This is a genomic window from Nocardia gamkensis NBRC 108242, assembly GCF_001612985.1.
Taxonomy (GTDB): Bacteria; Actinomycetota; Actinomycetes; order Mycobacteriales; family Mycobacteriaceae; genus Nocardia; species Nocardia gamkensis.
Genome location: NZ_BDBM01000010.1, coordinates 1 through 115,343, shown reverse-complemented (window position 1 = coordinate 115,343; position 115,343 = coordinate 1). Strand labels below are relative to the sequence as shown.

Sequence of the window (115,343 nt, the reverse complement as noted above, 5' to 3'; positions counted from 1 at the left end):
CAGGGTCTTCTCGTTCCAGAATTCGGCGAACCACACATCGGACAAGTTCTTGATGCGCCCCACGATGGGCCCGAAACTCGAGCTGCCCGCCGCGAATACGTCCAGTACCGGGGTCAACTGGTCGGTCACGGTGACCACCTCGTCGACATGTCTGTCCAGTCCGCCGCCGACGGTGGACAACGTGCCGGTGCCCGCCGCGAGCAGGTCGCGCAGCTCGGCGTCCTTCTCCACCACCGTGCGCATGGGCACGACGGCATGGTGCAGGACATCGAGGAGATCCGGTGCCGCGCCCGCCAGGCCCCGCACCGATTCGGTCAGCGCGGATATCGTCGACGGCTGCCCCGGCGGCGCGATCTGCGCGGACAGCTCCTTGGTGATGTGTTCGAGCTGGGCGCCCGCCTCGACGATGTCGGCCCCGCGCCGGTCGGTGGCCTTGGCGACTGCGGCCAGCACCCCCACCGTTCCGCTGGTACCGATTCTTGCCGTGGCCGCGACGATGTCCCGCAACTTGGTCAGCGCGGTCTGCAACTGCACGGTCGACAGGCTGGTGTCCTGTTGGATCTCCGCACCGGCCCGCAACGACCGTGCCGGACCGTTGTCGACCAACTGCACCGAGGACACCGCGAAGATATTGCTCGGAACCACCCGCGCGGTCACCGACTCCGGAATACCGCTCAGGAAACGTGGGTCGAGTTGTAGCCGGACCCGGCTGCGCCCGCCGTTGGTCGACGGAGTGACCTCCGTGACCGTCCCCACGAGGACACCGCGGAACTTCACGTCCGATTCGGGTGGCAGCCCGTCGCCCACTTGCTCGAGCATGGCCACGACCTCCGCTTTCGAATCGAAGGCTCCGGTCGACTTCATCAGGACCACCACGACCCCACCCGCGATGAGCGCGAAGAGCAGCACGCCGCGCAGCAACAGGGCGAATATGGAGGGTCCGCGACCGTCTTTGTCGAACAACACCGACATCTCACCCTCCCAGCCGTGCGCTCGCGCCGATGCCCCAGAAAGCAACGGTCAGCAGCAGATTGACGACGATCATCACCGAGATGGCCGCGCGCATGGCGCGCCCCGCCGCGATGCCGACACCCTGTGGTCCACCGGCGGCGTAGAACCCGTAGTAGCACTGGATGGTGGTGGTCAGCACTACGAAAAAGATCGCCTTGACCAGCGAATAGACTATGTCCGGGCCGTTGAGGACGAGCTGGAAATAGTGGTGATAGGTGCCGACCGACAAGCCGCCCGACGCACCGACGATGAATTCGACGGCCAAGTAGTTGACCGCGAGACAGACCAGGTACAGCGGTACGATCGCGACCACGGAGGCCAGTAGCCTGGTGCTGACCAGATAGGGAATGGATCGGATCGCCATCGACTCCATGGCGTCGATCTCCTCCGCGATGCCCATCGCGCCGAGTTGCGCGGTGAAGCGACATCCCGCCTGCGCCGCGAATGCCAGCGACGCCATGATGGGGGCCAGTTCGCGGGTCGAAGCGGTAGAGGCCACCAGCCCGATCGCGGGTTCCATTCCGAGCAGATGCAGGGCGTTGTAACCCTCCAGCCCGACTATCGCACCACCGGCCGCGCCGAGCACGATGATGACGCCCGCCGTACCTCCGCCGACCACGATCGAGCCATTTCCCCATGCGATATCGGACAATGTTCGCATGAATTCCGTTCGGTAGTGACGGAGCATCACCGGAATCGACACGATCGCCCGCACGAAGAAGGTGAACATATGCCCGAGCCGCATGAATGCGACACCGATCGGCTTCGAATACCGGATCACCGTCCTCGTTCCGAACGGGTGATACGTTGCCGCCATTACAAACCCTGCCTCGGGAAGAGCATCATGAAAAGCTGCGTGAACAAGACGTTGACGATCATCAGCAGCAGGATCGAGGAAACAACCGTCGAATTGACGGAGTTCGCCACACCTGCGGGACCGCCTTTGGTCGTCAACCCCTTGTGGCAGGCCACCACCGCGACGATCGCACCGTAGACGACGGCCTTGATCAGGGTCAGAACCATATCCCCGACCGTGGCGAAGGAGGCGAAGGTGGCGACGAAACTGCCTGGCGCACCACCCTGAGCGAAGACGTTGAAGGCGTAGCCCGCGATGAATCCGACGAAGCACACCACCCCGGTCAGCGACACACCGATCACGATCGCCGCGGCGAATCGGGGAACCACCAGGCGCCGGATCACCGAAACCCCCATGATCTCCATGGCGTCCAACTCTTCGCGAATCTTGCGGGAGCCCAGGTCGGCACAGATGGCGGAGCCGACCGCCGATGCCATCAGCAGGGCCGCGACCATCGGAGCTCCCTGCCTGATCACGGCCAGACCGCTGGCCGCACCCGCCAGCGAGGTGGCGCCGACCTGCCCGGCCAGCAGCCCGAACTGAATGGACAGCGTGACGCCGATCGGCAGTGCGACGAAGATCGTCGGCAACACGGCCGCCGACGCCATGAACGCCCCCTGCGCCAGGGTTTCCCGGAAAGCCAGCCGCCCGGACACGAGGTCGATCAGCAGGAATTGGACCGTACGCACGCCGAGCACGAACTGTCCGCCCACGGTATCGAGAGCCACGCCGGGATGCCGTCCCAGATAGCCGCGAAACCATACCGCGACTTCCCGGGTCGCCGGCATGGCAGATTGCCCCGGGCTCACCGCTCGGCGTTCACGACGTTTGCCGGCCGCCGGACCGAAACCGTTGACCATCGATTACGCGTCTCCATTCGAGTAACACTGTTTCCGATCCAAAGTGTGCGTGGCGCCGAGAGGTCGAGTCAATAGAATTCGAAGAATTTCCCGGCATTCGGCTCGTGCGCTCTTCTTCGTAGCACGACAAAATACTCGTCTTCGATCGGACGAGTTTTTGTCACACCGCTCGGCGATTATTCGCCGTTGCTCGAGTAAACGGTATGGAGTTCATTTCTATTCAGCTGCCCGGTCAGGCGGGTGATCCCCCATTCGCCGGCACGCCGCCACGCAGGCCCGAAAAAACGCGACCCCTGATTACTTTCGCCCGACCGCCCCCGCCGGGCCGGGCCGGATGCCTCGACCGCGCGGGCATCGGACGGTTCGAAACCGCCATCGGTACAGCAGCTTCGCCGATACGCCGCGGCGTCGTCCCTGCGATCGCCACCGCCCGGGGCGGCGGCGCGGGATTCCAGACGCGTGCGCGCCGCCGCGGGCATCCGGGCGTCACCGCATCTTCGCTGGCTGTCACACTACGACCTACCTTCTCAATCGACCGCCGGACGGCCATTCGTCGTCACTCCCCGACGCATGCCCGCCGAGCCGACCGTCCGACCCGGTGGTGACGCTTCCACTGCCTCCCGGCACCACCGATCAGATCTCGAGCAAGTCTACAGTATGTATTACAGTTGTCGTCCCGAGTTCGGGCGACCGCACCGGGACGACTCGGACGAAGTCGGAGCCGCCGTCGACATTCACATTGGCGCCGGTCATATAGGAATTGCGCCGGGACGCGAGGAACGCCGCGACCGGGCCGATCTCCTCGGGTAGTCCGGCCCTGGGCATCTGCGCGGGATGCCCGTAATGCGTTCCGATGACCTCCATGAGGCGGTAGGGATCGTCGCTGTCGATACCGACCGAGCGTGCCCAGTCGGTGAGGCCCGGGGTGACGAAGGTACCGGGAGACACCACGTTGACCAGAATCTCCTCGCGGGCCAGCAGCAACGACAGATTCTTCGACACACTCGTGACCATAGCCTTCGCCGCCGTGTACGCGACCAGATTCACGGCCTGGCGCTGGGTCGAATGCGCGGAGAAGTTTACGATCCGTCCCCACGCGGCGCTGCGGAGCAATGGCAGCGCGGCATTGACGCAGCGCACGATCGAGAGCACCCCGTGGTCGACCGCCTCGCGCCACTGCTCGTCGGACAGTTCCTCGGCTGTGCCCTGGACGTTCGGTCCGACGGTATTGATCAGCGCGTTGAGTTCACCGCCCCATCGCCGCTCCAGTCGCGCGAACACGGACTCCACTTCGGCGGGTTCGCGCACATCGGCCGCCAGACCGACCGCATCCGGACTACCGCGACCGGCCAGATCCTCGGCCGCGCGCTCGACGTCGTCGAGCGACCGCCCGACCACAGCGACCCGGGCTCCCTCCTCCGCCAGGCAACGCGCCGTGGCCAGGCCCATACCGCGGCTTCCGCCGACGACCACCGTCGCCGCATCACGCAATCCCAAATCCATACCGCACCCGCCTCACCTCAGAGATCCGCTGGTTTGCAAGAAGGCTGGGCCGAGCAGTCCACGGCCGCGCCCACACCGAACCGGTTCGGTATACTGTAATCCATTCGGCAACGCGCACGGGATAGCCCCTGGCAGTTGATATCCGGAGTCCTGATATGACTTCGACACAGTGATCCCGCGACTCCATCGCACCGATCGATCGCTCGGCGCCGCGACGGTCAGCGGGCAGACCACACATTTTCTCCGAAGAAGGGGTGCCGATGTCGTCCGACGTCCATACGCGCACCGGAGCACACGAGGTCGATCCGCGCACAGAGCGTTCCCGTGCACGCCTGCTCGATGCCGCCGAGGCGTTGATGCGATCCGGTGGCATGAGCGCGGTCACCGTAGAGGCGGTCACGCGCGAGTCGGCTGTTGCCCGCACCACCCTGTATCGGCACTTCCATGACATGGACCGGCTCCGTACGGCCGCCCTCGAACGAATGCTGCCCGCCCCACCGATCCCGCCCGTCGAGGGCACACTCCGGGATCGGCTCATCGAACTGCTGATCCAGTACGCCGCCGCGATCCGGGATACACCCACTTACCTCACCACCCTCGCCTGGCTGGCCGATGACACCGACACCGCTTCGCACGCGATGCGCGAGCCCCTTCGCCGGCGGTTCATCGAGAACTGCGTCGCCCCCTTCGACGCACTGCTCGGCAACGACGACACCCCGGCGACCGAATCTTCCTGGATCGGCGCCGAGGGCGGGTTATCGGTGATGTCGCGGCTGCTCGGGCCCGTCGTCTTCGTCTTCCTCGCCGGCATCGGATCGGTCGATCGCGCGGCGTGCACGCAATTCGTCGATGATTTTCTGGCGGCACGAGCCCCGCACCGCACGCCGGGCACCTGAGATCACGCCTTCACATCGCCCGGAAGGGCGCAAGCCGCGGCACGGACCTAGCAGATGGCGCTGCCCTCCACGGCGTCGATCAGGTTCCAGCGCAGCGCGGTAGCGGTGTCGATGCGGTCGCCGGTCAGCATCATCCACGCCGCGCGCCAGCGCCCGATGCGGCGCGGGATGCTGACCGTACCTCCAGCTCCGGGCACCAGCCCCATTTCGATCTCGGGTAGTCGGAAGAAGGTCTCCGGTGTGGCGACCAGCCGCCCGGCGAAGGCGGCCATCTCGATGCCCGCGCCGATGCACGCACCTTGAACATGCGCCGAGACCCGGTCGCGAAGCCGGTCGATGATCCGCCACGGCGCGCGTTCCAGACGCACCAGATACGCGGCCACCACGTCGTGGGCGGTTCCGAACTCGTCGAGATCGCCACCGCTACAGAACACCGGCCCGGAGCCGCGCAGCAGCACCCGGCCGATACCAGGATCCAGTTCGGCGAGCCGGAGGGCCTCCAGAAGTTCTTCGCGGAGGCGGAAACTCAGCGCGTTGCGGCGCTCCGGATGGTCGAGCACCACCGACAGCAGCTCGCCGTCGCGGTCCAGGCGCACCAGCGGGCGGTCCGGAAAGTTGATCGGCTTCGGGCCGCCCCGCGCGGCGAGCCACCGCCGGAACTCGCTGCCCGCGAGCAGCATCGAGTAGACCGAGGCCTCCGCACCCAGCCCCGCAAACGTGTCGGGCACCGTCGTCTGCCGCAACAGACGGCCTAGTGCCACACTCGCGCGGGGGTTCCGTCGCACCGCCTCCTCCAGATGCTTCAGTGCGGCATCCGGATCGGGGCAGTCGACAATCGTCGTCGCCGGGTGGGCGGTCTCGGCCAGAGTCAGCGTGACCGCGCGCAACAGCGGCGCCAGACTCGGAGGCGCCGGATGACGCAGGGTCCCGATCGTCAGCCGCAGCGAACCGGCCAGCGATCGGGCTGCCCGCTCGATCCGGTCGTGCGGCTCCCCGGCCCACGCGTCGAGCGCCACGACCAGTACCGGGTTCGCCGGTGTACCGTCCGGGCTGATAGCCAGCTCCAGAGCATCCATGTCCAGATCGGTCACATCGCGGCTCACCGCGCAATACTGACACGCCGTCCATGCGATCCGCGCCGGATCTTCCCACCGCGCAGTCGTGATATGTGCCGGAACTGCCCGCGGTCCTAGGATCGACCGGTGCACCCTATGACCCTGTCGGCGTCCGATCCGCCTGCGGTGGACTGGGCCGAGAGCGGCGTGGTCGCGGTAACCGGCCACCCGGACGGACCGCTCCTCGTGCCGCCGGGACGGGCGGCCGGCCGCGCCCGCGAATTGACGTCCTGGATCGCCACCGTCGCGCCCGCGATCACCGTCGACGGCGCGCGTCTGCTGGCCGAGCGCGCGGCACTCAACAACCTGCACCGCCGCGGAACCGTGTCGGCGGGCGGCCGATGCCGCTTGCTGCCCACCGCCGACGGATGGGCCGCGATCTCCTGCGCCCGCCCCGACGACCCCCTGCTGCTCGGCGCGCTCATCGGCGCGACGATCAACGCCGAGGACCCCTGGCCCCCGGTCGCCGACTGGGTGCGTAATCACCCCGGCGCCGAGCTCGCCGAACGCGCGGAACTACTCGGCGTCGCCGCGGGACCGGTGCGGCATGAGGCTCGCCCGAACGCTTTCGCGCCGATGGCGCCGAGGCCGGTCGAGGGACTCCTCGTCGTCGACTTCAGCTCCTTGTGGGCAGGTCCGCTGTGCGCCCACCTCCTGGGTCTGGCGGGCGCGCGAGTGATCAAGATCGAGACCCCCGATCGGCCCGACGGAGCGCGGCGCGGAAACCCGGCCTTCTACGCCCTGTTGCACCACGGGCACGAATCGGTCGTCCTCGACCCCACCGACCCGGCCGGACGACGGGCCCTGCGCGCCCTCGTCGACGCCGCCGACATCGTCATCGAAGCATCCCGCCCCCGCGCACTGGCCGGATTCGGGCTCGACGCCGGCACCGCGACCGCACGCGGAGCGGTCTGGGTTTCGATCACCGCAGCGGGCCGGGAGTCCAACCGCGTCGGTTTCGGCGACGACATCGCCGCCGCCGCCGGTCTGGTCGCCTACGATGCGGCGGGCGAGCCCGTCTTCGTCGGAGACGCCATCGCCGATCCGCTGACGGGCCTCACCGCGGCCGCGCTCGCCATGTCGGCACCGGCCGACGGGTCCGGAGTGTTGTGGGACATCTCCATGACCGACGTCGTCGCCACCACCCTCACCTCCGATCCGGTCCCCCGGACGCGGCGACGCGGCGGAAGGTGGTTCATCGACGCCGACAACGGGCCGGTTCCGGTCGCGGAGCCGACTGCCCGGACGCCGCCCGGACCCGCCGCCGACACCGGCGCGGACACGGCACGGGTGCTCGAGTCACTCCGGATTCCCGCACCGTGACCGGCGTACTCCCGCAAGACCCGCAGTTCGTCGGCGTGGCCGGCTCTGCCACTCGCGTCACAGATGGTCAGCGCCTTCCTGCGGAGCCGCCGCCCCTGCGCGGCCGCTGTCCGTCCGATCGGAAGCCCGTTCGTCCTGGTCGTCCGGTGAACCGTCGTAGCGGCGCACTCGGACCGGGATGCCGGTGAGTCGCGACATGCCCGCCAGCGCTTCGATGTCTTCTGGTTCGGTGGACATCAGAAGGTTGACATTCGCACCGCCCACTCGATTCGCCGTGCGCCAACCGCCGGTGCCTTTGTGCCCATATCCGTGCGGAATGGCCACCACTCCGCGCATGAGATCGCCGGTCAGTGAAGCCGGCAGGAGAATCCTGCCGTGGGGGGAACGGACTTCCACGGTGTCGCCTTCGCCGATCCGCAGTTCCGCGGCGTCATCGAGATGCAGAAGTGCTCGTTGCCGCCGTTTCCCGCTGCGCAACAACAAGGGCGCGTTGTGCATCCACGAGTTCTCGGACGCGGGCTCGCGCATGCCGATCAGACGCATCGGGTAGTCCTGCGGCCGAACATGTCCGGACAGTTGCGCGATCTCGGTCGCGATGTCCTCGTGAACGAGAGCGACGCGGCCACGCGGGTAGGCGACGATCTGCTTCAGTACACCCGTCTCGACATACGGCGCCACCACCGTTCCGTGGGGATGGCGGCGAATCAGGCGGTGCCATGTGAGACCGGATCGCCGCAGCCCGAAGCGGTCACCGCCGTCGGACAGCCGAATGATCATCTCGATGATCGGCCGGGGATGAAATCGCCGCCCGGACAGGCCGAGCAGCCGGCGTATGACCGCGAAGAGCGCGAACACCGGACTCCGCGAGGTCAATCGGTGCATCAAGTCATCGATGATCTCCCACTCCGTTCTGGCGAGCCCGCGAGGGGCGACGACCGCCTCGGTGGCTTGCCGGAATGGGGTGGCCTGGAACTGCTGGAACGTGATCGCGAAGTCGTCACGCTCGTACATCGTCGTGACCGGCAGAACGTAGTCACAGTGCGCCGTCGTCTCGTTGATATACAGATCGAGTCCGACCATGAGCTCCAGCCGCGCCGCGGCCGACTCGAATTCGTCCCCGTTCGGCACCGACAGCACCGGATTGCCCGCGCTGACGAACAGAGCCTTGATCTGCCGCTCCCCCGGCACCGCGATCTCCTTGGCCATCAACGCGGCGGGTTCGGCACCGATCACGGACGGAAATCCACCCACGCGCGTACGCTTTCGCCGATAGGTCCGGCGAAGCAACGCGCCCACCGCCATCATCGCCCATCGCTGCCCGGGCACGCCGAGCGTGCTGAAGACGCTGCCGCCGGGCCGGTCGAGCTTCCCGCTGACAAGGTTGACGGCGTCGATCAGGTACGCCGTCAGCGTGCCATGCCTTCCGACGCAGGTGCCGAGCCTGCCGTAGACGGCCGCCCGCTCGGTGCCGGCCAACGCCCGAGCCAGCGCATGCACTCGCGCGGGAGCGATACCGGTTCGATCCGCGGTGACCTCCGGGGTGAACGGCATGCATTGCGCGCGAAGCCAATCCACTCCGTCTGCCTGCGAAATCACTCTCGCGGTATCGCCGAGTAGCTCCGCGAAGAGCACCTGGAGCAGCGACAGCAAGAAGAGGGCGTCACCGTCGGGCGTGATGCCCAGCCACTCGAACTCGGCCGCCGTCTCCGTGCGGCGCGGATCGATCACGATCACGCGTCCCCCGCGGTCGACGATGTCGCGCATGCGATCTTTGATCCGCGGTGCGGTCAGAAAGCTTCCATGGGAAACGAGAGGGTTGGCACCCATGACCACCAACAGGTCGGTGCGCGTCAGATCGGGGATGGGCACCGCGAGCGGAGATCCGTAGAGGAATTGGCTGGCGAGCAACCTGCTGCTGGTGTCCTGCGTCGACGCGGTGAAATAATGCGCGTCCCGGCCGATGCCTTTGATGAACGCCAAGACGCCGAACAGGTGCGAATAGCTGAACGCCGCCGGGTTACCCATGTACCAGCCGATCGCGCCCGAGCCGTGGCGGCGATGGACAGCGGTGAGGCGCGCGGCGATATCCGACATCGCCTCCTCCCACCCGACCTCGACGAAGCCGTCGGGCGTTCGGCGTAGCGGGCTGGTCACCCGGTCCGGATCGTTGACCACCTCGGAGAAGGCGATCCCCTTCTGACAGGCGAAGCCCGAGGACAGCGGATGCTCCTTGTCCGGGCGCAGGCTCGTCAGGCTCCCGTCCTGCACCGTGGCGACCATCCCGCACAGTGGTTCGCAGATGCGACAGAAAGTCGGCTTCTTCTCGATGTCACGCATTGCGACCCAGGGGCGACGGGTTCGGTCTGCTGAGATGGACAGGCACCGCGTCGGCGAGCTCGCGCGACGAATCGCTCCACCCACAGGGCAATCCGCAAGTGCGGAAAACCGTGCGCTCCACCAGGCCGCGAGTGAAGGATCGCGTCGTTTCCGATGCCTGGAGCGGGTAGCCGCAGCGGGGGCACTTCGCGAAATAGTCCAGGAGATCCCGCGTGGCCGTGTGCACCAGTTCGCCGAGGACGCGGACATTCCGCCCGTCGGCCGGATGCGAAGTCGCTCGCGACTCGGGTCGGACACCGTTATTTTCCGTCATGACTCCACCCCTCCGACAGCTCTACGCCGAGACCGCCTACTGTTGACTTTACAGTATTGAACTCAGCGCGAGGAGGGGAAACGGCCGGCCGATCGCATCGGGGAGGAGTGCTGGGCTAAGCTGACCCGCACTTGACAGGCGTCAACCGGCCGTGGCACGCTCCGCCGTGTACCGTGATCGGTCATCCAGAAAACGCTCGGTTCGCTGCCGCCAGCAGCGCCTGGGCGCGGCTCAGATGCGGTCGATCGAGCATGACACCATGGTGCCCGATGGCACCCGCACCCGGGTGAGCGGCGAAGAGGTCGACGATCTCCTGCGCCGCCGCGATTTCCTCAGCGGTCGGCGTGAACACCTCGTTGATGACATCCACCTGTGCGGGATGGATGGCCAGCGACCCGCGATACCCGATGCGTCGCACGGCCTCCGCGCGGTCGCGCAAACCGTCGAGGTCGCGGAAATCGGGGTGGACGGTATCGACTGCCGCTACACCGGCGGCAACGGCTCCCATCAGGCACAGGCTGCGCGCGAGTTCGAAGGTGAAGCCGTAGTGACCGTCGGAGTCGCCGGCGGACACTGCGCCCAGAGCGCCGGCGAGGTCCTCCGCGCCCCACGTCATGGCAGCCAGTCGGGGCGCTCCCCGATAGGTCCCGGCAGTGAACATGCTGTCGGCTGTTTCCGCGATCAGGGCGATGACCTCGGTCGAACCCCGCTCGATTCCGTGCGCGACCTCGAGCGCCGACAAATAGTGATCGAGGACCGTAACGTCTTGGCGGCCACTGGATTTGGGCAGCATGATGCCGCCAGGGCGCGAAGGCAGTACGGTCGCGAGATCGGCCAGCGTGTCCGGTCCGTCCAGTGGGTTGACCCGCACCCAGAGTCGGCCCCGCTCCGGCTCCGGACAACTGTCGAGGAATTCCGCGACCAACGCGCGCGCTTCGGGCTTCTCGCGCGTGGCCACGGCATCCTCGAGGTCGAGGATTACGATGTCCGCCGCCCCGGCGGCGGCCTTTCCCATCTTGCGTTCGCTGTCACCAGGGGCGAACAGCCACGACCTCGCGTTCCATGGACGGCACATCGGCAACCTTCATCTGCGAATCGAAGCGTGACGCGAGCCCTCGGCTCACCGGGCCAAACTACAGTATGAGCAATAGTATGCATTACGACAACCCGGTCGTGCGATGCGCTCCAACCAACCCGCCTCGCCCCCCGTCCAGGAATCGAATGAGCCGGCCAGGGCCCGGAATGCCCCCAGAACCACCATCCCCGAACCTCGACTAAAGTTGACACATGTCAAATCGACGGTATGTCAGTGTCGCCGCAGGCCGGTCGACCGATCCTGTCGCGCCGAAGAGATACGCGCTTCGTGCGACGGCCCACGCGCCGGGGACACCGGCGTGGTGACCGGTCGCGCCGATGAGTCCGCCCGGCACGCTTCCACTCTTCCGGGAGGCTCCCATGGTTGAGAACGATCGCCCCACGGACGTGCTGGACCGGCGCGCTCGCAAACGCGGTGATCAACGCCGGGCCGCCCTGCTGCGCGCGCTCGACGAGCAACTGGCGGTACGCACGCTGGACGAAATCAACGTCGCGGATCTCACCTCGGCGGCAGGTGTCAGCCGCTCGGCGTTCTATTTCTACTTCGAGGACAAGGCCGCCTGCGCGGCTGCGCTCGGCGCGGAAATGTATCAAGAGGTCGACGCGGCGTCTCGAACGCTGGTGAGCGGGCCCGGGACCCCGCTCGAACGGCTCGAGCGCATGCTGCACGAGCTGTTCGCCGCCATGCACAACCACCGGCACTATTTCCGGGCGATGATCACCGCACGTCAGCGCAATCCCAAAGTGGGTGAACTCTGGGATGCCGCCCGTGCCTCTTTCGTCGAACCGGTCGCCGAACTCATCGACAAAGAACGCAGGGCCGGACGCGCGCATGCCGATCCGGATAGCCGCACGCTCGCCACGGTTTTGCTGGAACTGAACCAATCCGCTCTCGAACAGGCTTGCCTGGACGAGCACGGCCCGGCGTCCGACCGCATCGAGGCACTGCTCGCCATCTGGTCGCGTGCGATCTACATCTGTACCGCGGATGGCGTGTCGGAGTCGCGCGACGACACCGAATGAGGTGCTCGGGCGCGATCGCGCGAGCGGCGCATCCGCGTCGAGCTGTCAATGCGACGGCTGGCGATGGCTCACCGTTTCCACTGGCCACCGGAGGGATGGCAAGTCGTGGGCGATAGGTGAACCCGCCGCCGCGCGGCCCGCCGGAAATGTCAGCTATCGACTCTGTCCGCGACTACCTGTCGATGCACATATCCGTTCAGCCGACGCTGCATCGCCCGTGGCGCGACGCGACTGATGTACCAACCGAGACGAGTGCGCCGCGGCGTCACCACCCAGGGCTCGTCCCTGGCGACCACATCGTCCACCACGGCCCGTACCGCCGCGGCGTCGGTGACGTCGAGGGCCACCGCCACCGCCTTACCCGGACCCTCCAGCGCGGATACCACCGTTCGCGCGGCGGCCGAGTGGATGTCCGCGCACCGGACATCGGCGCCCGCCGCCACGAGCGCTCGGGTCAACGCCGCCCCGATGCCCGACCCTCCGCCGGTGACGATCGCGGTGCGGTTCACGTAACGCCCGCCTTAGGACTGGTCCGCCACGGCGGTCACGCGCTCACGCATTTCGACACCTCAGGCCTTACTTACGTGCGACAGTTATTGTTGACGCGCGTCAAATCTGTGCCCTAGTATCGCATGACCACCGTCACAACCGAAAGGTCAGCGCATGACCGAGCCGCTCAGCGCTCCAGGCACTGCGATCATCGGTGCGGGGATCGCCGGTCTCACCGCGGGAAAGATGCTCGGCGACTACGGGATCCCCTACACATGTTTCGAGGCGTCCGACCGGATCGGCGGCAACTGGGCGTTCGGCAATCCGAACGGGCATTCCAGCGCGTACCGGTCTCTGCATATAGACACCTCGAAGTACCGCCTGACTGCTCCTGTACGCCGCCCGCGACAAACGCGCCGCGGCAGATCACCGCGCACGTGTCATGCTCCCCGCGGTCGGGCACCCCGGCGAACCGGCGCTGCTGAATCTCCCTGGCACGTATGACGACTACCTTTCCATCGCAGGCCCGACTCGGCGCAACGAGGTGAGCGCTTCGATCGCCCTCGACGCCATGGCACACCGGCCCATCCGATTCCCCCACCGGCTGACCTGCCCCACCCTGTTCCAGATCGCGGACTTCGACCGCTGCGTATCGGTCGACGCGGCAATGAAAGCCGCGGTTCGCGCGCGAGCGCACATCCGCCACTATCCGGCCGACCACTTCGACGTGTATCCGGGCAAGTGGTGGCACGACGCCGTTCGCGCACACCAGGCCGGGTTCTTGACCCGCGCGCTCGCGGTATCCGCGGTCGACACACGCTGAGCAAGGGGCTGAGCGCCCCACCGCCCGCCCGACTTCGAAACCGAGGTACATCATGTTCCCCCACGACCGCCGACTCGACGAGTTGGGCTTCTACCTGTTGGCGGGCTCGGGCGGCGAAGGACCCGCCCGTCTCCCGGAGGACGCGCGCATGGGCGAACAACTCGGACTCGGCACCGCCTTCATCTCCGAACGTTGGAACGTCAAAGAGGCGGCGTCCCTGACCGGTGCCGCGTGCGCGGTGACACAGCGGACGCACGTGGCCACCGCCGCGACCAATCACAACACCCGGCATCCCCTGATCACCGCCTCCTGGGCTACGACCATGCACAGACTGTCAGCAGGACGCTTCACACTCGGCATCGGCCGCGGCATCGAGGCGATGTACTCCGCGTTCGGCATCCCCGCCGTGACCACCGCCCAGATGGAGGATTGGGCCGGCGTCATGCGCCGGCTGTGGCACGGCGAAGCGATCATCGGACACGATGGCCCATTGGGCTCCTACCCCGTGCTCTTTCTGGACCCGAGCTTCGATGAGGACATACCGCTCGCGCTGGTCGCCTTCGGGCCCAACACCCTCGCCCTCGGCGGCCGGGTGTTCGACGACGTCATCTTGCACACGTACTTCTCCCCGGAAACCTTGCAGCGCTGTGTCCGGACCGTGAAGCTGGCTGCCGAGAAGGCCGGACGAGATCCGGACTCGGTGCGGGTCTGGTCGTGCCTGGCCACCGTAGGGGATCACCTTCCGGAGCAGCTTCGCCTGAAGAAGACCGTCGCCCGGCTCGCGACTTACCTACAGGGGTACGGCGATCTGATGGTACGAACCAATGGCTGGGATCCCGCTGCTCTCCAACGTTTCCGCGAAGACCCGGTGGTGACCTCGATCGCCGGACCGATCGACGGGGTCGCGAACGTCGGGCAGATCGAGCACATCGCGGAGATTCTGCCGCAGGAATGGCTGGAATCCGCGGCCACCGGCACGCCGCGGCAATGCGCCGATCGCATACGCGAGGAGTTCGCCTACGGCGCGGACCGCGTGATCCTGCACGGCGCGACACCTGAGGAACTCGCACCCGTCGTCGCCGAGTACCGCGACGCGGACAAGAAGGGACCTTCGAAATGAACTCAGCCGTCCCGATTCCGCGTGGAGCAGCCGATGTCACCAGCGACTGGTTGCAGGCGGTACTGCGGCTGGAGGGAGACGCCGTCGAGATCGCGGATGTGCAGGTCGACCCGATCGGCACCGGTCAGACGGGGGCGACGTTCCGGATCACCCCGCGCTACCGAACCGGACAGCACACCTTCCCGTCGACGTTCGTCATCAAATTGCCCGCGCGGGACGACGGTGTACGGGCGGGTGGTCACCCTCGGGTATCTCAGTGAAGTCGCTTTCTACACCAAGGCTGCCACGCGGACCAGGGTGCCGACACCGCGCTGCTACTACAGCGACATCACCGATGACGGCACCGAGTTCGCCCTGCTTCTCGCCGATCTGTCTCCCGCGATTCCCGGTGACCAGATCGCCGGTTGCGATTGCGCTGCCGCGCATCAGGCCGTGACAGCGCTGGCCGGGCTGCACGGGCCGAGTTGGTGCGATCCGGCGTGGCTGACTCTCGGCGTCGCGATGCCCAAACCCGGTGACACGGCAGCGGCAGGCGGGCTCGGCGACGTCGCGCGCGTCGCCGCTGGCATCACTCTCGACAGGGTGGGCGCCCACCTGGAACCCGTCGACCGGGAAACATTCTCCGAGGCAATGGACCTCGTGACGCAGTGGCTACTCGCGGACATCGACACCGGCCGGTTCGCGCTGATGCACGGCGACTACCGGCTCGACAACTTGATGTTCGACCCCGCGGCGGGCCGCGTCAGCGTGGTCGACTGGCAGACGCTCGGCGTCGGCTTGCCCGCCCGCGACCTCGCCTATTTCACCGCGACCAGTCTGGCACCGGACACCCGCTCGGCCTGCGAGTCCGGGCTCGTCGACGCGTACCACCGGGCATTGCTCGAGCATGGTGTCGCCGGGTACACGCGCGAGACATGCTGGCGGGACTACCGATTCGGCATGCTGCAGGCGCCGTTGATCATCGCTCTGGGCGCCGCCTTCGCCACACCGACGACACGCGGCGAAGAGATCTTCCTCATCATGCTGAAACGTAGCTGCCGGGCGATCCGAGAATTGAGAACGCTCGAACTGATCCGCTTCGGCGGTGACGAGCACGGGGATGTTTCGCGCGAAGCGGGTGAGCCGAGGCCGTAGCGCCGCCCTTGCGCAAGGCCCCTCGACCGATGGTCGCGACGGCACCCTCCTCGAACGCAGTCTCGCGCGGCGATACGGTTCACCGGTCGATGATCGCCTTTTCGACGGTGTCGATGAACCGGGTAGCGGCCTGCGGACTCGCCCCGTCGACATGCAGCAGCACCCACGTGGCGCCGCGCCGCTCCACGTCGTCGATGAAGGTCCGCGCTCGCCGCACCGACTCGACGTCATCGACATCGAACTTCGGGCACGGCACCTGCACGTCGATGAAATCCGGATCCCGTCCTGCCGCCGCCAGCTGGTGACGCATCCGATTCACCGCGTCGCCGAACTGGTCCAGGTTCTCTATCGCCTCGGTGCGCATGGCCGCTGCCATCTCCGCATCCGCGATGATCGGCATCCAGCCGTCTCCATGGTGCGCGATCCGCCGGATCGCCGCCCTGCCGTTGCCGCCCAGCCAGAGCGGTACGCGCGGTTGGCTCGGCGGTTGCAACCACATCGGCCCCACCGCCGCGAAATCCGCTCCGGCCACCGGGGTCTGCGGCTGCGTCCAGATCCTGCGCAACGCGTCCAACGCCTCGTCCAGCAGCTCCGCGCGCCTGCCGTGCTCCACGCCGAGCGCCCCGAATTCGGAACGCAGGTACCCGGCTCCCACTCCGGCGATCAGCCGACCGCCCGACACGATGTCCAGGCTGCCCAGCGCCTTGGCTGAAAGATACGGATTCCGGAACGGCAGGACGTAAAGGTTCGTCATCAGCCGCAAATGAGACGTCACTCCGGCTATGTAACTCAGCGCGGCGACGGGATCCAGCGTGTTGTGCCCACCATTGTCTCGCCACTTCCGCGACGGCGCGGGATGCTCGCTCAGTGCCACCGCCGAGAACCCGGCGGCCTCGGCATGCGTGACGACGTCCCGGATCACGGCTGGTCGCAGAAAATCGTCCGGCGCGGTGGGGAGTTCACTGGGGTACTCGAGCGTGTACTTCATGGATTCGTCTCTCCGGTCTGATCGGATCGCCACAGCGTGCGGCCGCCACCGTGCGCCGAGGTCGGGTGGGCGCCTACCGAGCGGACCCTCGCACCCCGGCCATCCGTCAGCGCGCAACGCGACTACCTTAATCTACTGTATTGTTTACAGTAGCTCGCACCAGAGCGGTGGAAGGAAGCAGATGACGGACGAAGCGATCATGGATGTCGGCACACGGGCAGCGCGTGTCGACGCGAGCACCCCCGCCTCGCGAGGAGGGCGACCGTGAGCCGAATCGAAGAGCCATTCCGGGATGCGCCGATCTTCGACGCCGACCAGCACATGTACGAGACGCCGGATTCGCTGACGAAGTATCTGCCGGAGCACTACACGCGCGCCGTCCAGTTCGCGCAGATCGGCCGGCAGACTCGGATCGTGATCAACAACAAGGTCACCGACTTCATCCCGAACCCGACCTTCGAACGGGTCGCCGCTCCGGGCGCCCACGAGAAGTTCTTCGCGGGCGAGAACACCGAGGGACTGACGCTGCGAGAGATGCAGGGACCCTCGATCGAGGCACCCGCGGCCACCCGCAACCCTGTCGACCGGATCGCCGAGCTCGACCGCCAAGGTGTGGCCGAGGCACTCAACTACCCGACTCTCGCCAGCCTGGTCGAGCATTCCGCCGCGGACGACCCGCAACTCACGTTGGCGATCATCCACGCTCTCAACCAGTGGATGGCCGAGCACTGGTCCTATACCTACGCCGATCGCATCTTCTCGACACCGATTATCAATCTGTCGGAGGTCGAGGCGGCACAGCGCGAGTTGGAGTACATCCTCGACAACGGCGCGAAAGTGGCCTTGATCAAGCCGGGACCGGTGAACGGCCTGTACGGGTGGCGCTCGCCCGCCCTGCCGGAGTTCGATCCGTTCTGGCGCGACGTCGAGGCCGCCGGTCTGCCGATCGTGCTGCACGCCAGCTACCCGCCGCTGGACGATTACATCGCCAAATGGGAGCCGCCGTACACCGCGAATTTCATGGCGCAAAGCCCGTTCCGCTGGATGGCGCTGGGTCACCGCGAAATCGCGGACATGATCACCAGTCTCATCTGCCACGGCACCCTGACCCGCTTCCCGAAGCTGCGCATCGCCAGTGTCGAGAACGGCAGTGCGTGGATCCGTCCGCTGTTCGACGATTTCGAAGACCTCTACAAGAAGATGCCCCAGAACTTCCCCGAGCATCCGCACGACGTGTTCCGCCGCAACATCTGGGTCAGCCCGTTCTGGGAGGGATGCGTGGCCGATGTCGTCGACACCGTCGGCTGGGACAAGGTCCTCTTCGGATCGGACTATCCACACCCCGAAGGTCTGACCGAACCGAAAGGTTACTGGAAGTACGCCGAAGGAATGGATGTCCGGCGCACCTATGACTTCATGGGTGACAACGCCCGCCGCTTCCTCGGGCTGCCCATCGCCAATCCCGACCCTGATGCCGCCAACGGCGTCACCCCGCCATCCGTCGCGGAGTCGATCGCCTGATCCCCCGCGGCGCGTCGACGGGCACCGGCCTGTTGTCGTGCCACCACGGGCGGCTCACCGCTCGATGTGCGGCAGCCACCGCGCCGTTGCGCTGCGCGCTCGCCAGCGGACGCCCACCGTGAATCCGGCGGCGAGACTCGAAGGTCGTGCCGCCGGATTCCATGCCGCTGCGGGTGGTGGCCGGTCTAGTCCACGAGTGGATCGCGCGGCATGCCGAGGATTCGTTCCGCGATCTGATTCCTGGTCACCTCCGAGGTACCACCGGCGATGGCCAGGGCGCGCGAACCGAGCACGACCAGACCAGTCACGGCCGCCTCCCCGTCGGCCAAGGCGAGGGCGGGACCGGTCAGTGCCGCCATGATCGCCGCACGCTCACCGACGTGCTCGGCCAAGGCGAGTTTGGTGAGATTGCCTTCGGGCCCGGGGCCCGCTCCTTCGATGTGGCGAACCGCCCGGCGCAGATCGAGTAACCGCAGCGCGTGGTCTGCCGCCAAGAACCGGCCGACGCGGACGTCGACGCCGGCCAGCCGATCCGGATATCGGGCCGCCAAGGAGACCAGAGCACTCGCGGGGAACATGCCGCCGGAACCGCCACCGATGCTGACCCGCTCATTGCCCAGGGTGGCGCGCGCGATGGTCCACCCCGAGTCGGGCGCGCCGACGACATCCTCGTCGGGCACGAAAACATCGGTGAAGAACACCTCGTTGAACTCCGAGTGGCCGATGAGCATCCGCAGCGGGCGGATCTCGACCCCCGGCGCCTGCATATCGATGATGACCGTGGTGATACCCGCGTGCTTGGGGGCATCGGGGTTGGTGCGTACGGTGGCCAGACCCCGACGGCTGTAGTGGGCGCCACTGGTCCACACCTTCTGGCCGTTGATCTTCCAGCCGCCCGCTACCCGTGTGGCTTTGGTCGTGATCGCCGCCGCATCCGACCCCGCGCCGGGTTCGGAGAAAAGCTGACACCACACCTCTTCCCGGCGCAACGCCTTCGCCACGAATCGTTCGATCTGCGAGGGTGTTCCGTGCTGAATCAGGGTGAGGACCACCCAGCCCGTGATCGAATAGTCGGGCCGGCGAACACCAGCGCGCGCGAATTCCTCGTCGATGAGCAGTTGCTCGACCGCGTTCGCCGCACGACCCCAAGGCCGCGGCCAGTGCGGCATGGCGAACCCGGAGGCGATCATCTCCTCGCGCCGCGCGTCGTCATCCAATCCGGCGAGCCGCTCGGCCTCGCCACGAATCTCCGCACGCAATCCTTCGGTGCCCGCCGGAAAGTCCAGACTGCTCTTCCGGGTCACCCCCGCGGAGGTCATCGCGAAGACGTCGCGGGCGGGACCGTCGCCGCCGCACAGCGCCCGCAGGGCAAGCGCCCGTCGTAGATGCAGGTGAGCGTCGTTCTCCCAGGTGAACCCGATCCCGCCGTGCACCTGGATATCGAGTTCGGCGTTGTGGACATACGCGGGCAACGCCAATGTGGCGGCGGCCGCGGCGGCGAGCTCGAATTGCCGTTCGTCCTCGCCCGCCGCCCGCGCGGCGTCCCACACGGTCGCGACGGCCGATTCCGCAGCCAGGAGCATGTTGGCGCAGTGGTGCTTCACCGCCTGGAACGTGGCAATGGTTCGCCCGAACTGCTCGCGGAGTTCGGCGTACGCGACGGCGGTGTCCACGCAGTCCGCCGCGCCTCCGACCGCCTCGGCCGCCAGGATCGTCCTGACCAGCGCGAGCGCTGCGGTGCGCGCACCCGGCAGCAGATCACCGGCCGCCACCGCGACCTCGTGCAGCGCAACGTGACCGGATCGCCGCGTCGGATCCATGTTGGCGGGGACCGTCACCGCCACGCCTTCCCTGTCCCGCGGTAACAACAGCACATCTTCGCCCGCGAACAGCAAAAGGACCTCCGCTGTTCCCGCTCCGAGGACGATCCCGGCCGAACCGTTGGCACGGTCATCGGCGCCGACGGCGAACTCGCCATCGAAACCGACACCGGCGGTGACGGATCCGTCGACCAAGCCGGGAAGCCACCGCGCCTTCTGCTCGTCGTCGCCGCAGGCGGCCAGCACTGCCGAGGTGATCACGGTGGGGACGAACGGGCCGGGAGCGACCACGCGCCCGAATTCCTCGACCATCACCACCAGTTCCGGCAATCCGTGATCGGAGCCACCGTATTCGCGGCTGACATGCACGCCCAGCCATCCGAGTGCGGCGATCTCCGACCAGAAACCCGGGACTTTCTCCTCGGCGGCGTCCAGCGCTTCCCGCGCCGCTGCGCGCGCCTCGTGGCGCACCAGGAACGCCCGAACCACCTCACCGAGTTCGCGATGATCCTCGGTCAGTGCGATACCCATGGCTTCTCTCCTCGAGCGTCGAACAAGTACTTGTATGTCCCTACTGTAGGCATTACGGTTGTTACCGGCAGCACATTCGGAGCCGCACTCCTTCCGATCTGCGATCCGACGAGAATGTTGCCGACTTTCGTTGACAAACGTCAACCAACTGAGTAGAAGCCGAGCCGTGAGAGAACCCCGAGACCGGCCCCAAGGTCGCGAAGCCCAGCGCATGCGCACACGGCAGCGCGTACTCGACGCCGCCATCGCCGAATTCGAGCGGAGCGGGATGGCCGAGGCCGACATCGCCGCGATCGTCGACGCCGCCGGAGTGGCCAGGGGAACCTTCTATTTCCATTTCCCCACCAAAGAGCACGTCCTGCTCGCGCTGGAGGCGCGCGAGGAAGCGCGGATCGCCCGCGCGCTGACACGTTTCCTCGCCACACCGCGCGATCTGGCCACCTCGTTGGCGAAGATCATCCAGTTGATCGTGGCAATGGAGGGGCGATTGGGCGATGTGCTGTTCAAAGACATTCTCGCGGTGCACTTCTCACCGACCAGACCGCTCACCGACGAGTGGAGGGAACATCCCGTGATCGTGCTCGTCGTCCAGATCCTCGAACGTGCGAGCGAGGCGGGCGAGGCCGAACTCGAGGTCGATCCTTACCACAGCGCAGTCTTCTTCCTCTTGGGGCTGTACGCCCTGTTGACCGCGACCACGAATACCAAGCCGCTGCGAAACCTGGCGCTCGACAGCTACCTGACTACTTTCCTGCGCAGTCTGGCGCCTCGATGAGTCCGGCCGAACCCCCGATCGACCAATGCATGGCATCGGCACACCGAAAGATACGGAGACACAGTCATGGTTCAAGACATCCTGCGGCTCGCGCTCGCCTGGGGCGGGGTCATCGGCGTGATCGCCTTCTGGTACTGGGTGATGCGCAGTATAGGCACCTTCTGACCGTGAAGGGATCGATGGAGGCAGCCGCGGAGCACGTGATGGCCGTTAGCGACGCCGCGCACGCGCTATCGGTCGAGCGCAGCTGCGCCTTGACCGCGGTGGCGTTCTCCGGACGCCGCCGCGAAGGCGTCCGGCTGGTCACCGGCGAACGACGAGGTTTCGGATTGAATTCCGCGCGCGGCGTCGTGCTCGTCCCGTTCCCGCCGATCGCACCCAGCTGGACCAGAAAGACCCTCACTTGCGGTGTGGCGCTGCAATGTTCCCCGTCCAAGGATCGCATCGCCCGTTACGCGTTGCACGAGTTGTCGCCTCGTCAACTCGGTGCGTTGTCCTTGGTGGAGGGTCGGGTGGCGGCGGGATGGATGGCCGAGCGTTTCCCCGGCCTGCTGCCCGAACTATGTCGCCTCGTCCCCGATCTGGAGATCGCCGATCCCGATCTCGGCGGTGCGGAGATGCTCGACCGCGCGTTGGATCTGGCGCGGTCGGGGCAGCCGTTGGCCAGGCATCCGTTGCTGGGAGATCCGCCTTTGGCCGCACCCGCCCGCGGTGCGCTGGCCACGGCCGTGCGACGCGTCTACGGCCGGATGCCGTGGACCTCCTCCCGTAGCGACCGCCCACGGCTCATGTCGGTGCCGGTAGGCGGCGACGGAGGCAGCCGCTCCAGCAATCTTCCGCCGCCGAGCAGGCCGGAGAACGAGGACATCGAGATCCGCCCCGATCGGCGAGCGGGGATCCCCTACCCCGAGTGGAATCTGTGGACCGAGACATTCCTGCGAGACCATGTGGCGGTCCTCGAACGCAGGCATCCGACGACGTCCACACCCGCGGCCGCCGTGTCCCCCGAGGTACGACGGTGGTTCGAACAGCCCACCTATCGTGCGATGCGCGGAGGTCTCGAGGACGGCTGCGATCTCGACATCGACCACTACGTAGATCACTACGTCGACCGTCTCACGGGCAAGCCGGGAGACCCCCGGATCTTTCGTGATCTGCTCCCGATATCGCGTGATGTCGCCACTGCGCTGCTGTTGGACGGCAGTTCCTCGCTCGGTATCAACGGGGGCCGCGGCTTCCGGCTCGAGCTGGAATGCGCGGATGCCCTGTCCCGGGCCATGACCGAAGCGCGCGAACGGCATGCGATCTTCGTGTTCACCGGTAACACCAGACATCGGGTCGAAGTGAACTGCTTGAAGGACTTCGACGACTTCCACTTCGTCGATCCGAGCGGTCTCGGGCTGCTCACCGCGGGGTACACGCGGCTCGGCGCGCCGCTGCGCCATCTGACCCGTCGGCTGCTGGATCAGCCCGCCGAACGGCGTCTGCTCATCGTGATGGGCGACGGCCTCATGTCCGACGAAGGGTACGAGGGCCGATACGCCTGGGCCGATGTGACCCACGCGCTGGAGGAGGCCGACGAGGCCGGTGTGTCCATCTACTACATCGGCGTGGGGCCTACGCGCGTCGATCCCCTGCCCGAAGTCTTCGGAACTCGTCGTTCTCGCCGCATCAGGCAGGTGGAGGAGCTTCCCCGAGTATTGGCCCATATCCACCGGGAGTTGGTTGCGCAATGACGAACGACCTCTACTACGCCACCGGTAACGAGGTGCGGCTGTTCGAGCGCGCGTTCCACCAGCGAATGCCGGTGATGCTCACCGGACCGACCGGCTGCGGCAAGACACGCTTCGTCGAGCACATGGGCACCCTGCTCGCCCGCTCCGTCGTCACCATCAGCTGCCACGACGACCTCACCAGCTCTGACCTCGTCGGCCGGTTCACGGTCGCGGGCGGCGACGTTACCTGGACCGACGGGCCGCTCACCAGGGCGGTCAAATCAGGCGCGATCTGTTACCTGGACGAGGTGGTCGAGGCTCGCCACGATTCGCTGGCCATCCTGCATTCGCTCACCGACCACAGACGCACCCTGTTTCTGGACCGCGCCGACGAGGTGGTGCCCGCGCCAAAGTCGTTCATGCTCGTCTGCTCCTACAACCCGGCGTACCGCAGTTCGCTCAAGCAACTCAAACCCTCTTTCCGGCAGCGATTCGTCACCATCGCCATGGACTACCTGCCACCCGATCGCGAAGTCGACGTGCTGACGGCGGAAGCGGGTATCGATCGAGCCGTCGCGCAGCGACTGGTCGACTGCGCCAATACCATTCGCCAGGCCGACGAGGTGTTCCACTTCGAACCGCCTTCGACGCGAGTGCTGGTCGCCGCGGCGCGGCTGATCGCGGCCGGGGCCGGTGAACTCGAGGCGGCTCACGCATGTGTTCTCGCGCCGCTCAGCAGCGACGGCGCCATCAATGAAGGTCTGCGAGAGATCGCGGCGGCGAACCTGCTCGCCGGCGACGGCTCGCCCGTGCAGTAACCGTAGGAGGCAACTGTGATGAATCGACAAGACCGGCAGCGCAAGCGTGCGCTGATCGTCTTCCAGGTGGTCATGTACGGATTCCTGCTGACGATGTTCTTGATTCAGCTGAACATGTCCTTTTCGCGAGACTGGTAGGACCGATCGTGCGTATGCCATTCCAACCGCGCCGATCCGGCACAAGCGGCAACGGCGCTTCAGCGGCGCAGAACACAGGCCCCCGGTCCCCGGTGACCTACGACCTCCACGACGAACAGAGCCGCGCCGCACAGCGTCACGCCGATATCTGGCTTACCATCGGCACCGCCCTGATGGGCACCTTCGTCCTCGGATTCATCGGATTGCCGATTTTCCTGCGCGGTCTCTGGCTTCAGCGCCGAGCGCAGGAGGCGGGACTGTCCGTCCGGCCGATCATCGTCACCCTCATCGGCTACCTCGTCATCCTCGACGCGTTCCTCAACAGCATCGGCTGGATATTGGACATCGGCGCCAGTCACACCCTGATCACCCGGGTGTTCTTCACCGCATGGGGCAATTTCGTCGACAACGGCTACTTCTGGCACTACAACGAAATGTGGATCGGAGGCTCCAGCGCGCCCGGCGAGAAAGGCTGGGAAATCACGCTGATCTTCACCGTGTTCCCGATGCGGGTCGCCGCGGCGATCGCGTTCCTGCAGATGAAGCGGTGGGGCCACCAATGGCTGACGGTCACCTGTTGGTTCGGCGTGGTCATCTGGGTCGGCTACGTCGTCAACATGACCATGTACGCCGACATCCGTTTCGAGGGCACCGTCCTGCCCGTCGTGGGCTGGTGGCTGTACGACATCTTCTACATCACGCCGTTCCTGGCCATCCCCTATCTCCACACGGTCAACCGCGAGATCTTCTCCGACTGATCCGTTCCCGCCCGCCCCAAGGAAGATCATGAGCACGAAATCGCCCCACACCGCAGATTCCGGCCCCGGGGAACTACCCCTGGGCACCACCCCCGCCTTCGCGAATATGCACAAGTGGCTCAAACGCGGCATCTTCGTCTGCCTGTTCGCCTTGGTCATCGAAGGCGCGTTCACGATACCCGCCCTCGCCATCTGGTACGGGTGGCCGACCCTGTCGCTCACCGAGATCTGCAGCGAACTGATGAAGGTCAGATACTCCGACGACACCATCGAATGCGAACACCCCTACCCGCTCGGCGGACCACCGTTCGGCGGCGAACCCGAAGCGGCGCATCAGCAGACCGCCCGGGACCAATGGGGCGTTCAACCCGAACCCAGCTACGAACGCATCGGATTCCGCGAACTCATCCGCATTCACGAGGAACGCCTCGCCCAACAACAAGCACAGAACGCGGGCCATCCGTGAAGATTCCCGGCGAACGAACGCGCCGGTGCACCTCCACGCCGTACCCGCAGAATTGCAAGCCGCCGACGTGGTGATGGACTGCTGATCGCCGATCCGAGCCGAAGTGATCAGGTCCGCTCGGCGGCGGTGCCGACTCTGTGGTCAGGGGAGCTCGAGACAGCCGGCGGACGTCGACGGGAATCCGCCCTCGGGGCAGACGGGTGGTGGCTTGCCCGCACCCGGGGGCCGGCAGGGGCGAACATCCACGAGCCCCGCTCTGCCCCTCGGAGACCACGACGCAACCGGCGAAGCCACCATCGTGAACCGCGGACACGCGCACTACTCCGCGAAGACCCTCGGTGGCACCGATGGTTGCCAAAGGTTCGCCAATCCCCTGTGCAAATACTTACGGTATGCATTACAGTAAATTCCTTGACAGGAGTACGCCCAGCGCAAGCGGCTCAGTGGGCCGCCACTACCGCCGTGACTCAGGCGAGGTATCCATGGTCTCCACCAAAGGTGCCACCAGCACCGCGAAAGACGCACACCCCAACGCTTCTCCGCGGCCCGGTGAGCCCGATCTGCACGTGCGTTTCTGCTGCGGCCCGGTCATCTTCGACTACCTGGCCTGCAAAACAGCGGTCGACAACCTGGTCAGCCATTGGGCCAACAGTCACAACCCGCAAGTCACATTATGCGTAATGAGCGACCACACCGCCCAACCGTCCCGGCTCCCCTGCGAAGCAACATGGCTCACGCACTGAGCCCGAGCAATGGCGCCTCCATCTTGCACGAGCGGTTCGCGTACGACGTGGAACGGGTACCACGACGCGAACGAGCACTCGCCGACAACTTCCCCGAAGCCGTCGCCATTCATCGAGCACTTCGGATTCCGGGAGTATCGGGTGAACAGCAGATCTGACCCCGGAGTCGGTTAGTTTCCGGTCGGGGTGATCCGGCCTTCGAATGTGGGGACTCCGCTGATGCTGTTTCCGAGGAGCGAGGGCGAGCACATCCGGATCGCGATGCGCGGCACCGAAACCAGCCGCCGCAGAGTCACCTACTTCGTCGTCGAACGCGGGCAGACGGTGCGGCTGTGCCCGTTGTGCGCGCTGCTGCGCTGGCTGGTACTGCTGGCCGACTACGACCACGCCGTCGCGCTGGCGGCCCGGACGCCGCCGTGGTCGCCATCCACAAACGACTGCGCCTCGAGCGCAACCTGGACCCGCACACCCACTACTGCGACCGCGCGCTGCCGCCGTTCCCCAGCGTCCGCGTGCCGATCTTCCGCTCACTCGGCCGCGCCGGGTGCCCGCCCGGCTGCAGCCGCTGACCGGACAAGCGTTCGGCCGCATGATCCACACCCGCGCCCTGGCCGCGGGCTACAGCCGCGCCGAAGCCGACGCCTTCCAGGGGCATTCCCTGAGCGCCGGTGCCATCACCCAAGCCCGCGACAACGGCGCCACCGACCGCGAGATCATGAACATGACCGGCCACACCCGGGTCGACACCATCCTCCAATACGACCGGGCACCGCTGCACCGCGCGAACGCCACCCGCAAACTCGGGCTGTAGCCGATGTTCCAAGTCCCCAACCTGTCGACGCTGTCGGCCGAATACCGCCCCCTGTGGCGCGATTTCGAGCTCTGGTGCGACGGCGCCGAGGTGTGCGAGCTGCCCGCGGCCGCCGCCATCGTCGCGCTGTATCTCGCCGAACAACACGGCGCGGCACCCGGCAGCCAGCGCGCCCGCGTCACGGCGATCAACGCCGTGCACCGCATGGCCGGCCAGCCCGAGCCCGGCAAGGCCGAACGGATCCGTCGCGCGGTCAACCCGCGCCGCGGCCCGCGATTGAGTCGCGCACAGCAGCGAGTCCACGGACTGTCGCCTGGCCTGCCCACGACCGGGTGGCCGCACGGACTGTTCGGCCGCCGCGGCGCCGTGCTGCTCATCTTGGCAGCGGCCGGGCTGCCGTTCGCCACCATCGCCCAGCTGTGCCAGCGCGATGTCCACATCGACGACGACGCGGTCACCATCACCAGTGGTAGGCAACCGCTACTCGAACTACCCGCCAGCGGTGACGAGCACCGCTGCCCGGTGATCGTGCTGCGCCGCTGGGTCGCGGTGCTGGCCTTCGCCCCGCACAGTGGCGCCACTCTACTGCTCGAACAGCACCTCACCCGGGACGAAGCAACCCACAGCGCACGCCTACCGCCCGAAAACCAGCATTTCCCCGTCCTCACCGGATTCGACTGGCGGGGAACACCACTCGCGCTACCCGGCCGGCTCGGAGGACTGACCGCCGCCGCTCACCACGCCGGCCACGCGCCCACGCGCGACCCACCACACTACCCGCGCCCGTGGTGACGCCGACTCCCGAGCCGGAACCCGACATCCGACTCGACCCCGGCTCCTACGAACGCGGCCTCGCCGCGCGGCGGCGTGCCCATGAACTCGAAGCCGACCTGGATGAGCTGTTTGCCCGACTCGACCGCGAGACCGACGCCGCCCTGGCCCTCAGCAGCCGCGCGCTCGAAGCCGCCACAGGGGACGCTGACGAGCGCTGAGAAGGCGTAAGCAAGCCGGAATACCTGATCGCCGACATTCGTCACTGTGGCGACTCTGGGTCGGGGAAGAAGTAAGGTGTCCGACTCGGCGTGGGGGGTAGCGCGCACCCCGGTTCACCACCAGCGGCGCATCCGCCGTTGCCCGAACCTTTTCAGCTGCGCAAGGATGCGCATGAACTCCCTTCTCCGATCACGATGGAAGAACTCCCTGGCCATCGCGTGCTCGTCGATCGTCACCGCCTCGAGCGAGGTTTCGTCTTCGGTTTCGGCCGGTGTCGGTGGCCACGAGGTGGGAGTCACCGTTGAAGGTTGCGGTCCACGAGGTGCATAAGGCACCGGCGCGTCCCAATCGACTGCCACATTGGACCATACGACGGACTGCACGAACGCCACCTTGTTCCGGAAATCCGCATCTTCGAAGTTTGTCGAATGCTCCATGAAGCGATCCGATGCGAAAAGTGTTGGGGAAGCGAACACAGCGTGGGAGAAACTGGTCACCCCCGCGAATGTGACACCTCTGAACTCGGTCGAATGCCAGCTCCGGAACCGTGCATAGCTGTAATCGACGCCCCGGCGGAACTGCGCTAGATCGAAGTAGGTGTCAGAGCCTGGGAAGACAACTCTCTTGAAGTTCGCCTCATCGTCGAAAATCGCCCCGTGAAATTCTGTTGCATTACTGCGCAGTACGGCGCGGTCGAAATCGGTCGGCTGCCCGAAGTGCGTGTCGGAGAAGGAGAGGATGGTGCCGCTGCACTTGACGTGCTGGAAAGAGGTGTACGAGTCGTCGGCAGCTGAGAGTGTCATCTCCCGGAACGAAGTTATGGTTGTGATTCGTATGCGTGGTGGCGGAAACGGCTGTGCTGCACAATGACTGGTCGTGGTCGGCGCGTTGTCCAGGCGTCTGGTGCCTGGCGGCGGGTGGATGTTCAGCGGGTGGGGATGAGCAGGTGACAGTTGTAGCCGGAAACCAGTGCGCCCCAAGGAGCGATCGAGAGTTGAGCGGAGATGGTGGTCGGTGGGTCCGGCCGCGTGATGAGCGTCGTTTCGACCGGAACATTGATCAGCGGGCCGTCTCCCGCGGGGGTGGGAGCGGGCCCGGCCAGCACGGTGGGGTGACCGTTGGCGAGGTCGTAGGCGACGATCCAGTTCCGATCCGCGGCAGCGACGGTGACGAGTAGCGCGTTGCCACTGATCCAGGCCGGGCCGGACGGCGGAATTGTCCCGGAGATCCGCAGGGGCGCTGGTAGCGGCGCCGTCCACAGTTGGTGCCCCTCGGGCCCGGTCAGATGGGCGGTGTTGCCGGTGACCGTCAACAGATAGCCCCGCGTCAGCGCATACTGGCCCGGTGCGTCGGAGCCGGTGTTGTCGCCGAGTTTCTGGGTGCCGAGCGGTTGGCCGGTGCGTGCATCCAGAATGTCGAGGTTGCTGGTTTTGGAGCTGGACTCGGCATTGCTTCGCAGGACCGTAGCGACCGGGTCGGTGGGATCGTCGGGGACGTTCGGGAGGGTCAGTTGTTCGTGGGGAACCGAGGTGCGGGTCCACAGCACCCGTCCCGATTCAGGGTCCAACGCACCGACGATCCTCGGCTCATAGATTCCAGCGGATTTCGATGTCGCGCAGCTGAACTGCACCGCGCCGGCCCGCACAGTCCACACGAGCTTTCCGAAAATGACCAGGCCGGGTATGCAACCGAGGTCTTCGGCTCGGACCGTCCACATCGGGTCCCCGGTGCGGGGATTGTTGCGCGTCAGTCGATCCGGAATGGGTTGGCTCGGGGCGGAATATTCCGACCAGCCCTGCTGCTGGTCCGGCACCTTTCCGATGTCGCGGCTCCACAGTTCGCGGCCGGTGTCGGCGGCATAGGCGTGCACCCGGCTCTCAGCGCAGGAGTCGTTGTGGCAGTATGGGTTGGCCCACCGGACCACAAGGACGCGGCCCGTCTCGGCGGTACTCACCCTGGGCTGCAGCGCTGGACGGCGGACGTACCAGCGAGTCGCTCCGGTACTTGGATCGATGCCGGTCAACTGGCCGACGTGCGTGGTGTACAGACCGTAGGCGGTCACGCCGATGCTGTCGAGATCGCCGACGTGGGGGGCGAGGGTGATCCGACTGAGATCCAGGACCGGGGCCGCCGATGTGGGTGCGGGCAGCGCGGTCGAGGTGACCGTGGAGTCGATGACTCCGGCGGGTTTCGCGCTGACGACGGTGACCACCGCGCACACCAGTGCCGCCGCCACCGCGAACGCTCCCGCGCCGATCGCACGAGCAACGCCGGACCGCTCGTCGTCCTGCACATCTGCGCGAACGGCCTCGGACAGCGCAATGACGGTCGTCAGCGCCGCGACGCCGAGCAGCACTCCGGCGACCAGCCACAGCATCAGCAATCCGTATCTGGGCGAGGATGGCAACTCGTATAACGGGACATAACCGCTGCTGTCCAGCACGCCCCACACGGCCAGCAGCACTGTGATCGCCGCCACCCACACGACGACACCGACGATCACCGCGGCCGCCAGATTCTGCCAGCGCCGCCGGCGTGTGCTTTCCACCGCACGCCACAGCCGCCAACCGCCGATCGCCGCCGCGATCGCGATGATCAGGAATATCGTTGCGGTGCTGCGAAACCGGGTGTCCACGACTCCCTGGATCGTGGTGGGGACATCCGTGACCTCGACCTTGGCGACGAGCCACCCCAAGGCTGCGAGCAACAACAGGCCGTCGCGTGCTCGCGCTGCTAACCATAGAGTCCTGGACTGCATCTCACTCCCCGTTGATTCTGCGTCCTGCCGTCGTGCCAAGACCCTACCGACCTCAGCGGCCGGGACTGTCGAGACACCCGGCAGCATCAGATATGCCACCCCACCACGCACCAACTCCGTTCGACGGTCCACTCGAAGTCTCCGCGATGCGCAAGCGCCCGGTCCCGCTGACCCCACCGTCGAGCCGCAATACCGCTCCTATGCAGACGAGACTGTTTCGCTGGCGAGATATGGTCAAGTCCAAATGCGTGGTGTAGCCGATGGTGGCTGCGTGATCCGTGTTGATCAGGCGGTCAGTGCTGTGGGGGTTTCCTCCTGTTCGGTGGTGGGGTCGGTGAGGCCGCGTGTGCGGGCCAGGACGTCGAGGCCGAGGTAGCGGCGGCCTTCGATCCATTAGTCGTGCTGTTCGGCCAGGACCGCGCCGAGGAGTCGGATGATGGAGTTGCGGTCGGGGAAGATGCCGACGACGGTCGGACACGCTGCGGTACCGCACAGTTTGTCCTCGAACTGAATATGCTGCTTACCGCGGCCCATAATGTACGAGACTCGAATAGCAACCTGGTCTTCTACCGTGGTTACAAGACGGGAACTACGCAAAGAAGTTCGCGATCAATCACGCGGGCACTATTGATCTCTGGGTCGGTGAAACGTCAATCAGGCGTCAATATGATTATGCATTCCTCAGGACAGTCGGATCCGGCGAGGGGGCCTCAGGCATGAAGACGTTGGAGAGCGAGCCCGGCTGGACCAGTATGGGCTATCCCAAAGGGTACGCCATCGGCCAAGTGATGCACCGGGTCGATGGCGCAAGGGGCACGAAGTCGGGCGGCACCATCCAGATATTGGGCAATCCGATGGATGGCGGGAGCAGCGGCGGAGCCTGGACTGTCGGTAGTATCGCCATGGGCGACAATTCCTTCAAGTACCCGAGCAATCCGGACGCACAGCGGGGGCCGGTCTTCAACAATTACACATTCGATGTCTGCAGAGCGGTGAAGAACGCCTGAAACGAGCTAGCGTGGTCGACCCGAGTACGCCCTGCATAGCGAATACGGTGCCGCGCTCGAATTGCGGGCTGCCCTGCGAACATTGTCACTCCTTATGTTCCAGGAATGAAGCTGCTTCGGCATCGGCCGCTCCCTGATAGAACCTGATCTGGAGTGGCTCGTCACTTTGCAAAATTTTCAGCAGTGGGCCGAGGAGTTCCGGAAGCACATCCATGATCACATAACGGCTGTATCCGAGGGCGGGGCCGAACACGGGACGCTGAATGTAGATGTAACCTGCGGTCATGTCGCCATTCACAAGATGAATCCATCCAACAAAGTCCGCGTCGCGGCCTGATCGGTACAGCGAAGTACGGTAGCCGGTGACAGGATTGACTTGCCTAAGCGGATAGTCGGCCGCCGAAACGTGCAGCCTGCGATCGGAGCGTAATTCATCGGGTAGCAGCGCGGGATCCATCGCGCAGTCCTTTCGTTGATTCGCCGAATATTGATCAGGTCAACACCCAGCCTTGCGGGTGGTTCACCTAATATGGTGAGGTGACCCTGCGGGCTCGAAGTGACACTCACTGCCGCTGCGGACTGCGCAGCCGATCTAGTAGGTACCGCGAGTCCGCAGCCGGTCGTATGAGCGTGTGACTTGTATCGGGATCGTTGCATTTGATCGTTTGCCGGGTGCTCGTATCACCTTCCGTCCCGATAGCCCAAGTAAGCGTGCCGACTCCGCCGGGCTCTATGCGATCAGGATCGACGTTTTCAAGCATGTACTCACCCGCGACCCCTGGGTCATTGTCCTGATCGATGCTAAGAGTGCCGGTACCCCAGTTGCAAAATTGGACGCTGATTCTGCTAGGGATCGGCCGTGGACAATCCTCGACGATTCGAACTTCTTGCGACAGAGCGATCCAAGGCCGCATCGCTTCGTCATCGGTTCCCGCAGCCACCGCATTGATACCGACAGTGGCGTCGGCGGTGTTATCGGCGATAATGGTCCACTGTTGGCCGATGCGGTTGAGTTCTATGAAAATGCGGTGGACGCCGTGGCCCTCATCTTCGACGAACGCGGTTCCGGCCGGATTCTTTCTATCTGCGCCATCGAACACCTCAATGGGAACGCCGGATAACTCGACCAATCGACCGTCCTCGGCCCGAACCGACATCGTCAGCGCTGACAAGCCGACCGGCCGCGCCGCCACCCGCACATGCAATGTGTCTCGTCCCGCTGTGGTGAATGCGAACTCGGCGGAGTCTCTTGCCGGTATGCTCCGAGGGGCGTTCCAGCCGTATGGAAATAGTTCGACACCCATCAGAAATCTCCTACGTTGTCGCGCCGCCGGTCGGATGGCGGCATTCTCTGCCGAACCTGGGCCATAGCCGACCACGCGTCCGGAAATGTTTTGCATCTAGTTCTTTCGACAGTGCTTTCATGCTCACCAACGTCCGCTCTCATCGCGACTTTGGGGGGCTTCGGCGGGATCGCGGCGCGCCGCTGATGTCCCGAATACGGGCTGGCGCCCGACGTTAAGAATGATCGATCAGTTTGTGGCGGCAAAATGTCCTCTCGCAAAGGCTATTCAAGCTGATGGGATCGCCGAGGAACACGCTGCACTTCGGTTGCCCTGGGGGGCGTGAACTGCAGGTATTACACGGACCCCACGGTTGCGGAATTTCTTTCGGTTCCGCTCGCTCGATTCGTATTCGTCTGTGACCGTCGTCTTTGTCATTGCATTCGATTTTGTGGTCGAGCAATCCCACTTTGCCGTCCAGCACTCGGAAGACGAGCTTCCCTTCCGCTCCGGGCTCGACAACATCGGGCTCGACGGATTCGAGTTCGAATATGTCGCCCGGTAGTGGCTGACCTGGACTCTGGGTGATTTTGAGCGTGGCGGTTCCGCAGTTGCGGAACCGAATCGACGCGCTCTCTGGCGCAGGCTGAAATCCGTGCGATTTCAGGATCATCTTCCCTTTGGGCAGATCGATCCATGGCCGTAGGGTGTCACTGTCGGGATCGTCGGTGCCGGCGGCCGCGACATTGATGCTCGCGCTGGTATCGGCGGAATTTTCCGCGGACAGCGTCCACTGCTGGTCTTGGACGTTGAAGGTGATCTCGATGTGGTAGACCCCGTTCCCCTCATCGGCCAGGAAGGCGGTGCCTGCCGGATGATCCGGATCCTCGTTCTCATCGAGCACGTCGACGGCGGCTCCGGCACGCAACGCGAACAGTGCGCCCACACCGGCCTGCAGGGAAAGCGTCATCACCTCGGGATCGACGTCACGCACCGCGATCCGGATATGGATTACTCCAATCGGTGATCTTGCGGGGAAGACGACCGAAATACTGTCTCCGGCAGGTACTTCCTCGGGACTGCTCTGCCAGTCGTCGGGGAACAATATGAACAAGATATCCATCGCTGGCCTCCCTCGGTCTCGGGGGATCGTCGGGTCTTCGCGGTGACGATTCGATGCGGCAGCTCGACAGCGGATTCCGAGCAATCCGTGTGTTTCGTCGGCGATTCCATGGGTGTACGGTGCCTCCTTCTATTCACCGAAATGAGTGTGTGGGTCATGCCCACAGTTCCGGCACCTTGTGGGGTCCCCCCAGATACCACCTGGTTCATAGTCGCGGCAGTCACACCCTGGAGCGTGGCATTTGTTGGGCGGCAGCTCTGGTTCTACTAGTAAGATCGTGAGTAGTGTGTGCTCGGGATTGGGGTCGTTGCACTGCAGCTGGTGGGTGATCACCGGTGGTCCGTGGGGGTATGCGATTGTTGGGAAGCCGATAACGCATTCCACCTCGAGGCTGCCCACAGCGCCCGGTTCCAACTGGGAGGGCAGGTCGCGTAGCACATACGGAGAGTCCGAGCTGCCGAGGTGTACTCCGATGGGCGCATTGATCCAGAGGGTGGCGGTACCCCGATTGACGACCGTAGCGGGTGGCAGATTGGGGTTGACGAATCCGCGTTCGACTGCAACGTGGAGCCAAGGCACCAACGTCGCATGCTCGTAATCGCCTGCGACCGCGTTGATCAACACTGAGAATTGGTCGGTGTTTTCGATCGTCAGGGTCCAGTCGAGTCCGGTGCTGTTGGGTTGGATCTCGATGAGGTGCAGTCCGTTGTCCTCGGCGGTGATCGAAGCCTCCCCCGCTGGTTCCGGGTATCCTTCCTCGAACACGTCGACCCACTGCCCTTCCCCCAGCTCCACCGGTTCCCCCGCTCCGGCCTGTAAGCGGAATGTGAGGACGTCGCCCCGGTCAGGGCGCATCGCGACCCGGGCGAAATGGGATCCCTTCTCGGCTGAGACGGTGAAGGTGAACCGAGCCGAATGCTGGCTCGCCAGCTGGTGTGGTGTGGTCCAGCCGGTCGGGTAGAACGCAGTCGACATGGCTGATGTTCCTTGTGTCGAGTTGGCCGCCGGGGCCGATGGCGATGATGTCGGCGTAGATCAGCCGCGCAGGCCCGTCCACGGGCGATCCGGAATCCGGTGGGGGCGGATAGCTTTCGGCTTCGGTGATCATGATTCGGCGGGGCCGTCCGCCGGCGGCGGGGACGTGGATGCTGAAGGTGTTGTTCAATTTGTCGCTCGCGGTGACCACGGTGGTCCACCCTGGGCTGCCGATCACCTCCGAGGCGGCTTGCCCGGACGGTGGTTGCCCGGAATCGTCGTCGTAGACCTGCACTTCGGCGGTGACGACGCTGCGGTCGCGTGGCGCCACCGGGCCCACCCCGGTAAGCCGAAGCTTCAACTGCTGATTCGCTGTATCCGGCGTGATCTCCAGCTGCCGATCGGGTAGCAATTGAATCGGCTCGGTGCGCGTCACCTCCGAAAGCGCCAGTTTCCTCGTGTCCGTGGTGCGGGCCTGGTAGCGGGCCAACGCCAACCGGACGAACGGGCAATACGCTCGACCCGGATAGGGCGACAGGTCCACGTCGGCGTACCAGCGCCGGGCCGCGCTGTCGGACTCCACCGGGTAGGCCACACCTGGGTGGGCAGGGCTCTGGGCGTTGTCGGCGGTAAAAGTCACAGGCGCGGAGAGGTGTTGCGCCATCAATAACGTCGGGATGGCACTCCCCAGCCACACCGGGTCACGGCCGACGAAACTACAGTCGGGGGGCACCTCGACGCCTGTCGTCGAATGCGGGCTGATCAGGACGGCCAGCATCTCCTCGGCGCCGGTCACGTACCACGGTGGTTGCAGGTATACCCGTATGCGTCCACCGCGGCGCAGCCGACGCACTTTGCCGTCGGCGGTGACGTCGGTTGACCAGTGGAAGGAAGGCACACAGTGCGAGACGTCGGGCGCCGGAGGACGCGCGGTGCTCGGCACATCCACCTTGAAGGGTGCGACCACTCGGCACGCCGCGGCGGATGCGTCGGGGTAGCAGTCTTCGAAGCGCGACACCGCGGTCACCGTGTAGGTGATTTTGCGGCGGCGGGTATCGGCGAACTCGTGCCTGATCACTGGTAAAGCCTTCTCGCGCAGCGTTTGTTCGACGGTGAAGCTACCCAGCGCGGCGGTGCGAGTCGTGCCGCCGGGGCCTAGGCCAGGGGTCTGGTCGGGGTCCGTCCAGGCGGCGCTGATCTCTAGGCGACCAGTACTCGGGATGTGCACTGTGAGGCCCGAAGTAACCAGCACGGCGTCGGTGCCCGCGGTGGTGCGCCGCGCGTCCAGGTTCCCTGTCGGCGCGGCGAGCGGCTTCTGTACCGCGTGCACCAGAGTGAGTTCGCGGGATGGAGTCACCAATGGGTTACCGCTGTCGGCGATGCCTCGCACCATGTCGTCTTCGGCATGCCCGGCACTGATCCAGCGTGCGACGCCGAACTTGCCGACATCGGTTGGTTTCATCGTCGATAGGATGTTCAGTGTGAGCTGCTGTGCGCGGCCCAGCTCCACCCTCACAACCCGATGGTCCGGGGAGGTGGTTGCCTTGCAGCCGGATTCGACGGCCACAAGTTCCAACCGGATGGCGGGCCGATCGGGCCACGAAGCCCAGTTCGGCCGGGTGGGAATGCCATCGATGCCGGGTAAGTGATTGCCGTCGGGATCCGGAGGGCGACGCCTCACCGCGATGATTACGCGCTCGGCGGCCGGATCGGGCAGCCATGGAGCGTTCATGGCGTCGCCGGGGACCACGACGTAACGAGCTTCTCCGGTTCCCGCTAGACGTGCGCCTGGGATATCGGTCGCGGTCTTATCCGCGCGCGTGGCGATCGCAAAGAATTTGTCGATGTCCTGGTCGGTGACGTGCGGACCCAGCGCCGCATCGAAGACGGAATGCTGCAGTGCCAATTCCAGCGAGGCGGACGGGCAGACCAGGTGACGGCGTGCGGTGGTGCGCGTGTCGTGGACGATCATCCTGTCCAGCGCCTCGCCGGCGGCCAAGTCGGCGGCCGGGAGGATCTCCGGCGGTGGGATGGGTTCGAATCGCTGGTGTGTGAATTCCAGTGACTGTGCGTTGTCCGCGGGCAGTAGCTCGCTCGGCCCGAGACCTCCGCCGGCGAGGTCGGCGATGCGCACGCGCATGTGGTACGTGCGGCCGAACCGCAGTCGTGGCAGGCTGCCCGGCTCGACCTTGTCGCTGGCTCGGAAGGGCGGATCAGCCGGCGTGGGCGGCATCGAGTCGCCGGTAGGTGCCGTGCGGCCGGGTCGCTGCACGGCCAGGCTGTATCCGTCCCATCGCGCGACCAGTTCATGGACGTACAACGCGTCGTGCGGACCGGCGCCGGTGGTCAGCGCATCAGGGCGAACGTAGCCTTCCTCCACTACCTCTGAGCCCAGGGGTTGCCCCCCGACGGTGTAGCTCACACGACGCTGACATGTGGACAACCATGTGCCGACGTCCTCGATGTCGATGCGGTACCCGCCCACCAAGTCTCCGGCCAGCAGGGGCTGCGCAAGCAGATCCGCCGAGGTTGGCGCGCTGCGACTGATCCGGTTGCGCAGGGCGCTCGTGCGGCCCCGGTCGACCAGCGACACACCTGCCGACCGCAGGGCCGGCAGATTTCCTGCCGCCGCGCGGGCGTCGCGGCGATCGGCGCGGCCCGCTCCGACCATGCGCAGCGCGGCACCGTCGATGTCGAACGACAGAGATTCGAAGCGGGATCCGGCCTCCCCGGCGAGTCCGGCGCTTCTGATCGCCAACACTCCGTCGACGATCGGGCTGCCGGTGGAGTCGGGGACGAAGCGTGTACCGGTCACGACGTATGCGGTAGACGGTGAGAGGTCCGGCCGTGTGGGATTGTCCGCAAGGCCGGTGTTCGTCCACCCCGGCGGTTTGGCAGTCGACCACATCGGGCGGACGCTGAGAACCTTCTGCCCGTTGAGCACGGTCGCGTCGATACCGAAGTCCAGTAGCAGACCCAGCGCCCGCAACAGAACTGGATGGTCAGCTAATCGCGCCACCGTAGTGTGGAATTCGCGCTGCTCCTCGGCCGCGGCCAGGCGCGGCTCCAACGGTGTTACGTCGCGATCCCGCTGGTAGAAGGCGAAAGCTTGATCCAGCGCCGAGGACAGCACCTGCTCACTGTCGTCGGTATCGCCCGCGTCGGCAGCCAGTCTGCCCTGCCATTCAGCCGTCGCATCGGCCAGCGCGCGCTGCAGCTGCCCTTCGCTGCCGGGCGCCGAATAGCGGGCATAGGCTCTGCCCGTGGCGCTATAGGCATTCCGAACTTCCGTCACCGCCGCCGCCGCCGGGAAAACACGGACCGGCCTGCCGGCATAGGACGCGGCCCGATACGGTGTGACTGTCATACTCGCGCCGAACACCGCGGCCCACACCGACAGCTGCTGCTGGAGCGTGAAGCCGTGCGGGATCCGTTGCACCTTCCCCGGATCCACATCAGCGCTGCCGCAGGTGAACGTGAAGCCCGTGTTGTTCAACCACTTCGGCCATGTGTCCATGCCGAAGCTTTTCAATGTCAACGCTGCGCCACTCGGCCCGAACAGGCGCGGGGTGACCAGCACTGATACCACCCCCACCTGTCGGCCCAGGCGTGGAATGATGCGGCCCGCGGGGATTGCGGTCCACACGAATTGTCGACTCAGTACGGCGGCAGCCTCCATGTCATTCTCCTGCGAACGCCCGGCAGTAAGTCCGCCAGGGATAGGAATTTCCGACCGGACCCAGCGTGGCCGCCACTGACGACGCCGACGGCGCAGCAATGGCGGCTCGCTCCGGCGCCAGCATGTCGGGGCCGGCGAAGCTCTTGCGGCAGGTGAGTTCGAAGCTCGCCGACCACAGCGTCAGGTCGATGACGACAACGAGTTTCGCCGATCCTTCCAGCCTGTTCGGGGTATAGGTGAGGCTGAGAGTGAGTTCCACGGCGACCCTGGCCAGCCCGAGCAGGTCGATGCTGCCGCCGATGCGCAGGTATCCGGTGATACTGACGCGCCGGTCGTAGACGAACACGATCCCACCGAAGACGTGGACTTCGGCTGCCACGATGGCGAAGTCCACCGCGACACTGGCGCCGAACTCGATGCCTCCTACCAACTTGGTCAATCCATCTGGTTGACCACCGGCAGCCACTGCCAGCTCGAGGTAACCGCCGCCACCAAGGCCCGACACCGTGACCAGGAACGGCCGCTGCCGGGTAGCGAACTTGAAATCGACTGTGAGTGGCTTGTTGACCAAAGACAGCGTGACCCCGGCCTCGATCACCAGATTCGTCAAGCTGAAGACCCCGACCGAGACAGCCGGCACAGCCGCCACATAGCGCACCGCGACCTCTGTCGGCAGAACCGAAACATGGGGTCCAGCACCGGATTTCAGCATGAACGATTGCAGCGTCTGAACGAAGCGCAAGGCGCCGTCGAGGCTGACTTTACGCACGTCGACGGTGACGGTGGGTCGTGCTGTCGGCCCAGCCGACCGGCTTGTGAAGGCTACTTCGTTCAGCTCGATGACCACGACCTGTCGTGCGCGGTCGGGAATGTTGAGCGAGAAGTCCGTGACACGCCCCTTGGTCTCATCCGGGCCCGCGTCAAGGCTCAGCGTCGAGGTGGGGCCCGGCACGAACGGGTCGACCGGTTTGGCCGCCGCGCCGGACAGCTGTTGGGTCCAGTGCAGCCGGGCCGCGCCATTGCGCCACGTGATGGCGGGTTGATCGGTGACCGCCTGGATCAGCTTGTTCAATTCGATGACACCGAACAGGGTCGCGTCGTCGCTGAACAACGTGGCAGGGCTCGGATAAGGTTTACCGGACGGAGGCTTGACAATCGGTCCGCGGTCGCGGGCGACGCCGTTCACGGCGGGCATGGTGGGTGTGGCTACCGCGCCGGTCGAAGCGCCGACCTCGGCGAAGTCGATCTTCGGGGTGTCCACAAGGTCGAGCAAGACGGTCGCATTGGGATCGCTCAGTACCTGCGCGCTCAACGTCGCACGGATCCCCGTCGGCGCCTTGGCGCCGATCAGCTTCTGCAGAGCCGGAAGTGCCACCTTCAGCTGGGAGAGTTTCGGATGGGTGCCGTTGGAAGCCTGGCCGATGCCGAACTCGGCGGTGAGCACATGCTGAATGGAGTCGCTCACTGGTTCATAGCCGTTGGCGCCGGAAGTCACCAGCAGCGGGATAGCGCGGTCGATGCCCGCCGCCGGTCGTCCCGGCACGTTCGGGGGACCTTGCTTGTACTCGTCGTCCAATTTCTGGGCTCCTGCCGGAGTCCCGTCGGTCACAAACAGCAGCGGCAACGTGGCCTCGACGGTCTCCCGCCCTGCCCGCAGGATCAGCGCGAAGTAGAGCGGGTCGCCGTATCGCTGCGGCCAGAACATCTGTTTGCCCTCAGGCGGGCGGTCGACTTCCCATGTCAGCTGGCCGGCGAAACTCACCCGCTGAAATGGGAACGCCCGCTCGTGGCTACCACCCGCACCACCGCCGAAGTCGCGCACCGGCTCGGTGATGACCAACGTATGCTTCACCTGCAGCGCCGCGGGGTGACTGGTCTGATCACCGGCCATGTCGGGTCTGAAGACACGCTCGAATGTCTCGATATGCACCACACGGTGCCCGAATGGGAACAGTCGCCCACTTTTGACGACGCGCACGTAGTAGTCGCGGCCCATCGCAGCGCGGTGGCTCCACTCGAGTTCCGGAGTGCCGCTGAACTCTGCGGTCAGCGAGAACCAGGCGCCCAGACTACCGAGTATCAGCCGGTGCGCGGTGACCGGCAGTTGCGCTGCCCTCTCCACGATCAAGTCCACCGTCTCGTTACGCGCACCCAACGGCGTGTTCTGGAAGGTGTTCTGGCGGTGTAGGGCGCGGAACGGGCGCAGAGACACCACCGGGCCTCCGGCTCTGTTGAGGATATGGCAGTGCCACAAACCGGTGACACCGTCTGCGCTTTTCACCGGCAGCGGCGCCGGGGCGCACCGACCTCCCGAGGGCAGCGTCATCAGCAACCGCCACGGCAGTTCCAGCACCGAACCGGAATCCGGTTGGCCCTCCGGTGGCCGGAGTTCGCGGGCAGTCATCGTGTCGAGCACCCCTTGCACAGACAGGGGTATGACTGTGCCTGGAGCAATTTTGAACCGCAGCCGTGACGGGCCGGCTGAGCGCGCTTGACTGGCCTCGCTGGCTTCTTCGGCCATGTGCTGCGGAGGAAAATTGACATCCAGACGGGCGCCTTCTTCCGCGATGAGCTCCGGCGCGCCGTGCCCGTTCACGCCGCGTCGGAAACCGCTGTCTCGTACGTGGACATGCAGCAGGTCATCGGGCCGCAGCAGCGTGTACCCGGCAACGGGGCCTGCCCAGGTATCCACCAGCTGCCACGGCGACCAGGCACGCGAATCATGCAGATCCCCGAGCGTGGAATCGTAGCGGCGATGCACCAGACCCGCCGGGGCCCACAAGGCGAAAATATCGGTGCGCGTACTACTGGTGGCCGCGGCGGCGAGAATGTCCTGCCGATCGCCGTCGGAGGTGATGATGCCACCCATGTCCCGCCACAGAGGGGTCGCAACCGTTCGAATCCACAGGCGCTGGTCTCGGCCCGGGGCCAGCATCAGTTGGTTCGCCGACGCCGCGAACGTGTCCGAGAACGGGCGATCCAACAGGGGAGGAGCATCCAGATCCGACGGCGTCCCCCAAGACCCCGTGTACCGCATACGGCGGTAACGACTTCCCGGTGGATTGGCCGGATTCGTCACATACAACTCGAATCCGCCCGAAATGGGTATCGTGCGCAACCGCCGCGACGGTCCGCCTTGCATCCGTACACGCTCATCGTTTTTCAGTCGCCAGTGCACGACCTCCGCACCGGCGGTGTACAAGATGTGAAGGTCGTCGGGACCCGTCGCTGCCGTGGCAAACCCGGACGTAACGCTATTGTCGGGAAGGGTACAAGATGCCCAATTCGGGGTCCAGACACCGCCAGCAAATCGCCGGTGGTACACGTTCACCCCGGAACGGACGAACAACTCGAGGCGGTCCACGCCCGAGGAAGTGACACTCAGCCAGTCGGCCGAGGGCGCCGCCGTACCCGGCATCGGCGGCCGACCCAGATTTACCCAGGTACTCCATTTCATCTGGGACGTAGCTGCCTCGACACGCCCAGAGCGGTGCCAAACCCCGCCCTGCTCATCACCTACAAACAAGTCGACCGTTCCTGGCTTGCGACAGCAGGCAGTCAGTCCGTTGACCGTATGCTCGATCATGATCCCACTACTCCCTATAAACTTCGCCTACCCACGGATAGTCGCGCGTGCGAGAGAGATCGACTGCAAATCAAACGCCTCGAGTGTGGCTGTCGGCTTCTGGTACTCGCTCAGGGTTGGTAGCGCTGCGCGGGTTCCTTGACCTTATTGGCGGCCTGCTCGTCGTGCCGAATTGGCCACAGGACTTCTGGAGGGTTGCCATCCTGCTTGAAGCGAACGGGCAAAGCGTACGCCGAGTAGGTTGTCTGCAGAGCCAGGTAGAAGCTGTAGAGGTCGACACCGACCTTTGCGCCGCTGACATACTCCATCACGGCGTGGTGTAGATGGCTGGCCGGTCCCCGGTCGATTATCTTTCCGAGGAAGTCCCCGCGCGACACGTCCTTGCCGACAGCGATGGCGCTCGGCACACCGGTGATGTGGGTGTAGAAGCCGCCCATCTGCCCGGTCGGGTAGGGATATCTGATGAAGATCTGGGCACCGAATATCTTGGAGGTGTCGTCGGCAGGAGTGTGCGGCTTGTACACACTGACGGTGCCGTCGAACGCCGCATATACTTTCGCGCCGGGCTTGCCTTTCAGGTCCATTCCGTACTGGATGAACCAATCCGGCGGCAGGTGATCTCCCGTATTCGGCCCACCCGCGCTTCCCATGTATTCGGCTGGATCCACAGGGCACTCGAAATCGACGACCAGTGCACCCGTGATACTTACGCTTCCACACATTTTGCGGTCCTTACTTCGAGGATGTCTGCGAGAATGTTCCCTCTAGGATCCTCGCACCGGTCGGCGCCATACACCTGCGTATCGAACTGCTCGAAAATTTTCACGAGTCCCCGCATTGAGGAAAATGCCAACCGTCGGCGGACACTGGCCTTGCATTCCAGAGACAATGATCCGCCTACGCATCGTTCGCGAGCCCTCGCGGCGTCGCCCGTCGCTGAAGTTGCACTACACTAGATCAAACATGGCTTTGCCGCCCGAGTGAACGACTCTTTCTGGATCGAAGACGTCTTTCTCGTGGCCACACACTGTGCCGACAATGATCGGGTCCGCGCCGTCATAATACCAGAGCGGCCCGCCGGACCATCCTCCATATACGTTCGAATCCAGGTACAAGTCGGTTTCCAGTTCAATACCTGGACTGTCGCTGTCGATATCGACTATCTGCAGACCGAATTCAACTGCAGGTCTGCCGGCGAATGCGACAGGATATCCCGAGGAATTGTATTGGCGACCCAAATAATCACTTTCGTCGGGAGACCACTCCACACCCATCCAGCCCAGTGCATCGCCAAGCGGCTTGTAGAGCTCGCAGATAGCGTAGTCATACCCTGTTGCCGTGAAAGGCGTGGTAGGCGGGTAACCCGTGAATGATTTAACGTACGAGCTTCCGTAAGGCGCCACAACGCTCGCTTGTTTACTATAGGCCGGGGTGAACTCTATCGAGCAATTCGGGTCACCCCAGGGCAAGGCATGCCCAGCAGTGAGGACCAGATTTGAGCCTACTAGAGTGCCGGATGCCCGTACTTTTTTGCCAGATTTCTCCCAGTGTATGTAGCCGACCGTGCACCACGGGTACTCAAGTCGTTTCGTCGCCTCAGAAGCCTTCGGCTCCAAGAAGGTGCGCGTTGGGAGCAAGCGTGACCGCACCTCATCTATGCAGAAAGGCGCAAGTCTCGGGAGAAAATGCTGCGCCATCCATGGAGGACGCCGACTCTGAGTGCGAGTCTTGTCGGCTCGCGACAGGTCAGAGGAATCTTTTGGAGAAAGTTCGATCTGATCCAGGATCGGAATCGATGTCCGCAACCTCTCTCCGTTGGCCGCATGTTCGATTATCCGCCACATGTCGACTGCCTCAGGTACATGCTCGACCGAGAAATCCATCTTCGGCTTATGTGTCGACTGCACATAGAATCCCGACTCGGGCTTCAATATATCCGCCATGTCGGCGGGCATATCCATAGTTGCGGGAATAGGCTCGGCACTGGCCAACTCGTCGAGCCCCATATATTGCCGCGCCACCCCCCTCTTGGGCGTGCATGTTCTCATGCCATCCTCCTATCGCAACGGCTTCGATGATTCACTGTCCTCGGCAGATTGCCTCAGCGGTGGATGCTAGTAATCAGCAAACGAATCATTGGTGTTACATAGTCGCCCCAAGCGTGCGGAAGGTTCTCTACAGCAACCGCCTGCGGCTACTTCTCAGCAATAGTATGAACCAGTTAATGCCCACTGCGTCGAGTATCCGACTACTCGAATTCACGTCCGTGGCCCACCCGATAACGTAGTGTCAGTCGACGAGCGAGGCGCAACCCTGGCCGGACGGTCACATCGCTTGCTGTTCGACACGGTTGACGAAAATCTAAGTAGGTAGTCAAGTACTCAGGGCGAAGTCAACCTCTTCGCAAGGTCCGTACTCGCAGTCCCCTTATCCGGCCGACGCGGGCAAGTACGCGCATCAAGGCCGAGCACTCATGCCGATGGGACGCTGCGGTCCGGTGACGCTTGGTACGCGCTGCGGCTCTACCGGCGCAGTTTGTGGACTGCTCGCCGCTGCCCCCATGCACGTGACAGACACATCGGCTATGTGGATCCATAACGTGCGCCCGGCCGCAGGGCTGCCTGGTGGTTGCCTTCAACGACCGCAGACGGTGGGTTCGCAGACGGCGTCGCTGATGTCGACCGGGCAGATATTCGGGTTGCGCGATGCCGGTTCCAGTGCCGAGTTGACTCGTCCAGCGCCTCCGGGCGGCGCATTCCGCAGCCGATGCGGTCCCGCCTTCGGCAAGGCAGTCGACTGCCATGTAGCGGACCTTTCCCGTAGCAGCCGTGGTTTGTCACGGATCGTGATCACGTTCAAGCCGCGCTCGGACAGCGCCGACCACACATCGAGGTACTCCGGTGGGGTTTCGTCACCGATGTCCTCGCGTGGCCGGGTGCCGGTGGTGAACAACCCCCGCTCCCCCACCAGCCGCCGGTACTCGACCACAGCGCCGGCGATGTCGGCCGCTCACCGGCCGGTTCTCCCCGGCTCGGTGAGTACATCGACCAGGTGCGTACGAAGGTCCCGCCGAAGACGCTGAGGACCTACGACTCGGCATGGCGTGTGATCAGTCAGGTATGGGGTGACCGGGAGCTGAGCGAGCCGACGACGACGGAGATCGAAGAGCTGATGGATTCATGGCCGCGCTGGGAAAGCATGCCGCACGTCGGGGAGGTGAGAGCGCTACGCATCGAGTGCTGCGCAAACGCAACGGACGCGCGATCAGCTATAGGCGCTACGACGGGTTGTGGAAACGCGAGCGGGAAAACCTCCCATGGGCAAGGGAATCGGAGGTCACGACGTACTCGATCACGGAGACCGTGCGTGCCCACGTGCGCCAGTTGTTCGGGGAGACGGTCGAGCGGGTCTATGTCGGGCAGCACCACGACGACACCGCTGTACTGACCCACCTGCGTGGTGATGTCATCGAAGCGCTCATGACGATCACCGGCGAACCCCACCCACTCGCCAGGACCAAACGGTCCCAGGTCTCACCGGGTCGGTGAACGAAGCGTTGATGGGAAGAAATCGGCGAACAAACGTGGAGGATCGAATCCGAGGCTCGTCGCGGCGTGTGATTCGATGGCCGACGAGAGACTCGCTCTTGCCGTGTGCGTCTGTCCGTCGACCGATCCGGTGTCCTCGTCCCGGTCGCGTAATGGCAGCACCAGGCTGGACAATGGCCGGCTTCCGGTGTCGGATACAACCAGGCCGAGCTGTTGATGGCGGTGCCGGGATCAACGGCCTGCCCGGCGTCGAGCGCCCACGGCATCAGACCCCGACCGCCGGCGCCCTGGTCAACCGCGCGTTCACCCGGCCACGGCCGAACCAGTTGTGGTCACCCACATCACCGAGCACTACATTCCGGGAACGCAAGGTGCACTGCGCGGTCGCGCTCGACACCTATTCATGGCGGGTGGTAGGCCGGTCCCTCGACTCGATCCAGACCGCGGCGCTGGTCACCAACGCGCTCGGGATCGCGATCTCGGACCGATCGGCGGAGTCGCGCAAGTCGGTCGAATGTCTTTTCGGACGCTGTCCGAATGGACTCCTGACCTTCTGATCCGTAGACCAGCCGCAGGACGGTCGCGACCCAGAGACCTGCTCCTCGGCGAGGCCATGTCGCCGCGGGTGGGTCATCTGTCGACCGGAAACGTCCTGCCCGCAGAGTGGTTGGTGGCACGATTGGTCCGTGGTGACCGGCGTGGAGGGCGCTGCCGTGCGGGCAGCGCCGTTGACTGCGCATCTGCGAGGCGGCTGCGATCGAGTGTCGATCCCACGGCGCGCCGGCTGCACGGGCTGACAAACTCGCCGCGGTGGTCCGCGGCCGCGAGGAACAGCTGCGTAACCAGTTGCGTGCCGGGGAGTTGATCGACCTCGGAATCAGTAGTGGGCCCGTGTGCGGCAGGAATCGACCGGGCGGGGGTTCTTGACATCCCGGCGTGCAGTGGAAGTGTGCTGGGTGAGGCCGGGGCCTGAGCGCTGCCGCTCGGACACTGGTCGAAACGCCGCAGGCTTGGTCGTGACGCCAGGGCCGGGCCTGCGGTGTCGTAATTCTGCATGGCGGGAAGACCCGCCCCGATGAGTTCCGACATCGCGAAGCTGGGCGGGTCTGGCCATCACCGTGTGAATGTGTGGATCACCGGAGGTTCGCATCGGGCGGGCCCACCCCAAGACCCGCTCGTTGAGTGAGGGTGCCGAGCGGGCACCGGGTGCGTAGCTGTCCCTTGCGTGTGTCACCAGCTCTTTGGAGCAAAACAGAACCCGTGACGGCGCAGATCGTAGATTCCCACCCACCAAGGTTGCTGCAACCCCAGGTCACGCGTGTCGCGCGGGTGTCTCGAGACGTAACGGATTTCCGCCACCCCGCGAGTGGGCACCGGACACGGCGTCGGCAAGCGACATCATCGGACCCAGAGATAGGTGCGCAGCGGTTCGCGGGCTGCTGATTCTCTGGACAGCACTGACTTTCGTCCGGGTCAGATGGCGGGTGAGGGATTCGGGTGTAGATCGCTGCTGTGCTGGTGCCGCCGGGGGTGGTGACAGTGACGTTCACAGCACCAGCGACACCCGGGGGAACCACCGCGGTGATCTGGGTGGCCGAGACGATGGTGAACGAGGTGGCGGCGGTAGCGCCGAAGGTGACCGCGGTGGCGCCGGTGAGGTTGGTGCCGGTGAGCGTGACGGTGTTCGCGCCCGAGCTGGGTCCTTGGTTGGGGCTCACCCCACTCACCGAAGGCACCCCAGAGTAGGTGTAGGAGACGCCGTTGCTGGTGCCGCCCGGGCTGGGTGAATGACGGTGACGGGAACCGTGCCGCCTCCGGGTGGGGCGAGGGCGGTGTGGTGAGTCGACGGTGAAGTAGGCACAGTGGATGCGGCTTGTCGAATCGATGGCGAACTACAAGCGTCCGAGGCCGTTGCCGACACTTTCCTGCCGAACGCCCGCTGCGCCGTCGCTCAACATTCGTCGCCTACTCAGCCCACGACTATTTGGGGAAGCGCCTTCGATATTGCCTAGATCGCTGCTGCCAGCGCCGCAGTCCCCACCAGGGCGGTGACGATGGAGCCGCGTCACAAGTCATATGAAACCGGTACCAGAAACTCCTCCAAGCCGCCCCAGTTGGGCACAAGCCATTGAATGCCACGAGCGGGCCGCTTCCCTGACCAGCAGCGACGAAGAGAGTCGACAGTTGACAGCGGCCAGTGTACCTTCACCACGGACCGCCGGTTCCGACTACCGGTAGGTGGCCATTCGCGTAAGTCGGCACATCGTCAGCAAATACTTCGAACCCGCGGTAACGGCCGAGTGGCATTCGGCTACGAAACCTCCGCGAAAACCCGTTGGCGGACCACGGCGACCACTGCTACCTCCTCCGGAGGCCGTGTACCGGCACCGCTGAGGGGAGTGAGGTGCCCCAGAAACCGACGTGCTCCTGCTGGTATGTGCGAATGTGACGTTTGCCGTCGTCCGGGAGTGCTACCCGGTAGCTAGCGGCGACAAAGAAAGGGGGCCCAGCGATCCTCGATTCCTTGGGCGATGAAGGCGCTGCACTATCCCGCGGGCGGCATCCGGGATAGCCGCAATCGCTACCCACTACTCATCGGCGGATAGATTGCGAAGGAGAACAGTCATGCCTGATCTGGTACGCCAGAGTTTCGAATCTCCGGACGAGAGCAGGCCTTTCGAACAGGACAAAGGCAGAGTCGATCTCGTCAACCTGGACCATGGCCCGGTGGGCCGGGCGATCTTCGAACCCGGTTGGCGGTGGTCCCTTCATGTCAAGCCGATAGCCCAGACCGACAGTTGCCAGTCGGCCCACACCGGCTACTGCATCTCCGGCCGGATGGCGGTCGCCATGGACAACGGCGAGCAACAGGAATACGGGCCCGGCGACTTCCTGATCATCCCACCCGGCCACGACGCGTGGACCGTGGGAGACGAACCCTGCGTCATGCTCGACTGGCAAGGCTTCGCCGACTACGCCAAGCGGTAGGCGGGCGATGGACCGTGTCTATGCGCGAGCGCCAGACGGCTGAATCGAGTGGTACGAACTCGATCGCGCGAAAGGCACTTCCGGCGACCCACCGTCGCGTATTCAACTGTCAACCATCTGTGCGCTGCGGACGCTGCTTCGGCGCGACCTGAGCGTCGATGTGTCCGGTCGACGCTCAGGTCGCCGCGGTTCGGATCGGCACTCTTGTTCGCGCTCACCACGATCCGCCCCGGTTTCGCCTCGTCGCCCGGCCCGGCCGGCCGGATTGCCCCAGCATCGATCAGGTCCAGCAACACTGCCCCGGCGAGAACCCTTGGGGTACGGGTGCTGTCGGCCATCGAGCGCCAGGTGCGTTCGTCGAGAAGCAGCAGCATCAGGTCCCCGGCGAGCAGGTTCATCACTCGTCCTCGGGTTCCGCGTCGGGGCGGGTCCAGGCCAGGATCATTGTTGGGGTGCAGCCGCCGACGAGCAGCGCGGTCAGCAGCATCACCCCGCCCGCGTAGGCGGCCTGGATATTGTCGAGGTCGGTGAATCCGCCCACGACGATCAACCAGATCGCAGGAATCATCGCCAGCGTCTGTGTGAGGGTGAGCCCCACCGAGCGAGCCGCGTTGCGCTGCTCGATCTCCCATTCGTCCAGAGCGCCGACGGGCGCGTCGGCTTGGCGTCCCGAGACGATCTGCAGCGATATCCACAGCGGAAAGAACAGCAGACAGATCGGCGCCCACAGCAGGGGTCCCCGCTCCAGACCGCACGCGATCAGCACCCCGACAACCGCCAGTGCCAGGAATATCGTCGCGAGGGCCACCACCAGCAACCGGCGGCGGCGACGCGTCCGCCACCGCGGCAACATGTGAGCCCAGCGCTCGGCGTAGACCTCGAACCGGCGTGTCCGGCGAGCCTGGTAGCGCTCCAGCAGGTTCGGGTGCGTCATCGAATATCCCCTCCGTCGTTCCGGTAGACCGCCGTGGACAGCGGCGCGAAGTCCTCCCGCGAGAACACCGCCTCGACCGGCAGGCCGAACACATCGCAGATCCGCAGCGCCAGATCGAGACTCGGATAGTGATCGCCCCGTTCCAGAGCCCCGACCGTCTGCGGATTCACCTCGATCGCCTCGGCAAGCTGGGCCCGGCTCATTCTCCGCTCGGCACGTAACACCCCGATGCGGTTGTAGATAGGAAGATTTTTCCCACGCCTCACAGGAGCCATACAACAAACTGTTGTATAAACACAACAGTTCGTCAAGAATAGAAGCAGCCCGCTGGCTCTGAGCTACGAAGGCGTCGATCGCCGCGAGGGCGGCACGTGATGCGCACGAATGCTCTCTGACCAGCATTTCGCTGACTTGTCGGTTCCGCGGCAACCCCAGTGCTCAGATGCCGCAGCGCAGCAGAGCTTCGCCCAGGGTTGCGGCTGGGGACGTCGTCGAGGACGGCGAGCCCGAGCCGGTTCATCGTGTATAGGAGACGCCGTTACTGATGCTGTCCGGGCTGGTGAGGACGGTGATGGGCACCGTGGCGGCTCCCCGATGGGGCGGTGGCCGTGACCGTTGTGGTGGATTGGTCAGCCGAGGCTTACGCCCTGACCCCGCCGGCGAGCTCGGCTGTCATCCAAGGATGATGCGAGAACGGTTGCACCGGTTCAACACCCGTGGCCTGGACGGGCTTGGCGATCGTCGAGGAGCAGGACGTAGACCTCGGTTGACCGAAACAGAAAAGCAAGAGCGCCAATTCCGTTCTCGTGCCCGTCAAGGCCCGGCACCAACTGGGCTTACTGGGCACAGAATGACCCGAGTAACGAGACGCAGATAAGCGTCACGGCATGCCGCCATGCCGATTCCGTGTCGAAAAATCGCGCAGGCGTCGCAGCTGGCGTCGGCGTCGAGGGTCGACCAGCTGTGCTGCGGAAGCCTGCAAACCGGACACGGACTCCACAGTGATCCTCTGCGAGCGCGCCCAAGCGATGAAGCCCGCGATGGACCCCGCACGGTCGGGCACTCGACCGACCCAGCAGTCGAGCCGGGCTGATCGAGATCGGCCAGCGCCCGCGCGTCGGCGGCCAGATCAGTCAGCAGCTTGATGGCAGCGCGGATTCGAGTCGATCGCGGTGGGCACTCTTCGGGCTGTGGTGGCGGCGAGCCGCGTGGCGTCGCGCGGGGCGCAGAACGCTCCAGTACGCGTATGACCGAATGTATTTCGCATGTTCGCCCGGCAGCTGGGCATTGGTCATACCCAGCCATGCCTCGACGCGGACGAGCGGTTCATTGCGTGCAGGCAGGGGACCCGCCTGCGCTAGTAGCGCCCGCACGAGTCGGCCGTGCCGCGGTGTGGCAATCCATCCGTAGAGTCCGGGGGTCAGCTCCGCGCGGTGGTGGCGAGTGCCTGCGGCACTGCGTGGGTCTGCCGTTGCAGCCAACCCGGCGTCGACTCCGCTGGCTCGATGCAGGGCGGCTCACCGATCAGGCCGGACAGCGCGGGCGAGGCTCGGATGCCGCAACGCACCGACGAACTTTCGATTCCCGCCAGCTGCGGCTTCATCCAGCGCGCCGCGGCCCCTGCCATGATGGTGCGGGGCGATCGAATCGGGCTGTCGGCCTCGGCGGCACACCGCTGATGATCAGCCGCCGCATGCGCTGCCCGGTGGTGGTGCATCTGCACTTGCATCCGCACGCCTTAGGGCATGAAACCTGCCGGGGGAAGCATCTCGTCATCCGCACAGGGATAGGTTTCGTCAATCTTGTCGGTGAAAGAAACAAATTATGCGGAAGTTTCCCGCAGAGTAGACCGCGAGTCGGGTATCGAAGCAAGTTCGGACCGCGGAACGGTAGCTGATTTGTTAGTACTGATCATGCGAAATATGTGCAGTTTCGACGCATACTGAACTCATCCGCAATCAGAGATCGAGGGGTGCGGAGACACCCCAGCGAGATCTTCGACCGGATACCGAGTAACGCAAATTGAACAATTCTCCTTCAGTACGTGGCACGGTGCGAATCGGCAGACATTCGCGTACCGGCGCACCCGCACGTAGCGGTGCTGAGATGCTGAGATTTGCGACCGACAAACCTGGTGAGGCTACGAAAGCTCAGACCCTGCTCGTCTCCGAATCAGTGCTGTCGGCCGAAAGAAGCTGTTCATGCGCTGTCTGGTGTGCGTATTTGCCGCTGTCTCGATAACAGCAGTGCGACTCCCCCAGCGCGACAGCGCTTCGCCGGTGCGATCCGGTCGGTTTCCGAAAATAAGGAGGTCCCTGATGAGTCGCTTGGATATCGGCCCCCGAGAGTTGTCCGAGCCCGGCGAGCAGGGCGGGCCGGGCTTCCTGCTCAGCCGGGCTGAGTGGATCAAGATCCAGGTCTTCGTCAAGGACGCGCTCGTTCTGCCGACGACGCAGTCCGAGTTCCGGAACTCCTTGGGCCCGGGCGCGCCCAGTGACCTGTCGGACTTCACCAAGCTGATCAATGTCTATCGGCTGATCAATGATGACGGCAAGAATTGGCGTGACTCGATCTATCCCAAGGCGATCAGCCTGGCCAGCAATATCCTCCAGTACGGCAGGGACAAGGTACCGGTCTACTACCCGCCTATCAAGGACCTGGCGCAACGGCTGACGGAAAATCCGAACGATCAGCAGGCGAAGAATGATTTGAAGTCGATTCTCAAGACGTTGAGAAGTGAGGCCGACAGACAGGTGCAGTGGGCGCGCTTGGTCTCGGCAACAACGTTCCAGTTCGCGTATGACATCGAGACCGACAAAACGACGTTGACGGGGACGGATGGCAATGGTGGCCTGGTCGCGTACTACAACAAGAAGTACGGCGAAGCAAGCCAGGCCGTCGCCGATGTCACGAAGCAGATCGCTGACGAGAAGGCTGTGCTGAAGGCGGCGAACGACGAGTACAACCACGATGTGGTGGTGGCTTCGACAACGCCGGCCTATGGGTGGCTGGGCCTACCGGGGTTCATCGCCGGAGCAGTCGTGGCCGGTGAATACGGCGCTCGCGCCGTCGAGGCCCTGAAGCGTGTGAATGCCGCCAAGGCACTGATCAACGAGTTGGAAGCCACGTTGGCCGCCGACGCGAATCTGATGAACGCCGCTCGATCCGCGAAGCAGAGCTCCTCGACGATCACGCAGGACATCACAGCGGTCCTCCCGGTGCTCCAGAAGGTCGAAGGCGTCTGGGGTGCTTTGTTCGACGACCTCGGGTACATCCTCGACTTGATCGACAACAACATCGCGCAGGCCCCGCCCATCATCATGGACCTGGGTGTCGACGCGGCCATCGCCAAATGGGCCGCGGTGGCCAGCGAGGCCGACAACTTTCTCAGAAACGCTCACGTCAGCGAGCAGTCCTACGGTTTCGAGCAGTGGACCGTGGAGGGATGGCGGCTGGCGACCCTCATCACACCGAACCGCGTTCTCACAGGCGCGCCTCGGTGACTGTCACTGCATCCACCTGAAGGAGATCTTCCGATGACCGAGTTGAATATCGGGCCCCGGGAACTGGCAGAACCGGGTGAGCAAGGCGGGCCGGCGTTTACGCTGAGCCGGGCCGAGTGGATCAGAATCCAGGCCTACGTCCAGGAAGCCCTCGTCCTCCCGACAACACAGACCCAGTTCCGCAACAACTTGGGCTCGGGCGCGCCCAGCGACCTGTCGGACTTCACCAAACTGATCGACGCCTACCAGGAGATCAACAAGCACGTCACGACGTGGCGTGAGTCGATATATCCCGCCACGATCAGTCTCGCCAGCGACATCAACGACTACGGTTCTAACAAAGCGCCCATCTATTACCCGCCCATCAAGGACCTTGCGCAAAAACTGACGGACAACCCGAACGACCAGCAGGCGAAAGACAAGCTCAAGGCGATCCTGGACGTGTTGAAGAAGGACGCTGACACGCGGGTGCAGAAAGCGACCGCAGTCACCGCCCAAATCCATCAGTTCGCGAAGGACACCGAGACGGACAAGACGACGATGGTGGGGACGGGCGGTGACGGTGGCCTCGTCGCGTACTACACCGGCAAATACGGTGAAGCCAGTAAGGACGTCGCCGAAATCACCAAGCAGATCGCCGACGCGAAGGCCGTGCTGAAGGCCGCGAACGACGAGTACAACCACGATGTCGTGGTGGCCGCGACAACACCGACCTACGCATGGCTGGGATTGCCCGGCTTCATCGCCGCATCAGTCGTGGCCGGTGTCTACGGCAGTCGCGCCATCGAGGCCCTCCACAAGATCGACGCCGCCAAGGCACTGATCAATTCGCTGGAGTCCAAGTACGCTGCCTACGCGAACCTGATGCACGCCGTCGAATCCGCTAAAGACAGCTCTACGACGATCGGACAAGACCTCACCGCAGTGCTCCCGGTGATCCAGAAGATCGAGGGCGTCTGGGGGGCCATCTCGAGCGACCTCGAGACGATCCGGACGATGATCGACAAGAACATCGAGCAGGTCCCGCCGATCATCATGGACTTGGGCGTCGACGCGGCTATCCGGAAGTGGGCGGCGGTGGCCAGTGAGGCCGACAGCTTCCGTGTGAATGCCTACGTCACCGAACAGCAGCGCACCAGTTTGGATCAGTGGACGGTGGAGGCATGGCGGCTGGATACCCTCCTCACGCAGAACTGCGTCCTCGCGGGCGTGTAGGAGCGCGCCATGAATGCCGTTGCGGCGCAGTCCTACGATTGGCGCACGCTCTACGGTGGCATCGAAGCGCAGGGCAACGTGCCCTGCGCTTCGGCCACCACGATCGACGCCACAACCGCGATATTCCGGGCCATGTATCTCGATCTGAGCGAGGTACAGACCACATTGCACAACTCGGGTTTCGATCCTGTGCTGTTGACGCTGATAGCCGACGTCGTGAACGTGCCCGCCGGGATCTCGTGGCAGCTCCAGCAAACCGTCCTGTGGATCCAAGCGCGACGCATACAGAGCGACGAGCCGTTCACCGTGACCCTCGACTACCAAAACGACCACGGTGCGCGATTCGTGCTGTTCTGCGACGAGCTGGCAGGCAGCGTGCAGGGGCAGGCCGTGGTCGCCTCCCAGCAGACCATCGCTCTACCCGTCATCGATGCCCCACCGCCCTCCGGCGGCGTACTGATCAAGTATGTCGAGGGCAGTGGTCCGGTCCAAAGCCCTCTCGACCGGGCCCACGGAGTCGCGGCCCTGTCTGCCCCGGACTATTTCCAACAGGCGATGCGCACCGAGTTCCTGTTCGCCTCACTGCTCTACGACACCCACCCAGACCTGGCGCTACGCCAGCTGACCTGGCTGAAGAACTGGTCGGGCTACAACGTCGAGCTGCTGGGCGTGCTCCTGCGCAGCTCCTCGCTGCTGACGCTGCTCACCGCGCAGCTGAACGCCGAATCCGATGGCACAGTCTTCGTCCCGTATCTGAGCCGGCAGATCTACACCGAGCTCGCGCAGGCCTTCGTCGCCGAAGCCGAACAGTACGAGGCCGACTACCAGGCCCTCAGCACCCAGACCGTCGTCACCGACAACTTCATCCAGCTCGCCAAGACACTGCTGGCGAACAAGACCTACGAGACCCAGTACACCACTCAGCTACTCGCCCAGGCGAAAAGCAACTTCGATAACGCCAGCGCCGCGGTCGCCGCGGCACAGCAACGGCTGACGGCGGCCCAAGACACCGCCGAGGAGACCCAGATCGACTTCGAAGAGATCGGCGTACCCGAATGGAGGCGCGAACAGATCCTCAAAGCGATCATCGACCTCAGTACCGCGGTCATCACTTTCGGCGTCGGGATCGGCGCCATGTTCGTGGGTGACCCCGCCGCAGGCGCGGCCGCGGCGGGCAGCGCGATCGAGGGAGCGGAGGCGGTCGAAGCCGCCGCCGAAGCCGGCAGCCAAGTCGCGAACTTGGCCAAAGGGCTCAAAGACTGCATGGACCAGCTCAAAAAGATCGCAGAGGCGCTGAAAAAGGTCTACGACCTGTCGAAGGAGATCGTCGACGCCGTCGAAAACTTCCACGACGCTGAGGAATACGCCGCCAAGCTACGGGACATGGACCTCGACACCGGCGGGGCGGATCTCACCGCGACCTACCAGTGGCGGATCTACCAGCAAAACACCGACGCCATGCTCGCAGACCCGGTCCAGAAAGGCATCCGCTACGCGCGCGAGCTCGAACTCGCCGTCGATGCCGTCGCCATCCACGGGCAGGAGTTGGCCGCCGCCCAAGTGGCCGCCGTCGCGGCCGGCCAGCAGTACGCCGCGGTCAGCCTGCAAAAACAGTTGGCAGAACAGGAACAGCAGCAACTGCAGCAGTACGTGGACTCCCTGGTCCGGGGCGAGGCGCCCCTCGCAGCGCTGATGCAACAGCTGTACCTGCGCTACCTCGACACCAAGAGCTCGCTGTTCACCGCCCTACAGGGCTACCGCGCGTCGTACTTCTACTGGGCACTGGCACCCTCGGTAGTGCGCCCACGCATCCTCGACAACGTCGGCGAACTCGACGCCGGGCTGGCGAACCTCACCAGCATCACCATGGACTCCGCGACAGCCCTGGAACACTTCAGTCCGCCGCCGCAGATTCTCGCCGACAAGAGATTCACCATCGACAACACAAACGCCCCCGCCGTCCTCGCGCAATTCAAGAAATCAGGAACCGCCCGCTTCGAGGTACCACTGGATACCGACGAGTTCGCCGGTTTCGGCCGAGTCCGGCTCACCCGGGTCCGTGTTTGGGTGGAAAACGTCACACCGCGCAACGGCACCTCGGTCAACCTACAGATCAGCACCCAGGGCAACTACCTCGACCGCTACCGGGGAAAAACCTACCAGTTCACCTCCAAACCGCTCGACCTCGACTTCGAATACCGGATATCCCCCAAGAAGAACGGACCACCCGACTGGACCTTCGACGACGGCACCTACGGCTACGTCGAAGTCGACGGTGCCCTCGACCACGAAGTGAGCTATGCCTACTTCGAACCGACCCCCTTCGCCGGATGGGACATCATGCTCAACCCCTCGGCAATCGACGTGACGAACGCCACCTCGATCACCATGCAGTTCTCCGGCTCGATAATCCACGACGCCTGACGAACCAGGGCAACTATGCGTTACGGCGTAGGTTCGCCGGGTGTGGGCCGCCTCAGCGTCGGCGAGGTCTACGGTGACCGCGAGTCCCTCGCTGCAGATCTGCGGTTTGCGTTCGGCGACATAGACACGGACCCGCTGATACGAAGCCTCGGTCATTTCGTTGGCTCCGCCATTGGGGAACGCAACCTAGTCCATCGCCTGGATAGGCGATGCCCGCGGCCTGCCGGACGGTGCTGCGGACCCCGTCACATCCCACCACCCATTCGGCCTCGATGTCAGCCTTCTGATCGACATGCACGGTGATCGACTCGTCCCGCACGGTCAATCCGGTTACGCGCTGCCCGCGCCTGATTTCGGCTCCGGCCGCGCGCGTGTGCTTCCAAGAGTTGCTCGGTCCGTATCTGCGGCAGTGACAGCGTGAATTGGTACGAAGTGTCCAGTAGCCGGAAGTCCAGCCGAGTGTCCAACGCGGCGAAGTGTCCGCTCGGGATCCGGCTCCCTTCAGCGAGGAATCGATGCACGAGGGCTCGGGACGCCAGCATCTCGAGGGTGCGCGGATGGATGGCCAGCGCTTTGGAATTCGGGTCCGGCTCTGTAGGCGCCTCCAACACCAGCACTTCGACGCCGCCCAAGCGCAGTTCCGCAGCCAACCACAGCCCGACCGGGCCCGCGCCGACTACAACGACCTGGCGATGCCTCACGCCGGCCTCCTTCCTCACAAGTCAGCAGAAGGTGGTAGAGGTTTCAGGCTTCGTGGTGAAATCGGCTGCCGAGTTCGGTGCCGAGGCGTTCAGAATCGATGAGGTGGTGTATCGGTGCGACGAGCGCCGGGGCGATGCATCCGATCGTGGCCAGTAGGCGTGTTTCGATTGGGGCGACGACGATTTCGTCGATGTTGTCGCGAATTGCTCGGATGACAGCGTGGGCAACTTGCTGTGGTGTGGCCGTGCGCATTCCCGGTGGGACTCGGCTGCCGCTGTCGGCGAACATTCCGGCGTCACGGACGAATCCGGGTTCGACGATGGACACGCCGATCCCGGCGTCGCGAAGATCGTGCCGCAGGGCCAGCGCGAAGCCGCGCAGGCTGAATTTGGTCGCGTTGTACAAGCTGACCCGCGGTGCGGGCAGCAGGCCGGCGACCGACCCCATGAAGACGATGTGGCCCGCTCGCCGCGTACTCATCTGCTCGGCCAGCGCGCGAGCGAGCAACATCGGCGCCCGCAGATTGACATCGAGGACACGGTCGAGATCAGCGGCGGAGAAATCGAGAATATGACCACCTGCCGGTAGACCGGCGTTGGCGATGAGAACATCCACCGGTCCGGCCTGGCCCAGTAGGCGCGAGAGGTCCTCGAGGTTCGACAGATCGGCGGGAATTACGGCTGCGTCCAGTTCGGCGGCGAGCGCGCACAACGCATCGGCGCGGCGGCCGGTCAGCACGAGATCGGCACCGCGGGAGGCGAGTTCACGCGCCACCGCGTGGCCGAGACCACCGGTAGCGCCGGTGAGCAGCACTCTGGCGGAGGCCAGTTCCACAGGGGACATGATCGGTTCCTTTCGCACCGTCGGCGACGTCGACGATCGGCTCGATCGAGGTGGAAGGGACTTCGGCGCCGCCCGGTGAGGACATCCCGTCCTCGGCGCCTTGTGGGTGTTTCAGCTCGCGGGACCGGCTCGATAGGCGCGGAGGAAGGCACGGACGCCGGAGGTCACGCTGGCGTCTATGGCACCGGGCGCGGCGTCGATAGCGCCCCAGAAGGTCCGATTGTTGGCCTCACCGGCGGCGAGGAGGACAAAGTGAGCGGCTGCACGTTCGGGGTCTTCGAGGTCGAGCAACCCCCGCACGGCGAGATCCGAAAACCTCTGGGCCAGAGCGGCATGAACCGTGCGTGGGCCGGCGTCGAGCCATGCATCGAGTACCGCGCCCGGGATATGGTCTGCCTCGGCACGGATCTGGCGGACAAGGGTGAAGTGGTCCTCGTCGCCGCCTACGACGAAGGTGCGGCCCAGGGCAATAAGAGCGACCTCGATATCCACGACATCGCTCAAATGGTGTTCGATCGCAGCACATCGACTGGCTCGCGCACGCTCCGCGCTGTCGATGATCACCGCGGTGAACAGCTGCTTCTTATCTGTGAAGTGCTTGTAGATCGTGCGGGTCGACACCGCTGATTCACGTGCGATGGCATCAATGGAGGCGCGGGTATAACCGTCTCGACAGAACACCGCGTGGGCGCCCCGTAAGATGGAAGCCCGTTTCTCCGGCCGCAACTGGCGAACCACGGCCACGTCCAGACTCGTCATGATCGGTTCGCCGAATTGCGCGAACGTGCTGTCACGCCGATCGGCCATTGTTGTGCGAGCGGTTCTTCGGCGACGAACATCGGCATCCTCCTGCTGTCTGCGCCGCCGCATCAGCAGCAGAGCCGCCACAAAGGTACAACGATCACTTTACCCAACGGTCCGGTACATCGCCAGCCCTGCTGGATGGGAATTCTCATTGGAGATGTCGATGACGCGCAGCGCATCGAGTACCTCGAAAGCGCGCCGCTTCCCGCCGCCCCGGGGAGCGTCGCATCTGCGTGCCGAGCGTGACGTTGTCGGGATCGCCGCCGAATGCGGCGATATTGTCCTGTACCCACCGCAGGGCTGCGATCTGGTCGAGAATGCCGCGGTTGTCCGGGGCTCCGGCGATGTGGGCGAAACCTTCCACGCCCACTCGATAGTTCATGCTGAAGTTCATGCTGACCATCACCACACCGCACGCGGCGAGAGTCGCACCGTCCTGGTGCGGGTTGCCGGCGGTGCCCTCGAGGTATCGGCCCCCGTGAATCCATACCATCACCGGCAGCAGGGCGGTACCAAGCTCCGGTGACCAGACATTGAGCGTCAAACAATCGGCGGAACCATCATCGGGACAGCCGGAAACCGATGACATCACCGAACCTTGATGGCTTGCTCGGGGAACCGCTGGACCGAACTCCAGCGCGCCGCGGACACCATCCCACTGCTGCACCGGAACCGACTCCCCGAACCGAAGCGAGCCGAAAGGCGGCTCGGCGTAAGGGATGCCCCGGAAGACCGCGACTGCGTTCTCCCTCCTGCCGCGCACAACCCCCGCAGTCGTTCGGATCTCTGGTTCGAAACTCTCCCAACCTTCAACGCGCAGACCAGAACCCCCACCGGGCACACCCACCACCCCGTCCATGTCGTTCCCCGACGCCAGATCGCCGGTGATGATGCCACATTGGGCCGTGCGGGCGAACAAGCGCACATCCAGGTATTTCTCCAGAGTCGCGATGCGCTTGGAGACCGCCTGCTCTGTGATCGACAGCTGCGCGGCGGCTCCTGGAATTGGCCGGCGTCCGCTGCGGCGACGAAGGTACGCACGGCGTCGAGATCCACGCCCCAAAACCCTACCTGCACAACATATGGTTGTGGCTTGCCGCCAGCTCAGTTGTTTGATCCCGGCTTCTCTGCCTTGCTTTGATCACAGCAATCAACAGCAAGTTGTTCGAAGCGGGAGGTACGGAGTTTGGTGACCAGACAATCCCTGGGCCGGCAGTTCGGATGGCTGTGGGCGTCCTACGCAGCCAGCGCCTACGGCTCCGGGCTGGGGTTCGGTGCGTTACCGCTGATCGCCGTGCTGGTGTTGCACGCCAGCCCCTTGCAGGTGTCCGTGCTGTCGGCGGTGGGGCCGGCAGTGGGTGCGCTGATCGCGCTGCCGCTCGGGCCGTGGGTGGAGTTTCGCCGCAAGCGGCCGGTGATGATCACGATGGACCTGGCGCGGTTTGCGGTCATGGCGACGATCCCGCTGGCTTACGCCTTCGGCCGGCTCGGTTTCCTCCAGTTGCTGGTCGTCTCGGCCGTGGTCGCTGCGGCCAAGATCGCCTTCAACGCGGCGAGCGGCGCCTATCTGAAGACACTCTTGCGGCCGGAGGATCTGCTCGTGGCCAACGCGCGGTTCGAGTCCACGAACTGGAGTTCCATCGCTGTGGGGCCGCCACTGGGTGGGGCCGCGATCGGCCTGTTCGGGCCGGTCGCCACCGTGGTGGCCGACGCGGTCAGCTACCTGCTCTCCGCGTTGGGGGTCACGGCGATTCGCGGACGAGAGGAACACCCGCCGCGAACCGGCAAGCACCGGGTCCGGACCGGCGAGTTGTTCGACGGCTGGCGACACCTGCTGGCTCATCCCGGCCTACGGGCGCTCTATCTCAACCAGCTGCTCGTCAGTGGACTGATCATGGCCACCGAGCCGCTGTTGGCCGTGCTGCTGCTGCGCCAGCTCGGATTCCCGCCCTGGCAGTACGGCCTCGCCTTCGCCGCCCCCTGCCTCGGCGGACTCATCGGCTCACGCCTCGCCGGCCGTGTGGTGGCGCGGTGCGGCCGGCATCGGGTCCTGCGTACCGTCGGCACGCTGCGCGCGGTCTGGCTGATCGGCCTCGCGTTCGTCCAGCCCGGCATCGCCGGCCTCGCGACGGTGATCGCGGTCGAGCTCGCGATCATCATCAGCATGAGTCTGTACAACCCGGTACTGGCCACCTATCGACTCGAACGCACACCCAATGACCGCGTCGCCCGGACTCTGTCGGCCTGGTCGATCAGCAGTGGCGCCGCCATTGCCGTGCTAAGCGCGCTCGGCGGACTGCTCGCCGACGTCACCAGCCCGCGCACGGCGATCACGGTCGCGGGTCTGCTGATCCTCGCCAGCCCGCTGCTGCTACCTCGCCGCGAAGACTCCCCCCTCACAGCCGAGCTCGCGGTGGCAACGGCCCATGCCCGACCACAGGCAGCAGGTTTTTCGCATGAAGCCAAGTGAAGTGGCCACCAAGAGCTTTCAGATACGAGCCACGCTTCTCGATCCGACGTATGGCGCGACTGCCGAAGGTGTCCACCGCGGGTTACTACGCGCATGTGAAGCGCAGGGCAGCAACGGTTTTGACGCATCGGCAGCAGCGCCGTGCCGATCCGACGGTGAAGATCTTGGACGTGCACGCCGAATCCGCGGGCACCTACGGTTCTCCGCGGATCACCGCCGAGTCGCGTGAACGCGGCGAGACGGTCAATGCCAAGACCGTGGCGGCGATCATGGCCGAGATCGGGATCGAAGGCCTCAGTCCACGCACCTTCGAGGTGAGAACGACCGTGGTCGATCCGGCGGCGTCGTTCCCGCCGTGTGCTTGCCCACGTCATAGCCGATCACATCGGTTCCGATGTGGTGTGCCAGGCGATCGGGCAGGCCGTAGCAGTGCGTGGGCATCCGGCGGCCGGGACCGTGCCGCACTCCCGCACGTCTACGCTACGAAGGTTGAACTCGTTGCCTCGGTAGACAATTAGATCCGAAAATACAACCATGATCGGCGGCACTTCGCCCTCGGGATGCTCGACCCCGTACGCTGCGAGCATTCCTTGCCAGACGCAGCCAAGGCTGCTTGAAACCCTCTCCACCATTCGGGGTGAACCTCAATCCACCTGTCTCCCCGGATGGGGGAAATAACCGGTGTTGACGGTTAGGCGGGATGTGTGGAGGAGTCGACCGCCCCGGCGGTTGCGTGGCTGTGGTTGGCGGGGTCTGTGGTGCTGCGGCCCCGAGCGGGCTCGCGCCGAGGACGATGGATTCAGCGACACCGAAGGTGATCGCTCCGCCGGGGCGAGTTGGGGCGTCGGTCTCGGTGGAGTCGGCGGAGTTCGCTAGGCCGCAAGCGTCCAGACCGCCAGCGCCACAAGCGCGAGAAGATAAGCCGCCCCAGTGAGGGTTCCGATACGGTGCACGCGCTCGCCCATGTGCGAGTTGGCTGCCCGCTCGTCCAGAATCGGGATCAGCATGCCGTTGTCGCCGCCATCGGCCAGTGTCAGCGCGGTGGTGATCAGCAGCACGTCGGCGAGTACCAGCAGGGGCCAGGCGGCGGGCGGCGCGCAGAATCCGGCGAATACCAACGGCCCGAACAGGATCAGCGGAGCCAGACCCAGCGTGCCCACGACGCCGATCAGCAAGAACCAGCCCGCCGAGGTCCACCGCGCCGCAGCGGCGAAGGCGACCACGACGAGCTGGACCAATCCCATAATCATGGCCGATTCATACCAGCGGAGTCCGACAGCGCGGAACCCGCCGAAGCCGCCACAGTGGTCGCGCCCCCGCCGTGCAGTACGCCGTCGCGCAGCCTCGACACAATCCCCCTCGGCGAACCGAGTCCGCTACGGCTCACACATTCGGTATTGCCGAAATGCAGTCCGGGGCGCGGCAAGCCGGGACCGCGACGAACTCGACGCCCGGCCGGATGGTCACCCCGATAGTGAGAACTCACAAAGGGGTCGGCCCTGCGGGCGAGCGGGCTTCTCGCGGCACCTTACTTGTCAGTAAGGTAAGCGGCATGGCGATAGCCCCGGCCGCGATCGAGTTCGACTCCCATGGTGTCTCGTGCGCGGGCTTGCTCTACCGGCCCACCGGCGGTGAGGCCGCGCCGGTGGTGGTCCTCGGCCACGGCCTGGGTGGTGTGAAGGAGATGCGGCTGACCGCCTACGCGCAGCGCTTCGCCGAGGCGGGCTTCGCGGCGCTGGTCTTCGACTACCGGTACTTCGGCGCCAGCGGCGGAGAACCGCGCTAGTTGCTCGACATCGATGCGCAACTGCAGGATTGGGCCGCCGCGCTGGCCTTCGCGCGCTCGCTCGAGGGCGTGGACACCGGCCGCGTCGCAGTATGGGGCAGTTCCTTCGGCGGCGGGCACGTCCTGGAGGTCGCCGCCCGCGACGGCCGGGTCGCGGCGGTGGTCTCCCAGTGCCCGTTCACCGACGGCCCCGCCTCGACGCGGGCGCTGGGCGCGCGGTCGGCGGCGCAGGTGACCATTCGCGCGCTGCGTGACGAACTCGCCCACCTGCTCGGCCGCGCCCCGGTGCGTGTGGGGCTGGCCGGGCCGCCCGGATCGGCGGCGCTGATGAGCGCCCCCGACGCGCTGGAAGGCTGTTTGCGCCTCGTTCCCGAGGGCGTGCCGTTCACCAACGAGGTCGCTGCCCGGATCGGGCTCCGCATCCCGCTGTACCGGCCGGGCCGCCGGTTCCGTTCCCTACGATGCCCGGTGTTCGTCGCGGTGTGCGACCGCGACACCGTCGCCCCGCCGGGACCCACGCTCACCGCGGCGGGCCGGGGCCCGACCACCGAGGTGCTCCGCTACCCGGTAGGGCATTTCGACATCTACGTCGGAGCGGCCTTCGAGCAAACTGTCACCGACCAGGCCGAGTTCCTGCGGCGGCATCTGCTGACGCGCTGACGTTTTGCGCCCCCGTGCGGCCGACCGCGATCGGCCGTTGGCGGGTGTCCGGCTGGGATTTGCCGCGGCGCATCTCCTGGTGCCCTGACCGCTTCGGGCCTCGCTGTCGCACGCTCAGGGGCCCTCGGCGTGACGGGTAAGACGATCGTGCGGCGTCTGTGGTCCTCCTCGGCGAGGACCGGCCGCATCGCCGGCACCTCCGGACTACCACGCGCATCGGCCAGGTACCGGCTGCGACCTCGCCGCCGCAGGACTTCCCGAGAAGACGCCGGCGTACACCGTCAACCGTCTGTGCGGGTCCGGTCTGCAGGCGGTGCGGTCGGCGGCGCAGCAGATGCGACAAATCGAAATGGAGTTACCGAAGCGTGGAACAAACTCTGGCAGATTGCCATTCGATCATGTGCGGAGAGACGAGGCCGCCTCGAACGCTGAGTCGGTACCCTCGACCTACGGTGCTACAGGTGCCGACAGCAAAACCAGCGGCCGGCTCGAGCGTGCAGATGGTGCCGTGATGCTCGTCCCCATCAGCGGTCCGTCGACGCCACCAGAGCCCGGCGACACCACCCCCCGGATCATGAGAAAGACAGGGGGAAGAAGTCATACCGGGACTGGCGACTGTGGCGCCGTGTGAGACCACGAAGAAGGTAACGGGGGTCCTCGGCGCGGTGACCGATGATGTTGAGCACCCGCACCTGCCGACCGGTCGGCCCCGCCGCGCGGGACTCGGTGACCAGCGCCGTGATCACCCGCCGCGTCGGACCTCGCTCGAAATCCGAGGTGCTTATCTGCGCTACTGCTCGCTGTCGCGCGCTGGGGTGGGCTCAGTCCGCTATCCGGGCGCGTCAACGCCGGACCTTCCCATCATCCTGGCGAATCTCCTCTTCTGCCGCTGGGCACGCGGCCTGGCAGATGACAGTGCGGCGCGGATCGTGCGCGGTTCAGGAACCCGGCTCGCTGATCGGTTCGAATCGGGCGACGAGCCACAGCCTCTTGATCTCGCCCTCGCGGATGGTGTACTTCGGCTGCACCTCCCCCTGGCCGCCGTGGTCTCGGAAACCGCTGATCGTCACCTGGTATTCGGCGCCATCGACGCGCACGATGTCGTTCTCGTGGACGATCGGCAGCCGGACCACATCGTCCACGTCCCCGGGCACGTTGGGTGTCTCGTCGTGGCGGAAACGCAGAGTGAACGTATGGTCGAACCCTTCATCCTGGAAGTCCACCGTGACCTTGAGGAACACCGAGAACTGAGCGTGTTTCAAGACGACTCGGCGGTTGTAGTGGGCGAAAATGCCCAGATTGAAATCCTTGCCGTCCAGGCGCGCGTCCACGCCGGTGAGCCCGGTGAAGTCATAACCGCTCTTCTCGCCGTCTACGCCGGTACCCCATTTGATGCTGGATTTGATACCGCTGCCCGGCTGCCGCAGCCCCTCGAACTGCGACTCCTCCACGCTGACACGCGTCCACACACCCTTGGTGTCGACCTTTCCCATAACCGATCGCCCCCTTGCTTCGATCGCATCGGCGATCTGCCGCTGCGACTCCATCATCCGCCCCCACCGCCAGTTCTGTCACCGAAATCGATTGCATACCAATCCGCTTCGATAAACAAACCATCCGTCTGTCCCCTACTACGCGAAGAACGGGTCACTCAGCGACTGCCATCGCACGGCCTCCTCGATTGCGGGTGGGCAGGATGCGATCTGCGACGGTGGGTGAGCGTGTCGTCGGGATTCGCGGAGGGCAGAGCCGCCGCGAGTAAGATCGAGCGCGGGAGAATCGCAGGCGGGCCCGAAGACTTCAGGAGGCCGGCCATGTCGTCGCGTCGCCCACCGCGTTCCCGGCGCACAGCTCGATCCCCGAACTCGCGGCACGACTGGAACGCTCACGCGCTCGCAGCAAACGACGTCGAGAACTGGCACGCCAGAAAGAGCGCGCCATCCTGGAGGCGGTGAAGTGCTACCTCACCGATTGGGAAGCGATCACCGCCTGCGAAACCCGACGCGATCAGGACATCGCCGCGTTGCGACAGCAGATCAGCGACCTCGAGGCGCGCGCGGGGAGCGAGATCGCCCGCTTGCGCGCCGACCAGGCCGAGGCCGCTGCGGTCATCGGTGACCATGGTGGCTCTGAGGAGGACGTCGCCGAGTTGTTCGAGATCAGTCCCAAACTGGCTCGGCAACTGATCGCCGCCGCCCGCGTCGCCCTCCTCAGCGGCCGTCGCGGCGACCGAACTCGAGCGCGTCGGACCGACCACGACAGAACCGCGTCCACGGACGCCACTGGGCACCAGCACCGAGGACACCGCGGAGTCGCCACGATCAGCGTTGCCCACTGACCCGTCGAACACCTGACGCAGAGCGGACGGCTGGCCGAAAGAGCAGATGCGGCAGTGCGAGGCTAGGGCTGCTCGGCGAGCATCGCGTGGCTCAGGTCGGTCGTCCACGGGTAGGTTCCCGGGGAGTCGCCGACTGCTTGCACGAGCGCTTTGGTCGGGTCACCGTCGACGCCGAGCTCCACCATGCGGAACACGCTCACCCCGCCCGCGACCAGTTGAATCAGAGAGCCCTCCTCGAACTGCACGAGTCCGAGTCCAGCGAACAACACCGCCGGGTCGGTATTTGCTTGAGATACGCTCAATGATTGTGTCTGCCCCAGCACCGATGCTGGCGACCCCGGGGAGGCCGGCCGATGCCCCAGGCCAGCGGGCGATCGAGATAAAATGGGACGGGATGCGCGCCATTTGCGGGTAGACGCTGCTCGGCAGTCCCTGATGCTGTAGTCGCGGACTTGCACGTCTCATCCGCCTTGGCAGCAGACGCACCCTCGTCGGCATTACAGTGCGCGTTCCGTCATGTCAGTGGCCAGTTGGAATTGGTTCTGGCGCACTTTCGGTGATCGCTGTGGTTGATGCCGCTTTCCCCAACGCCGACACGTGAATCCCGAACCTGCACGGCATCGCTGGGAGGGCTCACCGATGATTCGTGCGGTCGCCGAACGCGGTCAGAAATTGTTCATCGGCGCAGTTGTCCCAGTCGTCGAGCGACCACCAGCCCCAGGGTGCTTCGGGCTCCGTCACCAACCTTGTCGGCCGACCGGTCGCCATGTGTTCGATCCGCTCGGCGGCCGCTACCGGTCGACCCTTCCAAGTCAGCTCCACTCCACTGAGCTGGGGCTCCGCGTCGGCAAGTGCGTCGATCAACCGGCTCGGCAACTTCGTGGTGGATCGCCAGTCGTCCAGCCACTCCTCGCTGGGGAGCCCCCAGTATGCGATTTCGGGAGTACTGGGGGTTTCGCGTGAGGCGGTGGTGTCGTCGGCGAACCACGATTTGCGCTCGTTCTGTCCATACCGCCAACCGGCGATCGGAGCCTGCCACCAACCATGGCTCACCTGCAGTCGGATCTCCACGGCGCGACCGCCCACGGCATGGTCGGTCAGCCGCCGCCGATAGCGACTATGAACCCGCATCGACAACCACGGACAGGATCTATAGCCCAATCCTTTGTCCCCCAACACTATCGGTGAGCCCAAGATCATCGAAAGTGCGCCAGAGCCTTGGAATTCCCCACTCGCGGCCCACTTAGCGGGAAGCTATCCGGCCGCTCAGGCTAGCAAGTAGCAAACGATCGCGCGGCGGCATCTGGCCGAAACGCGGCAATATAGGACGTCTGCTCCGGCGGCCCGGACGACCTGAACATGGTTGCCGGACCCGCGGGGCGGCAGTTGAGGATATTCGTGAGATCGGCTTCCGTCATGATCGTGCTCGGTGAAACACACACGAACCCCTTGTGCTGGGGCGCCCGTCACCAATGTCAGGCCAGCGTGCTATGGCTTTTCACGAAGGTTGGGCAGCCGGGGTGACAGCAACGCGTTGGTTGTGCACTATCGATCCCATCATAACTGGTCGGTTGACCAGTTTCTGTCGAGGAGTGCCTGTGGGTGTGGACGAGCCGGCCTATAGCGAGTGGAGCGACGGCGGTGTAGACGGTGGCCGGGTGGCGGTGGTGACTGCTGCTGATGGTGGCCGTTTCCGCGTGACCCGCCTCGGTCGGCCAGGCAATCAGCCGGTTGTGTTGGTACCAGGCACTTTCGACAACCGGCGACTCTACTTGTGGCCGGGTGGTGGTGGCCTGGCTGTGGTGCTGGCGCAGGCGGGGTTCGATGTCTGGGTGGTGGAACGACGCGGCGTCGGCGGTATAGAGCGGGTCGCGGGGGTTCGAGCGGGCTGGGAGGAGGCGCTACGCCAGGATTTGCCCGCGATGCAGAGGCTCATCGCGAAATCAACTGCTGTGCCTGTCTTCTGGGTCGGGCATTCCTTCGGTGGGGTGTTGGTCGCCAGGGCGGTCGCTGAAACTCTGGACCGCGACCGGGTGGCGGGGCTGGTGTTGGTCAGCGCCGCTGTGGACATCGCGCTGCTGACCACTTCGATCGCGACGACCGTTCTGTCTTCCCGCCGGTGGGGCGAGGTGTTTCCCGCCCGTGCGCTGCGGCTGGGCCCGGAGGACGAGCCGGGCGAGGCGCTGGCCGACGCGATCGAATGGGCCGGTGCCGAACGTCGGCACTCATGCATCAGCGCCTTGGTGGCCGCCGTTGCCGAGGTGCCCGTGCTGGCCTTGGCCAGTCCACTCGATCTCATCGCCCCGCCCGCTCGCTGCCGCCACTTGGCACGTGCGTGCGGCTCACGGGACATGCGCGTGCAGTCGCTGTCGCGGCGACAGGGCTTCGCGCTCGATCACACCCATGCCTCGCCCCTGCTGCATCCCCGCGCCGCCCACGACGTGTTCCCGTTCCTGCGCGACTGGCTGATCACCCGCAGTGCTACCCAGAACACCTTGATCGCCGCAGAGCCCGCCGACCCCGCGCCGCGACGGCACCACCTGGAGTTCACCGCCGATCTCGACGCCGACATCGACACGGTGTTCGACGTGCTCACCGACCGGTGGGCGGAGTTGTGGCCGGTGCGTCAACAGCGAGCACGCGACGGTCTCATCCCGGGCGTCCCCAACGGGCTGGGCTGTATCCGAGCCCAGCGCGCCCTGGGGATCTGGCCTATCCACGAACAGATCACCGTCCACCAGCGACCCCACCTGATCGAGTACCGCACCATCCGCGGACCCGTGCGCCGCCACCGTGGACGTATCCGGCTCAGAACCTCCGGGCCCACCACCCACCTGGACTATCGCTTCGAATTCGACACCCCACCATGGATCCCCGGTGCGCTGCTGGCAGCTGCCCTGCGCCACACCTGGTCCCACTACAGCCTGCCCCGCCTGCACACCTTGTGCACCCACGCAGCGGGTCCGCCGCAGCACCGACCGCAGACAATGACCGGACGCGACCTTCGAGGCCTCCAGACCCCGGCATCGTCCACGGCTTCGGCGACACCTCGGCGGCAGCGTCACTGGACATAGCGCACCCCGAGGCCGCCCGAAACTCAGAGGAGCAATGATATACGGCCCGCGTAATGCTCGTCGCAAGTGAAATTGCGTGGCGCACAGTCATATCGATGCTCGACGCAAAGTGTCCGGTCATGTGGACCGGGCCATTATCCGACCCCTCCCGGAGAGATCATGAACAGATTCCGACTCGTTCACTCGCTGACGGTCGCCGCCGCGGTGTGCTCGCTGACCGGCATCCTCGCCGCAGCCGCCAGCGCTATACCGCCACCGTTCGATACCCCGCCCGGTGCCAACAACTGGGCATGCAAGCCCACTCCCGCCCATCCTCACCCGGTGGTCCTGGTGCACGGCACCATGGCCAATGCCGCGGCCAACTGGGTGGTGCTCTCGCCCCTGCTCGCCCACGCCGGATACTGCGTATTCGCCTTCGACTACGGAGAAACCGAGCACTCGCGCGGGGTGTTCTACGGACTCGGCGACATCGCGGCCTCGGCGCACACCATGGCCGAGTTCGTCGACAGGGTGCTCGCCGCCACCGGGGCCGGCAAGGTCGACGTGGTCGGACACTCCCAAGGCGGCATGATGCCCAACTACTACATCAAGCGCCTCGACGGCGCCGCCAAGGTGCGCACACTGATCGGGCTCGCTCCCAGCAATCACGGCACCACCACCGACCTGCAATCCCTGACACTCGAGACCCTGCGCCCGCTCGGCCTGGACCAGCAGTTCGCGGACCTCGCCCTCGCACCTGCGTTCGCCCAGCAACAGGCAGGTTCACCCTTTCAGACCGTCCTGTTCGCCGACGGCGACACAGTGCCCGGCATCCGCTACGCCGTGCTCACCACCCGCCACGATCAGATCATGACGCCCTACACCAACTCCTACCTCGACGGCGCGGAGGTCACCAACATCTCGATCCAGGACCAGTGCCCCGAAGACCCAGTCAGCCACGACGGCCTGTTCGCTGACAGCCCCACCCTGCAGAACGTCCTCAACCTCCTCGGCGCCGCTGAACCCGAGTTCCAACCGACCTGCACCGGCTACGGCCCATAACGCGACCGAGCCAACCGCTCGAGCGGTAGTGGGTACCGGCTTGGGTGTGCTCCGGGAAGCGCCGACCGGATCGCAGGTCAATATCCTCACCTTCTGAACAAACCGGCATCAGCTGGTCCGCGCCCGAGGCCAACCAGCGACCCTGCCACCCGTCTGCTTCCACGCGGGTGAGCCATTGCAGTACGTCGCGGGCCCCGTCGACGATTCTGCCCGCAGGACGCTGGCCGGCGGGTAGCGGCGATGCCAGATCTCGGACTGCATCACGGTGATGAGACGGGCTGCCCGTGGTGTCGCACGGTGGGGTTTGCGTGTGCTGTGGCCATGGCCAGTGATGTTCGCAGCCCGGTTGCCGATCATCGTGGTGACACGCGCAGCCAGTGTCGTACGGCCTTGCTGGGGTGGTGGTCAGTGCTTTTGTTCCTCATCGAGGGTGCGTCTGGTGATTTACCGAACTGGACGCTTGTGAGATTGAAAGTGGTCCGAACTGTGGACGAATCGGCGAATGCCTCCGGCCCGTAGCGGTTCGAGGGTGTGGGCTTTCCCGTTCGCCTCTTCCGGTGACGTCTCGTTCCAGCGGTCAGGAGATCACCCACCCGCGCCACGCCGAATCCATTGACGGTCGCCGAGTTCTGCCTACTCGGCGCGGCATAATCCATCGACACGTTGTGGGAGAAAAACCGACCGACTGTTACCCAGGGCGGCTGATGCTGCGGTTTACAGCCCGTTGATGCAAGTTTCGACGACTGGGAGATCGAACGGCTTGCTGGCATTTGCGGCCTGGCTGCCGGATCCACCGAATGATGACTCGAACCGCGCGGTCGATGATTCGGAGAGGAGTGATTGTGGGTTTCACCGTAGTCGACAGTGAGGATGCTCTCGCCGAGGCTGTCGTGAGTGTGCTCGAACGCGAGAATGCGCATGATTTCACGCTGTGGCCGAAACTTGCCGAGTCCGGCTTACTCTCGGTCGCGCTGCCCAAACGCTGCGGCGAGGATACGGGCCTGCTCGAGGTATCGGCGATGCTCACCGAGCTCGCCACCGACGCTGTGGAGGTGCCGGCCTTGACAACACTCGGCTTCGGAGTGCTACTTCTGGCACAAGCCGCTCCGAGAAGTGTGACGGAGAAAATTTTCCCTGCTGTGGCGCAGGGTGCGATACTCACCGCCGCGCTCAACGAGCCCGGTGCACCGTTCGTGGCGGCTCCGAATACAGTGACGGTGATCGAGGGCGGGTCGGTGCGGATCACCGGTCACAAGGTGTGTGTGCCGTATGCCGGGTCGGCACGCTGGATTCTGGTACCCACGGATTGCGGTGTCGCCGTTGTTGATTCCGGCGTATCTGGTGTCAGGTGTGTTCGAAGTCCCGGTGTGAGTAGTGCACCGGAGTATTCGGTGTACTTCGAGCAGGCCGAGATTCCAGCAGAACAGTTGTTGATCGACGGCGCCGCGACGTTGCAGCGGCTGGCGGTGGCAACAATCGGCTCCGTCGCCAACGGGTTGCTCAAAGGACTGCTGAGGGTGCTGACCGAACACATCCGTATCCATCGTCAGTTCGGGCTGGCACCCGCCGAGGTCCGCGCGGCGAGACGAGAGTTCGAAGAGGTGCATGACGTGTCGCGGCTGTTGCAGACGGCATCGCGGTCGGCGAATCAGTTGCTGTCGCATCGAGGCGACGACCCCGAGTACGACGAACGGGTCCGCGACGAGCTCGGAACGCTCGCTCACTGGATCAATGCGCAGTTGCCCGCGGCTATGAGCAAATGTCATCGCCTGCAGGGCGGTGCTATCACTGCCGAGCCGTTCCGCCGCTATTACGCACAGGCCGAGGACCTGGTGCGCTGGCTCGGTGATGATGACTCGTTCCCGATGTTCTCTCCTCTGGAGAAGGCCCAGCACTCCAGGGCCTGAACCAGCCGCAAGCGCGGAAACGGGAAACCTCATGGCCCGGCGTAGCGGCGGCGGGAAGGCCGATCTGACCGATGCCGAGCGGGCGTGGCCGGCGCGTTGCTACCGCCTCGCGGTAGAAACGGCGCGCCGCCCACCAGTGCGACGAACGGCAGCTCATCGACAGGATCCGAAGGCGGACTCCGGGTTGGTTGCAGTGACGCGATGTGCCATCGCAGTACGCCAACGCAGCGGCGATGTACGTGTTTCCGGTGCTGGCGCATCAGGGCGATATTTCGGACAGTCCCCACGCGCCGAGCGGGTCGCGGGAGTACCGGTGGCCGGGTCCCATTCCCGACCGGATTCCAGGGCGGCGTAGAACTCTGCGTCATCGGGCAGTTCGGGGGTGTGAGCGTGCACGATTCCGGCTGGGCGCGGTAGAAGCGGCGGGCGCGTTCCACCGAGCGGTTCGGCACCACACCCCATTCGAGGAGCTGGAGCAGGTCATCGGCGTTGCCGTGGGTGCCACCGGCAGCGCGCTTGCAGGAATTGCAGTCCGATCACCACAAATCCGAACAGCCATCGTGCGACCGTCTGCCCCAACCGGGGGGGTCGGCCGTCCTTCCATCCGAGGACCCGCATTCCGCACACCAGCTACGCGACACTGCCCCGCACCAGCAGTGTGCCGACGACGTGGTTGGCGAATGACACCGCGAGCACACACGGAATGACCGCGCCTAGGAACTCCGCGACACCGTTGAAAGCGTGAAAGGCACGTTACGACAATGCGAAACCCACGACCAGCGCGACGAAGGCGTCTGTCACCGCAGCCAGGGCCAGGCGGTTCTCTCCCGCCTGCTCCGGGATGCCGACCCGCCGAGGTTCAGGCGACTGGGCGGGTGATCGGCTCTGCTGAGGACCGGGTGCGTTGCATTCACGCGACGTATTGCGGCGCCGCGCACCAGCTCTCCCAGGGATGTGGAGGTCGGCACGCGTGCGGGACGCTGAAAAACGACAGCATCGAGCCTTGGGTCACCGCCTCGTCGAACTCGCCCTCTATAACGGAAGGAGCCGGTGAGAGTCGTCGAACAGGGCGCGTTCGGCGAGCCGGGCGGTGGTGAGGGCGGCCAGCGCGGTGGCGGCGAGGAGCATGTACATGACGACGATTTGGTAGCGGATAGCGGTGAGTGGGTCGACGCCGGCGAGGATGAGGCCGGTCATGGCGCCGGGCAGGCTGATCAGGCCCACGACTTTGGTGGCGTCGATCGCGGGGATCAGTGCGGTGCGCAGGGCCGAGCGCCGGTGCGGTGCGAACGCCTGCTGGGCCGAAAGGCCCAGGCATAGGCGGGCTTCGATGGCAGGGCGGGCGTGTTGTGCGTCTTCGTGGAGGCGGCGCAGGGCGATGCCGGTGGCTTGCATGGCGGCGGAGACGATCATGCCGCCGACCGGGACCACGACGCGGGCTTGCGTGGAGATCACTCCGAGTGCCAGCAGCGCGCCCAGGGTGATCCCCGATCCGGTGGCCACGCCGAGGGTGGCGGCGCGGGTCGCGTGCGGCAGGCCCACCCCGCGCCGTCCGGCGACGTGTCCGGCGATGGCGATCATGAGCAGGACCCAGGCCAGAGCGCCGGGTAGTCCGGTGTGCTGGAACAGGATCAGCAGGATTGCGCCGACCGCGACCAGTTGGACACCGGCGCGGGCGGCGGCGAGGAGCAGTTCGCGGGTCAGGTGCAGCTGCTGGCGGTAGGCGACGGCGGCGGCGAGCGCTACCAGGGCCAGCGACATCGCCACTCCACCCCAGCCGGGCACGGAAACACCAGCTGTCATTGGCTCGTGGTGTGATCGAGCGGGCGGGGACTGCGGGTGAGCTGTCCTCGGTGCAGCATCCAGATCGTGTCGGCGACACCGGCGAGGAAGTCGGTGTCGTGACTGACCAGCACGACGGCGCCGCCGCCGCGAGTGTGCTCGCCGATGAGTGCGGTGACCGCTGCGGCGGCGGCGGTGTCCAGGGCGGAGGTCGGCTCGTCCAATAGCAGCACGTCGGGTTCGACGGCGAGCGCGCGGGCCAGGCACACCCGTTGGGCTTGACCGCCCGACAGGTGCGCACAGCGGTGCGCGACGAACTCTGGTGGCAAACCCACCCGTGTCAGCAACTCCTCGACGCGCGGGGCGGGTAAGCCGGGTCGGGCGAGGCGGATCTCGTCGGCGACGGTGTCGGTGAGCAGGGTGGGGTGTTGCGGGACGAGCCCGACGCGGCGGCGCAGCTCGAGCACGTCGAGGCGGGTGATCGGGGTGCCGTCGAGCAGGATCCGGCCGCCGGTGGGGTCGGCGAGCCGGTTGAGCAGCCGTAGCAGCGTGGTCTTCCCGGCGCCGCTGGGCCCGGTCACCGCCGCGCAGGCGCCGCGGGGAAAGACCGCCTCCGCGTCGACGAGCACCGGGGTGCTGGCGTGGCCGGCGCTGACGCGGTCGACGATGATGCCGGTCATGGGTCCTGTCTGTCTATTCGGCGGGGGCGAGGTGGGTGGCGTCGATCGCGGTGCGCAGCGCCTCGGCGAGGGTGACGGCGTCATCGACGGCCCAATAGTGCAGGTAGAACAGGCGCGGGTCATCGGTGAGGGCATGGTTTTGCACCTCGACGACGGCGATGTTGCCTTTGCGCAGTGCTTGGATGACGGGGTTGAGTTCGGGTGCGGTGAGGGCGAAGTCGCCGTTGATCGCGGCTTTGCCGCCGCCGGTGGGCTGGAAGTTGATCACGGTGGTGACCCCGAAGGTCGGAGGCAGCACATGCCCCATATCGGTGATCGTTTCCGCGCGGGTGAGGGTGAACTCGTACAGGCCGCCGTCAGCGGTGCCTGTGCGGCCGAGCGCGGCGTCGACACCGGCGGTGTCGATGTCCATTGGCGGCTGCGGTGCGGCGGCGGGCGGGACTGCCGCGGGCGGGATGGCGGTGGCGTCGAGCGCGGCTTTCAAGCCTTTGGCGAGTTGGGCGGGGTCGCCGAGAGCGTGGATGTGGGTCCACCAGATCGGTGGGGTTTGTTCGAGAACATCGACCTCGATGACCTCACCCGCGCCCATGTGCGCGACGAACAGCCGCCCGCGCCCGGCATCGAGACTGGTGTAGTCGAAGCGCACCGGCCCGCCGGTCAACGCCACCTGCGCGACCTGCCGCAGCGGCAGCTCACCGGGCTGCGGGGGTCCCGCCGGTGGGGAGGTCGAGCATCCGCTCACCGCTACGGCTGCGGCGCCCAGCAGTGCTGCGAATGTGCGCGTCGGGGGCATCACCCACCTCCCACTCGGTGTAACCGTGGTTTCGACACTACGCTAGGGAGAAGGTGCGGTGAAATGCCACCATCGGATCGGAGGATTTCGTGCCCGACTCGCCAGCGGCAACGCCGGGGCAATGGGTGATGCTGTCGTATCGCATACCCCGTGAGCCGTCCACGCCGCGGATCGCGGTGTGGCGCAAGCTCAAACGCCTGGGAGTCGGGCAGATCTCCGACGGTCTGGTCGCCCTACCGGCGGATGCGCGCACGCGTGAGCAGCTGGAATGGATCGCCGAGGAAGTCATCGATGCCGGCGGTTCCGCCTCGATCTGGATCGCCCAACCCGCAACCTTGACGGTCGAACGTGAGCTCGCCGCCACCATGGCCGCCGCACGCGCGGCCGAGTACGCGGCGATCATCGCCGAGGCTGCCGCGGGCCCGGTGTCGCCGACTGCCCGCCAGTCGCTGGCCCGACGGCTGCGCACCGAGCTGCGCGCGATCAAACGCCGCGACTACTTCCCCCCGCCCGGACGCGACCATGCCATCGCCGCAGTCGAAGCTCTTGTCGCGGCAGAGGTTTCACGCGGCCGCCGCGTGTCGTCATGAAGTGGGCGACCCGGGCGGGCATCCACATCGACCGCGCCGCCTGCGCATGGCTGATCCGCCGCCACATCGACCCCGAAGCGGAATTCGTCTTCCTCGCCGACCCGGCCGATCTCCCGACGGAGGCGACCGGGTTCGACATGCGCGGGGTGCAGCTGTCCCACCACGGTGGGGACTGCAGCTTCGAAACCATCCTGCGCCGCTACGAGCTGCACGATCCGGTGCTGTGGAAACTGGCCGCGATCGTGCACGAAGCCGACCTCGACGACGAACGCTACGACGCCCCCGAAGCCCCCGGCCTGGACACCGTACTGCGCGGACTGTCGATGATCTGCACCGACGAACAGATCCTGGAGCTGACCGGCCCGATGTTCGACGGCCTCTACGAATTCCACCGCCGCGCCACCCTCCTGGGCCGCGAACCCAGCTGAACACTCCGCGTCACCCACCACCCTCCACCCCCGCCCGCCACCGGTGTGCGCGCCCTTGGGCGACACGCGGGCATTCCGTCATGCCCGGAGGGGTATTTCACGTCGCACAACTGATGCAACCATGGTTACATTCGCTGCGTGAATGAGTCGACACCACCGAAACAGCGGGACCCTCCGACATCGGCGGAGCGCACACGGACTGTCGGGTTCGCGCGGATCCTCACCTACTTCCTGAAGGATTCCGATGCGTCACGCCATAACCTGCCGGTGGAACGGGCCTTTGCGACACGCACAGACGCGAAAAGTTGCCCGCATTTTACTGGTCCTCGACGAGCCGACCAGCGGGCTGGACCCGTTGATGGAACGCCAGTTCCGGCGCTGCGTCGCGGTGGCCCGGGAACGCGGGCAAACAGCGTTTCCGAGTTCACACATGCTCGGCGAGGTGGAGGCCTCGCGCGATCGGGTCGCGATCCTCGCCGAGTTGCGCCGGCTGCACCGCGGTAGGGATCACCGCCTACTTCCTGCTGATCGGTGCGTTGATCTCCTCGATCCTCGAATTCTTCGAGACGGGCTACGCCCGCCGCGACATGAGAGGCTGGAAACTACAATCGGCCGGCGGCTTGTAGAACCGGTACCCGTCACCGGAGAGCCCTCGGTGCCGGTTGCGATTTGCCCAGATTGTGCCGTGGCTTGATTGTGGCGATCAGGGCGCCTCGAGATGGATCAGGAGCAGTTCGCGCAGCTGGTCGTATGTGCGGTTGAGGGGCGCGATGCTGCGGTCTGCGATCGACATCATGACCGCGCCTTCGATTGCGGCAATTGTCGTGGTCGCCAGGCTGTGCGCGGTACGGGTGGGAACGCCTCGGGCGATGGCTTGCTCGGACAGGTGGTGTTCCCAGCGCCGGAATGCCTGGCTGGACAGTTCCCGGGCGCCGGGTGCTTCGCTTCCGCCGTACGCCGCCGCGGCGATGGGGCATCCGGACTGGTAATCGCTGGTCACCAGCACCCATTTCCAGTACTCGACGAAGGCCTGCAGCATTTCCGGCGGGGACAGCGTGTCGGCCATCTGCTCGATCATCTGCTCGATCCAAGCCGCCGCGGTCCGGACCGACTCCTCGATCAACTCGGTCTTTCCGCCGGGGAAGTGCTTGTAGATCGACTGCCGTGCGGTGCCGCTGTGTTCGAGCAGTTCGGCCACTCCTGTGCCTGCCACCCCTCGACGTCGGAGCAGCTCGATCGCGCTCTCGATCAAGCGGCTCCGCGCATTCGTGGCCATGCGCACTCCTCACCTCTGGCACAGACCCATCCGAGCTAGTGAGGCACCAGATTAGACCATTGTGTCTTATTTGACCTAGGTCCTGTTCAGAGCGTACCTGCATGCGAGGTCCAATAGAGCCTTGCAATAGACCACTTGTTCTACTAACCTCGCCATTACTGTTACGTGTCGTAACGGACAATCTTGGAGGAGCGGTCGATGACAATCGAGGTGAGTGAGATCCGGTCCGGGGGCGACGAGGCCCGGGCGTACGCGGACAAGCTGTCGCTGCTGTCGGAGGGGTCGGTGCGCCGACGTTTCGACCCCTACCTCGATATCGACTGGGAGCACTCGGATTTCGATGCCTACACCGCGCCCGAGCGTTGGATCCTCACCCTGTCGGGCGAGATGCTGGGAGCTCACCCCTGGTATCGGGCGTTGCCGCGGGAGCGTCGGATCGCGATCGGCATGTATCGGCAGTCCAATATCGCGAAGGTCGGGTTGCAGTTCGAGCTGATGCTGATCAGCGGTATGGTCCAGCACACCTACCGCCTGCCAAACGGCTCGCCGGAGTTTCGGTACTGCACTCACGAAATCATCGAGGAGTGCAACCACAACCTGATGTTTCAGGAGATGGTCAACCGCATCGGTATCGATGTGCCCGGAATGACACCGTGGTTGAAGACTCTGCTCGGATACGTGGCCGGGCCCGCCGCATCGTTGTTCCCGAACCTGTTCTTCATGGGCGTACTGGCCGGTGAGGAGCCTATCGATCACATCCAGAAGGCGATCCTGCGCTCCGGGGAGGACGTGCATCCGATCATGCGCTCAGTGATGGCTATCCATGTGGCCGAGGAAGCACGCCACATCTCGTTCGCGCATGAGTTACTCAAACAGCATGTGCCGCAGTGTAGCCCGGTTCACCGACTGGGCTTGTCGGTGGCCTTGCCGATCATCATGTTCGCGCTCGGCCGCGCTATCGTCACCCCTCCGCGGGCGTTTTTCACCGAGGCGGGTATCCCCGGCTGGGTGCGCAAGGAAGTGTTCTACGGTTCGCCGGATTCGAAACAGGCCTTCGCCGATTTCTTCGCGGATGTCCGCGCCCTCGCCGCTGAGATCGGGTTGATCAACCCGATCTCCCGCCGGGTATGGAAGCTGCTCGGCATCGACGGACACACCACCCGCTACCGTTCCGAACCCCACCGGCGCATGGCGGCCTGATTTTGGCAGTTCCCGCAAGGCCGGTGCTGTCGCGGAATTGAGCCGCCGCCGCCAGCACCACAGTGGCCGCCGGCCCGCGGTTGTCGGACCACCGTGCCGGTCGGGCCGACAGCCACCCCTTCCGAGCCGGCCCTATCGCAATGACGAGGAGTCGATTTCCTATGCCCCACTCATCTGTTGCAGAACTACCCGAACCGACAGTGGACACCCCAGACCCGAGGGTGCGGGCCCGGTGGCCGGTGCTGGTCGTCATCTGCCTCGCGGAACTGCTCGTGGTGCTCGACAACACCGTCGTCAATGTGGCGTTGCCATCACTGGGAGTGCAATTGCACGCCGGCTTCAGCGGGTTGCAGTGGGTGGTCGACGCCTACACACTCACCTTCGCGGGCCTGCTGCTGGCATTCGGTCACCTCGGAGATCGCTACGGCCGACGCAAGGTGATGATGCTCGGTCTGGCCGGAGTCGCGGTGATGTCGCTGGGTGGCGCCTTGGCGACCGACCTCGGCCAGGTGATCGCCGCCCGCGCCGCGATGGGGGTGTTCGCCGCCGCGGTGTTCCCAGCGACCCTGGCGATGATCATCAACATCTTCACCGACGTCAGGGACCGGGCGATCGCTATCGCGGCGTGGACGGCGATGGCCGGGTTCGCCATCGCGATCGGGCCCACCGCCGGCGGCTGGCTACTCGAGCACTTCTCCTGGCATTCGGTCTTCTGGGTCAACGTTCCCGTGGCCACCGCCATTCTGGTTCTTGCCCGCCTCCTGGTCCCGGAGTCGAAGGGCGTGCATGTCGGCAGGCTCGACGTCGTCGGCATCGCCCTGTCGCTGGTGAGCATTACCGCCTTGGTATGGACCATCATCGAGGCCCCGCATCAAGGCTGGCTTTCCCCGATCAGCCTGGTGGGCTTCGTCATCTCGGTGGTCTGCTTCGCGGTGTTCGTCCGGTGGGAGATGCGCACCGCCGCTCCCGTGCTGAACATGAACCTGTTCCGGGTCCGGCGGTTCTCGTTGCCCGCGGCGGCGATCGCGGTCGCCTACTTCTGCATGTTCGGGTTCTTGTTCATGATCACCCAGTACTTCCAGGGAGTGATGGAGCTGTCGCCGCTGCAATTCGGTTTGCACTCGCTGCCGTTCGCCGCGTCCATCGCCGTCGGCGCCCCACTGGCGACGCTGATCGCCCAGAAGGTCGGCACCACCGCCGTGATCGTTTCCGGTCTGGTGGTGATGAGCGTGGGGATGTTCATCGCCGGGCAGGTGAAGGTGGAGACACCGTATGTGGGTCCTGTGCTCGTCTCGATGGTACTGATGGGCTTGGGGCTGGCGATCGTGCAAGGCCCGGCAACGGAATCGATCATGTCCTCGGTGGCACTCGACGAAGCGGGAGCCGGTTCGGCGGTCAACGACACCACTCGCGAGGCGGGCGGAACTCTCGGCGTCGCGGTGCTCGGATCGATCGTGGCGTCGGTGTATACGACCGAGGTCGGCCCGCGCATCGACGCCATCCCAGACTTCCTGATGACCCCGAACGAGAAGAGCTTCGCTCGCGAATCCGTCATCGCCGTCCTGGAAATGGTCAATCGCCCCACCGACCCCGCTTTCGCCCGACCGAAGGCCGATCTGATCTACGCAATGAAATCCGCGTCCATGGAGGGATTCGCGCTCGCGTCCTACGTGACGGTTTCGGCGTCACTGTTGCTCGCGGTTGCGATCGCCATCTTCCTGCCGTGGAAACCCGCTGGGGATTCAGTGCTCCTCGCATATAAGGAAAAGCTCGAGCCATGAGGAGCGAGTCGGGAGCAGGCACGCGAGAATCACCGGCGGCCACCGAATTCCCCTACGCGCGTCGCGCCCGGCGACCACCGCACCATTGGTGAACTCCCGGACGATAACGGTGAATTCCCGAGCCTCAGCTGGGAGAAGGCGGACAAGGCTTGACAGATTGGAGCGGAACGCTCCAGGTCCACCGAATACCGGTCGCCGATCGATCCACGCCGTCGGCTGGCGGTACAAGGCGCGCTATGTCCGCGGCCGGCTCGGGCACGCCGAGTTCGCTCTTCCGAAGGCACGGCTTGGGAGTGCGTGGAGCGGCCTTGCCGGATCAGCGAACCGGGTCAGCTGGTGGGGATGCTGTGCGGCTACGGCGCGCTCACGGACCGACCCACCGTGTTAGCCGCCATGCGGCTAACACTGTAGGCCTCGGTTCACGAATGCGTGGCACCACGCGGGCTTGTGCGACCCAGCCGGATTCCAGCGCGCCCGATCGCAGGAGGGGCAATGACCGGAACCAGTAAGGCGATCAAGCGGAAGATCCTGCCGAGGACCCAGAAGCCCGACGAGCGAAGCTCGGACTGGTACTCGAGTGGGTCTCGTCGCTTGATTCATCCGAGCGACACGCTTTGCCGCCGCATCGGCACTGATCGGTGCGCTGCCCTCTAACCTTTGCCTGTGTCGACCACCCCTCCAGAGCTGCACACCCACCAGGACGTGAGCGCGTCCTGCGCCCCAGGCGCGCACCCCGTCGACGCTGCGCCGCCTGGGCATATGACCGCGGCGGAGTTTCGGGAACATGGTCGCGCGGTGGTGGATTGGGTGGCCGACTACTGGGAGCGGGTGGAGTCGCTGCCGGTGTTGTCGACGGTGCCGCCCGGTGCGGTACGTGCGCAACTGCCGGCATCGCCACCGGAATCCGGCGAGCCGTTTCCCGACCTGCTCGACGATATGGATCGCGTCATCGTGCCCGGCCTGACCCATTGGCAGCATCCCGGTTTCTTCGCCTACTACCCGACGGGTGCGTCGGGTCCGGCAGCGCTGGCCGATCTGCTCGCCTCCGGATTGGGTGTGCAGGGGATGCTCTGGCAGACCAGCCCGGCCTGTACCGAATTGGAACAGCATGTCCTCGACTGGCTCGCCGGGCTGATCGGCCTGCCCGAACGCTTCACCTTCGCCGGCACCGGCGGCGGGGTCGTTCAGGACGGCGCCTCCACCGCGATGCTGGTCACGCTGCTCGCGGCGCTGCACCGGGCCTCCGACGGGCAGGTGGCACGCGACGGTATCGGCAGCGGCCGCTACGTCGTCTACACCTCCACCGAGGCCAACTGCGGCTTCGAGAAGATCACGCGCATCACCGGTCTGGGCTCCTCGGCGGTGCGCTTCATCCAGACCCGCGCCGACTTGTCGATGGACCCGGAGGCACTTCGTGCCGCAATGGCACAGGACGTGGGTCTCGGGTTCACTCCCGTGCTGGTGATGGCGACGGTGGGCACGACGTCTACCGGTGCGATAGATCCGGTGGGACTCATCGGCCCGGTCTGTCGCGAGTACGGCGCTTGGCTGCATGTGGACGCGGCGTACGCGGGCGTCGCAGCGATCTGTCCTGAGCTGCGCTGGATTCACGCCGGCGTGGCCGAGTTCGCCGATTCCTATGCGACCAACCCGCACAAATGGCTGCTCACCGCCTTGGACTTCGACGCCTGCTACGTCGCCGATCGCGGTGCTCTGACCCAGGCGCTGTCGGTGCTGCCGGAATACCTGCGCAACGGTGCGAGCGAATCGGGTGCGGTCGTGGACTACCGGGATTGGCAAGTGCCAGTCGGGCGTAGGTTCCGGGCGTTGAAGCTGTGGGCGGTGATCCGCTGGTACGGTGCGGCCGGGTTGCGCGAGCATATTCGGCACAGTGTGGCACTGGCCCAGCAGTTCGCCTCCTGGGTCAGAGCGGATGAGCGCTTCGAAGTGCTGGCTCCGCATCCGCTGTCGCTGGTCTGTTTCCGGTTACGCGGCGACGATTCGGCGAATCACGAACTGCTCGATGCGGTCAACGCGACCGGACGAGTGTTCCTGTCGCACACCAAGGTTCGTGGCGCATTCGCACTCCGGCTTGCCATCGGCGGCACTGCCACCCGACGCGAGCACGTCGCCGCCGCGTGGGCGCTGCTAGCCGAACACGCGAGCATCGCACGACACCGACTCGGACGCGGTGACCAGATCGATGCGGTTTCGCCCGAGATCGGGTGATCAGGCCACCGCTGCCGACGATGACCGGCGGTCTCGTTGTCGGCCCGATTGCCAAACGGTTCGAGTGTCGCCGGGGAGTCGTATGCGTGGGACGCAGCGGTACATCGACGCGCAGCCAATCGTCCAGCACCATCGAGCATTTCGGTACAGCGGCGCTGGACACTGCGTGGCGTGTGCCGCCGAAGCACCCTTCGGCGGCGTTCGCACCTATCTTGGTTCAGTCGACGGTGAACGTGCCGGTGAGCTCTGCTTCGGTGACGCCGGGGCAGGACTGCGCGGTGCTCACGGTGTTGTCGTCGGAGGCGGTATGTCCCGCATAGGTGCCCGATGCGATCACGATCGGGAACAAGGCCGGACCCGAACCCTTGGATTTGCTCTGATTGCCCGCGGCCGCGCTGCTGATCGTGCTGGTGCTGCCATCGGACCAGGTGATGGTCCCGGTGCCCTGGTGGACACTGACTTTCCCATCACACGAGGCGACTTCGAAGCCCTGCTCGTCCATGGTTACCGGGTACGGCTTCCCCTCGTCGACGGCAGACCCCGTGCAGTCGGTGAATCGGGTGGTAGCCGTCCACGCGATCTTCGACGGTATCGCGCCCAACCCCGATCCGGCCCAGTGCACGGTGCCCTGTTCGGCGCAGGTGATGACGGGGGCCGCGGTTGCGCCAACGAGCGGCGCTGCGACGCCCGGAGCGGCGAACGGGACCACCCCGAGCGACGCGCTTGCGAGAACAACAGCTCCGGCCAGGCGATATCGAGTGAACATGAGTCTCCTTGGTCGTTCCTGCTTGTCTGATGTCCGATCGAGACATTAACCGGCTACCGACCGCGGATTCGGTTCCCCACGCCCTGCGGCGTTGCGGAGACGCACCGCGCGTACGCAATCGACCACCGGCCAGGCCAAACTCGCAGTCCGGTCTCACCCCCGTACGACACGAGCGGCAGAGGCGAGCAACACTGGCTATACCTCTCTCCGCGCTCGGCCGATCGTGCCCGGTCTGCGCAGCCGCGGTGCCGGACTCCGGTCTCTGCACGGAGCCTTGGCCACCGCTGTGGGCGGGCGCCCGGTGTTGCATCTGTTCGCGGCACGGGCGGTGTTCATTCGCGAGTCGATCGTCACCCGGAACGAGTGAATCGGCATCCGGGTGCGGTTGGGAATCTGGCTGGGTCATCGAATTCGACACCCCGCATCTGTCTCGAAAGGAGAAGACGATGGCCACACCTACGACCCCCGGGTTGCTCTCGGCAAGGGAGTTCCAGGAGGTGCGGCTGTCGCGGTCGAACGGTCGTCCCGGGCAGGTGCCGTCTCACCGAACACCGCTTCGCCGTGCCGCCAGTCGGACTCCCGCGCCAGGACCAACGCTGCCCACCACGAATTTTCCGGTGAAATCGATCGACAGCAGCACGATTTGGACCGCACCTTCCCCTCGGAAAGTTTCTACCTCGTCACGGCGCAGTATCTGCACTCACCGGCGGCGCGGGACGGCGAACGGACGCGGATTCCGGGCCGGGCCGCTGAGGCGGTGGCGCCCGGCGGGCTACTGCTGATCGTCGGGTACGCACAATGGCCCTTCTGGGTGCTGGAACCACCCATCGACGTGCATTTCCCGACCACGGTCGAGGTGCGCGCGGGTCTCGCGCTCGACCCGGCCGAATGGCAGGGTGGAAGTGGATGAGGAGGTCGAGCGCGAGCACCCGAGCCCGGAGGGCACGCCGGCACACGCAAAGACAACATCCTATGAATTCGCCGCGCCGTACCGATTGAGCGAATAGCGGGCGAATCTCCTTGCGGGTGAGGGGAATTCGGGGAGACTGCGCGCGGAATTAACTCCGATATTACTTGGGATTCATGGCGTCGATACGGGTTTCTCGCTACTGCTGACGCAGCCTACAACGCGGTGGGAATCGAAATCTCACGTCGGTCGGGGGGAAATTCGCCCGTAGGAGAGTTCCCAATGAAGTATCCAGTGTGCGCTCGCGTGCTAGGCCCATTGACGCTTGCTCTGAATAATCACAACGCGACGCCGACTGCGCAGAAGCAGCGGCAGTTGCTGGCATTACTTTTGGTTCGGCATGACACCGTTGTCCCGGTGACTGCCCTGATCGAAGAACTGTGGAACGACGATCCGCCGCGCAGCGCGGTGACGGTCGTGCAAACATATGTGCTCGGAATCCGAAAGAAGATGGCGGAGCAACTCGGAGTCGAGCAGGCGGAGGTGGCCGGCCGATATCTGCGCACGCGCAGCAAGGGTTATTCGTTCGAAGGACGATTTCCTCCTGAGCGATGCCGAGCGGTTGCCCCGCCGCGACTCTGATCTGTTCGGCGATGAGGTCTATACCCGTCACCATTTCGGTCACCGGGTGTTCGACCTGAATTCGGCAGTTCACCTCCATGAAATAGTAATTGCCGTCGCGATCGACCAGGAATTCCACGGTTCCCGCGCCGGTATATCCGGCCTCGAGCACACCGTGCACGGCGGATGCGCCCATTCGCTCGGCCAGACCGTCCGGCAACAGCGGCGCCGGCGATTCCTCGATCAATTTCTGATGCCTGCGCTGCACCGAGCAGTCGCGTTCACCCAGGTGCACACCGTTGCCGTAGGCGTCGCACAGCACTTGGATCTCGACGTGCCTGGCCGCGGCGAGGTACTTCTCCAGATACACCCGGCTGTCGCCGAACAGCATCCGTGCCGTCGCCCTGGTCTCCTGATAGGCGCGCGGGAACGCGGCGCTCTCGTGCACCACCTGCATGCCGCGCCCGCCTCCGCCCGCGGCGGCTTTGACGATCACCGGATAGCCGATCGAATCCGCGAGCGCGTGCGCCTCGTCGAGTTGCAGCGGATCGAGGCTGCCCGGCAGTAGCGGCAGTCCCGCCTTCGCCATCAGCCTGCGCGCCGACTGCTTGTCGCCGAGTTCGGCCATCACGTCGGCGGGCGGCCCGATCAGCGTGATGCCCGCCGCTCGGCAGGCGTCGGCGAAATCCGGGGACTCGGAGAGGAATCCGTATCCGGGATGGATCGCGTCGGCGCCGGTGAGCTCGGCGGCGGCCAGGATCGCCGCGGCGTTCAGATAACTGCGTTTGGCCGCGGACGGGCCGATCTGCACCGCCTCGTCGGCGAACCGCACCACCGCCGACTCGGCGTCGGCGACCGAGTGCACCGCCACGGTGCGCACGCCGAGTTCGCGGCAGGTGCGCGCGACGCGCAACGCGATCTCACCGCGGTTGGCGATCAGAACCTTCTCGAACATGGCGCCACTCCTACGCGACCGACCGGACCAGGACCTGCTGCCGCGCCCCGAAGCGCCGGAACCGGGCGCGGCGCTCGTCGGCCAGCTCCGCACCCCCGCGCCCGGCCAGTTCGCCGAGGGTCGCGGCGAGGGCGCGGTGTAGCTGATCGGCCGCGGCCACGGGGGCCGAGGCCACGTCGTCGCCCGGTTCGGGCAGCACCGCGTCGACCACACCGAGACGCAGCAGGTCTCGCGCGGTGAGCGACAGCGCGGCGGCGGCCTCGGGCGCGGCGGCGGGATCGTTCCACACGATCGCCGCGCAGCCCTCCGGGCTGATCACCGAGTACGTGCCGTTGGCGAACATCAGCACCCGGTTGGCCACCCCGAGCGCCAGGGCTCCGCCGCTGCCGCCCTCGCCGATCACCACGCTGATCACCGGCACCCGCAGCGCGGACATCAACCGGATGTTCTCCGCGATGACGATCGCCTGCCCCTGCTCCTCGGCGGTCGCGCCCGGATACGCGCCGGGCGTGTCTATCAGAGTGATGACGGGCAGCCCGAGTTTCTCGGCCAACCGCATCAGCCGAGCCGCCTTGCGATAGCCGGCCGGGGTCGGCATGCCGAAGTTGCGTTCCATCAACTCCTTGGGATCGTGTCCTTTCTGGTGGCCGATCACCATGACCGGCCGCCCGCCGAGCCACGCCGTTCCACCGACTACCGCGGCGCAATCACCGGAGATCCGGTCGCCACGCAACTCGCGGAATTCGTCGAAGGCGAGTGCGAAGTAGTCCGATGCGGTCGGCCGCTGCGGGGATCGAGCCCGGCGCACCTGCGTCCACGGATCGGTCGCGGGAAGGCGGGCCGGATCGGTGATCGAGCCCGCGTCCGCGGGGACGAAGGTTGCGGCGGGATCGACCGGCCCCGCGGCCCGCAGCAGCGCGCCGAGCGCCTGGCGCAAGGCCGCGCGCGGCACGATCATGTCGATGAGGCCGCGTTCCAGCAGGAATTCGGCGGTCTGGAATTTCGGCGGCAGCTCCTGCCGGATGGTCTGCTCGATCACTCGCCGCCCGGCGAACCCGAGCCGGGCGCCCGGTTCGGCGATCAGCACGTCGGAGAGGGTGGCGAAGGAGGCCGCCACGCCGCCGTAGGTGGGGTCGGTGATCAGGGAGACGGTCAGAATGCCCGCCCGGTCCAACTGCTCCAGCGCCGCGCTGGTCTTGGCCATCTGCATCAGCGACAGCGGGCCCTCCTGCATCCTGGCGCCGCCCGAGGCGGTGACGATGATCAGCGGAAGACGCCGTGCCAGCGCGGTTTCGGCCGCCGCGGTGATCATCTCGCCGACCGCGGTGCCGAGGCTGCCGCCCAGGAAGCGGAAGTCCATGGCGGCGATCACAACCGGCCTGCCCTCGATCGTGGCCAGCGCGCACAGCACCGCGTCGTGCATGCCGGTGCGGGCGCGCGCGGCGGCCAGCCGGTCCGAGTAGGGCTTGGTGTCGGTGAAGGTCAGCGGGTCTTCGTCGGTGGCGGCGACCGGTAGCGGCTCGAAGCGCCCCTCGTCGGCGAGCTGCCCGATGCGCTGCTGCGCGGTGATCGGAGTGTGCCTGCCGCATTCTCCGCATACGCCGAGGTCGCGGGCGAACCGCTTGCCGTACAGCGGGATCAGGCATGCCGGGCAGAGCACCCAGTCCGCGGCGCCGTCTCGGCCGTGTGCTGACTTCATCACGCGTGTCTCCTGTGCTCGGGAACGGGTGATCGATCCGGGCGGCGCCGGCCGGGCGATCACACCGGACAGCCTGCGCCGCACCGCTCGAGAACAACTCGACTCGCTCGCTCGAGCGAGGTTCGAGGGCCGTCGTCGATGCTCGATCGCAGCATCGAAGGGAGAACGCCATGAACACCAACGCATCCGGTGGTGCGCGATGAGCCGCCGCGTTGTCGTCACCGGGCTCGGCGTCCGCGCGCCCGGCGGGTCGGGTAAGGACGAGTTCTGGAAGCTGCTGTCCCGAAGGCCGCACCGCGACACGCCGGATCTCGTTCTTCGACGCTTCGCCGTACCGGTCCCGGGTAGCCGGCGAAGCGGACTTCGACCCGGTGCGGGAAGGATTGTCTCCCAGGGAGATCCGGCGCATGGACCGGGCGGTGCAGTTCGCCGTGGTCTGTGCGCGGGAGGCGGTGGCCGACAGCGGGCTCGACCTCGCGGCGGTCGATCCGCACCGGCTCGGCGTGAGCCTCGGCAGTGCGGTCGCCGCGGCCACCAGCCTGGAGCGCGAATACCTGGTGCTGTCGGATTCCGGGAAGAACTGGCTGGTCGACCAGACGTATCTCTCCCCGCACATGTTCGACTACATGATTCCCAGCGTGATGCCCGCCGAGGTGGCCTGGAGCGTCGGCGCGGAGGGGCCGGTGGCGATGGTCTCCAACGGATGCACGTCGGGACTGGACTCGGTCGGCCACGCGGTGCAGCTGATCCGCGAGGGCTCCGCCGACGTCATGGTGGCGGGCGCGGCGGACACACCCATCACGCCGATCGTGGTGGCCTGCTTCGACGCGATCAAGGCGACCACCCCGCGCAACGACGACGCGGAGTCGGCCTCGCGGCCGTTCGACAACTCACGCAACGGGTTCGTGCTCGCCGAGGGCGCCGCGCTCTTCGTGCTGGAGGAGTACGAGAGCGCGCGCAAGCGAGGCGCGCATATCTACGCCGAGATCTCCGGATACGCGACCAGGTGCAACGCCTACCACATGACGGGACTCAAGGCCGATGGCCGTGAGATGGCCGAGGCGATCCGGGTCGCACTCGACGAATCCAGGATCGACCCGACCGGCGTGCACTACATCAACGCGCACGGCTCCGGCACCAGGCAGAACGACCGGCACGAAACCGCCGCGGTGAAGCGCAGTCTCGGCGCGCACGCCTACGCCACGCCGATGAGCTCGATCAAGTCGATGGTGGGACACTCGCTCGGCGCGATCGGCTCGGTCGAGATCGCCGCCTCGCTGCTGGCGCTGGAATACCAGGTGGTGCCGCCGACGGCGAACCTGCACGAACCCGACCCCGAATGCGATCTGGACTACGTGCCGCTGACCGCCCGCGACCACCGGATGGACACCGTGCTCACGGTGGGCAGCGGGTTCGGCGGCTTTCAGAGCGCGATGGTGCTGCGCAAGGCGGAGGCGGTGGCGGCATGATCCTCGTGACCGGAATGGGGGTGCTCGCGCCGAACGGCATGGGCGTGGAGCGTTTCTGGGACGCCGTGCTGGCCGGGCGCGGCGGGATCGCGCCGCTCACCCGGTTCGACGTCGGCGGCTCGTCGGCGCGCCTGGCCGGACAGGTGGCCGATTTCGACGCCGGTGAGCACCTGCCGAGCCGGCTGCTGCCGCAGACGGACGTCTCGACCCGGATGGCGCTGGTCTCCGCGCAGTGGGCGCTGGACGACGCGAAGGTCGATACGGCGACGCTGACCGACTACGACATGGGCGTGGTGACCGGGAACGCCTCCGGCGGCTTCGAATTCACCCATCGGGAGTTCAACAAGCTGTGGTCGCTCGGCTCCGAGCACGTCAGCGTGTACGAGTCCTTCGCTTGGTTCTACGCGGTCAACACCGGCCAGATCTCCATCCGGCACGGCATGCGCGGGCCGAGCAGCGCCTTGGTCGCCGAGCAGGCGGGCGGATTGGACGCGATCGGCCACGCGCGGCGCACCGTGCGGCGCGGAACGCCGCTGGTGGTCACCGGAGGCGTCGATTCGGCGCTGGATCCATGGGGCTGGGCTTCGCATCTGTCCAGCGGTGGTGTGAGCACCGCGATCGACCCTGACCACGCCTATCTGCCGTTCGACGCCCGCGCGGCCGGATACGTGCCCGGTGAGGGCGGCGCGATGCTGGTAGTCGAGGACGCCGCCGCCGCGCGCGCCCGTGGCGTGCCCAAGGTGCACGGCGAGATCGCGGGGTACGCCTCGACCTTCGACCCGCCGCCCGGTTCCCGCAGGCCGTCGGGCCTGCGCCGTGCCGCCGAACTCGCGCTGTCCGACGCCGGGATGACGCCCGGTGACATCGACGTGGTGTTCGCCGACGCCTCCGGCATACCCGATCGCGACCGCGACGAGGCCGCCGCCATCGAGGCGTTGTTCGGGCCGGGCGGCGTTCCGGTCACCGCGTCGAAACCGCTGACCGGACGCCTGTTCTCCGGCGCGGGTCCGCTCGACGTCGTCACCGCGCTGCTGGCGATGCGCGACTCGGTGATACCGCCGACCGCCCACACCGCCACGCTCGCCGAGGACTACCGGATCGACCTGGTCCTCGGTTCCCCGCGCTCCGCCACCGTCGGCGGCGCGCTCGTCCTGGCACGCGGGCGCTGGGGTTTCAACTCCGCGGTCGTCGTGCGCGCCGTGTCCGATCGAGATCTGCCGAGGAGCGAATCATGACCATCACCATCACCGAACTACGCCGAATTCTGGTGGACTGCGCGGGCGGCGAAGACCTCGCCGAACTCGGCGGCGACATCGCCGCCGTGGAATTCGAGGAGCTGGGCTACGACTCGCTCGCGCTCATCGAGACCGCGGCGCGGATCCAGCGCGACTTCGGCGTGACGATCCCGGAGGAAGAACTCATCGAGGTCAAGACGCCGCAAGAGCTGGTCGACATCGTGAACGCCCAACTGCAAGGTGCGGCATGAATGCCGAAGTGATGTCCCACACCAGGGTGGTGCAGGCGGCCCCGGACGTCGTCTACCGGCTGGTCGCCGACGTGACCAGGTGGCCGGTGATCTTCGAGCCGAGTGTGCTGGTGCGCCACCTGCACCGCGGGCCGGACGAGGAGCGCTTCCGGCTGTGGGCGACGGTCGGCGGCGCGGTGAAGAACTGGACGTCGCGGCGGGTGCTGGACGCCGGGCAGCGCCGCATCGCCTTCGAGCAGGAACGCAGTCAGGCGCCGATCGCGTCGATGGGCGGCGGCTGGTCGTTCCGCCAGATCGGCCCCGGCACGACGAAGGTGACCTTGGACCACCACTTCACCGTGGTGGACGGGGCCGATGCCGCGCAGGTCGCCGCGTCGGTCGATCGCAACAGCGTGGTCGAACTCGCCGCGCTGGCGCGCATCGCCGAGCTCGGCTACCCGGTGGACGAGGTGATCCACACCTTCGAGGACACCGTGACGTTGGAATGTTCGGCAGACGAGGCGTACGACTTCGTCTACCACAGCGAACGCTGGCCCGAGCAGGTGCCGCATGTGGGCCGCATCGAGCTCACCGAGGACGCCGAGGGCGTGCAGCTGATGGAGATGGACACGGTGACGGCCGGCGAGATCCCGCACACGACGAAATCGATCCGGGTGTGCGTTCCCGGCGAACGAATCGATTACAAACAACTGGTGCCGCCCGCGATCCTGTTCGGCCACAGCGGTGCGTGGGAGTTCGCCGACGGACCGGACGGCGCGGTGGTGACCGCGCGGCACACGGTCGCGATCCATCCCGGGGCCGCGCGCGAGATCCTCGGCGCGAACACCGATCTCGCCGACGCCCGGGCATACCTCACCGAGGCGCTGTCCGGTAACAGCCGAAACACCCTGCGGTGCGCGGAACGCTATGCCGCGACGACGAAGTCACCGACATGACCGCCACCGAGACGACCGCGACACCGCGCGTGCAGGAGATCGCCGACGGCGTCTACGCCTACACACACAGCCGCGGCGGCTGGTGCGTCAGCAACGCCGGTGTGCTGACCGGGCCGGACGGCGTGGTGGTGATCGACACGCTGGCGACGGAGGGGCGCACCCGGGCACTCGTCGAGTTCGTCGACAGGCTGGGTACGGGCCCGGCCCGCACCATCGTGAACACCCATCACCACGGCGATCACAACTTCGGCAATCACTTGTTCGGACCGGCCGCCGTCGTCGTCGGCCACGACCGGATCCGGCCGGAGATGATCGAGACCGGCCTGGCGCTGACGAAGCTGTGGCCGGACGTCGAATGGGGCGATGTGCGGGTCACGTTGCCGAGCATCACCTTCAGTTATCACCTGACCTTGCACCGGGGCGAGCGCCGGGTGGAACTCATCCATTTCGGCACCGCCGCGCACACCACCAACGACGTGGTGGCGTGGCTGCCCGAGGAGCGCGTGCTGTTCGCCGGAGACCTGGTGATGGCGGGCGCGGCGCCGTTCTGCCTGATGGGATCGGTCAGCGGTGCGATCACCGCGGTGCGGCGGCTGGCCGCGCTGGGGGCGGAGACGGTTGTCGCCGGACACGGCCCCGTCACCGGGCCGGAGATCTTCGACCAGACGCTGCGGTACCTGCGCTGGGTGCAGGACCTGGCCGCGGAGGGACGCGCACTCGGGCTGACGCCGCTGGCGATCGCGCTGGAGGCCGACCACGGTGAGTTCGCCGAACTGGTCGATCAGGAGCGGTTGGTCGGCAACCTGTATCGCGCCGATGCGGAGTTGTCCGGCGGCCGGCTGGGCGAGCCGCTGGACGTGCTGGCGATCTTCGACGAAATGGTGCTCTACAACGGCGGGCAGGTGCCGACATGCCTGGCGTGACCACCGCATCCGCGCGGGTCTGCGTGATCGGCGGCGGCCCCGCCGGACTGATGGCAGGGCTGCTGCTGGCCCGCTCCGGCGTCGAGGTGCTCGTGCTGGAGAAGCATCCGGACTTCCTGCGGGATTTCCGGGGCGACACCGTGCACACCTCGACGCTGCTCGCGATGAACGAGCTCGGCTTGGCCGAGGAGTTCCTGGCGCTGCCGCACGTCGAATCGGCCCAGCTGCCGATGGCGACCGCCGCAGGTCCGGTGGTGTTCGCCGACTTCAGCGCGCTGCCCGGGCCCTATCCGTTCGTGGCGTTCATGCCGCAGTGGGACGTGCTGAATTTCCTCGCCGAGGCGGGCCGCCGCTACCCCGGCTTCCGGCTGGTGCAGGAAGCGGAGGTCACCGAGCTGATCCAGCGCGACGGCGCGGTGGCAGGCGTACGCGCGAGGTCGGCCGATGGCCCCTTGGAGGTCGCCGCCGACCTGGTGATCGCCGCCGACGGGCGGCATTCGATCGTGCGCCGGTCGGGGCTGCTCGAGGTCGCCGCGGGCTCGGCGCCCATGGACGTGCTCTGGTTCCGGGTCGGCAAGCCGGAGGGCGAGCGCCTGCCCACCGTGCGAAGCGGAAAGGGATTCTTCATCGTCTGCATCGATCGCGGCGACTATCTGCAGGTCGCGTACATGATCCCGAAGGGCGGCTTCGCGACGATCCGAGAGGCGGGGCCGGCGCGGTTCCGTGCGGACCTGTCCGCCATCTATCCCGTGCTCGCGCCGCGTCTGGACGCGGAGATCCTGGACTGGGACGACGTGAAACCACTCGACGTCCGGGTGGATCGGCTGCGCCGCTGGTATCGCCCGGGGCTGCTGGCGATCGGGGACGCGGCGCACGCGATGTCCCCGGCGGGCGGGGTGGGAATCAATCTGGCGGTGCAGGACGCCATCGCGACCGCTCGCCTGCTGGCGCCGATCCTCGCCGCGGGCGCGACCGCGTCCACAGCGCAGCTGCGCGCCGTTCAGCGCCGCCGCGAATTCCCCATGCGCGTGGTGCAATTCGCGCAGTTGCACCTTCTGGCCGACCTCTACCCAAGCGCGGGACGACCGGGGACCGACAGACCGCTGCTGGTCCGGCTGCTGCGCCGCTTCCCGCGCCTGCCCCGGCTGGTGGCCAGGGTGATCGGCCTCGGCATCCGCCCCGAGCCGGTGCCGCCCGCGACCGGAACCGTCACGGCGCTGACCAAACTCAGGGAGAACTGATCGTGTCGACTTACCTGCTCATTCACGGCGCATTCCACGGCGGATGGGTCTGGCAGCGGGTGACCCCGCCGCTGGAGGACGCGGGCCACCGCGTCCTGGCCCCCTCACTGGTCGGCCTCGGCGACCGCGCGCACCTGCTCACCGCGGACGTCGGGCTCGACACCCACGTTCAGGATCTGATCGACCTCGTCACCGCCGCGGACCTGACCGACGTCGTCCTGGTCGGTCACAGCTACGGCGGCATCGTCGTCACCGCGCTGGCCGACGCCGTGCCGGAACGCATCGCCGAACTGGTCTACATCGACACCTTCGTGCCCCGCGACGGCGAGGCGGTGGCCGACATCATGCCGGGCATGGTCGACGCCTTCGCCGCCGCGGCGGCCGCCACCGGCGACGGCTGGCTGGTGCCGCCGCAAACCGAACCGACCGGCGACGGCGGACTGTACGGCGTCACCGAGGAACCCGATCTCGGTTGGCTGGCGTCCATGCAGACGCCGCAATCGCTGAAGACCTTCCAGCAGCCGATGAAGTTGACGAATCCCGAGGCGCTGGCGGCGATTCCGGTGACACACGTCTACTGCGGCGAAGGCGGCGAGGACTTCAAAGCGATGCGCGCCGCCATGCCCCGCACCCTGCCACCCGCCGATTTGCCTCCCGGCCGCCTCCACGTGCTCCCCACCGGGCACGACTGCATGATCACGATGCCGCGCGAGTTGGCCGGATGCCTGCTCGAACTCGCCACTCGGCCGGCGCCGACACCGTAGGCCGTCGACTATCGGTCCCGAGTCTCCCCCGAGTCGAATGCGGCGCGCGCGGCGAGAACCTCGCCGAGGTGTTCGGAGGACCAGGTCACGATGCTGCTGAACACCGGGGTGAGCGTTTCGGCCAGCGGGGTCGCCTCGTATTCGACGCGCGGCGGGACCTCGGGGTGGTAGGTGCGCGCGACCAGTCCGTCGCGTTCGAGCTGGCGCAGGCGCTGGGTGAGGACCTTGGGCGTCAGGCCGGGGATGCGCTGTTGCAATTCGGTGAAGCGCAGCTTGCCGTCGTGGGTGAGTACCCAGAGCACCTGGGTGGACCAGCGGCCGAACACCAGGTCGATGACCGGTGTGATCGGGCAAGGGTCCAGCGGCGTCTCGGGCGCGGTTGTCATACGTCCTCCGGGTAAGTAACTTTCCCCTTGGTTACTACTATACTTTGGAAAGTAATGTGTTTCCAAGGGTCGCGAGCATGCGAAATCCGAAGGGAGCACAGTCATGACGACGACAACGGTGGACGGCAGGCTGGATCTGCCGCGGCGCTCCGGCGATCGGCCGCGCACCCGTGCGCACAATCCGCACCAGCAGCTCGACCAGATCGCGCCCGCCGAACTGCAAGAGCAGCTGTGGTCGCGGATGACCACGCTCGACGGCGTTCTGCTCGGGCGCAGCGGCGTCTCCCTGCCCGACACCCGGGCACTGCACCTGCGGCCGGCGATCGCCCAGGGGCCCGGCGAGGCGTATCTCGCGGGCACCGAATTCGCCCACCTGCACGGGCACGGGGACGGCAGCCTGCACATGTGCCTACCGGAAGACGTGGTCGCACAGGCGGTTCGACAGGGATGGGCGGAGGCGCATCCGATGGCTCGGCAGGGATACCTGCCCGGGACCCTGGTGATGGTGTATGGGCCGCGTGATCGCGAGGAGCTGGACGTCGTCTGGCAGCTGGTGCGGATCAGTCACCGCTTCGCCGTCCGACCGGCTACAGCGTGATTAGAGCGGCGGCGGCCATCGTCGGTGTCATGAACGCAACCGATCTTGTCGGCACCTGGGAACTGTTGTCCTACTACGACATCGACGACCAGGACGTCACCAGCGAGGGCCCACTGGGCGACGCGCCGCGCGGCCTGCTGATCTACGGCGCGCACGGCTACATGTCGGTGAGCATGATGCGCACGGACGGAGCTCGGGGAGCCACCCCGTTCATGGGGTACGCGGGCACCTGGCGGCGCACCGGTGCGGAGGTGGTGCACGCGATCAGCGTCTGCTCCAACCCCGCCTGGGCGCGGACCGAGCAGGTGCGGCAGCTGTCGCTGAACGGAGACGTGCTGACGCTGATCGGCGCCGCGCGGGTCGGCGGGCGGACGCAACGCCGGGTACTCACTTGGCGCCGCAGCCGACCGCCCGAAACGCACTGTCATTCCGCTGAATACGAGAACAGGGGGTCGTCGAATTGAACCGGTTCGCCGTCTTCCTTGAGGATCCCGGTGATCACGCCGGCCTGCGCTGTCACCGGGATCATCAATTTCATCGCCTCCACGATGCCGACCTGTTGCCCGGCGCTCACTCGGTCGCCGACCTCGACGAACGGGTCCGCACCCGGCTCGGGGCAGCGATAGAACACGCCGACGCTGGGCGCGCGCACGATCGCGCCGGGCGCCGGCGCCTCCGGTGCGGCGACGGCTTCCACCGCGGCCACCGCGACCGGGGCTTGCACGGCCGCCCACTCGGCCTCGACGGTCACCTCTCCCACCTGGAAGCGCAGCGCGCTCGGCTGCTGCGGGAAACCCGCGAGCAACTGCAACGCGCCGGTCTGGATGGCCTCCAGCACCCGCAGATAGTCCTCGTGTCCGAAGGTGGGGGCGTTCTCCTGCACTGCGGTCATTGCCCGCACTCCTTGTCAGTAGTTTCCCAGGCCGCCACAGACGTTCAGCGCCTGCGCGGTGACGGCGCCGGCCCCGGGACCGATCAGATAGTCGACCATCGCCGCCACCTCGAACGGCTGCACGTAGCGGCCGATGGGCACCCGCGCGCTGACGCGGGCGTGCACCTCCTCGGTGTCCACGCCCCACAGCCCCGAATACACCTCGCGTACCCGCTCGGCCATCGGCGTCTCCACGAATCCGGGACACACGGCGTTCACGGTGATCCCGGTCTTGGCCAGTTCGAGGCCGAGCGCCTTGGTGAAGCCGACCACGCCGTGCTTGGACGCGGAGTACGGGGCGCCGTGCACCACGCCCTGTTTGCCGCCGGTGGAGGCGATGTTGACGATGCGGCCGCTGCCGCGTTCGAGCATGCCGCCCGCGTTCAGCACCGCCTTCGTCATCAGGAAAACGCTGTTGAGATTGGTGTTGATCACGTCGAACCACAGTTCGTCGGGCACCTGCGCGGTGACGCCGCCACCGCTGCGGCCCGCGTTGTTGATCAGGATGTCGATCGTGCCGTAGCGCCGCACACCCGCGTCGACGTACTCGCGGACCTGCGCGGCGTCGGCCACGTCGCAGACGGTGCCGTCCACCTCGTGACCGTCGTCCTGCATGCTCTTCACCGTGTCGGTCACCCGCTGCTGATCGCGAGCGCAGAGGAACACCGCGATGCCCTGGGAGGCAAGACTTTTGGTGATCTCCAGGCCCATTCCGCTGGTCGCTCCGGTGACCAGCGCGACGCGCCGATTTTCCGCCATGACTCCTCCATCGGTCGAACTTCCGAACTCGCCGGGCTTCTCGACCATCAGGGTCGACCGGCGTCCTATAGATCCGGTCAACCGCGCGCGGCGGGGCTCGGCTCAACCGAGGCTCTAGCGGCGAGGACCACGCTGGCGTGCAGCCGAGCCCCGCCGCGACCACAGGAGCAACCATGACCACCGTCGCCAGCCGCACCGAGTTGTACGCCGAGGTCCAGCAGTTCTACGCCGAGCAGATGCAGCGGCTGGACAACCGCGACATCCCCGGTTACGCGGCGACTTTCACCGAGGACGCGGAATTCGAGCACACACCGGGCATTCCCCCCGCCCGGACCAGGGCGGGGATCATCGCCGACCTGGTCGAGTTCCACAAGCGCTTCGAGACCGACCCGATGCAGCGCAGGCATTGGTTCAACATGATCAACCTGCAGCCGCAGGACGACGGGACCATCGTGTCCACCGCCTACTGCCTGGTGGTGAAGATCCGCCCGGACAGCAAGCCGGAGATCGCGCCGAGCTGCGTCGTGCACGACGTGCTCGTCCGCGCCGACGGCGCGTTGCTGACCCGGTCGCGGCGCGTCGTCCACGACTGATCCGACCAGCATTCGAGGAGACACCCTGTGAATTCCGTTCAGCCGGCCTTGCTCACGCTCGCCGCCGACGCCCAGGACCTGCTGTTCCGGGAGGCCCGCACGGCGAACGCCTTCACCGGCGAGCCGGTCACCGACGAACAGATCCGCGAGATCTACGAGCTTGTCAAATACGGACCGACGTCGATGAACCAGCAACCGCTGCGGATCGTTCTGGTGCGCAGCCCTGAGGCCAGGGCCCGTCTGGTCACCCACATGATCGACAACAACAAGCCGAAGACGGCCGCCGCACCGCTGTCGGCGATCCTGGCCGCCGACCTGAATTTCCACGAGAACCTGCCCAGGGTGTTCCCGCACGCGCCGGAGGCCAAGGACTACTTCGCCGACGCCGACTACCGTGCCGAATCCGCACGCTTCAACGCTCTGATCCAGATCGGCTACTTCATCCTCGGCGTCCGTGCCGCCGGGCTGGCGGCGGGCCCGATGAACGGCTTCGACGGTGCGGGCCTGGACGAGGACTTCTTCCCGGGCGGCGAACACACCGGCCTCGTCGTGGTCAATATCGGCAAGCCGGGCCCGAACGCGTGGTTCCCGCGCTCGCCGCGACTGGAGTACGAGGAGGTGGTCAGCACGGTGTGACCCGGCCGCTGTGACCGACCGCAATCGACCCTGTGCAGGCCCCGGGACATGTACCAGCTCGATCCGGTGGTTCGCCCGAGCCACGGCCGGGCGGCTGGATCGGCACTGTCGTGAGCTACGTCTTCTCGCGGCGGAGACGTTCGGATCGCGGCGGCAAGACCGCCCGGAGACGGGGCGGAGCCGCCACACGCCAGCACTAGAGCTGCGCTCTAAGTCATTGGCTGGAGCGGAACCGGGATAGCCATCGACGGTAGCCGGATCGGCAGGAGGTGGGACCAGTAACGGCGTCGCCTACACCTTCATCTGACAGGTGATTCGGCTGGGCCGCCGGCACGTTGCGCCGGCGGCCCAGTGCCTCGAGACTGTCGCGAACCGCGCCGGTTTGTCGGGGATGGCTTGCGCTCCTATCGACACGGCACAGCCCCGGACTCACGTCCGGGGCTGTGCTGTATGAGGTCCCGAAGTCATGGACACAGCGGTAGTACCGCGCGGTTCGGGACGGGTGGGGAACCCGGCGGTCAGACCTTGTAGCCCATCGACCGCAGAGCGTTCAGCAGGCCACCGTCCCACTCGTTGGCATGGCCGAAGCAACGGAGCGCAAGCTGGGTCATATGCTCCGGCCCCTTCTTCTCCAGGTCCAGCAGGGCTGCCTGGACGGCCGGGTGGCCCTTCACAGCGGGGTTGTTGGGAATCGGGCCGTTGTACTCGCCGCCTGTCCCCTCAGCACCCTCGGCTCCCTCCGGCGTCGGCGATGAGACCAGGAACCTCAGGATCTTCGCGAGGATCTCGGCGGCCTCCTCCTGCGCTGCACGCTGGACTTCGGTGATCTCGGTACTCTGCTGAGGCATTCGCATCTCCCATCGATGTGTCAGTGATTCATCCCGGAGAGTCGGTCGCCGTACAATCCCGCGCCGACAGGCGAAATGCAGGTGCCACGAAAATTCTGGCATCAGGCCATTCCGCCCCGGGCTATCGCGGTGTGCTGCAGCCGGACAGGCGCGTCCGGCGTATCGCAGAGGTGGCGCCGCCGACGAATGATCTAACCGATCGCTGCGCTGTGGCACCACCCCCATGCGGGTGACGCGTCCGTAGCTGCTTTCCCCTTGGACGCGCCCACACTGAAGTCTAGTTGCGGGTCCGGGCTGGGGGGTGTGCGGACGAGGTGTTGTCCGTAGTTCGCCGGTAACCAAAGACCACACCAACGATGAGCGTGAAGAGCGCCTGGCTACAGGTCACTGAATAGACCGTTGCTTCCTCGAAGCCGCGAGATTGCCGCGAACCACTCCGGTGGTGGGATGCTGGGGCCGTGACCGAGCAAGCCGGCACGGCGGAACGGTGCCTGAACGGGAAGGATCCGTTCCGCGGAAATGACCACAACGGCAGGAACTTCGAGCACCAGCACCGGCACCCCGGTCCCAGCAGCGGATTCCGGCGCCGGACCACACCTACGAACGCAGTCGCTAGAACCCGCGTCACTGCGCCAGAGACAGAAGACTCGCCCTGTACGCCGGTTCCGAAAACGGCGGGATCGGATTCGGTCGCGGTCATCGCGAAGTTGTCGACCGTGACATATCCGGATTGATTGCGGCCGCTCGTTTCGGGAAACCGTGGACAACGAAGGATCCGGACCCGGAGGTTCTTTGGTGACCTGTCGCGGGTCTTCGCTGCACGGCGGGGGTCTCGCACGATCGCAGGAGGTGTTGCGTTGTCTGCCGACCGCCACGACGGGGATGCCGCGACGGGCGCCGACCGCCCTGGCGGCCCGGCCCCTCGGAGTGAGGCCGCGGCCGCCGAACGATTCGCTGTCCGCAGCGCCGCGGCGATGTCGGGCGCTGTGGCCGTCGGTATCGGGTTCGGTGTGCTCACAGCGCTGGTCCGGGCACGGTGGCAACCGATGCAGACAGCGGATCAGGCGGTCACCGACAGCCTGGTCTCCGTGGTGGCGGAGCACAGGATTCTGCGGAACATCCTCACCGGCATCACCGATCTCGGCGGGACCGGCACGCTGGCCCTCGTGCTCGCCGTCTGCGGGCTCTGGCTGCTCATTCGTCGTCTACCACGCCTTGCGGTCTACGTGGTGATCACAGGCACCGGTGGGTTGATCCTCAACCCGATCGTCAAAGAGCTTGTCGCCCGGCTACGTCCGGTGGTGGAGACTCCCGTCTACAGCACCGACGGGTGGAGCTTCCCCAGCGGACACGCGATGGGTTCACTGGTGTGCTACGGCGGTGTCCTGCTGGTTTTCGCGCCGATCCTGCCGGCGGGCCCACGCCGCGCGGTGGCCGTGTTCGCGATCCTGATCGTGGCGGCCATCGGCCTCAGCCGGATAGCGCTCGGCGCGCATTACCTCACCGACGTCCTCGCGGGCTGGCTGCTCGGGTCGCTGTGGCTCGTGCTGGTCACCGTCGCGTTCCACCGATGGCGGGGCGACGCCCGAGTCGGCAACGCGGGCCCGCTGCCCGGTGACGTACCACCGGCCGACGAAGACGACTTGCGGCCGGTCCCGCTCCGGCATGCGCCCACTCTCCCCCACCCATGGCGAGGAATCGGCGAACTCGCGGTCGCGTGGGTGCTGCTCGTCGGAGGGCTCGTCGGAATCGGCATGCTGGTGCGCGCCCCGGAAGCCGAAAACCCCGTCCTGCGCTGGGATCACGGCGTCGTGGCAACACTTGCCGAGCACCGTAACCCGACGCTCACCTCCGTCCTGGGCGTGTTCGGCGAACTCGGCGATACCACCGCGGTCATCACGGTCGCCCTGATCGTCGCCGCGCTGGCGGTGGGCGTCCTGCGCAGCTGGCGCCCGGTGTTGTTCCTCGGCAGCGCGCTGCTGGGTGAGATCACGCTGTTTCTCACCACCGCCGCGATCGTCGACCGCGACCGCCCCCGGGTTCCGCACCTCAATCCCGACCTGCCACCCACCGCCAGCTTCCCTTCCGGACACGTCGCCGCCTCGCTGACGCTTTACTCGGCCACCGCCGCACTCCTGTGGGCCACCACCCGCCGACGACGGCATCGGCTTCTGTCCGCCGCCATCCTCCTGATCCCCGCGCTGGTGGGCGTGCAGCGAATCTACGCCGGTGCGCACTACCCCACCGACATCATCGGCGCGGTTCTACTGGCATCGATATGGACGGCGATCGCCTGGTGGGTCGTCGAACCCGTCGAGACCACTGGTCAGTCGACGCGGGCGCACGTTCGGCATGCCCGAGCTTGATCGAAGAATCCGCACCGAGGCACCGCCACCCCTCGTCCTGGCCTCCCGTAAACAACCTCGCCGGTGCTGCCCCTTGCCTACGGGTACCTGCTCGGCTAACGCGACGCAGCAGAAGACACATTACGATCTGCCGCGAGCGCGCTCGGCTACGAGCTGGGAACGGTGTTCCACGAGCCACGGTGCGGGATCGAGGGGCTTCCACCCGCGTTCGTGGATCGGCGGTTTGCCTCTTCCGCTGTCGATCAAGGCAGTCAGGTCAGAAGCGCGAATCGAGGCACTGATCGCAGCCCATGAGCAGTCGCGCGAACCGCTGTTCATCGCAGGCACGGTGCGAAACCAGGTCCGGTTCTATCCCCGGTTCAACGCGATCGTGCTGCTCAGCGCCCTGCCAGTCCGGAACTCCTTTACCCCTGTTCGTGACATCTTCGTGGACCTCGGTTGCACGCCCTGGTCGAGTTCTCGCCGACATCTCAGTTCTTCGGCGTGGGGTTGATTGTGTCGCCGTACCAGCTCAGCTCCGATTGCTCGGCGATCTCGAAGGCCTCGAAACGTTCGTCGGCCAGAACCGCGTCGATCAGAGCCCGTGAACCGGCGACGATCGTGGAGTCGAAGTCGATCTCGCTGGCTACGACCCATGCGTGGTCGGCGGGCCAGAGCAGCTGGGGCGTCACTCCGGGGAAGTCGGTCGTCCATCCCAGGCCCGCCGCATGCACCCAGCCGGGGTCGGCGAGTTCGGAGAGACTGGTGTCGAACAGCATGAAGTCGCGCCCCGGCCACCGCAGCAAAGGCCCTGCCTCGACCGCCCGTCTGACCTGCGGCGCGACAGACGCAGCCAGCTCGGCGTCGATTCGAGCTCGCTCGCGCTCGACGTTCTGCGGATCGCCGTCGGTGGACGCGACGAACACCGCACCCGAGGATGTGTTCAGCTCGCCGAATCCATTCCATACTCCAGCCGTCACCTCTTCCGGTACCTCGGTGGCTGCGCGAAGGTGGACAGTGAGCGCGGCCAGCAGGCTCGGGTCGAACCACCCCTCGACAGTCTGGTCGACTCTCCAGCCGTCATCGAACGACATCGCCGCTTCGTCCTCACCATCGGTGAGGTTGCGCCACTGCACCAGCGGATGCATCACTCTGCCGTTGCGCACGGCGACCTCGGCCCACGGCCACATCGCCTCCTCCACGATCTCGGGACTGCCCCACTCGTCGGTGACCGTGACGTCGCGGCGGGTCGCCCCGACCGGGTGCAGTATTCGCGCATAAGCCTCGAAGCCGGTACCGGCGACGCCGCCGACCCCGTGTTCGCCGACGCGCGCCAGCAGCCACCCAGCACGCTCCAAATCCGTTGTGAACTCCACCCAGCCAGCCTAATGAGCCACACGGATAGTCGCGGATCACCGTGCTGTGCCGCATCTCCTCGGCCGTCCAGCGGCCGACCCAGGTACCCCAGGCGCCGTCACGGGAGAAGTTCTCGAAGATCTCGCGATGGTAGGAAGGCAGATTGTCCTCGGCGATCGGTTCCAGTTCGGCCAGAATCTCGCGCTGCGTCAGGTCCCGTGCCAATGCTGTTGCCTGCCTCTCTTTTCCGGTGCTTCGAATCGGTCGGCATACACAGCACCACTGCCCCTCAGGCGGCGCACAGGGTCGAACGCCCTGAGAACCAGGGACCGAGTACCCGTTCATCCGATGACTGCGACAGCGCCGGATCGCCCCTCCCTCCTCCTGGTCACACCCGGACGAGAGTGCCGAGAGTCCCGAACGGCTACCCGGTGGCGCCCGGACGATCCGGCGGCATTTGCGGCCCTTCGGCCTGCGAGGACCAAAGACAGCAGCCCAACGATTTGCGAATTATTACGATACGTAGGACAGCTGATTTCCGAATCCCGGAAAGCGACAGACATGGACCTGCCGTACCGCGAGAACCCGCATCTGCCGGCGTCCGCGCCGGTGGTCGTCGGTGCCGACGGTTCCGAAGCTTCAGAGCGCGGCGCCGAGCGGGCGCACTCGATGGCGTCGAACAGCGCATATCTCGGCTCCATATCGGCGACCCGACCATGCCGTAACGGCCGGGCTGTGAACGAGTCATCTGCTCGGTACTCAGCAGACCGGTGACCACCGTCGCGGTATCCCGTTCCCGAGCGCGCCGGGCGGGCAAGCCGCCAGATGACCTTCTGCCCTGTCGATACGTCCGCCGCCGTCGAATGATGATGAGTAGTGAGCACGCCGCCCGGATAGAAGGAGTTGCCTCATGACAACGGTGCAGGCCATCATGCGGCCCGATGTACGGCACATCAGTGTTCGAGAGACGATGGAAGCAGCCGCCCAGCGGATGCGCCAACTCGATATCGGCGCACTGCCGATCTGCGACGGCGAAGGTCATCCCGTCGGCATTGTCACCGATCGCGATATCGTCGTGAAGGTCGTCGGTATCGGCGGGAATCCGAAGACAACCACCGCCGGAGAATTGGCACAGGGCGCCGAACGGCTGCACACCGTCGAGATCGACACCGAGGTGGACGACGCGCTGACGCTCATGCGGCAGCGCCGGATCCGGCGGCTCCCGGTCACCGACCACGGAGTCCTGGCCGGCATCATCACCGAAGCCGATCTGGCCCGCCATTTGACCGAGACCACCGTCGGTGAATTCGTAGAAGCGGTCTGCGCCGCCAATCTGCCCACCACCGAGGACGCGTGAGGATCTGTCACCTCGCCGCGCGATCTACGAATCGATGTTCGGCAAACCGCGGCGAGCGCCGATGCCATCGCCCGCAGCCGTCTATCCAGCGCGGCGGAGAACTCTTTCTGATGACGAGGCATAGGAAACCGCGAGCAGCGCAAGGCATTTGGGACTAACTGAGCCGCAGTCGTCGCCGCGGCGGCGAGCAGGTCGGGTCGCGCCGACTTCAGCGGCGGTCTCCACTGCCCCGCTGCTCCTCGCGCGAGTGGACGACCATCACCGGGCACGACGCGTGCTGCACCAGAGTGTTGGCTGTCGACCCCAGCAGCATGCCCGCGAACCCGCCACGTCCGCGACTGCCCACGACCAGCAACTGCGCCACCTTCGACCAGTCCAGCAGATGCGGAGCCGGTGCGGACACCTCGACCTTCCGGGCGACCCGGACTTCCGGGAACTTCTCCTGCCAACCCGCTAGACGCTCGGCGAGAATCGCCCGTTCCACATTGTCCAGGTCGAGCTCACCCAAGCTGGTGTGACCGGCGAACCGGCCGAAGTCCCAGTCGCTCCAGACATGCACGGCGACCAACTCGGCCCCGCGCTCGGCCGCTTCGGCGAACGCCGCGGCGATCGCCGCATCACCGCCCGCGCTGCCGTCCACGCCCACGACCACCGGCCCCGGGACCTGGATCGCGTCGCCGTCGTCGGGGCCGGTGCGAACGACCACCACCGTGCCGTGCGCGTGAGCGGTCACGGCCAGCAGTGTGGAACCCAGATGAGTGAACGTGCCGGCGTTTCCGGTCGCCCCGATCACGACCGCATACGCCTCCGCGCTGTGCTCGATCAACAGCTCCCTACCGGTGTCGGAGGACACGCGAGTCGAGACACGCAGTCCGGGCGCGCTCGAGCGGGCCAGCCGTTCGGCCCGCGCAACCACCTCTCCGCCTTGTTCGCGTACTGCATCGATCACCGAGGGAATGGCGACTTCGTAGTCACCCAGCACCCAACCGGTGCCCACCAGATCCATGCCGTGCAGGATCTCGAGTTCGCGTCCACGTTCGGCCGCGAACTGCGCCGCCCACCGGACAGCTGCCCACGACCCGTCCGAACCGTCCACACCGACGATGACCTTCGCAGTGGCGAGGTGATGCGGATCGTCGAATCGCCGCTCTGTCATGCCATGCCTCCTGAGCCCATGTGATCGTGTAGCGCCTCTTCACAGTGCAGCCACCACCGCCTCGGCCGAGCACCAGGACCGGGGACGCCGAGGTAAGGCTATGGCTGCTGCTTTTCGCAGAGCTGACCGCCTCGTCCACGCGCTCATCCCGTGCGGGCAGGGGTCGAGTTCACCAGCCGGACCGTGTCGCCGGGCGCCAGCCGCGCGGTCCGTTCCCGGCAGGTGATCTCGATCGGCGGCGACGCGCCCGGATCCGAGGTGATCTCGACGCCGTCGCCGCTGACGCGCACCGTCAGCCGGTGGCCGCGATAGATCATCGGGAACGACAGGGCGCCGAGCGAGGCGGGCCAGTACGGGCAGAAGACCAGGCGGTCTTGGCGCAGTTCCATGCCGGTGAAGCAGCGTTGCAGCAGGTCGACGCTGCCAGCCATCGCGGCGAGGTGAATGCCTTCCGCGGTGGTGCCGCCCTGGATGTCGGCGACGTCGGAGCCCAGCACCAGATCGAAGAACTCCACTGCGCGATCACGGTTGGCTCGCGCCAGCACCCACGAATGCACCAGCGCGCTGAGCGTCGAACCGTGCGATGTCCGCGCCAGGTAGTAGTCGATGGTCCGCGGAATCATCTCACCGGGCAGCTGGTACCCGAGATACCCCAGCAGTTCGCACAGTTCGTCGGCCGACAGGAGATAGAACAGCATCAGCACATCGGCTTGCTTGGCAGCCTGATAGCGGTTGACGTCGTCGCCCTCGGCTTCGAGTATCCGGTCCAACCGCTGGATGTTGCCGTAACGGCGACGGTAATCGTCCCAATCCAGCTCGGCCAGCTGCTCGTATCCCTCGAACTGGCTGATGACCCCGTCATGGAACGGCACGTACATCCGCCGGGCTACGTCGTGCCAATGCCGCTGTTCCGACGGTCGCACCGACAGCGTCTCCAGCAATTCCGACCGTTCGCGCGGGGCGAGCAGTGTGAGCGCGTCGATCGCCCGCAGGATCACCCAAGCCGCCATGACATTGGTGTAGGCGTTGTTGTCGATGCCGCCCCCGGGCGCGTCCGGATAGCCGGAATGGAATTCGTCGGGGCCGATGACACCGCCGATCGTGTAGCGGTCGCGCTCGGTGTCGTAGGTCGCCAGGCTTGCCCAGAATCGAGCGATTTCCACCAGTAGTTCCGCGCCGGAATCGATGAGGAACTCCAGGTCACCGGTGGCCTGATAGTACTGCCAGACGTTGTAGGCGATCGCGATCCCGATGTGGTGCGCGCGGCGGCTGGGATCCGGATTCCACCGTCCCGACAGCGGGTTCAGATGCAGTCGCTGGCTTTCTTCGCGGCCGTCGCTGCCGGACTGCCACGGGAACATCGCTCCGGCCAGTCCCGCCGCAGCGGCCGCCCGGCGGGCCTCGGGCAACCGGCGATAGCGGTATCGCAGCAAGGATCGAGTCGAATGGGGGAAGCGGGTATTCAGCACGGGAAAGACGAAAAGCTCGTCCCAGAACACGTGACCGCGATAGGCCTCACCGTGCAGGCCGCGCGCGGGCACGCCCACATCGAGATCCACGGTGTTCGGTGACAACGTCTGCACCAGGTGCAACAGGTGTAGGCGCACGACCCGGGCCGGCTGTTCCCGGCCGTCGAGGTCGATGCGCAGCCGCGCCCACAGATGCTCCCAAGCGACGGCATGTCCCTCGAACAACTCCGCATAGCCGCCGGTGCTGTCGAGCCGGCGGACAGCCCCCTCTTCGGTTCCCGGGTTCGCGTGATCCCGTCCGGTGCAGACGCTGACGATCTTCTCCACGGTGGCCGAGTTTCCGGCGGCGATGTCGACGGTGTACTCGTGGCCGATCAGTCCGTCTCGATCGATCGAATCCACAACCTGGTCGACCGGTTCACCGCCGCGTCGCAGCGTGCTGCGCGTCGCCATCGCCACCGGCAGGCCGGATCCATTGGTGCGCACGGCGAGCAGCACCGAATCGCCGGACAGCTCGACAGCGCGTTCCGTTACCAGATGGTTGTCCGACAGATCGTGATAGCGCTGCACCAGCCGATTGCGCACTCTTGCGTCGATCGTGGAGCGGATTCGCAGCGTGCCCGACCAGTTCTCGGCGGTGATCGTCGTTTCCAGTGCGCCCAGGTGCGGGCGATGCATGGCGACGAAGCGGCGTTGCGACACAGCGGTGATCCGCCCGGCACGATCACGGAAGCGGAACCGCCGTACGAGTTCGGCGTGGCGAAGATCCAGCTGCTGCCGGTAATCCAGCAAGGTCGCCGAATCGAGGGCGAACCAGTCGCCGCCGTCGATCCGGAAGGTCACGGGAAGCCAGTTCGGCAGATTCACCAGACTCTCGTTGTCGATGACGTGCCCGCCGATCTGGTCGGTGAGCCGGTTGTACACCCCGGCGACATAGGTGCCCGGATAGTGGACCCCTCCGGCCGGAGACTCCGGCGCCGCACCGCGGGTGGCGAAGTAGCCGTTGCCGAGCGTGCACAGCGCCTCGCGAAGCTTCTCCTGCGCCGGGTCGTAACCGTCGAAGGTGAGCGTCCACGCGTCCGGGGCGACGGCAGTCGTCCCGCCGCGCAACAACTCCGCCAGCCGATGCAGGAAGGCACGCACCTGCCGGGTTCCGGCGACCGAGAACCGGGCAGCGGTGTGCCGGTCGCCGGTCTCTTCGGCACGCACCACGATCGCGACGCCATCGGCTCCGACGGCGTCGAAGGCATCCTCGTCGGTCAGGTCGTCGCCCAGGTAGACCGGCGACACCGGGGTGGCGAGGTGCTGGAGGATCCACCGCAACGCGGTGCCCTTGTCCCAATCCACATCCGGTCGCAATTCGGTGACCCGCCGGCCATGCGTGACCCGCAAGCCCGCGGCCTGACCGGTCTCGTGCACGGCGGCGACCACCCGCGCGACTTCGTCGCCCGCGACATTTCGGTGGTGGACGGCGACAGCGAAGCGCTTCGGCTCGACCAGAACCCCCGCTACGTCGCGCAATCTCCGACTCAGGTCACCGGCCACCTCGGCGAGTACCCGCTCCGCGCCCGGCGCGGCGTCGTGGACATGCCGGGTGCCGTCCGGGGCCATGAGTTCGAAGCCGTGGCTGCCCGCGTACCAGATTCCGTCGACCCCGACGCGCTCCCGGAGATCGGTGAGGTCGCGGCCGCTGATGACCGCGACCGGGCATTGTCCGGCCAGTTCTGCCAGCACTGCCGCGACGCCGTCGATTGGTTCGGCGTCGGCGGGGTCGGCGACGATATCGGCCACTGTGCCGTCGAAATCCAGTAGGACGGCGGGCTTTTCGGTGCCCAACAGATCGGCGATGCGTGACCGGCATTTCAGGGCGTCCGGAAGTTCCGACATCCGCCGGAATCCGCCGCGCAGTCCTACCTCCGCCAGGTCGGAGACCACGAAGTCGGCGCCGTGCGCGAGCAACCGGTCGGCGTTCGCGTGCCGGTCGACGCCGATGACCAGGGCGAAACCGCCGCCGCGTCCGGCCGCCACACCCGCCTCGGCATCCTCGACGACCACCGTCCGATCCGGCTCGGCACCCAGCTGCCGGGCGGCCTCGAGCAGCATCGCCGGATCCGGCTTCCCCGGCAGGCCCAGCTTCTCGGCGACGATGCCGTCCACCCGCACCGCGAACAGATCGGCGACACCAGCGGCCGTGAGCACGTCCGCGCAGTGGCGGCTCGCGGAGAACACCCCTGTGCGGACGCCCGCGTCGCCGAGCCGCCGGATCAGCGTGACCGTGGATCCGAACACTCGCACCCCCTCGCGGGCGACCTTCTCCAGGAACAGGAGATCCTTCCGGTTGCCCAGCCCACAGACCGTTTCGGCCGTTTCCGGATCGGAAGAGTTCCCCCACGGCAGGTCGATCCCCCGTGCGGCGAGAAAATCCGCGACACCCCGATAGCGGGGTTTGCCGTCGACGAAACGCAGATAGTCGTCCTCGGTGAACGGGGAGCGGTCCTGTCCGGCGCCGGCCGGACGGTGATCCAAGAAGACGTCGAACAATTCCGTCCAGGCCGCGGCGTGCATCGACGCGCTATCGGTCACCACACCGTCCATATCGAAGATCACCGCGTCGTGCCTGCGCGCATCGATCACCGGCAGGGCCGTGCCACCGTGTCCCATCCCTCCAGCCTGAACGGACCGATGCCGCCCGTCCAGGGGCCGAGGTCACGCGGTAGTCGTACAAAGGACCACCTGCGGTGGGATTCGGGACCTACGACTCCTCCGCACATCGGCCGTCGATCCCTACCGTGACACTATGAACCAGCTACCGACCGGAGAGACCATCGAGAAGGCCGTCCTGCTCGCCGGCCGGGCGCCGTCACTGCACAACAGCCAACCCTGGCACTGGAGCTTCGACGGCCACGCCCTGCGGCTGTTCGCCGTGCCCGAACGCATGCTTTCGGCGACCGACACCTCCGGCAGGCAGATGCTGCTCAGCTGCGGTATCGCACTGGACCATCTGCGCGCCGCGATGGCCGCCGCGGGATGGCGAATCCACCTCGCCCGCTTCCCCGACCCGAACCGCCGCGAGCACCTGGCCAACATCACCTTCGAACGGGCGCGGATCGTCACCGAGGGCGACCGTGCCCGCGCCGACGCCATCCTGCGGCGGCATACCGACCGGCTCCCGTTCCGAGCGCCCATCGGATGGCCCGACTTCGAAGAGGTCCTACGGACGACCTTCGATCCCTCCGACGCCACGCTCGACGTCCTGGGAGACGACAGCCGCCCCACCTTGGCCCGCGCCTCGGAGATGAGCGCCGCCTTGCGCCGCTACGACGCCGGATACCACGCCGAGATGCAATGGTGGACAGGACACGCGATCGCCGACGCGGGCGTGCCCAGCGAAGCCTTGATCTCGCAGGAGGAACGGTCGCGAGTAGCCGTGGCCCGCAAGTTCCCCACCGCCGCCACCGGCGAACGACGCGGCGAGGTCACCGAGGACCATTCGTTGATCCTCGTGCTGTCCACCGACCGCGACACACCCGAGGACCTGGTGCGTTGCGGTGAGGTGTTGTCCACGGTGCTCCTGGAATGCACCCTCGCCGGGTTCGCGACCTGCCCGCTGACTCATATGACCGAAGTGCCGCGCAGCCGCGCCGTGGTCCGCGAGCTGACCGGGCACTCCGGCCTGCCGCAGGTCTTGATCCGGGTGGGTATCGCGCCCGAAGCGGAGCGCGACGGTCCGGCGACGCCACGCCGTCCGCTCAGCGAGATCCTCGACATGCCCGACTCCACCCGCGAGACGTAGTGAGGCCGCCGGCCCTGACCTCCATTCTCCCCGAGGCCAGGGCCACCGCCGTCACCCAGACGATCGGACAGGCACTGCGCCGCGCGTCGATCCCGGAGACCGACCCGGCTGAGCATCGGAGCCGCAGCCGCCAAGCCGCATGCCCACGCGGTGAATCGAGGGGAAGTTGGACGTCATGAACACGACGACCACATTCGGATCGGCGCTCGGAAGGCTCACCGGAAGCCGGATGCGCACCAGATGGCTGACCTGGGGCGCCTGCGGGGAAGAGATCGCGCGGGTCATGCCCGGTGATGATTTGCTGGTGGACGCCGATATCGTCTCGACGCGCGCGATCACGATCGACACAGGCGCCGACAAGATCTGGCCGTGGCTGGTTCAACTGGGACCCGGGCGCGGCGGCGCTTACACCTACGATTGGATCGAGAACCTGCTCGGCCTCGATATGCACAGCGCCCGAGAGATCCTGCCGCAGTTCCAGAACCTCGCGGTCGGCGACAGCTTCCCGATCGGCAAGTCCGGTCCGCGTATGAGGGCCGCGATTGTCGAAAGCGAGCACAATCTCACCTTCGCGTCCGAGGACGGCCGCTGGGTCTGGTCCTTCGGCCTTTATCCCATGGGTGCGGCGACCCGGCTCGTGAGCCGCAACCGCATCGCGCTGACCGGAGCGTCCCCGTTCACGCGCCTGTTCACCGTGCTCGTGATGGAACCGGGCAGTCTCATCATGGAACGAAAGATGCTGCGCGGTATCGAACAGCGAGCAGAGCGGCTCGGACACGCGCACCGGCCATCCGAGACGTCGAAAGCGCCCACGCCACCGCGGACACCCGCGAGGGGCACGTCAGAGGCTGCTGCTCAGGGTGCTCAAGGAGTCGATGGCAGCCTGTAGCTTGGCGGCCGCCCGCGTGGCTACCGATTGCAGGGCAGGTTCGTCGGTGACCTGGACCATGAGTTGCGGATTCATCGCTTCCACGAGGATCTCGGCGTCCGAGTCGGGGTTCCGGCGTACGACGACGTTGCAGGGCAGCAGGAGCCCGATCTGCCGGTCGATACCGACCGCCTCGTGGGCCAGCGATGGATTGCAGGCACCGAGGATCAGGTAGTCCTCGATGTTCTCGTCGAGTTTGGCCTTCAGGGTGGCTCGGACGTCGATCTCGGTGAGGACGCCGAATCCCTGCTCGCTCAGGGCGGTCCGGGTCCGGGCGACGGCGTCGTCGAAGCCGGTGTGCAAAGTGGTGGACAGTCCCAGATTCATGGTGCGGTCCTTCCGTAGAGGGGGTGTGAGTCAGGCGAGAGCTAGGAACAGCTTCTCCAGCTCCTCGACGGTCATCGGATTCCGTCCGTCGACGGCTTGGCCGGTGAGGCACTCGCGCAGTCCGGTCGCGACGATCTTGAACCCGGCGCGGTCGAGTGCGCGGGAAACCGCGGCGAGCTGGGTGACCACATCTTTGCAGTCCCGGCCCTGCTCGATCATGGCGATGACGCCGGCGAGCTGACCATGCGCCCGGCGCAGCCTGTTGAGTGTTTCGGTGAGGGCGGTTTCGTCGCCGACCATGATTGTGCCTTCCTGCTCCGTCAGCGTTCCATGATACCCCTGGGGGTATGACGCCTACCAAGATGCTATGCAATATACCCCTGGGGGTATATTAGGCGAATATACCCCCACCCGTATATCTCCTTTTACCGGCGACAGGAGGATTTCCATGGCCGATATCGACCTATACGTGGATCCGGTGTGCCCATTCGCTTGGGTGGCCGCGCAGTGGCTGCTCGACAGCGCCGGCGCCGACCACGTGGTGACCTTGCGCCAGATGAGTCTGGCGGTACTCAACGGCGGTCGCGACGTCGATGCCGACCACGCGCCGATGATGACCCGATCGCGCCGGATCGGCCGTGTGTTCGCCGCCGCTGTCGAGCAGGACGGCCAGGCCGCCTTCGCGCCGCTCTACCTGGCGCTGGGTCTGCGATTGCATGAGCGCGCACAGCACGTCGACGACGCGGTAGCTGCAGCTCTGGACGCGGCCGGACACGATCGCACGCTGCTCGAATCGCTCGATGACGCTCGTTACGACGCCGCAGTGGCCCGCGCCCATCACGCCAGCCAGACCGCGCTCGGCGGGAGCGGCGGCAGCCCCATCATCAGCATCGATGGCCACGCCTTCGGTGGCCCCGTCTTGACCGAGCCTCCCCCCGCACGACATGCCCCCGAACTGCTGGATGCCATCGTCACCGCGGCCACCACTCCAGGATTCGCCGCACTGCAGCGTCCCTACCACGGCCCGCCCACCTTCGTCGGGAACGAGGAACAGCCCTGATGTGCTCCCCCGTCACCTGCCGCGTCTGCGGCAAGACCACCTGGGCCGGCTGCGGCGCGCACATCGACGCCGTCCGCGCCGCCACCCCGCCGGACCAGTGGTGCTCCGGTCACGACGACACCCCCCAGCGGGAACCAGTGCGACGTCCTCGCCGCATCTGGTTCCGCTGACCCGGCGTGCGAGTGGACGAAGTCTCGCTCAGTACCCGGCGTCGCGGCGGCGGAAACCGGCGAAACCGAGCGCCAAGCCGACCAGAGCGCTCGAGGCTATCGCGAGTATCGGTGCCGCGGTGACGGTCCGTAGCGGCGCGTTCGGCGTGTGCGTGAACGGAGACGCGGCGTCGAACCAGTCGGGCCAATCGAAGGCGTCCGCGAAAAGCAAGGCCACGGCGCAGTAGGCGTCGCACTACCCCACAGGGCAGGACCTTCGCCCCTGTTCGGCCACGTCGCCGGGAGCGCACGCTCGTGGCAGGACAAACCGAGAAGGCTGAGGAGGATTCAGTGGAGTATCAGGTGACCCTGGTCGAGTCGGCGCCGGAGGCAGTGCTGCGGGTGCCACGCGAGGTCCGCCCAAATCTCCTGGGCCAGGACATCGCAGAAGGCATGCGAGAGGTGACCCGGATCGTGCGGCGCGCTGGGTTGACCGCCAGTGGCGCGCCGACGATCACCTTCCACGACGACATGCCCGCCGACGAGGCGATCGCAGTGGAGTTCGGAGTCCCGGTCGAGCCCGCGCCCAACCTCGGACCGAGTTCCGGCGCACAGGTCGTCGTGATGGCCGGTACTTTGGTCGCCCGCACCTGCCATCGTGGTAGCTATCACGACCTCGGTGCGGCTTATCAGGCGCTACGGCAGTGGATGCACGAGGGCGGCTACCGGCCGATCGGGCCGCCGACCGAGGCTTACCTGATCGGCCCGGACGAGGTCACCGATCCTCGGCGCCTACTGACCGAGATCCGCGTGCCGGTCACCCCGGCCACGACTATCGCGGTCCATCTCGACGCACCGTTCGGCGTCGCGATCGAACGCGCCAAGGAAGCACTGCAACACCATGGGCTCATGGTGACGGCCGAGGTCGACATCCAGGCCACTCTGAAGGCGAACGCCGGTCGAGACATCGAGGACTACCTGATCGTGGACGTCTGCGATCCCAGCCTCGCATATCGGGCACTGCTCACCGACCGGCAGGCCGGCCTGGTGATGTCGTCCAGGGTGGTGGTGCGAGCGATCGACAGCGGCACGGCTGTCGAGGTGATCGATCCCGACGCGCTGGTGGGGGTCGTCGGCCGAGGGGGGCTGCGCTCGGTCGCGGATGAGCTGCGGCAGCGCCTCACCGTTGCCTTGGACAGTCTCCGAGACGCGACTCCGGCGTCTACATGACCGGCGTGGTCGAAGCGGAACCCGGTCTGCGAATCGATCCCGGACGCGCAGCTTCTCCAGCTCATTACTCTCACTGCGACTCTCACTGCGCTCGAAACGGAGCATTTCTGCACCCTGGCAGCCGGTGGCTATGCATGCGTCCCGGCGCCCCCGACCCGAGACCCGCCGAGACGGGTGAAGTCATGAACGGTCACCGGGAATGGAGACTGGTGCTCACCGAAACTCCCTCGTTGCGTAACCTCGACGCCAAAACCTTTACCGGATTGGACTATCG

100 protein-coding genes and 12 pseudogenes (1 of these 112 running past the window's edge) are annotated in these 115,343 nt (G+C 66.1%); 58 read left to right on the top strand and 54 right to left on the bottom strand.

Annotation, left to right across the window (positions count from 1 at the left end):
- The 4 genes and pseudogenes from NG1_RS11560 to NG1_RS11545 all read right to left on the bottom strand — a co-directional run.
- Positions 1-972, bottom strand: the 5' portion of a protein-coding gene (locus tag NG1_RS11560) for an MlaD family protein (RefSeq protein WP_062970043.1). Its footprint begins 294 nt before the window's first position; only the first 972 of its 1,266 coding nucleotides appear in the window; its start codon is at positions 970-972; the stop codon falls past the left edge of the window.
- Between the two features lies 1 nt (position 973).
- Positions 974-1,828, bottom strand: coding sequence for an ABC transporter permease (locus NG1_RS11555; protein ID WP_062970042.1), 855 nt, complete (start codon positions 1,826-1,828; stop codon positions 974-976).
- Positions 1,828-2,655 (bottom strand): MlaE family ABC transporter permease, encoded by an 828-nt coding sequence (locus NG1_RS11550; RefSeq protein WP_062970113.1) that lies wholly within the window; start codon positions 2,653-2,655, stop codon positions 1,828-1,830. Before NG1_RS11550 ends, NG1_RS11555 begins: the two co-directional genes overlap by 1 nt.
- Positions 2,656-3,438: 783 nt before the next feature.
- A pseudogene (locus NG1_RS11545) lies at positions 3,439-4,230 on the bottom strand (SDR family NAD(P)-dependent oxidoreductase); the annotation flags it as partial.
- A gap of 260 nt (positions 4,231-4,490) precedes the next feature.
- Between NG1_RS11545 and NG1_RS11540 the strand changes: the two are divergent.
- Positions 4,491-5,126, top strand: a complete 636-nt coding sequence (locus tag NG1_RS11540; RefSeq protein WP_062970041.1) for a TetR/AcrR family transcriptional regulator — start codon at positions 4,491-4,493, stop codon at positions 5,124-5,126.
- 47 nt (positions 5,127-5,173) lie between these two features.
- Here the strand turns inward: NG1_RS11540 and NG1_RS11535 are convergent, their stop codons facing one another.
- On the bottom strand, positions 5,174-6,229 hold the full coding sequence (locus tag NG1_RS11535) for an enoyl-CoA hydratase/isomerase family protein (protein WP_245659863.1): 1,056 nt from the start codon (positions 6,227-6,229) through the stop codon (positions 5,174-5,176).
- 108 nt (positions 6,230-6,337) lie between these two features.
- Between NG1_RS11535 and NG1_RS11530 the strand changes: the two genes are divergently transcribed.
- A complete protein-coding gene (locus NG1_RS11530) occupies positions 6,338-7,564 on the top strand; it encodes a CoA transferase (RefSeq protein WP_062970040.1) in 1,227 nt (408 codons plus the stop codon).
- A 57-nt stretch (positions 7,565-7,621) separates the two neighbouring features.
- Here NG1_RS11530 and NG1_RS11525 read toward each other — a convergent pair whose 3' ends face one another.
- On the bottom strand, positions 7,622-9,901 hold the full coding sequence (locus tag NG1_RS11525; protein WP_084498853.1) for a molybdopterin-containing oxidoreductase family protein: 2,280 nt from the start codon (positions 9,899-9,901) through the stop codon (positions 7,622-7,624).
- A gap of 494 nt (positions 9,902-10,395) precedes the next feature.
- A complete protein-coding gene (locus NG1_RS11515; protein WP_062970038.1) occupies positions 10,396-11,289 on the bottom strand; it encodes an HpcH/HpaI aldolase/citrate lyase family protein in 894 nt (297 codons plus the stop codon).
- A 380-nt stretch (positions 11,290-11,669) separates the two neighbouring features.
- Here NG1_RS11515 and NG1_RS11510 point away from each other — a divergent pair, with 380 nt between their 5' ends.
- Positions 11,670-12,332, top strand: a complete 663-nt coding sequence (locus NG1_RS11510) for a TetR/AcrR family transcriptional regulator (RefSeq protein WP_062970037.1) — start codon at positions 11,670-11,672, stop codon at positions 12,330-12,332.
- A 287-nt stretch (positions 12,333-12,619) separates the two neighbouring features.
- Here the strand turns inward: NG1_RS11510 and NG1_RS38205 are convergent.
- Positions 12,620-12,841, bottom strand: a pseudogene (locus NG1_RS38205) (SDR family NAD(P)-dependent oxidoreductase); the annotation flags it as partial.
- A 154-nt stretch (positions 12,842-12,995) separates the two neighbouring features.
- On the opposite strand from NG1_RS38205, the pseudogene NG1_RS35430 reads away from it, so the two are divergent.
- The 4 genes and pseudogenes from NG1_RS35430 to NG1_RS11490 all read left to right on the top strand — a co-directional run.
- Positions 12,996-13,208, top strand: a pseudogene (locus tag NG1_RS35430) (NAD(P)-binding protein); the annotation flags it as partial.
- A gap of 55 nt (positions 13,209-13,263) precedes the next feature.
- Positions 13,264-13,644 (top strand): hypothetical protein, encoded by a 381-nt coding sequence (locus tag NG1_RS35425; RefSeq protein ID WP_168434073.1) that lies wholly within the window; start codon positions 13,264-13,266, stop codon positions 13,642-13,644.
- A 52-nt stretch (positions 13,645-13,696) separates the two neighbouring features.
- A complete protein-coding gene (locus NG1_RS11495) occupies positions 13,697-14,764 on the top strand; it encodes a TIGR03857 family LLM class F420-dependent oxidoreductase (RefSeq protein ID WP_062970035.1) in 1,068 nt (355 codons plus the stop codon).
- Positions 14,761-15,898 (top strand): annotated as a pseudogene (locus NG1_RS11490) (phosphotransferase family protein). Before NG1_RS11495 ends, NG1_RS11490 begins: the two are co-directional and overlap by 4 nt.
- A gap of 79 nt (positions 15,899-15,977) precedes the next feature.
- Here the strand turns inward: NG1_RS11490 and NG1_RS11485 are convergent.
- Positions 15,978-16,886 (bottom strand): TIGR03619 family F420-dependent LLM class oxidoreductase, encoded by a 909-nt coding sequence (locus tag NG1_RS11485; RefSeq protein ID WP_062970034.1) that lies wholly within the window; start codon positions 16,884-16,886, stop codon positions 15,978-15,980.
- A gap of 321 nt (positions 16,887-17,207) precedes the next feature.
- On the opposite strand from NG1_RS11485, the gene NG1_RS11480 reads away from it, so the two are divergent.
- Entirely contained in the window at positions 17,208-18,407 is a 1,200-nt protein-coding gene (locus NG1_RS11480) for an amidohydrolase family protein (protein ID WP_168434090.1), read from the top strand.
- 185 nt (positions 18,408-18,592) lie between these two features.
- Here the strand turns inward: NG1_RS11480 and NG1_RS11475 are convergent, their stop codons facing one another.
- Positions 18,593-20,758 (bottom strand): acyl-CoA dehydrogenase family protein, encoded by a 2,166-nt coding sequence (locus tag NG1_RS11475; protein ID WP_062970033.1) that lies wholly within the window; start codon positions 20,756-20,758, stop codon positions 18,593-18,595.
- Between the two features lie 211 nt (positions 20,759-20,969).
- On the opposite strand from NG1_RS11475, the gene NG1_RS11470 reads away from it, so the two are divergent.
- From NG1_RS11470 to NG1_RS36615, 10 genes are all read left to right on the top strand, one after another.
- Complete coding sequence (locus tag NG1_RS11470; RefSeq protein WP_062970032.1) at positions 20,970-21,533, top strand: TetR family transcriptional regulator; 564 nt, start codon at positions 20,970-20,972, stop codon at positions 21,531-21,533.
- Positions 21,534-21,736: 203 nt separating this feature from the next.
- The gene (locus tag NG1_RS11465) at positions 21,737-23,269 is read left to right on the top strand and encodes a nitric oxide reductase activation protein NorD (RefSeq protein ID WP_062970031.1); all 1,533 of its coding nucleotides are present in this window, start codon (positions 21,737-21,739) and stop codon (positions 23,267-23,269) included.
- The gene (locus NG1_RS11460; RefSeq protein WP_062970030.1) at positions 23,266-24,066 is read left to right on the top strand and encodes an AAA family ATPase; all 801 of its coding nucleotides are present in this window, start codon (positions 23,266-23,268) and stop codon (positions 24,064-24,066) included. Before NG1_RS11465 ends, NG1_RS11460 begins: the two co-directional genes overlap by 4 nt.
- A 15-nt stretch (positions 24,067-24,081) precedes the next feature.
- A complete protein-coding gene (locus NG1_RS38795) occupies positions 24,082-24,204 on the top strand; it encodes a hypothetical protein (RefSeq protein WP_281218175.1) in 123 nt (40 codons plus the stop codon).
- Between the two features lie 8 nt (positions 24,205-24,212).
- Positions 24,213-24,962 carry a hypothetical protein gene (locus tag NG1_RS11455; RefSeq protein ID WP_062970029.1) on the top strand — a complete coding sequence of 250 codons (750 nt, stop codon included), beginning with the start codon at positions 24,213-24,215 and terminating at the stop codon, positions 24,960-24,962.
- Between the two features lie 28 nt (positions 24,963-24,990).
- Positions 24,991-25,428 carry a hypothetical protein gene (locus NG1_RS11450; RefSeq protein WP_062970028.1) on the top strand — a complete coding sequence of 146 codons (438 nt, stop codon included), beginning with the start codon at positions 24,991-24,993 and terminating at the stop codon, positions 25,426-25,428.
- Positions 25,429-25,820: 392 nt separating this feature from the next.
- Positions 25,821-26,171, top strand: a complete 351-nt coding sequence (locus NG1_RS36620) for a hypothetical protein (RefSeq protein WP_157113994.1) — start codon at positions 25,821-25,823, stop codon at positions 26,169-26,171.
- Positions 26,172-26,760: 589 nt separating this feature from the next.
- Positions 26,761-26,982: a site-specific integrase gene (locus NG1_RS11445; protein WP_157113993.1), complete on the top strand. Its 222-nt coding sequence runs from the start codon at positions 26,761-26,763 to the stop codon at positions 26,980-26,982.
- Between the two features lie 3 nt (positions 26,983-26,985).
- Positions 26,986-27,774, top strand: a complete 789-nt coding sequence (locus tag NG1_RS11440) for a site-specific integrase (protein WP_062970026.1) — start codon at positions 26,986-26,988, stop codon at positions 27,772-27,774.
- A complete protein-coding gene (locus NG1_RS36615; RefSeq protein WP_157113992.1) occupies positions 27,768-27,974 on the top strand; it encodes a hypothetical protein in 207 nt (68 codons plus the stop codon). Before NG1_RS11440 ends, NG1_RS36615 begins: the two co-directional genes overlap by 7 nt.
- A gap of 114 nt (positions 27,975-28,088) precedes the next feature.
- Here the strand turns inward: NG1_RS36615 and NG1_RS11430 are convergent, their stop codons facing one another.
- The 3 genes and pseudogenes from NG1_RS11430 to NG1_RS35420 form a co-directional block, all read right to left on the bottom strand.
- Positions 28,089-28,778 (bottom strand): pentapeptide repeat-containing protein, encoded by a 690-nt coding sequence (locus NG1_RS11430; RefSeq protein ID WP_062970024.1) that lies wholly within the window; start codon positions 28,776-28,778, stop codon positions 28,089-28,091.
- Positions 28,779-28,900: 122 nt separating this feature from the next.
- Positions 28,901-30,682 carry a PQQ-binding-like beta-propeller repeat protein gene (locus NG1_RS11425; protein ID WP_168434077.1) on the bottom strand — a complete coding sequence of 594 codons (1,782 nt, stop codon included), beginning with the start codon at positions 30,680-30,682 and terminating at the stop codon, positions 28,901-28,903.
- A 336-nt stretch (positions 30,683-31,018) separates the two neighbouring features.
- Positions 31,019-31,201: pseudogene (locus NG1_RS35420) on the bottom strand (transposase); the annotation flags it as partial.
- 248 nt (positions 31,202-31,449) lie between these two features.
- Here NG1_RS35420 and NG1_RS11420 point away from each other — a divergent pair.
- Entirely contained in the window at positions 31,450-31,740 is a 291-nt protein-coding gene (locus tag NG1_RS11420; RefSeq protein WP_062970022.1) for a hypothetical protein, read from the top strand.
- Positions 31,741-31,825: 85 nt separating this feature from the next.
- Here the strand turns inward: NG1_RS11420 and NG1_RS11415 are convergent, their stop codons facing one another.
- The 9 genes from NG1_RS11415 to NG1_RS11390 form a co-directional block, all read right to left on the bottom strand.
- On the bottom strand, positions 31,826-32,197 hold the full coding sequence (locus NG1_RS11415) for a hypothetical protein (protein WP_062970021.1): 372 nt from the start codon (positions 32,195-32,197) through the stop codon (positions 31,826-31,828).
- 106 nt (positions 32,198-32,303) lie between these two features.
- Positions 32,304-33,044, bottom strand: coding sequence for a hypothetical protein (locus NG1_RS36610; protein ID WP_157113990.1), 741 nt, complete (start codon positions 33,042-33,044; stop codon positions 32,304-32,306).
- 214 nt (positions 33,045-33,258) lie between these two features.
- Entirely contained in the window at positions 33,259-34,146 is an 888-nt protein-coding gene (locus tag NG1_RS11410; RefSeq protein WP_157113989.1) for a hypothetical protein, read from the bottom strand.
- Between the two features lie 129 nt (positions 34,147-34,275).
- A complete protein-coding gene (locus tag NG1_RS36605; RefSeq protein ID WP_157113988.1) occupies positions 34,276-34,941 on the bottom strand; it encodes a hypothetical protein in 666 nt (221 codons plus the stop codon).
- Between the two features lie 49 nt (positions 34,942-34,990).
- Positions 34,991-38,899: a hypothetical protein gene (locus NG1_RS11405; RefSeq protein ID WP_174315436.1), complete on the bottom strand. Its 3,909-nt coding sequence runs from the start codon at positions 38,897-38,899 to the stop codon at positions 34,991-34,993.
- The gene (locus tag NG1_RS11400) at positions 38,802-42,002 is read right to left on the bottom strand and encodes a hypothetical protein (protein ID WP_157113986.1); all 3,201 of its coding nucleotides are present in this window, start codon (positions 42,000-42,002) and stop codon (positions 38,802-38,804) included. The genes NG1_RS11405 and NG1_RS11400 overlap by 98 nt, the downstream gene beginning before the upstream one ends.
- Positions 42,003-42,496: 494 nt before the next feature.
- Positions 42,497-43,054 (bottom strand): peptidoglycan DD-metalloendopeptidase family protein, encoded by a 558-nt coding sequence (locus NG1_RS11395; protein ID WP_062970017.1) that lies wholly within the window; start codon positions 43,052-43,054, stop codon positions 42,497-42,499.
- Between the two features lie 279 nt (positions 43,055-43,333).
- Positions 43,334-44,434: a trypsin-like serine peptidase gene (locus NG1_RS36600; RefSeq protein WP_157113985.1), complete on the bottom strand. Its 1,101-nt coding sequence runs from the start codon at positions 44,432-44,434 to the stop codon at positions 43,334-43,336.
- A 586-nt stretch (positions 44,435-45,020) separates the two neighbouring features.
- Positions 45,021-45,374, bottom strand: a complete 354-nt coding sequence (locus NG1_RS11390; RefSeq protein WP_062970016.1) for a hypothetical protein — start codon at positions 45,372-45,374, stop codon at positions 45,021-45,023.
- 191 nt (positions 45,375-45,565) lie between these two features.
- On the opposite strand from NG1_RS11390, the gene NG1_RS11385 reads away from it, so the two are divergent.
- Positions 45,566-45,934 (top strand): hypothetical protein, encoded by a 369-nt coding sequence (locus NG1_RS11385; RefSeq protein WP_157113984.1) that lies wholly within the window; start codon positions 45,566-45,568, stop codon positions 45,932-45,934.
- Between the two features lie 1,133 nt (positions 45,935-47,067).
- Here NG1_RS11385 and NG1_RS39025 read toward each other — a convergent pair.
- Entirely contained in the window at positions 47,068-47,652 is a 585-nt protein-coding gene (locus NG1_RS39025) for an IPT/TIG domain-containing protein (RefSeq protein ID WP_218018957.1), read from the bottom strand.
- A 907-nt stretch (positions 47,653-48,559) separates the two neighbouring features.
- Here NG1_RS39025 and NG1_RS11370 point away from each other — a divergent pair.
- Positions 48,560-48,922: a cupin domain-containing protein gene (locus NG1_RS11370; RefSeq protein WP_062970012.1), complete on the top strand. Its 363-nt coding sequence runs from the start codon at positions 48,560-48,562 to the stop codon at positions 48,920-48,922.
- Here the strand turns inward: NG1_RS11370 and NG1_RS11365 are convergent.
- From NG1_RS11365 to NG1_RS11350, 4 genes are all read right to left on the bottom strand, one after another.
- Positions 48,907-49,320 (bottom strand): GPP34 family phosphoprotein, encoded by a 414-nt coding sequence (locus NG1_RS11365; RefSeq protein WP_062970011.1) that lies wholly within the window; start codon positions 49,318-49,320, stop codon positions 48,907-48,909. The genes NG1_RS11370 and NG1_RS11365 overlap by 16 nt on opposite strands.
- Positions 49,320-49,856: a hypothetical protein gene (locus NG1_RS11360; RefSeq protein WP_062970010.1), complete on the bottom strand. Its 537-nt coding sequence runs from the start codon at positions 49,854-49,856 to the stop codon at positions 49,320-49,322. The genes NG1_RS11365 and NG1_RS11360 overlap by 1 nt, the downstream gene beginning before the upstream one ends.
- Positions 49,853-50,131: a helix-turn-helix transcriptional regulator gene (locus tag NG1_RS11355; protein WP_062970009.1), complete on the bottom strand. Its 279-nt coding sequence runs from the start codon at positions 50,129-50,131 to the stop codon at positions 49,853-49,855. The genes NG1_RS11360 and NG1_RS11355 overlap by 4 nt, the downstream gene beginning before the upstream one ends.
- A gap of 1,145 nt (positions 50,132-51,276) precedes the next feature.
- Positions 51,277-51,585 carry a hypothetical protein gene (locus tag NG1_RS11350; protein ID WP_157113983.1) on the bottom strand — a complete coding sequence of 103 codons (309 nt, stop codon included), beginning with the start codon at positions 51,583-51,585 and terminating at the stop codon, positions 51,277-51,279.
- Positions 51,586-52,174: 589 nt separating this feature from the next.
- Between NG1_RS11350 and NG1_RS11345 the strand changes: the two genes are divergently transcribed.
- Genes NG1_RS11345 through NG1_RS11335 form a run of 3 tightly spaced genes read left to right on the top strand, consistent with a single transcriptional unit; the run spans position 52,175 to position 56,998 of the window.
- Positions 52,175-53,359 (top strand): alpha-xenorhabdolysin family binary toxin subunit A, encoded by a 1,185-nt coding sequence (locus NG1_RS11345; RefSeq protein WP_062970007.1) that lies wholly within the window; start codon positions 52,175-52,177, stop codon positions 53,357-53,359.
- Between the two features lie 33 nt (positions 53,360-53,392).
- Entirely contained in the window at positions 53,393-54,574 is a 1,182-nt protein-coding gene (locus NG1_RS11340) for an alpha-xenorhabdolysin family binary toxin subunit A (RefSeq protein ID WP_062970006.1), read from the top strand.
- A gap of 9 nt (positions 54,575-54,583) precedes the next feature.
- The gene (locus tag NG1_RS11335) at positions 54,584-56,998 is read left to right on the top strand and encodes a hypothetical protein (protein ID WP_062970005.1); all 2,415 of its coding nucleotides are present in this window, start codon (positions 54,584-54,586) and stop codon (positions 56,996-56,998) included.
- A 52-nt stretch (positions 56,999-57,050) separates the two neighbouring features.
- On the opposite strand, the pseudogene NG1_RS39020 reads toward NG1_RS11335, so the two are convergent.
- The 4 genes and pseudogenes from NG1_RS39020 to NG1_RS11320 form a co-directional block, all read right to left on the bottom strand.
- Positions 57,051-57,699, bottom strand: a pseudogene (locus tag NG1_RS39020) (FAD-dependent monooxygenase).
- A gap of 43 nt (positions 57,700-57,742) precedes the next feature.
- A complete protein-coding gene (locus NG1_RS11330) occupies positions 57,743-58,543 on the bottom strand; it encodes an SDR family NAD(P)-dependent oxidoreductase (protein WP_062970110.1) in 801 nt (266 codons plus the stop codon).
- A gap of 111 nt (positions 58,544-58,654) precedes the next feature.
- Positions 58,655-59,431: a TetR/AcrR family transcriptional regulator gene (locus tag NG1_RS11325; RefSeq protein ID WP_210750071.1), complete on the bottom strand. Its 777-nt coding sequence runs from the start codon at positions 59,429-59,431 to the stop codon at positions 58,655-58,657.
- 64 nt (positions 59,432-59,495) lie between these two features.
- Positions 59,496-60,410 (bottom strand): carboxylesterase family protein, encoded by a 915-nt coding sequence (locus NG1_RS11320; RefSeq protein WP_084498847.1) that lies wholly within the window; start codon positions 60,408-60,410, stop codon positions 59,496-59,498.
- A gap of 126 nt (positions 60,411-60,536) precedes the next feature.
- Here NG1_RS11320 and NG1_RS11315 point away from each other — a divergent pair, with 126 nt between their 5' ends.
- Positions 60,537-61,817 (top strand): MFS transporter, encoded by a 1,281-nt coding sequence (locus NG1_RS11315; RefSeq protein ID WP_062970003.1) that lies wholly within the window; start codon positions 60,537-60,539, stop codon positions 61,815-61,817.
- A gap of 50 nt (positions 61,818-61,867) precedes the next feature.
- The gene (locus NG1_RS11310; RefSeq protein WP_062970002.1) at positions 61,868-62,335 is read left to right on the top strand and encodes an IS3 family transposase; all 468 of its coding nucleotides are present in this window, start codon (positions 61,868-61,870) and stop codon (positions 62,333-62,335) included.
- 354 nt (positions 62,336-62,689) lie between these two features.
- On the opposite strand, the gene NG1_RS11305 is transcribed toward NG1_RS11310, so the two are convergent.
- Positions 62,690-63,067, bottom strand: coding sequence for a hypothetical protein (locus NG1_RS11305; RefSeq protein WP_157113982.1), 378 nt, complete (start codon positions 63,065-63,067; stop codon positions 62,690-62,692).
- Between the two features lie 302 nt (positions 63,068-63,369).
- Between NG1_RS11305 and NG1_RS11300 the strand changes: the two are divergent.
- Together NG1_RS11300 and NG1_RS39315 are read left to right on the top strand one after the other, a co-directional pair.
- A pseudogene (locus tag NG1_RS11300) lies at positions 63,370-64,263 on the top strand (alpha/beta hydrolase).
- Positions 64,264-64,519: 256 nt separating this feature from the next.
- Positions 64,520-64,894: pseudogene (locus NG1_RS39315) on the top strand (hypothetical protein); the annotation flags it as partial.
- Positions 64,895-65,201: 307 nt separating this feature from the next.
- Here the strand turns inward: NG1_RS39315 and NG1_RS11295 are convergent.
- From NG1_RS11295 to NG1_RS11280, 4 genes are all read right to left on the bottom strand, one after another.
- Positions 65,202-65,813 (bottom strand): choice-of-anchor K domain-containing protein, encoded by a 612-nt coding sequence (locus NG1_RS11295; protein ID WP_062970000.1) that lies wholly within the window; start codon positions 65,811-65,813, stop codon positions 65,202-65,204.
- Positions 65,814-66,148: 335 nt separating this feature from the next.
- Positions 66,149-66,598: a hypothetical protein gene (locus tag NG1_RS36585; protein WP_157113981.1), complete on the bottom strand. Its 450-nt coding sequence runs from the start codon at positions 66,596-66,598 to the stop codon at positions 66,149-66,151.
- Between the two features lie 65 nt (positions 66,599-66,663).
- Positions 66,664-66,870, bottom strand: coding sequence for a hypothetical protein (locus NG1_RS11285; protein WP_062969998.1), 207 nt, complete (start codon positions 66,868-66,870; stop codon positions 66,664-66,666).
- Between the two features lie 364 nt (positions 66,871-67,234).
- On the bottom strand, positions 67,235-67,732 hold the full coding sequence (locus NG1_RS11280; protein ID WP_157113980.1) for a hypothetical protein: 498 nt from the start codon (positions 67,730-67,732) through the stop codon (positions 67,235-67,237).
- Between the two features lie 602 nt (positions 67,733-68,334).
- Here NG1_RS11280 and NG1_RS11275 point away from each other — a divergent pair.
- The 3 genes from NG1_RS11275 to NG1_RS11265 all read left to right on the top strand — a co-directional run bounded on the left by NG1_RS11275 (position 68,335) and on the right by NG1_RS11265 (position 72,623).
- Positions 68,335-69,675, top strand: coding sequence for an alpha/beta fold hydrolase (locus NG1_RS11275; protein ID WP_063910319.1), 1,341 nt, complete (start codon positions 68,335-68,337; stop codon positions 69,673-69,675).
- Positions 69,676-69,834: 159 nt separating this feature from the next.
- On the top strand, positions 69,835-70,716 hold the full coding sequence (locus NG1_RS11270; protein WP_062969996.1) for an esterase/lipase family protein: 882 nt from the start codon (positions 69,835-69,837) through the stop codon (positions 70,714-70,716).
- A gap of 842 nt (positions 70,717-71,558) precedes the next feature.
- Positions 71,559-72,623: an acyl-CoA dehydrogenase family protein gene (locus NG1_RS11265; protein WP_062969995.1), complete on the top strand. Its 1,065-nt coding sequence runs from the start codon at positions 71,559-71,561 to the stop codon at positions 72,621-72,623.
- A 1,032-nt stretch (positions 72,624-73,655) separates the two neighbouring features.
- On the opposite strand, the gene NG1_RS11260 is transcribed toward NG1_RS11265, so the two are convergent.
- The 3 genes from NG1_RS11260 to NG1_RS11250 are packed head-to-tail and all read right to left on the bottom strand — an operon-like array spanning position 73,656 to position 75,878.
- Positions 73,656-74,426, bottom strand: a complete 771-nt coding sequence (locus tag NG1_RS11260; protein WP_062969994.1) for an ABC transporter permease — start codon at positions 74,424-74,426, stop codon at positions 73,656-73,658.
- Entirely contained in the window at positions 74,423-75,085 is a 663-nt protein-coding gene (locus tag NG1_RS11255) for an ABC transporter ATP-binding protein (protein WP_062969993.1), read from the bottom strand. The genes NG1_RS11260 and NG1_RS11255 overlap by 4 nt, the downstream gene beginning before the upstream one ends.
- A 13-nt stretch (positions 75,086-75,098) precedes the next feature.
- The gene (locus tag NG1_RS11250; RefSeq protein WP_062969992.1) at positions 75,099-75,878 is read right to left on the bottom strand and encodes an LppY/LpqO family protein; all 780 of its coding nucleotides are present in this window, start codon (positions 75,876-75,878) and stop codon (positions 75,099-75,101) included.
- An 89-nt stretch (positions 75,879-75,967) separates the two neighbouring features.
- Between NG1_RS11250 and NG1_RS11245 the strand changes: the two genes are divergently transcribed.
- The 3 genes and pseudogenes from NG1_RS11245 to NG1_RS38195 all read left to right on the top strand — a co-directional run.
- The gene (locus NG1_RS11245; protein WP_245659860.1) at positions 75,968-76,468 is read left to right on the top strand and encodes a Chromate resistance protein ChrB; all 501 of its coding nucleotides are present in this window, start codon (positions 75,968-75,970) and stop codon (positions 76,466-76,468) included.
- Positions 76,465-76,896 (top strand): chromate resistance protein ChrB domain-containing protein, encoded by a 432-nt coding sequence (locus NG1_RS11240; protein WP_062969990.1) that lies wholly within the window; start codon positions 76,465-76,467, stop codon positions 76,894-76,896. Before NG1_RS11245 ends, NG1_RS11240 begins: the two co-directional genes overlap by 4 nt.
- 316 nt (positions 76,897-77,212) lie before the next feature.
- A pseudogene (locus NG1_RS38195) lies at positions 77,213-77,395 on the top strand (ABC transporter ATP-binding protein); the annotation flags it as partial.
- A 204-nt stretch (positions 77,396-77,599) separates the two neighbouring features.
- Here the strand turns inward: NG1_RS38195 and NG1_RS11235 are convergent.
- Positions 77,600-78,172 (bottom strand): TetR/AcrR family transcriptional regulator, encoded by a 573-nt coding sequence (locus NG1_RS11235; RefSeq protein ID WP_062969989.1) that lies wholly within the window; start codon positions 78,170-78,172, stop codon positions 77,600-77,602.
- A 198-nt stretch (positions 78,173-78,370) separates the two neighbouring features.
- Between NG1_RS11235 and NG1_RS11230 the strand changes: the two genes are divergently transcribed.
- From NG1_RS11230 to NG1_RS11220, 3 genes are all read left to right on the top strand, one after another.
- Positions 78,371-79,372 carry an AurF N-oxygenase family protein gene (locus tag NG1_RS11230; RefSeq protein ID WP_062969988.1) on the top strand — a complete coding sequence of 334 codons (1,002 nt, stop codon included), beginning with the start codon at positions 78,371-78,373 and terminating at the stop codon, positions 79,370-79,372.
- A gap of 161 nt (positions 79,373-79,533) precedes the next feature.
- On the top strand, positions 79,534-81,153 hold the full coding sequence (locus NG1_RS11225; protein ID WP_062969987.1) for an MFS transporter: 1,620 nt from the start codon (positions 79,534-79,536) through the stop codon (positions 81,151-81,153).
- 663 nt (positions 81,154-81,816) lie between these two features.
- The gene (locus NG1_RS11220) at positions 81,817-83,382 is read left to right on the top strand and encodes an aminotransferase class V-fold PLP-dependent enzyme (protein WP_217275351.1); all 1,566 of its coding nucleotides are present in this window, start codon (positions 81,817-81,819) and stop codon (positions 83,380-83,382) included.
- 217 nt (positions 83,383-83,599) lie between these two features.
- Here the strand turns inward: NG1_RS11220 and NG1_RS11215 are convergent, their stop codons facing one another.
- Complete coding sequence (locus tag NG1_RS11215; RefSeq protein WP_062969985.1) at positions 83,600-84,148, bottom strand: hypothetical protein; 549 nt, start codon at positions 84,146-84,148, stop codon at positions 83,600-83,602.
- A 643-nt stretch (positions 84,149-84,791) separates the two neighbouring features.
- On the opposite strand from NG1_RS11215, the gene NG1_RS11210 reads away from it, so the two are divergent.
- Together NG1_RS11210 and NG1_RS39015 are read left to right on the top strand one after the other, a co-directional pair.
- Positions 84,792-85,058: a hypothetical protein gene (locus tag NG1_RS11210; RefSeq protein WP_062969984.1), complete on the top strand. Its 267-nt coding sequence runs from the start codon at positions 84,792-84,794 to the stop codon at positions 85,056-85,058.
- A gap of 279 nt (positions 85,059-85,337) precedes the next feature.
- Positions 85,338-85,697 carry an AfsR/SARP family transcriptional regulator gene (locus NG1_RS39015; RefSeq protein ID WP_084498858.1) on the top strand — a complete coding sequence of 120 codons (360 nt, stop codon included), beginning with the start codon at positions 85,338-85,340 and terminating at the stop codon, positions 85,695-85,697.
- On the opposite strand, the pseudogene NG1_RS11205 reads toward NG1_RS39015, so the two are convergent.
- Both NG1_RS11205 and accD read right to left on the bottom strand, forming a co-directional pair.
- Positions 85,681-86,631: pseudogene (locus tag NG1_RS11205) on the bottom strand (ATP-binding protein); the annotation flags it as partial. The gene NG1_RS39015 and the pseudogene NG1_RS11205 overlap by 17 nt on opposite strands.
- A 10-nt stretch (positions 86,632-86,641) precedes the next feature.
- The gene (gene accD, locus NG1_RS11200) at positions 86,642-88,330 is read right to left on the bottom strand and encodes an acetyl-CoA carboxylase, carboxyltransferase subunit beta (RefSeq protein ID WP_062970108.1); all 1,689 of its coding nucleotides are present in this window, start codon (positions 88,328-88,330) and stop codon (positions 86,642-86,644) included.
- A gap of 199 nt (positions 88,331-88,529) precedes the next feature.
- On the opposite strand from accD, the pseudogene NG1_RS39010 reads away from it, so the two are divergent.
- From NG1_RS39010 to NG1_RS11165, 8 genes and pseudogenes are all read left to right on the top strand, one after another.
- Positions 88,530-88,580: pseudogene (locus tag NG1_RS39010) on the top strand (hypothetical protein); the annotation flags it as partial.
- A gap of 58 nt (positions 88,581-88,638) precedes the next feature.
- Positions 88,639-89,799, top strand: a complete 1,161-nt coding sequence (locus NG1_RS11195; protein ID WP_369691010.1) for a beta-ketoacyl-[acyl-carrier-protein] synthase family protein — start codon at positions 88,639-88,641, stop codon at positions 89,797-89,799.
- Positions 89,796-91,034 (top strand): ketosynthase chain-length factor, encoded by a 1,239-nt coding sequence (locus NG1_RS11190; RefSeq protein ID WP_062969983.1) that lies wholly within the window; start codon positions 89,796-89,798, stop codon positions 91,032-91,034. Before NG1_RS11195 ends, NG1_RS11190 begins: the two co-directional genes overlap by 4 nt.
- Entirely contained in the window at positions 91,031-91,285 is a 255-nt protein-coding gene (locus NG1_RS11185; RefSeq protein WP_062969982.1) for an acyl carrier protein, read from the top strand. Before NG1_RS11190 ends, NG1_RS11185 begins: the two co-directional genes overlap by 4 nt.
- Entirely contained in the window at positions 91,282-92,220 is a 939-nt protein-coding gene (locus tag NG1_RS11180) for an aromatase/cyclase (protein WP_062969981.1), read from the top strand. The genes NG1_RS11185 and NG1_RS11180 overlap by 4 nt, the downstream gene beginning before the upstream one ends.
- Positions 92,217-93,143, top strand: coding sequence for an MBL fold metallo-hydrolase (locus tag NG1_RS11175; protein ID WP_062969980.1), 927 nt, complete (start codon positions 92,217-92,219; stop codon positions 93,141-93,143). The genes NG1_RS11180 and NG1_RS11175 overlap by 4 nt, the downstream gene beginning before the upstream one ends.
- Positions 93,131-94,384 (top strand): FAD-dependent oxidoreductase, encoded by a 1,254-nt coding sequence (locus NG1_RS11170; protein ID WP_062969979.1) that lies wholly within the window; start codon positions 93,131-93,133, stop codon positions 94,382-94,384. Before NG1_RS11175 ends, NG1_RS11170 begins: the two co-directional genes overlap by 13 nt.
- Positions 94,385-94,386: 2 nt before the next feature.
- On the top strand, positions 94,387-95,148 hold the full coding sequence (locus tag NG1_RS11165) for an alpha/beta fold hydrolase (RefSeq protein ID WP_062969978.1): 762 nt from the start codon (positions 94,387-94,389) through the stop codon (positions 95,146-95,148).
- Between the two features lie 8 nt (positions 95,149-95,156).
- Here NG1_RS11165 and NG1_RS11160 read toward each other — a convergent pair whose 3' ends face one another.
- Positions 95,157-95,534: a winged helix-turn-helix transcriptional regulator gene (locus tag NG1_RS11160; protein WP_062969977.1), complete on the bottom strand. Its 378-nt coding sequence runs from the start codon at positions 95,532-95,534 to the stop codon at positions 95,157-95,159.
- 103 nt (positions 95,535-95,637) lie between these two features.
- On the opposite strand from NG1_RS11160, the gene NG1_RS11155 reads away from it, so the two are divergent.
- A complete protein-coding gene (locus tag NG1_RS11155; protein WP_062969976.1) occupies positions 95,638-96,132 on the top strand; it encodes a luciferase domain-containing protein in 495 nt (164 codons plus the stop codon).
- 29 nt (positions 96,133-96,161) lie between these two features.
- Positions 96,162-96,596 (top strand): lipocalin-like domain-containing protein, encoded by a 435-nt coding sequence (locus NG1_RS11150; protein WP_062969975.1) that lies wholly within the window; start codon positions 96,162-96,164, stop codon positions 96,594-96,596.
- On the opposite strand, the gene NG1_RS11145 is transcribed toward NG1_RS11150, so the two are convergent.
- Together NG1_RS11145 and NG1_RS11140 are read right to left on the bottom strand one after the other, a co-directional pair.
- The gene (locus NG1_RS11145; RefSeq protein ID WP_062969974.1) at positions 96,557-97,024 is read right to left on the bottom strand and encodes an acetyl-CoA carboxylase biotin carboxyl carrier protein; all 468 of its coding nucleotides are present in this window, start codon (positions 97,022-97,024) and stop codon (positions 96,557-96,559) included. The two genes, NG1_RS11150 and NG1_RS11145, sit on opposite strands and share 40 nt — an antisense overlap.
- Positions 97,025-97,039: 15 nt before the next feature.
- Positions 97,040-97,822, bottom strand: coding sequence for an SDR family NAD(P)-dependent oxidoreductase (locus NG1_RS11140; protein WP_062970107.1), 783 nt, complete (start codon positions 97,820-97,822; stop codon positions 97,040-97,042).
- Positions 97,823-97,995: 173 nt separating this feature from the next.
- Here NG1_RS11140 and NG1_RS11135 point away from each other — a divergent pair, with 173 nt between their 5' ends.
- A complete protein-coding gene (locus tag NG1_RS11135; protein WP_062969973.1) occupies positions 97,996-98,415 on the top strand; it encodes a nuclear transport factor 2 family protein in 420 nt (139 codons plus the stop codon).
- A 27-nt stretch (positions 98,416-98,442) separates the two neighbouring features.
- On the top strand, positions 98,443-99,051 hold the full coding sequence (locus tag NG1_RS11130) for a malonic semialdehyde reductase (RefSeq protein ID WP_062969972.1): 609 nt from the start codon (positions 98,443-98,445) through the stop codon (positions 99,049-99,051).
- A gap of 518 nt (positions 99,052-99,569) precedes the next feature.
- Here the strand turns inward: NG1_RS11130 and NG1_RS11125 are convergent.
- Entirely contained in the window at positions 99,570-99,899 is a 330-nt protein-coding gene (locus NG1_RS11125; protein ID WP_062969971.1) for a hypothetical protein, read from the bottom strand.
- An 857-nt stretch (positions 99,900-100,756) separates the two neighbouring features.
- Here NG1_RS11125 and NG1_RS11120 point away from each other — a divergent pair.
- Complete coding sequence (locus NG1_RS11120; protein WP_157113979.1) at positions 100,757-102,265, top strand: phosphatase PAP2 family protein; 1,509 nt, start codon at positions 100,757-100,759, stop codon at positions 102,263-102,265.
- Positions 102,266-102,735: 470 nt separating this feature from the next.
- Here NG1_RS11120 and NG1_RS11115 read toward each other — a convergent pair whose 3' ends face one another.
- Positions 102,736-103,620 (bottom strand): hypothetical protein, encoded by an 885-nt coding sequence (locus NG1_RS11115; RefSeq protein ID WP_062969969.1) that lies wholly within the window; start codon positions 103,618-103,620, stop codon positions 102,736-102,738.
- 25 nt (positions 103,621-103,645) lie between these two features.
- A pseudogene (locus NG1_RS35390) lies at positions 103,646-103,825 on the bottom strand (acyl-ACP desaturase); the annotation flags it as partial.
- A gap of 685 nt (positions 103,826-104,510) precedes the next feature.
- Between NG1_RS35390 and NG1_RS11110 the strand changes: the two are divergent.
- Positions 104,511-104,957 (top strand): CBS domain-containing protein, encoded by a 447-nt coding sequence (locus tag NG1_RS11110; protein WP_062969968.1) that lies wholly within the window; start codon positions 104,511-104,513, stop codon positions 104,955-104,957.
- Positions 104,958-105,165: 208 nt separating this feature from the next.
- Here the strand turns inward: NG1_RS11110 and NG1_RS11105 are convergent, their stop codons facing one another.
- Positions 105,166-106,113, bottom strand: a complete 948-nt coding sequence (locus NG1_RS11105; RefSeq protein WP_062969967.1) for a universal stress protein — start codon at positions 106,111-106,113, stop codon at positions 105,166-105,168.
- A 143-nt stretch (positions 106,114-106,256) separates the two neighbouring features.
- Positions 106,257-110,243, bottom strand: a complete 3,987-nt coding sequence (gene otsB, locus NG1_RS11100; RefSeq protein WP_062969966.1) for a trehalose-phosphatase — start codon at positions 110,241-110,243, stop codon at positions 106,257-106,259.
- 136 nt (positions 110,244-110,379) lie between these two features.
- On the opposite strand from otsB, the gene NG1_RS11095 reads away from it, so the two are divergent.
- Positions 110,380-111,375, top strand: coding sequence for an Acg family FMN-binding oxidoreductase (locus NG1_RS11095; protein ID WP_062969965.1), 996 nt, complete (start codon positions 110,380-110,382; stop codon positions 111,373-111,375).
- Between the two features lie 175 nt (positions 111,376-111,550).
- A complete protein-coding gene (locus NG1_RS11090; RefSeq protein ID WP_174554910.1) occupies positions 111,551-112,264 on the top strand; it encodes an SRPBCC family protein in 714 nt (237 codons plus the stop codon).
- Here NG1_RS11090 and NG1_RS11085 read toward each other — a convergent pair.
- Entirely contained in the window at positions 112,217-112,630 is a 414-nt protein-coding gene (locus tag NG1_RS11085; RefSeq protein ID WP_062969964.1) for a DUF302 domain-containing protein, read from the bottom strand. The two genes, NG1_RS11090 and NG1_RS11085, sit on opposite strands and share 48 nt — an antisense overlap.
- 30 nt (positions 112,631-112,660) lie before the next feature.
- Positions 112,661-112,930 carry a metal-sensitive transcriptional regulator gene (locus NG1_RS11080; protein WP_062969963.1) on the bottom strand — a complete coding sequence of 90 codons (270 nt, stop codon included), beginning with the start codon at positions 112,928-112,930 and terminating at the stop codon, positions 112,661-112,663.
- Positions 112,931-113,078: 148 nt separating this feature from the next.
- Between NG1_RS11080 and NG1_RS11075 the strand changes: the two genes are divergently transcribed.
- Both NG1_RS11075 and NG1_RS37405 read left to right on the top strand, forming a co-directional pair.
- The gene (locus NG1_RS11075) at positions 113,079-113,690 is read left to right on the top strand and encodes a mycothiol-dependent nitroreductase Rv2466c family protein (RefSeq protein ID WP_062969962.1); all 612 of its coding nucleotides are present in this window, start codon (positions 113,079-113,081) and stop codon (positions 113,688-113,690) included.
- Positions 113,690-113,860, top strand: coding sequence for a DUF8730 family Cys-rich protein (locus NG1_RS37405; protein WP_168434081.1), 171 nt, complete (start codon positions 113,690-113,692; stop codon positions 113,858-113,860). Before NG1_RS11075 ends, NG1_RS37405 begins: the two co-directional genes overlap by 1 nt.
- A gap of 28 nt (positions 113,861-113,888) precedes the next feature.
- On the opposite strand, the gene NG1_RS11070 is transcribed toward NG1_RS37405, so the two are convergent.
- Positions 113,889-114,077, bottom strand: a complete 189-nt coding sequence (locus NG1_RS11070; RefSeq protein WP_062969961.1) for an efflux permease Rv1217c-related protein — start codon at positions 114,075-114,077, stop codon at positions 113,889-113,891.
- Between the two features lie 113 nt (positions 114,078-114,190).
- On the opposite strand from NG1_RS11070, the gene NG1_RS35385 reads away from it, so the two are divergent.
- On the top strand, positions 114,191-115,069 hold the full coding sequence (locus NG1_RS35385) for a DUF302 domain-containing protein (protein WP_062969960.1): 879 nt from the start codon (positions 114,191-114,193) through the stop codon (positions 115,067-115,069).
- Positions 115,070-115,343: the final 274 nt, after the last annotated feature.

Coding starts and splice junctions, on each gene's coding strand:
- NG1_RS11180 (WP_062969981.1), top strand. CDS start 91,282: ATGAATGCCGAAGTGATGTCCCACACCAGGGTGGTGCAGGCGGCCCCG.
- NG1_RS11270 (WP_062969996.1), top strand. CDS start 69,835: ATGAACAGATTCCGACTCGTTCACTCGCTGACGGTCGCCGCCGCGGTG.
- NG1_RS11555 (WP_062970042.1), bottom strand. CDS start 1,828: ATGGCGGCAACGTATCACCCGTTCGGAACGAGGACGGTGATCCGGTAT.
- NG1_RS11335 (WP_062970005.1), top strand. CDS start 54,584: ATGAATGCCGTTGCGGCGCAGTCCTACGATTGGCGCACGCTCTACGGT.
- NG1_RS11480 (WP_168434090.1), top strand. CDS start 17,208: ATGTACGAGACGCCGGATTCGCTGACGAAGTATCTGCCGGAGCACTAC.
- NG1_RS11385 (WP_157113984.1), top strand. CDS start 45,566: ATGGCCGCGCTGGGAAAGCATGCCGCACGTCGGGGAGGTGAGAGCGCT.
- NG1_RS11235 (WP_062969989.1), bottom strand. CDS start 78,172: ATGGCCACGAATGCGCGGAGCCGCTTGATCGAGAGCGCGATCGAGCTG.
- NG1_RS36620 (WP_157113994.1), top strand. CDS start 25,821: ATGCATTACAGTAAATTCCTTGACAGGAGTACGCCCAGCGCAAGCGGC.
- NG1_RS11530 (WP_062970040.1), top strand. CDS start 6,338: ATGACCCTGTCGGCGTCCGATCCGCCTGCGGTGGACTGGGCCGAGAGC.
- NG1_RS11370 (WP_062970012.1), top strand. CDS start 48,560: ATGCCTGATCTGGTACGCCAGAGTTTCGAATCTCCGGACGAGAGCAGG.
- NG1_RS36610 (WP_157113990.1), bottom strand. CDS start 33,044: ATGGGTGTCGAACTATTTCCATACGGCTGGAACGCCCCTCGGAGCATA.
- NG1_RS11175 (WP_062969980.1), top strand. CDS start 92,217: ATGACCGCCACCGAGACGACCGCGACACCGCGCGTGCAGGAGATCGCC.
- NG1_RS11255 (WP_062969993.1), bottom strand. CDS start 75,085: ATGACCGGCATCATCGTCGACCGCGTCAGCGCCGGCCACGCCAGCACC.
- NG1_RS11470 (WP_062970032.1), top strand. CDS start 20,970: ATGCGCACACGGCAGCGCGTACTCGACGCCGCCATCGCCGAATTCGAG.
- NG1_RS11445 (WP_157113993.1), top strand. CDS start 26,761: ATGATCCACACCCGCGCCCTGGCCGCGGGCTACAGCCGCGCCGAAGCC.
- NG1_RS11330 (WP_062970110.1), bottom strand. CDS start 58,543: ATGTCCCCTGTGGAACTGGCCTCCGCCAGAGTGCTGCTCACCGGCGCT.
- NG1_RS11095 (WP_062969965.1), top strand. CDS start 110,380: ATGAACCAGCTACCGACCGGAGAGACCATCGAGAAGGCCGTCCTGCTC.
- accD (WP_062970108.1), bottom strand. CDS start 88,330: ATGAAGTCAGCACACGGCCGAGACGGCGCCGCGGACTGGGTGCTCTGC.
- NG1_RS37405 (WP_168434081.1), top strand. CDS start 113,690: ATGTGCTCCCCCGTCACCTGCCGCGTCTGCGGCAAGACCACCTGGGCC.
- otsB (WP_062969966.1), bottom strand. CDS start 110,243: ATGGGACACGGTGGCACGGCCCTGCCGGTGATCGATGCGCGCAGGCAC.
- NG1_RS11355 (WP_062970009.1), bottom strand. CDS start 50,131: ATGGCTCCTGTGAGGCGTGGGAAAAATCTTCCTATCTACAACCGCATC.
- NG1_RS11350 (WP_157113983.1), bottom strand. CDS start 51,585: ATGCAAGTGCAGATGCACCACCACCGGGCAGCGCATGCGGCGGCTGAT.
- NG1_RS11465 (WP_062970031.1), top strand. CDS start 21,737: ATGGCCGTTAGCGACGCCGCGCACGCGCTATCGGTCGAGCGCAGCTGC.
- NG1_RS11215 (WP_062969985.1), bottom strand. CDS start 84,148: ATGTTCACTCGATATCGCCTGGCCGGAGCTGTTGTTCTCGCAAGCGCG.
- NG1_RS11250 (WP_062969992.1), bottom strand. CDS start 75,878: ATGCCCCCGACGCGCACATTCGCAGCACTGCTGGGCGCCGCAGCCGTA.
- NG1_RS11365 (WP_062970011.1), bottom strand. CDS start 49,320: ATGAACCTGCTCGCCGGGGACCTGATGCTGCTGCTTCTCGACGAACGC.
- NG1_RS11110 (WP_062969968.1), top strand. CDS start 104,511: ATGACAACGGTGCAGGCCATCATGCGGCCCGATGTACGGCACATCAGT.
- NG1_RS11360 (WP_062970010.1), bottom strand. CDS start 49,856: ATGACGCACCCGAACCTGCTGGAGCGCTACCAGGCTCGCCGGACACGC.
- NG1_RS11155 (WP_062969976.1), top strand. CDS start 95,638: ATGACGACGACAACGGTGGACGGCAGGCTGGATCTGCCGCGGCGCTCC.
- NG1_RS11080 (WP_062969963.1), bottom strand. CDS start 112,930: ATGGTCGGCGACGAAACCGCCCTCACCGAAACACTCAACAGGCTGCGC.
- NG1_RS11515 (WP_062970038.1), bottom strand. CDS start 11,289: ATGTGCCGTCCATGGAACGCGAGGTCGTGGCTGTTCGCCCCTGGTGAC.
- NG1_RS11075 (WP_062969962.1), top strand. CDS start 113,079: ATGGCCGATATCGACCTATACGTGGATCCGGTGTGCCCATTCGCTTGG.
- NG1_RS11345 (WP_062970007.1), top strand. CDS start 52,175: ATGAGTCGCTTGGATATCGGCCCCCGAGAGTTGTCCGAGCCCGGCGAG.
- NG1_RS11085 (WP_062969964.1), bottom strand. CDS start 112,630: ATGAATCTGGGACTGTCCACCACTTTGCACACCGGCTTCGACGACGCC.
- NG1_RS11225 (WP_062969987.1), top strand. CDS start 79,534: ATGCCCCACTCATCTGTTGCAGAACTACCCGAACCGACAGTGGACACC.
- NG1_RS11410 (WP_157113989.1), bottom strand. CDS start 34,146: ATGGATATCTTGTTCATATTGTTCCCCGACGACTGGCAGAGCAGTCCC.
- NG1_RS11525 (WP_084498853.1), bottom strand. CDS start 9,901: ATGCGTGACATCGAGAAGAAGCCGACTTTCTGTCGCATCTGCGAACCA.
- NG1_RS11260 (WP_062969994.1), bottom strand. CDS start 74,426: ATGACAGCTGGTGTTTCCGTGCCCGGCTGGGGTGGAGTGGCGATGTCG.
- NG1_RS36600 (WP_157113985.1), bottom strand. CDS start 44,434: ATGAGAACATGCACGCCCAAGAGGGGGGTGGCGCGGCAATATATGGGG.
- NG1_RS11420 (WP_062970022.1), top strand. CDS start 31,450: ATGAAGACGTTGGAGAGCGAGCCCGGCTGGACCAGTATGGGCTATCCC.
- NG1_RS11485 (WP_062970034.1), bottom strand. CDS start 16,886: ATGAAGTACACGCTCGAGTACCCCAGTGAACTCCCCACCGCGCCGGAC.
- NG1_RS11185 (WP_062969982.1), top strand. CDS start 91,031: ATGACCATCACCATCACCGAACTACGCCGAATTCTGGTGGACTGCGCG.
- NG1_RS11295 (WP_062970000.1), bottom strand. CDS start 65,813: ATGATGGAGTCGCAGCGGCAGATCGCCGATGCGATCGAAGCAAGGGGG.
- NG1_RS11510 (WP_062970037.1), top strand. CDS start 11,670: ATGGTTGAGAACGATCGCCCCACGGACGTGCTGGACCGGCGCGCTCGC.
- NG1_RS11495 (WP_062970035.1), top strand. CDS start 13,697: ATGTTCCCCCACGACCGCCGACTCGACGAGTTGGGCTTCTACCTGTTG.
- NG1_RS11415 (WP_062970021.1), bottom strand. CDS start 32,197: ATGGATCCCGCGCTGCTACCCGATGAATTACGCTCCGATCGCAGGCTG.
- NG1_RS11135 (WP_062969973.1), top strand. CDS start 97,996: ATGACCACCGTCGCCAGCCGCACCGAGTTGTACGCCGAGGTCCAGCAG.
- NG1_RS11140 (WP_062970107.1), bottom strand. CDS start 97,822: ATGGCGGAAAATCGGCGCGTCGCGCTGGTCACCGGAGCGACCAGCGGA.
- NG1_RS11170 (WP_062969979.1), top strand. CDS start 93,131: ATGCCTGGCGTGACCACCGCATCCGCGCGGGTCTGCGTGATCGGCGGC.
- NG1_RS39015 (WP_084498858.1), top strand. CDS start 85,338: ATGAAGTATCCAGTGTGCGCTCGCGTGCTAGGCCCATTGACGCTTGCT.
- NG1_RS11090 (WP_174554910.1), top strand. CDS start 111,551: ATGAACACGACGACCACATTCGGATCGGCGCTCGGAAGGCTCACCGGA.
- NG1_RS11550 (WP_062970113.1), bottom strand. CDS start 2,655: ATGCCGGCGACCCGGGAAGTCGCGGTATGGTTTCGCGGCTATCTGGGA.
- NG1_RS11440 (WP_062970026.1), top strand. CDS start 26,986: ATGTTCCAAGTCCCCAACCTGTCGACGCTGTCGGCCGAATACCGCCCC.
- NG1_RS35425 (WP_168434073.1), top strand. CDS start 13,264: ATGCTCCCCGCGGTCGGGCACCCCGGCGAACCGGCGCTGCTGAATCTC.
- NG1_RS11460 (WP_062970030.1), top strand. CDS start 23,266: ATGACGAACGACCTCTACTACGCCACCGGTAACGAGGTGCGGCTGTTC.
- NG1_RS11230 (WP_062969988.1), top strand. CDS start 78,371: ATGACAATCGAGGTGAGTGAGATCCGGTCCGGGGGCGACGAGGCCCGG.
- NG1_RS11240 (WP_062969990.1), top strand. CDS start 76,465: ATGAAGTGGGCGACCCGGGCGGGCATCCACATCGACCGCGCCGCCTGC.
- NG1_RS11105 (WP_062969967.1), bottom strand. CDS start 106,113: ATGACAGAGCGGCGATTCGACGATCCGCATCACCTCGCCACTGCGAAG.
- NG1_RS11190 (WP_062969983.1), top strand. CDS start 89,796: ATGATCCTCGTGACCGGAATGGGGGTGCTCGCGCCGAACGGCATGGGC.
- NG1_RS11540 (WP_062970041.1), top strand. CDS start 4,491: ATGTCGTCCGACGTCCATACGCGCACCGGAGCACACGAGGTCGATCCG.
- NG1_RS11340 (WP_062970006.1), top strand. CDS start 53,393: ATGACCGAGTTGAATATCGGGCCCCGGGAACTGGCAGAACCGGGTGAG.
- NG1_RS11475 (WP_062970033.1), bottom strand. CDS start 20,758: ATGGGTATCGCACTGACCGAGGATCATCGCGAACTCGGTGAGGTGGTT.
- NG1_RS11430 (WP_062970024.1), bottom strand. CDS start 28,778: ATGACACTCTCAGCTGCCGACGACTCGTACACCTCTTTCCAGCACGTC.
- NG1_RS11125 (WP_062969971.1), bottom strand. CDS start 99,899: ATGCCTCAGCAGAGTACCGAGATCACCGAAGTCCAGCGTGCAGCGCAG.
- NG1_RS11150 (WP_062969975.1), top strand. CDS start 96,162: ATGAACGCAACCGATCTTGTCGGCACCTGGGAACTGTTGTCCTACTAC.
- NG1_RS11450 (WP_062970028.1), top strand. CDS start 24,991: ATGAGCACGAAATCGCCCCACACCGCAGATTCCGGCCCCGGGGAACTA.
- NG1_RS11280 (WP_157113980.1), bottom strand. CDS start 67,732: ATGCGGGTTCATAGTCGCTATCGGCGGCGGCTGACCGACCATGCCGTG.
- NG1_RS11305 (WP_157113982.1), bottom strand. CDS start 63,067: ATGATTATGGGATTGGTCCAGCTCGTCGTGGTCGCCTTCGCCGCTGCG.
- NG1_RS11160 (WP_062969977.1), bottom strand. CDS start 95,534: ATGACAACCGCGCCCGAGACGCCGCTGGACCCTTGCCCGATCACACCG.
- NG1_RS11310 (WP_062970002.1), top strand. CDS start 61,868: ATGGCGCGACTGCCGAAGGTGTCCACCGCGGGTTACTACGCGCATGTG.
- NG1_RS11145 (WP_062969974.1), bottom strand. CDS start 97,024: ATGACCGCAGTGCAGGAGAACGCCCCCACCTTCGGACACGAGGACTAT.